The organism is Lysobacter sp. 22409, from assembly GCF_052045105.1.
Taxonomy (GTDB): Bacteria; Pseudomonadota; Gammaproteobacteria; order Xanthomonadales; family Xanthomonadaceae; genus Lysobacter; species Lysobacter antibioticus_B.
This window is the reverse complement of the sequence record NZ_JBQEOE010000003.1, coordinates 82247-195584: the sequence shown is the minus strand read 5'-3', so window position 1 is coordinate 195584 and position 113338 is coordinate 82247. Positions and strand designations below refer to the sequence as shown.

General features: G+C 67.6%; 97 protein-coding genes, 8 tRNA genes and 1 pseudogene (1 of these 106 only partly in view). 49 read left to right on the top strand and 57 right to left on the bottom strand.

What is annotated here, in order from left to right; all coding sequences use genetic code 11:
- The 3 genes in view from holA to rsfS are tightly spaced (at most 38 nt apart) and all read left to right on the top strand, a layout consistent with a single transcriptional unit that may run on beyond the window.
- Nucleotides 1-147, top strand: the end of a protein-coding gene (gene holA, locus ACTJJK_RS02910; protein WP_440729402.1) for a DNA polymerase III subunit delta. It extends 900 nt beyond the left edge of the window; only the last 147 of its 1047 coding nucleotides appear in the window; the start codon falls outside the window, past its left edge; the stop codon is at nt 145-147.
- A gap of 10 nt (nt 148-157) precedes the next feature.
- A complete protein-coding gene (gene nadD, locus ACTJJK_RS02905; RefSeq protein ID WP_440729401.1) occupies nt 158-811 on the top strand; it encodes a nicotinate-nucleotide adenylyltransferase in 654 nt (217 codons plus the stop codon).
- A gap of 38 nt (nt 812-849) precedes the next feature.
- Nucleotides 850-1284, top strand: coding sequence for a ribosome silencing factor (gene rsfS / locus ACTJJK_RS02900; RefSeq protein WP_036148873.1), 435 nt, complete (start codon nt 850-852; stop codon nt 1282-1284).
- Nucleotides 1285-1472: 188 nt separating this feature from the next.
- Here the strand turns inward: rsfS and ACTJJK_RS02895 are convergent, their stop codons facing one another.
- Nucleotides 1473-2231: a Bax inhibitor-1/YccA family protein gene (locus ACTJJK_RS02895; protein WP_031372504.1), complete on the bottom strand. Its 759-nt coding sequence runs from the start codon at nt 2229-2231 to the stop codon at nt 1473-1475.
- A 187-nt stretch (nt 2232-2418) separates the two neighbouring features.
- On the opposite strand from ACTJJK_RS02895, the gene ACTJJK_RS02890 reads away from it, so the two are divergent.
- The 14 genes from ACTJJK_RS02890 (at nt 2419) to ACTJJK_RS02825 (ending at nt 13577) form a co-directional block, all read left to right on the top strand.
- Nucleotides 2419-2495: transfer RNA gene (locus ACTJJK_RS02890), tRNA-Pro, on the top strand.
- A gap of 40 nt (nt 2496-2535) precedes the next feature.
- Nucleotides 2536-2612 (top strand) — tRNA-Arg (locus tag ACTJJK_RS02885).
- Nucleotides 2613-2674: 62 nt separating this feature from the next.
- A tRNA-His gene (locus tag ACTJJK_RS02880) sits at nt 2675-2751 on the top strand.
- A gap of 52 nt (nt 2752-2803) precedes the next feature.
- Nucleotides 2804-2879 (top strand) — tRNA-Lys (locus ACTJJK_RS02875).
- A gap of 357 nt (nt 2880-3236) precedes the next feature.
- Nucleotides 3237-3322, top strand: a tRNA-Leu gene (locus ACTJJK_RS02870).
- A gap of 380 nt (nt 3323-3702) precedes the next feature.
- Nucleotides 3703-5004 (top strand): trigger factor, encoded by a 1302-nt coding sequence (tig, locus tag ACTJJK_RS02865; RefSeq protein WP_031372505.1) that lies wholly within the window; start codon nt 3703-3705, stop codon nt 5002-5004.
- Nucleotides 5005-5159: 155 nt separating this feature from the next.
- Complete coding sequence (gene clpP / locus ACTJJK_RS02860) at nt 5160-5786, top strand: ATP-dependent Clp endopeptidase proteolytic subunit ClpP (RefSeq protein WP_031372506.1); 627 nt, start codon at nt 5160-5162, stop codon at nt 5784-5786.
- A gap of 180 nt (nt 5787-5966) precedes the next feature.
- Nucleotides 5967-7256 carry an ATP-dependent Clp protease ATP-binding subunit ClpX gene (gene clpX / locus ACTJJK_RS02855; protein ID WP_031372507.1) on the top strand — a complete coding sequence of 430 codons (1290 nt, stop codon included), beginning with the start codon at nt 5967-5969 and terminating at the stop codon, nt 7254-7256.
- Nucleotides 7257-7850: 594 nt separating this feature from the next.
- Nucleotides 7851-10283, top strand: coding sequence for an endopeptidase La (lon, locus tag ACTJJK_RS02850; protein ID WP_031372508.1), 2433 nt, complete (start codon nt 7851-7853; stop codon nt 10281-10283).
- A 219-nt stretch (nt 10284-10502) separates the two neighbouring features.
- A complete protein-coding gene (locus tag ACTJJK_RS02845; protein ID WP_031372509.1) occupies nt 10503-10775 on the top strand; it encodes an HU family DNA-binding protein in 273 nt (90 codons plus the stop codon).
- Between the two features lie 51 nt (nt 10776-10826).
- Nucleotides 10827-10901, top strand: a tRNA-Val gene (locus tag ACTJJK_RS02840).
- Nucleotides 10902-10992: 91 nt separating this feature from the next.
- A tRNA-Asp gene (locus tag ACTJJK_RS02835) sits at nt 10993-11069 on the top strand.
- A gap of 103 nt (nt 11070-11172) precedes the next feature.
- Nucleotides 11173-11249, top strand: a tRNA-Asp gene (locus ACTJJK_RS02830).
- Nucleotides 11250-11582: 333 nt separating this feature from the next.
- On the top strand, nt 11583-13577 hold the full coding sequence (locus tag ACTJJK_RS02825; RefSeq protein ID WP_223619327.1) for a peptidyl-prolyl cis-trans isomerase: 1995 nt from the start codon (nt 11583-11585) through the stop codon (nt 13575-13577).
- A 132-nt stretch (nt 13578-13709) separates the two neighbouring features.
- On the opposite strand, the gene ACTJJK_RS02820 is transcribed toward ACTJJK_RS02825, so the two are convergent.
- The gene (locus ACTJJK_RS02820; RefSeq protein WP_223619328.1) at nt 13710-15272 is read right to left on the bottom strand and encodes an alkaline phosphatase PhoX; all 1563 of its coding nucleotides are present in this window, start codon (nt 15270-15272) and stop codon (nt 13710-13712) included.
- Nucleotides 15273-15399: 127 nt separating this feature from the next.
- On the opposite strand from ACTJJK_RS02820, the gene rlmH reads away from it, so the two are divergent.
- Nucleotides 15400-15870, top strand: coding sequence for a 23S rRNA (pseudouridine(1915)-N(3))-methyltransferase RlmH (gene rlmH, locus ACTJJK_RS02815; RefSeq protein ID WP_031372512.1), 471 nt, complete (start codon nt 15400-15402; stop codon nt 15868-15870).
- Between the two features lie 152 nt (nt 15871-16022).
- On the opposite strand, the gene ACTJJK_RS02810 is transcribed toward rlmH, so the two are convergent.
- The 3 genes from ACTJJK_RS02810 to ACTJJK_RS02800 form a co-directional block, all read right to left on the bottom strand.
- Nucleotides 16023-16697 (bottom strand): energy transducer TonB, encoded by a 675-nt coding sequence (locus ACTJJK_RS02810; RefSeq protein ID WP_223619329.1) that lies wholly within the window; start codon nt 16695-16697, stop codon nt 16023-16025.
- Between the two features lie 410 nt (nt 16698-17107).
- Nucleotides 17108-17296 carry a hypothetical protein gene (locus tag ACTJJK_RS02805; RefSeq protein WP_031372514.1) on the bottom strand — a complete coding sequence of 63 codons (189 nt, stop codon included), beginning with the start codon at nt 17294-17296 and terminating at the stop codon, nt 17108-17110.
- 2 nt (nt 17297-17298) lie between these two features.
- Nucleotides 17299-18069 carry an SIMPL domain-containing protein gene (locus ACTJJK_RS02800; protein WP_223619331.1) on the bottom strand — a complete coding sequence of 257 codons (771 nt, stop codon included), beginning with the start codon at nt 18067-18069 and terminating at the stop codon, nt 17299-17301.
- 124 nt (nt 18070-18193) lie between these two features.
- Here ACTJJK_RS02800 and ACTJJK_RS02795 point away from each other — a divergent pair, with 124 nt between their 5' ends.
- From ACTJJK_RS02795 to tldD, 4 genes are all read left to right on the top strand, one after another.
- Nucleotides 18194-18763, top strand: coding sequence for a Maf family protein (locus tag ACTJJK_RS02795; RefSeq protein WP_408953215.1), 570 nt, complete (start codon nt 18194-18196; stop codon nt 18761-18763).
- 80 nt (nt 18764-18843) lie between these two features.
- Entirely contained in the window at nt 18844-20331 is a 1488-nt protein-coding gene (rng, locus tag ACTJJK_RS02790; RefSeq protein WP_031372517.1) for a ribonuclease G, read from the top strand.
- 117 nt (nt 20332-20448) lie between these two features.
- Nucleotides 20449-24411 (top strand): YhdP family protein, encoded by a 3963-nt coding sequence (locus tag ACTJJK_RS02785; RefSeq protein WP_440729400.1) that lies wholly within the window; start codon nt 20449-20451, stop codon nt 24409-24411.
- Nucleotides 24412-24709: 298 nt separating this feature from the next.
- Nucleotides 24710-26152, top strand: a complete 1443-nt coding sequence (gene tldD, locus ACTJJK_RS02780) for a metalloprotease TldD (protein ID WP_031372519.1) — start codon at nt 24710-24712, stop codon at nt 26150-26152.
- 130 nt (nt 26153-26282) lie between these two features.
- On the opposite strand, the gene yjgA is transcribed toward tldD, so the two are convergent.
- Nucleotides 26283-26858, bottom strand: coding sequence for a ribosome biogenesis factor YjgA (yjgA, locus tag ACTJJK_RS02775; protein WP_031372520.1), 576 nt, complete (start codon nt 26856-26858; stop codon nt 26283-26285).
- A 96-nt stretch (nt 26859-26954) separates the two neighbouring features.
- Between yjgA and pmbA the strand changes: the two genes are divergently transcribed.
- The 4 genes from pmbA (at nt 26955) to ACTJJK_RS02755 (ending at nt 31692) form a co-directional block, all read left to right on the top strand.
- Entirely contained in the window at nt 26955-28325 is a 1371-nt protein-coding gene (pmbA, locus tag ACTJJK_RS02770; RefSeq protein WP_440729421.1) for a metalloprotease PmbA, read from the top strand.
- 143 nt (nt 28326-28468) lie between these two features.
- The gene (locus ACTJJK_RS02765; protein ID WP_440729399.1) at nt 28469-29968 is read left to right on the top strand and encodes a DUF1800 domain-containing protein; all 1500 of its coding nucleotides are present in this window, start codon (nt 28469-28471) and stop codon (nt 29966-29968) included.
- Nucleotide 29969: 1 nt separating this feature from the next.
- Nucleotides 29970-31109: a DUF1501 domain-containing protein gene (locus tag ACTJJK_RS02760; protein WP_031372523.1), complete on the top strand. Its 1140-nt coding sequence runs from the start codon at nt 29970-29972 to the stop codon at nt 31107-31109.
- A 235-nt stretch (nt 31110-31344) separates the two neighbouring features.
- On the top strand, nt 31345-31692 hold the full coding sequence (locus ACTJJK_RS02755; RefSeq protein ID WP_031372524.1) for a DUF4870 domain-containing protein: 348 nt from the start codon (nt 31345-31347) through the stop codon (nt 31690-31692).
- 111 nt (nt 31693-31803) lie between these two features.
- Here the strand turns inward: ACTJJK_RS02755 and ispA are convergent, their stop codons facing one another.
- The 3 genes from ispA to tilS all read right to left on the bottom strand — a co-directional run bounded on the left by ispA (nt 31804) and on the right by tilS (nt 34525).
- Nucleotides 31804-32685, bottom strand: coding sequence for a (2E,6E)-farnesyl diphosphate synthase (gene ispA, locus ACTJJK_RS02750; protein ID WP_408953220.1), 882 nt, complete (start codon nt 32683-32685; stop codon nt 31804-31806).
- Nucleotides 32678-32962, bottom strand: coding sequence for an exodeoxyribonuclease VII small subunit (locus ACTJJK_RS02745; RefSeq protein ID WP_440729398.1), 285 nt, complete (start codon nt 32960-32962; stop codon nt 32678-32680). Before ACTJJK_RS02745 ends, ispA begins: the two co-directional genes overlap by 8 nt.
- Nucleotides 32963-33226: 264 nt before the next feature.
- The gene (gene tilS, locus ACTJJK_RS02740) at nt 33227-34525 is read right to left on the bottom strand and encodes a tRNA lysidine(34) synthetase TilS (RefSeq protein WP_440729397.1); all 1299 of its coding nucleotides are present in this window, start codon (nt 34523-34525) and stop codon (nt 33227-33229) included.
- Nucleotides 34526-34633: 108 nt separating this feature from the next.
- Here tilS and ACTJJK_RS02735 point away from each other — a divergent pair, with 108 nt between their 5' ends.
- The gene (locus ACTJJK_RS02735) at nt 34634-35695 is read left to right on the top strand and encodes an NADH:flavin oxidoreductase/NADH oxidase (RefSeq protein WP_440729396.1); all 1062 of its coding nucleotides are present in this window, start codon (nt 34634-34636) and stop codon (nt 35693-35695) included.
- Nucleotides 35696-35786: 91 nt separating this feature from the next.
- Here ACTJJK_RS02735 and ACTJJK_RS02730 read toward each other — a convergent pair whose 3' ends face one another.
- From ACTJJK_RS02730 to ACTJJK_RS02645, 18 genes are all read right to left on the bottom strand, one after another.
- The gene (locus ACTJJK_RS02730) at nt 35787-36563 is read right to left on the bottom strand and encodes a transglycosylase domain-containing protein (RefSeq protein ID WP_440729395.1); all 777 of its coding nucleotides are present in this window, start codon (nt 36561-36563) and stop codon (nt 35787-35789) included.
- A 24-nt stretch (nt 36564-36587) separates the two neighbouring features.
- Nucleotides 36588-37547 carry an acetyl-CoA carboxylase carboxyltransferase subunit alpha gene (locus ACTJJK_RS02725; protein WP_031372530.1) on the bottom strand — a complete coding sequence of 320 codons (960 nt, stop codon included), beginning with the start codon at nt 37545-37547 and terminating at the stop codon, nt 36588-36590.
- A 150-nt stretch (nt 37548-37697) separates the two neighbouring features.
- Nucleotides 37698-41222, bottom strand: a complete 3525-nt coding sequence (gene dnaE / locus ACTJJK_RS02720; RefSeq protein WP_440729394.1) for a DNA polymerase III subunit alpha — start codon at nt 41220-41222, stop codon at nt 37698-37700.
- A 327-nt stretch (nt 41223-41549) separates the two neighbouring features.
- Complete coding sequence (locus ACTJJK_RS02715) at nt 41550-42185, bottom strand: hypothetical protein (protein WP_036148876.1); 636 nt, start codon at nt 42183-42185, stop codon at nt 41550-41552.
- Nucleotides 42186-43371: 1186 nt separating this feature from the next.
- Complete coding sequence (locus tag ACTJJK_RS02710; RefSeq protein ID WP_440729393.1) at nt 43372-43947, bottom strand: DUF4166 domain-containing protein; 576 nt, start codon at nt 43945-43947, stop codon at nt 43372-43374.
- On the bottom strand, nt 43944-44543 hold the full coding sequence (gene rnhB / locus ACTJJK_RS02705) for a ribonuclease HII (RefSeq protein WP_440729420.1): 600 nt from the start codon (nt 44541-44543) through the stop codon (nt 43944-43946). The genes ACTJJK_RS02710 and rnhB overlap by 4 nt, the downstream gene beginning before the upstream one ends.
- A gap of 64 nt (nt 44544-44607) precedes the next feature.
- Nucleotides 44608-45837, bottom strand: coding sequence for a lipid-A-disaccharide synthase (lpxB, locus tag ACTJJK_RS02700; RefSeq protein ID WP_440729392.1), 1230 nt, complete (start codon nt 45835-45837; stop codon nt 44608-44610).
- 17 nt (nt 45838-45854) lie between these two features.
- Complete coding sequence (locus tag ACTJJK_RS02695) at nt 45855-46376, bottom strand: hypothetical protein (RefSeq protein WP_440729391.1); 522 nt, start codon at nt 46374-46376, stop codon at nt 45855-45857.
- Between the two features lie 9 nt (nt 46377-46385).
- Complete coding sequence (lpxA, locus tag ACTJJK_RS02690; protein ID WP_031370422.1) at nt 46386-47177, bottom strand: acyl-ACP--UDP-N-acetylglucosamine O-acyltransferase; 792 nt, start codon at nt 47175-47177, stop codon at nt 46386-46388.
- Between the two features lie 4 nt (nt 47178-47181).
- On the bottom strand, nt 47182-47637 hold the full coding sequence (gene fabZ, locus ACTJJK_RS02685) for a 3-hydroxyacyl-ACP dehydratase FabZ (protein ID WP_031370423.1): 456 nt from the start codon (nt 47635-47637) through the stop codon (nt 47182-47184).
- Between the two features lie 196 nt (nt 47638-47833).
- Nucleotides 47834-48853 carry a UDP-3-O-(3-hydroxymyristoyl)glucosamine N-acyltransferase gene (gene lpxD, locus ACTJJK_RS02680; RefSeq protein ID WP_031370424.1) on the bottom strand — a complete coding sequence of 340 codons (1020 nt, stop codon included), beginning with the start codon at nt 48851-48853 and terminating at the stop codon, nt 47834-47836.
- 29 nt (nt 48854-48882) lie between these two features.
- On the bottom strand, nt 48883-51357 hold the full coding sequence (gene bamA, locus ACTJJK_RS02675; protein ID WP_031370425.1) for an outer membrane protein assembly factor BamA: 2475 nt from the start codon (nt 51355-51357) through the stop codon (nt 48883-48885).
- Nucleotides 51358-51457: 100 nt separating this feature from the next.
- On the bottom strand, nt 51458-52819 hold the full coding sequence (gene rseP / locus ACTJJK_RS02670) for an RIP metalloprotease RseP (protein ID WP_031370426.1): 1362 nt from the start codon (nt 52817-52819) through the stop codon (nt 51458-51460).
- 40 nt (nt 52820-52859) lie between these two features.
- Nucleotides 52860-54071: a 1-deoxy-D-xylulose-5-phosphate reductoisomerase gene (locus tag ACTJJK_RS02665; protein WP_031370427.1), complete on the bottom strand. Its 1212-nt coding sequence runs from the start codon at nt 54069-54071 to the stop codon at nt 52860-52862.
- 229 nt (nt 54072-54300) lie between these two features.
- Nucleotides 54301-55152 carry a phosphatidate cytidylyltransferase gene (locus tag ACTJJK_RS02660; RefSeq protein WP_031370428.1) on the bottom strand — a complete coding sequence of 284 codons (852 nt, stop codon included), beginning with the start codon at nt 55150-55152 and terminating at the stop codon, nt 54301-54303.
- The gene (uppS, locus tag ACTJJK_RS02655) at nt 55149-55919 is read right to left on the bottom strand and encodes a polyprenyl diphosphate synthase (RefSeq protein WP_031370429.1); all 771 of its coding nucleotides are present in this window, start codon (nt 55917-55919) and stop codon (nt 55149-55151) included. The genes ACTJJK_RS02660 and uppS overlap by 4 nt, the downstream gene beginning before the upstream one ends.
- Before the next feature lie 178 nt (nt 55920-56097).
- Nucleotides 56098-56655, bottom strand: coding sequence for a ribosome recycling factor (gene frr / locus ACTJJK_RS02650; RefSeq protein ID WP_031370430.1), 558 nt, complete (start codon nt 56653-56655; stop codon nt 56098-56100).
- A gap of 263 nt (nt 56656-56918) precedes the next feature.
- Complete coding sequence (locus ACTJJK_RS02645) at nt 56919-57944, bottom strand: cation diffusion facilitator family transporter (RefSeq protein WP_440729390.1); 1026 nt, start codon at nt 57942-57944, stop codon at nt 56919-56921.
- A gap of 230 nt (nt 57945-58174) precedes the next feature.
- Between ACTJJK_RS02645 and ACTJJK_RS02640 the strand changes: the two genes are divergently transcribed.
- A complete protein-coding gene (locus tag ACTJJK_RS02640) occupies nt 58175-58561 on the top strand; it encodes a BlaI/MecI/CopY family transcriptional regulator (protein WP_031370432.1) in 387 nt (128 codons plus the stop codon).
- 1 nt (nt 58562) lies between these two features.
- The gene (locus ACTJJK_RS02635; RefSeq protein ID WP_440729389.1) at nt 58563-60209 is read left to right on the top strand and encodes a M56 family metallopeptidase; all 1647 of its coding nucleotides are present in this window, start codon (nt 58563-58565) and stop codon (nt 60207-60209) included.
- 175 nt (nt 60210-60384) lie between these two features.
- Here ACTJJK_RS02635 and pyrH read toward each other — a convergent pair whose 3' ends face one another.
- Nucleotides 60385-61107, bottom strand: coding sequence for a UMP kinase (pyrH, locus tag ACTJJK_RS02630; protein WP_031370434.1), 723 nt, complete (start codon nt 61105-61107; stop codon nt 60385-60387).
- A 247-nt stretch (nt 61108-61354) separates the two neighbouring features.
- Here pyrH and ACTJJK_RS02625 point away from each other — a divergent pair, with 247 nt between their 5' ends.
- Complete coding sequence (locus ACTJJK_RS02625) at nt 61355-62047, top strand: AIM24 family protein (RefSeq protein ID WP_031370435.1); 693 nt, start codon at nt 61355-61357, stop codon at nt 62045-62047.
- A gap of 183 nt (nt 62048-62230) precedes the next feature.
- Entirely contained in the window at nt 62231-62458 is a 228-nt protein-coding gene (locus ACTJJK_RS02620; protein WP_031370436.1) for a hypothetical protein, read from the top strand.
- 299 nt (nt 62459-62757) lie between these two features.
- On the opposite strand, the gene tsf is transcribed toward ACTJJK_RS02620, so the two are convergent.
- From tsf to ACTJJK_RS02605, 3 genes are all read right to left on the bottom strand, one after another.
- Nucleotides 62758-63639, bottom strand: a complete 882-nt coding sequence (tsf, locus tag ACTJJK_RS02615; protein WP_031370437.1) for a translation elongation factor Ts — start codon at nt 63637-63639, stop codon at nt 62758-62760.
- Between the two features lie 158 nt (nt 63640-63797).
- Nucleotides 63798-64655, bottom strand: coding sequence for a 30S ribosomal protein S2 (gene rpsB, locus ACTJJK_RS02610; RefSeq protein ID WP_440729388.1), 858 nt, complete (start codon nt 64653-64655; stop codon nt 63798-63800).
- Nucleotides 64656-65056: 401 nt separating this feature from the next.
- A complete protein-coding gene (locus ACTJJK_RS02605) occupies nt 65057-65317 on the bottom strand; it encodes a hypothetical protein (RefSeq protein WP_440729387.1) in 261 nt (86 codons plus the stop codon).
- On the opposite strand from ACTJJK_RS02605, the gene map reads away from it, so the two are divergent.
- The 8 genes from map to dapE all read left to right on the top strand — a co-directional run bounded on the left by map (nt 65316) and on the right by dapE (nt 72689).
- A complete protein-coding gene (gene map, locus ACTJJK_RS02600) occupies nt 65316-66092 on the top strand; it encodes a type I methionyl aminopeptidase (protein ID WP_031370439.1) in 777 nt (258 codons plus the stop codon). The genes ACTJJK_RS02605 and map overlap by 2 nt on opposite strands.
- Complete coding sequence (gene glnD, locus ACTJJK_RS02595; RefSeq protein ID WP_440729386.1) at nt 66089-68791, top strand: [protein-PII] uridylyltransferase; 2703 nt, start codon at nt 66089-66091, stop codon at nt 68789-68791. The genes map and glnD overlap by 4 nt, the downstream gene beginning before the upstream one ends.
- Entirely contained in the window at nt 68767-69681 is a 915-nt protein-coding gene (gene dapD / locus ACTJJK_RS02590) for a 2,3,4,5-tetrahydropyridine-2,6-dicarboxylate N-succinyltransferase (protein ID WP_036147884.1), read from the top strand. Before glnD ends, dapD begins: the two co-directional genes overlap by 25 nt.
- A gap of 58 nt (nt 69682-69739) precedes the next feature.
- Nucleotides 69740-70150, top strand: a complete 411-nt coding sequence (locus ACTJJK_RS02585; RefSeq protein ID WP_440729385.1) for a hypothetical protein — start codon at nt 69740-69742, stop codon at nt 70148-70150.
- 76 nt (nt 70151-70226) lie between these two features.
- Nucleotides 70227-70679 carry a hypothetical protein gene (locus tag ACTJJK_RS02580; protein ID WP_031370443.1) on the top strand — a complete coding sequence of 151 codons (453 nt, stop codon included), beginning with the start codon at nt 70227-70229 and terminating at the stop codon, nt 70677-70679.
- A gap of 11 nt (nt 70680-70690) precedes the next feature.
- Entirely contained in the window at nt 70691-71146 is a 456-nt protein-coding gene (locus ACTJJK_RS02575; protein WP_031370444.1) for a hypothetical protein, read from the top strand.
- A gap of 26 nt (nt 71147-71172) precedes the next feature.
- Nucleotides 71173-71532: a Spx/MgsR family RNA polymerase-binding regulatory protein gene (locus ACTJJK_RS02570; RefSeq protein WP_031370445.1), complete on the top strand. Its 360-nt coding sequence runs from the start codon at nt 71173-71175 to the stop codon at nt 71530-71532.
- A complete protein-coding gene (gene dapE, locus ACTJJK_RS02565) occupies nt 71529-72689 on the top strand; it encodes a succinyl-diaminopimelate desuccinylase (RefSeq protein ID WP_440729384.1) in 1161 nt (386 codons plus the stop codon). Before ACTJJK_RS02570 ends, dapE begins: the two co-directional genes overlap by 4 nt.
- A 116-nt stretch (nt 72690-72805) precedes the next feature.
- Here the strand turns inward: dapE and ACTJJK_RS02560 are convergent, their stop codons facing one another.
- A complete protein-coding gene (locus tag ACTJJK_RS02560; protein ID WP_440729383.1) occupies nt 72806-75226 on the bottom strand; it encodes a penicillin acylase family protein in 2421 nt (806 codons plus the stop codon).
- Nucleotides 75227-75417: 191 nt separating this feature from the next.
- Here ACTJJK_RS02560 and ACTJJK_RS02555 point away from each other — a divergent pair, with 191 nt between their 5' ends.
- Nucleotides 75418-75549 carry a hypothetical protein gene (locus ACTJJK_RS02555; protein WP_268745579.1) on the top strand — a complete coding sequence of 44 codons (132 nt, stop codon included), beginning with the start codon at nt 75418-75420 and terminating at the stop codon, nt 75547-75549.
- Between the two features lie 140 nt (nt 75550-75689).
- Nucleotides 75690-77384 (top strand): asparagine synthase B, encoded by a 1695-nt coding sequence (asnB, locus tag ACTJJK_RS02550; RefSeq protein ID WP_440729382.1) that lies wholly within the window; start codon nt 75690-75692, stop codon nt 77382-77384.
- Nucleotides 77385-77514: 130 nt separating this feature from the next.
- Here asnB and ACTJJK_RS02545 read toward each other — a convergent pair whose 3' ends face one another.
- The 3 genes from ACTJJK_RS02545 to ACTJJK_RS02535 form a co-directional block, all read right to left on the bottom strand.
- On the bottom strand, nt 77515-77991 hold the full coding sequence (locus ACTJJK_RS02545; protein WP_440729381.1) for a hypothetical protein: 477 nt from the start codon (nt 77989-77991) through the stop codon (nt 77515-77517).
- A gap of 258 nt (nt 77992-78249) precedes the next feature.
- On the bottom strand, nt 78250-79419 hold the full coding sequence (locus tag ACTJJK_RS02540) for a polysaccharide deacetylase family protein (RefSeq protein WP_440729380.1): 1170 nt from the start codon (nt 79417-79419) through the stop codon (nt 78250-78252).
- 29 nt (nt 79420-79448) lie between these two features.
- A complete protein-coding gene (locus tag ACTJJK_RS02535) occupies nt 79449-80411 on the bottom strand; it encodes a tetratricopeptide repeat protein (protein WP_440729379.1) in 963 nt (320 codons plus the stop codon).
- Nucleotides 80412-80572: 161 nt separating this feature from the next.
- On the opposite strand from ACTJJK_RS02535, the gene ACTJJK_RS02530 reads away from it, so the two are divergent.
- Nucleotides 80573-82399, top strand: coding sequence for a monovalent cation:proton antiporter-2 (CPA2) family protein (locus tag ACTJJK_RS02530; protein ID WP_440729378.1), 1827 nt, complete (start codon nt 80573-80575; stop codon nt 82397-82399).
- Nucleotides 82400-82474: 75 nt separating this feature from the next.
- On the opposite strand, the gene ACTJJK_RS02525 is transcribed toward ACTJJK_RS02530, so the two are convergent.
- The 3 genes from ACTJJK_RS02525 to ACTJJK_RS02515 form a co-directional block, all read right to left on the bottom strand.
- Complete coding sequence (locus ACTJJK_RS02525; protein ID WP_440729377.1) at nt 82475-83380, bottom strand: TolB family protein; 906 nt, start codon at nt 83378-83380, stop codon at nt 82475-82477.
- Between the two features lie 40 nt (nt 83381-83420).
- Nucleotides 83421-84044, bottom strand: a complete 624-nt coding sequence (locus ACTJJK_RS02520; RefSeq protein WP_031370454.1) for a CGNR zinc finger domain-containing protein — start codon at nt 84042-84044, stop codon at nt 83421-83423.
- Nucleotides 84045-84126: 82 nt separating this feature from the next.
- The gene (locus tag ACTJJK_RS02515) at nt 84127-85020 is read right to left on the bottom strand and encodes a LysR family transcriptional regulator (RefSeq protein ID WP_223619353.1); all 894 of its coding nucleotides are present in this window, start codon (nt 85018-85020) and stop codon (nt 84127-84129) included.
- A 252-nt stretch (nt 85021-85272) separates the two neighbouring features.
- Between ACTJJK_RS02515 and ACTJJK_RS02510 the strand changes: the two genes are divergently transcribed.
- A complete protein-coding gene (locus ACTJJK_RS02510) occupies nt 85273-86199 on the top strand; it encodes an MBL fold metallo-hydrolase (protein WP_440729419.1) in 927 nt (308 codons plus the stop codon).
- A 636-nt stretch (nt 86200-86835) separates the two neighbouring features.
- Here the strand turns inward: ACTJJK_RS02510 and ACTJJK_RS02505 are convergent.
- Nucleotides 86836-88212 (bottom strand): trypsin-like serine peptidase, encoded by a 1377-nt coding sequence (locus ACTJJK_RS02505; protein WP_440729376.1) that lies wholly within the window; start codon nt 88210-88212, stop codon nt 86836-86838.
- Between the two features lie 459 nt (nt 88213-88671).
- On the opposite strand from ACTJJK_RS02505, the gene rnr reads away from it, so the two are divergent.
- The 3 genes from rnr to sugE all read left to right on the top strand — a co-directional run bounded on the left by rnr (nt 88672) and on the right by sugE (nt 92867).
- A complete protein-coding gene (gene rnr, locus ACTJJK_RS02500; RefSeq protein WP_031370458.1) occupies nt 88672-91110 on the top strand; it encodes a ribonuclease R in 2439 nt (812 codons plus the stop codon).
- A gap of 382 nt (nt 91111-91492) precedes the next feature.
- Entirely contained in the window at nt 91493-92248 is a 756-nt protein-coding gene (gene rlmB, locus ACTJJK_RS02495; protein WP_031370459.1) for a 23S rRNA (guanosine(2251)-2'-O)-methyltransferase RlmB, read from the top strand.
- Nucleotides 92249-92555: 307 nt separating this feature from the next.
- The gene (gene sugE / locus ACTJJK_RS02490; RefSeq protein WP_031370460.1) at nt 92556-92867 is read left to right on the top strand and encodes a quaternary ammonium compound efflux SMR transporter SugE; all 312 of its coding nucleotides are present in this window, start codon (nt 92556-92558) and stop codon (nt 92865-92867) included.
- 101 nt (nt 92868-92968) lie between these two features.
- On the opposite strand, the gene ACTJJK_RS02485 is transcribed toward sugE, so the two are convergent.
- From ACTJJK_RS02485 to ACTJJK_RS02400, 18 genes are all read right to left on the bottom strand, one after another.
- Nucleotides 92969-93580, bottom strand: coding sequence for a glycoside hydrolase family 19 protein (locus tag ACTJJK_RS02485; RefSeq protein ID WP_440729375.1), 612 nt, complete (start codon nt 93578-93580; stop codon nt 92969-92971).
- Between the two features lie 165 nt (nt 93581-93745).
- Entirely contained in the window at nt 93746-94750 is a 1005-nt protein-coding gene (locus ACTJJK_RS02480; RefSeq protein WP_440729374.1) for a hypothetical protein, read from the bottom strand.
- A gap of 43 nt (nt 94751-94793) precedes the next feature.
- Nucleotides 94794-95444: a ribonuclease T gene (gene rnt, locus ACTJJK_RS02475; RefSeq protein WP_031370463.1), complete on the bottom strand. Its 651-nt coding sequence runs from the start codon at nt 95442-95444 to the stop codon at nt 94794-94796.
- 131 nt (nt 95445-95575) lie between these two features.
- The gene (locus tag ACTJJK_RS02470; protein WP_440729373.1) at nt 95576-96241 is read right to left on the bottom strand and encodes an HvfX family Cu-binding RiPP maturation protein; all 666 of its coding nucleotides are present in this window, start codon (nt 96239-96241) and stop codon (nt 95576-95578) included.
- A 60-nt stretch (nt 96242-96301) separates the two neighbouring features.
- The gene (locus ACTJJK_RS02465; protein WP_440729372.1) at nt 96302-97078 is read right to left on the bottom strand and encodes an HvfC family RiPP maturation protein; all 777 of its coding nucleotides are present in this window, start codon (nt 97076-97078) and stop codon (nt 96302-96304) included.
- A gap of 14 nt (nt 97079-97092) precedes the next feature.
- On the bottom strand, nt 97093-97965 hold the full coding sequence (locus tag ACTJJK_RS02460; RefSeq protein WP_440729371.1) for an HvfB family MNIO-type RiPP peptide maturase: 873 nt from the start codon (nt 97963-97965) through the stop codon (nt 97093-97095).
- A 19-nt stretch (nt 97966-97984) separates the two neighbouring features.
- Nucleotides 97985-98491 carry an HvfA family oxazolone/thioamide-modified RiPP metallophore gene (locus ACTJJK_RS02455; protein ID WP_223619358.1) on the bottom strand — a complete coding sequence of 169 codons (507 nt, stop codon included), beginning with the start codon at nt 98489-98491 and terminating at the stop codon, nt 97985-97987.
- 161 nt (nt 98492-98652) lie between these two features.
- The gene (locus tag ACTJJK_RS02450; protein ID WP_223619359.1) at nt 98653-99168 is read right to left on the bottom strand and encodes an RNA polymerase sigma factor; all 516 of its coding nucleotides are present in this window, start codon (nt 99166-99168) and stop codon (nt 98653-98655) included.
- Between the two features lie 308 nt (nt 99169-99476).
- Nucleotides 99477-100187: a phosphate signaling complex protein PhoU gene (phoU, locus tag ACTJJK_RS02445; protein ID WP_031370469.1), complete on the bottom strand. Its 711-nt coding sequence runs from the start codon at nt 100185-100187 to the stop codon at nt 99477-99479.
- Nucleotides 100188-100317: 130 nt separating this feature from the next.
- Nucleotides 100318-101133, bottom strand: a complete 816-nt coding sequence (gene pstB / locus ACTJJK_RS02440; RefSeq protein WP_408953265.1) for a phosphate ABC transporter ATP-binding protein PstB — start codon at nt 101131-101133, stop codon at nt 100318-100320.
- A 34-nt stretch (nt 101134-101167) separates the two neighbouring features.
- Nucleotides 101168-102073, bottom strand: a complete 906-nt coding sequence (pstA, locus tag ACTJJK_RS02435) for a phosphate ABC transporter permease PstA (protein WP_051884338.1) — start codon at nt 102071-102073, stop codon at nt 101168-101170.
- Entirely contained in the window at nt 102073-103044 is a 972-nt protein-coding gene (gene pstC / locus ACTJJK_RS02430) for a phosphate ABC transporter permease subunit PstC (RefSeq protein WP_031370472.1), read from the bottom strand. Before pstC ends, pstA begins: the two co-directional genes overlap by 1 nt.
- Nucleotides 103045-103308: 264 nt before the next feature.
- A complete protein-coding gene (pstS, locus tag ACTJJK_RS02425) occupies nt 103309-104394 on the bottom strand; it encodes a phosphate ABC transporter substrate-binding protein PstS (RefSeq protein ID WP_031370473.1) in 1086 nt (361 codons plus the stop codon).
- 591 nt (nt 104395-104985) lie between these two features.
- A complete protein-coding gene (gene pstS / locus ACTJJK_RS02420) occupies nt 104986-106005 on the bottom strand; it encodes a phosphate ABC transporter substrate-binding protein PstS (RefSeq protein WP_051884339.1) in 1020 nt (339 codons plus the stop codon).
- Nucleotides 106006-106222: 217 nt separating this feature from the next.
- Nucleotides 106223-107497, bottom strand: a complete 1275-nt coding sequence (locus tag ACTJJK_RS02415) for an OprO/OprP family phosphate-selective porin (protein WP_223619361.1) — start codon at nt 107495-107497, stop codon at nt 106223-106225.
- Nucleotides 107498-107642: 145 nt separating this feature from the next.
- Nucleotides 107643-108275, bottom strand: coding sequence for an endonuclease III (nth, locus tag ACTJJK_RS02410; protein WP_440729418.1), 633 nt, complete (start codon nt 108273-108275; stop codon nt 107643-107645).
- Nucleotides 108276-108517: 242 nt separating this feature from the next.
- Nucleotides 108518-108976, bottom strand: a complete 459-nt coding sequence (locus ACTJJK_RS02405; RefSeq protein ID WP_318025782.1) for a hypothetical protein — start codon at nt 108974-108976, stop codon at nt 108518-108520.
- Nucleotides 108973-109755 (bottom strand): enoyl-CoA hydratase/isomerase family protein, encoded by a 783-nt coding sequence (locus tag ACTJJK_RS02400; protein WP_440729370.1) that lies wholly within the window; start codon nt 109753-109755, stop codon nt 108973-108975. The genes ACTJJK_RS02405 and ACTJJK_RS02400 overlap by 4 nt, the downstream gene beginning before the upstream one ends.
- 236 nt (nt 109756-109991) lie before the next feature.
- Here ACTJJK_RS02400 and ACTJJK_RS02395 point away from each other — a divergent pair, with 236 nt between their 5' ends.
- The 3 genes and pseudogenes from ACTJJK_RS02395 (at nt 109992) to ACTJJK_RS02385 (ending at nt 112561) form a co-directional block, all read left to right on the top strand.
- Nucleotides 109992-110678: an FKBP-type peptidyl-prolyl cis-trans isomerase N-terminal domain-containing protein gene (locus tag ACTJJK_RS02395; protein ID WP_031370479.1), complete on the top strand. Its 687-nt coding sequence runs from the start codon at nt 109992-109994 to the stop codon at nt 110676-110678.
- A 172-nt stretch (nt 110679-110850) separates the two neighbouring features.
- Nucleotides 110851-111713, top strand: a pseudogene (locus tag ACTJJK_RS02390) (NUDIX hydrolase).
- On the top strand, nt 111710-112561 hold the full coding sequence (locus tag ACTJJK_RS02385) for a sulfurtransferase (protein WP_440729369.1): 852 nt from the start codon (nt 111710-111712) through the stop codon (nt 112559-112561). The pseudogene ACTJJK_RS02390 and the gene ACTJJK_RS02385 overlap by 4 nt, the downstream one beginning before the upstream one ends.
- Nucleotides 112562-113338: the final 777 nt, after the last annotated feature.

The following is a 113338-nucleotide window of genomic DNA, read 5'->3' as shown; positions in this document are numbered from 1 at the left end:
TGGGAGGCCTTGTTGGCCCAGGCCGGCCGCGTCGACCGCATGGCCAAGGGCCGCGAGAGCGGCGATGCCTGGGTCGCGCTGGAGCGTTTGTTGCTGGCCGTCGCCGAGCCGCGCGCGCTGCGCCTGCTCGCGATGTCCGGCGCCTGAGTCGCCGCCCATGGGCTTGCTGGTCTTCTACGGCGGCACTTTCGATCCGATCCACGACGGCCATCTGGCGATCGCCCGCGCCGCGCGCGACACGCTGTGCGCGCAGGTCCGGCTGATGCCGGCCGCCGACCCGCCGCATCGCGCCTTGCCCGGCGCCAGCGCCGAGCACCGCGCGCGGATGCTCGACCTGGCCGTGGCCGGCGAAGACGAGCTCATGGTCGACCGGCGCGAACTGCGCCGCGAGGGCCGCTCCTATACGGTCGAGACCCTGCGCGAGGTCCGCGCCGAGGTCGGCCTGGAGCAGCCGCTGGCGCTGTTGGTCGGCGCCGACAGTTTTCTCGATTTGCCGAAGTGGAAAGAGTGGCAGGCCTTGTTCGGCCTGGCCCATTTCGTCGTCGCCGAGCGCCCCGGCAGCCCCCTCGAAGCCGAGCGCATCGCATTCGCAGCAGGTCGCGAGACAGCCCAGGTCGAGGCCTTGAGGCAGGCTCCGGCCGGACGGGTTTTCCGCCTGAACCAGCCGCTCCATGCCGAATCGGCCAGCCAGGTCCGTTCGCTGATCGCCGCCGGGCAGCCCTGGCGCGAATACGTTCCGGCGGCCGTCGCCGGCTATATAGAACGTCATGGTCTGTATGGGGTGCGAGCCCTGCGCGGCGCTTCGGTATAATCCCGGCACACTCCCCGTCACGCAGAGCCGATTTCCCCTTGACCAGCCAAGCCCAAGTCATCAAGACCCAGCTGCCGAACCCGCCGCCGCCGATCGCGTTGTTGCTCAAGACGGTCCACGCCGCGGTCGAAGAACTCAAGGCCAAGGATGTCGTCGAAATCGATGTGCGCGGCAAGAGCAGCGTCACCGATTACATGGTGATCGCCTCCGGCACCTCGACCCGTCACGTCAAATCCATCGCCAACGAAGTCGTCAAGTTCGCCAAGAACCTCGACGTCATGCCGCTGGGCGTCGAAGGCGAGCGCGAGGCCGAGTGGGTGCTGGTCGATCTGGGCGATGTCGTCGTCCATGTCATGCTGCCGCGCGTGCGCGAGTTCTACGCCCTCGAGCGCCTGTGGACGGTCGGCGACCAGCCGCCGCCGCCGGAAGGCTACGAAGGCAAGTTCGAGACCGACGACGAAGATCGCTTCTGAGAAGGCCGCGCCCGATCCGAAAGTTTCGCAGCGAAGCAACGACGGCGCCCCAGGGCGCCGTCGTCGTTTGCGGGTGCATGCCTCGCGCTTCGTAGCCACAGGCAACGGCGGCCGGGCCAGAACGCGCCCACCCTGGGCAAAGAAAAGGGCGCCCGAAGGCGCCCTTTGCAAAACGCGAACCGCGGGTATCAGTTGCGCGACTGCAGCTTCGACAGCAGGCGCAGGAACTCGATGTACAGCCACACCAGGGTCACCATCAGGCCGAACGCGCCGTACCACTCCATGTACTTCGGCGCGCCTTGCTCGACGCCGGTCTCGATGAAGTCGAAATCCAGCACCAGGTTCATCGCCGCGACCACCACCACGAACAGGCTGAAGCCGATGCCGATCAGGCCCGATTCGTGGATGTAGGGGATGTTGATGTTGAACAGGCCCAGCACCATCGTGGCCAGGTAGATCAGGAAGATGCCGCCGGTGGCCGCGGCCACGCCGAGCTTGAAGTTCTCGGTCGCCTTGATCAGGCCCGAGCGATACGCGAACAGCAGCGCGAACAGGGTGCCGAAGGTCAGCATGACCGCCTGGATCACGATGCCCGGGAACTTGGCCTCGAAGATCGACGAGATCGCGCCGAGGAAGAAGCCCTCGACCAGCGCGTACAGCGGCGCGGTGACCGGCGCCCAGGTCTTCTTGAAGGTGGTGACCAGGGCCAGGATCAGGCCGCCGATCGCGCCGCCCCAGACGTAGGGGCCGGCGCCGATCGCGCCGAGCTCGGTGATCTGGACCTGGCTCCAGGCGAAGGACGCGGTGATGACGGTCAGCAGCAACAACACGCCGGTCTTGTTGACCGTACCGTTCAGGGTCATCACCTGGTCGCCGCCGCGCACGACCGAGCCGGTGCCGAGGTCGAGGAAGGTCGAGTCCTTCAATGCGGGATTGCCGCTGCGCATGGTCTTGCTCCTTGGAAAAACGCGGTTTCGAGAATGAATACTAGATAGGGTCGAAGCATACATCGCACAAGCGGCGGCGGCTCGGGCAGGGCGGTGCGGCGCCGGTAACGCACGATTGACAGGGAGCAAAGCGCCGCCCACACTATGCGGCCTTTCGCGGTCTTGGCGTGTCGCGGGAGTCCCGGCTCGGGGTATAGCTCAGCCTGGTAGAGCGCCAGCTTTGGGAGCTGGATGTCGTGGGTTCGAATCCCTCTGCCCCGACCATCCATCGAGCAAGCTCGGCCGTCAGTTAAGATGTAATCTGGCGCCCGTAGCTCAACCGGATAGAGCACCGGCCTTCTAAGCCGGTGGTTGTGGGTTCGAGTCCCGCCGGGCGCGCCAAAAAAGTTTTCGTAAACGTGCGTTCGTGTTTCAATAACGTGCGTTGCAGTAGCAGGTTTATGGTGGATGTAGCTCAGTTGGTTAGAGCACCGGATTGTGATTCCGGGGGTCGCGGGTTCAAATCCCGTCTTCCACCCCAAAGTGTTGTGCGGCACTGATTTTTTCTGTATAGTTCCGCACCTGGTTTCACCGGGCTGTTAGCTCAGTTGGTAGAGCAGTTGACTCTTAATCAATAGGTCCAAGGTTCGAATCCTTGACAGCCCACCAAAATCGAAAGGCAGCTGGAGCGATCCAGCTGCCTTTTTCTTTGTCCGCGATTTTTGCCTGCAGTGCCTGCAATAAACGCGCGGCATTCGTCGCCGCCGAGCGGCGCGCGAACGCGGACGACGGCGGTCAGCGGTTGCCTTGCATCCACGAATAGGCGATCAAGGTCCGTGTCGTGGCCGGTGCGCATCGCCACGGCGCGCCGCCAAGGCGCAGGACTTCCCAACTGCATGCGAAGTCGGGCCGGCTGCCCGTGCCCGGGTGATCCTCCGATAGGTTGCGGTGGCTTGGGCGCGAGGCGCTTTTTTTCGGCGTGACGGCTAGAATGCGTCGGCCGCATCCACGCGATGCCGGCCCTGGGCGAAAGTGGCGGAATTGGTAGACGCACTGGATTTAGGTTCCAGCGGGTAACCCCCGTGCGGGTTCGAGTCCCGCCTTTCGCACCACGCAGGCGGGTCGGCGCCCATCCGCCATGAATGCACCATTGGCAGGATGACCCGACCGGCCCTCGGCCTGGCCGCGCCAGCCTCCGGCTTCAGGGGTTGCCCCAGCCAGCCGCCGTGCCAGCCACTCCCGTCCAGCCGGCTTCACTGCGCGCCAGACCGGCTCCAAACCGCCTCCGGCTGCGACCCAGGTCGCGAATTCCGCCGTTTCGGCCCCAGCAAGCCCGTCCGGACGGCTTTTCCGCCCCCAGGCGCTGGCAGGCCGGCCCGTAATCGGCCAAACTAGCAAGTTCCGCTGGCCGGCGAGGGTCTCGTCGATAACGGCGGCCGGACAAGATCATCAACATCGTGCTGCGGCGAGTGCCGTGGTCGCAGGAGTGGATATGCAAGTTTCGCTCGAATCGCTGGGCTCGCTCGAACGCCGACTGACCTTCAGCCTCCCGGCCGAGAACCTGGAAAACCAGGTCGGCGGCCGCCTGCGCGAAATCGCGCGCGGCGCCAAGATCAAGGGCTTCCGCCCCGGCAAGGTGCCGACCAAGGTCATCGAGCAGCGTTTCGGCGCGCAGGTGCGGGCCGAAATCCTCGACGGCATGCTGCGCGAAAGCTTCGGCAACGCCATCCGCGAGGAAAAGCTGCAGATCGCCGGTAACCCGCGCATCGAGCCGGCCAACGAAAGCGGCGAGACGCTGTCCTACGTGGCGACCTTCGAGGTCGTGCCGGACTTCGGCGACATCGACGTGGCCAAGCTCAACATCGTCCGTCACGTCGCCGAAGTCGCCGACGCCGACATCGACGCGATGATCGAAAACCTGCGCCTGCAGCGCCGCACCCTGAAGTCGGTCGATCGCGCCGCCCAGCAGGGCGACGTGGTCGAGCTGGAGACCTGGACCCAGGTCGGCGAGGAGCGTTTGCCGGCCGAAGGCGCCGAGCACGGCAGCACCGTGATCGGTTCGGAATCCATGTTCAAGCCGCTCGAGGACGCCCTGGTCGGCCTCAAGGCCGGCGAAGAAACGGTCGCCGAAGTCGAATTCCCGGCCGAATGGCGCGCCCCGCAGCTCGCCGGCCAGAAGGCCAGCGTGCACCTGAAGCTGAACCACGTCTCCGAGCCGGTCCTGCCGGACGTCGACGCCGAGTTCATCAAGAGCTTCGGCGTGAAGAGCGGCGATGCCGAGCAGTTCCGCAACGACATCCGCACCAACCTGGAGCGCGAGCTCAAGGGCGCGTTGATGACCCGCTTGCGCCGTGAAGTGGGCGAGCAGCTGATCGCCGCCTACGAGTCGGTCGAAATGCCGCCGAAGCTGGTCGAGAACGAAGCCCGCGACATGGTCTGGCAGACCGTCGAGCAGGCGCGCCGCCAGGGCCGCCAGATCGAAGCCCCGGCCGACGCTCACCTAAACTACATGGACGCAGCGCGCAAGCGCGTGCTGGTCGGCCTGCTGGTCGGCGAGATCGCCCGCCGCCACGAGCTGCGCCTGGAGCCCAAGCGCGTCAACGAGACCCTGCGCCTGATCGCCTCGACCTATGAGGAGCCGCAGCAGGTGATCGACCTGTACCGCAACGACCAGCAGCTGATGGCCGGCCTGCAGAACCGCGTGATGGAAGAGCAGGTGATCGACTGGATCGCCGAGCGCGCCCAGCACACCGAGCAGCCGCTGTCGTTCAGCGAAGCGATCCGCCCGGCCTGATCGGCGGCTTTCGAGCTTTCCCGATCGGGCGTGCTAGGCGGTAATGCCGCTTTTAGCAATCGCGCCTCTTGCGCTGCGGTCCGGCCGGCCCCAAGTTGGCCGGACCGCGCTTGCATTACAAGCGCACTCCACGTCAGCCAATAGGTGCCGTTGAAATGGACAACCGAACCAAAGCATTGAATCTGGTGCCGATGGTGGTCGAACAGACCAGCCGCGGCGAACGCGCCTACGACATCTATTCGCGCCTGCTCAAAGAGCGCGTGATCTTCCTCGTCGGCGGCGTCGACGACCATGTCGCCAACGTGATCGTGGCCCAGATGCTGTTCCTGGAGGCAGAGAATCCCGAAAAGGACATCAGCCTCTACATCAACTCGCCGGGCGGCGTGGTCACCGCCGGCATGGCGATCTACGACACCATGCAGTACATCAAGCCGGACGTGAGCACGATCTGCGTCGGCCAGGCCGCCAGCATGGGCGCGCTGCTGCTCGCCGCGGGCGCCAAGGGCAAGCGTTACGCCCTGCCGAACTCGCGCGTGATGATCCACCAGCCGCTCGGCGGCTTCCAGGGCCAGGCGACCGATATCGACATCCACGCCCGCGAGATCCTGACCCTGCGTCAGCGCCTCAACGAGATCCTCTCCAAGCACACCGGCCAGGCGCTGGAGACGATCGCGCGCGATACCGAGCGCGATAACTTCAAGAGCGCCGAAGCCGCGCGCGAATACGGCCTGATCGACCAGGTCCTCGAGCGCCGTCCCGACGACTCGGTCCAGGCTGCCTGACCGTTCGTCCAGACGCGCAAACCCTTGATCGCACTGGGTAACCGCCGCCAGTCCCGCCCGCAGGGCGGGGCCGGGGGGTGTGTTATTCTCGGGCTGCGATAGCCGAACGGCCATTACAGGCGCTTGCCGAGATGGCCAATCGGGAATATGAGTACGATTCGAGCACCAACGGGCCAAAGCATGACCGACGATCGACAAGGACGCAGCACGGGCGACAGCAACAAGATCCTGTATTGCTCGTTCTGCGGTAAAAGCCAGCATGAAGTCCGCAAGCTGATTGCGGGCCCGAGCGTCTTCATCTGCGATGAATGCGTCGAGCTGTGCAACGACATCATCCGCGAGGAGCTCGAGGAGAAGGCGCAGTCGGCCCGCAGCCATCTGCCGAAGCCGCGCGAGATTCTCGAAGTGCTCGACCAATACGTGATCGGCCAGCAGCGCGCCAAGCGCACCCTGGCGGTGGCCGTATACAACCATTACAAGCGCATCGAGAGCCGGCAGAAGAACGACGACGTCGAATTGTCGAAGTCGAACATCCTGCTGGTCGGCCCGACCGGTTCGGGCAAGACGCTGCTGGCCGAAACGCTGGCGCGCCTGCTCAACGTGCCGTTCACGATCGCCGACGCGACCACCCTGACCGAAGCCGGTTACGTGGGCGAAGACGTCGAGAACATCATTCAGAAGCTGCTGCAGAAGTGCGACTACGACGTCGAAAAAGCGCAGCAGGGCATCGTCTACATCGACGAAATCGACAAGATTTCGCGCAAGAGCGACAACCCGTCGATCACCCGCGACGTGTCCGGCGAAGGCGTGCAGCAGGCGCTGCTGAAGCTGATCGAAGGCACCATCGCCAGCGTGCCGCCGCAAGGCGGGCGCAAGCATCCGCAGCAGGAATTCCTGCAGGTCGACACGCGTAACATCCTGTTCGTGGTGGGCGGCGCGTTCGCCGGCCTGGACAAGATCATCCAGCAGCGCAGCACCGAGGCCGGCGGCATCGGTTTCGGCGCCAAGGTCAAGAGCAGCGAGCGCAAGATCGACATCGGCCGCATCCTGGCCGAGGTCGAGCCGGAAGACCTGATCAAGTTCGGCCTGATCCCCGAGTTCGTCGGCCGCCTGCCGGTGGTCGCCACGCTCGAGGAACTCGACGAAGCGGCGCTGATCTCGATCCTCACCGAGCCGAAGAACGCGATCACCAAGCAGTTCCGCAAGCTGTTCGAGATGGAGAGCGTCGAGCTCGAATTCCGTCCCGACGCGCTTGCGGCGATCGCCCGTCGCGCGCTCAAGCGCAAGACCGGCGCGCGCGGCCTGCGCACCATCGTCGAATCGGTCCTGCTGGACACGATGTACGAGCTGCCGTCGCTGGAGAACGTCAGCAAGGTGGTCGTCGACGAGTCGGTGATCGAGCACAAGTCCGAGCCGTACCTGATCTATCAGACGCCGCCGGCGCAGCCGAAGGTCGCTGCGGCCGAGTAAACCCCGAACGCCCCGGCCCTGCCGGGGCGTTTGCTATCCGGGGGCGGCAACGCCTGCTCCGGCCGCGCGTCGAAAGCCTGGGAGCTTCGGCTGGCTCGGGTGCGACCCGCCCAGACCCGCACCCAGCGCCCGCCTGCATCGCGGACCAGGCCCATGGCACCACGAGCGCCGCTCGCCGGCTCTCGCCTTGTCCGCGACGCGCGCCAAGCCAATCCCGCCAGGCCATCCCGCCGGGCCGTGCAGGCCGCCTTCCAGGACCTCCCTTGTCCGATCCGGCCCTCGGCCGGCGTCTGATCCGGTAAGGAGCCGCGCCATCGTGGCCCGGGAAGGGCGGCCGTCAACGCAAGCCGTAAGAACCGGCCGCAGCGGCCGGTTCCGTGCGCCCGGGCCGACTTCAGATGTCAGTACACGGTGATACTGAACGCTTGGCTGGAACATTGAGTGCCGTAATCGCCTCAATGTCTTGATTGGCAAGGGTTTGGCGCATGCTGGCGGCGTTGGGACCAATGTCGTGCTTGCATCGTTCGGGCGCCAACCCCATAAATCGGGCGTGGCCGCCGTAGTGGCTGCCTAACGCATACATCTGGAGTCCGCATGTCCGACCGTACCGAACACGAAATCCTGCAACTGCCGGTGCTGCCGCTGCGCGACGTGGTCGTGTTTCCGCACATGGTGATCCCGCTGTTCGTCGGCCGCGACAAGTCGATCCGCGCCCTCGATCTGGCGATGGAATCCGATAAGCGCATCCTGCTGGTCGCGCAGAAATCCGCCGAGACCGACGATCCGGTCGCCGAGGATCTGTACGAGATCGGCACGCTCGCGCAGGTGCTGCAGTTGCTCAAGTTGCCCGACGGCACCATCAAGGTCCTCGTCGAAGGCGTGTCGCGGGTCAAGGTCGGCGACGTCCTCGAACGCGACGGCGCGCTGTCCGGCCAGGCCGACGTGGTCGAGCCGGTGATCGACCGCGAAGAACGCGAAGTCGAGGCGATCGCGCGCTCGCTGATGGGCTTGTTCGAGCAGTACGTCAAGACCAATCGCAAGCTGCCGCCGGAGCTGATGCAGACCCTGGCCGGCATCGACGAACCCGGCCGTCTCGCCGACACCGTCGCCGCCCACCTGGGCGTGCGCATCGGCGACAAGCAGAAGCTGCTCGAGACCCACGCCATCGGCGCGCGCCTGGAACAGCTGGTCGGCCTCGTCGACGGCGAAATCGACGTGCAGCAGTTGGAGAAGCGCATCCGCGGCCGGGTCAAGTCGCAGATGGAGAAGAGCCAACGCGAGTACTACCTCAACGAGCAGATGAAGGCGATCCAGAAGGAGCTCGGCGAGATCGACGATGCGCCCAACGACGTCGACGAGCTCGCGCGCAAGATCGCCGAGGCAGGCATGCCCAAGCCGGTGGAAACCAAGGCCAAGGCCGAGCTCAACAAGCTCAAGCAGATGTCGCCGATGTCGGCCGAGGCCGCGGTCGTGCGCAACTATCTCGACTGGCTGCTCGGCGTGCCGTGGAAGAAGCGCAGCAAGATCCGCAAGGACCTCAAGGCCGCGCAGGACGTCCTCGACGCCGACCACTTCGGTCTGGAAAAGGTCAAGGAGCGCATCCTCGAATACCTCGCCGTGCAGACGCGGGTGAAGAACATGAAGGGCGCGATCCTGTGTCTGGTCGGTCCGCCGGGCGTGGGCAAGACCTCGCTGGGGCAGAGCATCGCCAAGGCCACCAACCGCAAGTTCGTGCGCATGTCGCTCGGCGGCGTGCGCGACGAGGCCGAGATCCGCGGCCACCGACGCACCTACGTCGGTTCGATGCCGGGCCGCATCGTCCAGAACCTCAACAAGGTCGGCAGCAAGAACCCGCTGTTCGTGCTCGACGAAATCGACAAGATGTCGATGGACTTCCGTGGCGACCCGTCTTCGGCATTGCTGGAAGTGCTCGATCCGGAACAGAACAATTCCTTCAACGATCACTACCTCGAAGTCGACCTCGACCTCAGCGAAGTGATGTTCGTGGCGACCTCGAACTCGCTCAACATTCCCGGCCCGCTGCTGGACCGCATGGAAGTGATCCGGATCCCGGGTTACACCGAGGAAGAGAAGCTCAACATCGCCATGCGCTATCTGCTGCCCAAGCAGATCAAGGCCAATGGTTTGAAGGTCGAGGAAATCAAGATCGCCGAATCGGCGGTGCGCGACATCGTGCGTTACTACACGCGCGAATCCGGGGTGCGCAACCTCGAGCGCGAGATCTCCAAGATCTGCCGCAAGGTGGTCAAGGAAATCGCCCTGGCCGGTCCGAAGCTCAAGAAGGACAAGGACGGCGCGATGAGCGTCGGTTCGAAGAATCTCGAGAAATACCTGGGCGTGCGCCGTTTCGATTTCGGCCGCGCCGAAGAGCAGAACGAGATCGGCCTGGTCACCGGCCTGGCCTGGACCGAAGTCGGCGGCGACCTGCTCCAGGTCGAAGCCACCCTGGTGCCGGGCAAGGGTCAGCTGATCCTGACCGGCCAGCTCGGCGACGTCATGAAGGAATCCGCATCGGCGGCTTTGTCGGTGGTGCGTTCGCGCGCCGAACGGCTCGGCATCGACGTCGAGTTCCTGCAGAAGCACGACGTGCACGTGCACGTGCCCGAAGGCGCGACGCCGAAGGACGGCCCGAGCGCGGGCATCGGCATCGCCACCGCATTGGTGTCGATGTTGACCAAGAACGCGGTCAAGGCCGACGTCGCGATGACCGGCGAAATCACCTTGCGCGGACGCGTACTGCCGATCGGCGGGCTCAAGGAAAAATTGCTCGCGGCGCTGCGCGGCGGCATCCGCACCGTGATCATTCCCGAGGAGAACCGCAAGGATCTTTCCGACCTGCCCAAGAGCGTGATGCAGGGCCTCAAGATCGTGCCGGCGCGTTGGATCGACGAGGTGCTCGACCTTGCGCTGGAACGTCCCATCGCACCGACGCCGCCCTCCGGCGAGGGCGAGCTGCCGGTGCGCGACGGCGGCAAGACGGCTGCGCAGCCCGACGTCAAGCATTAAGTCGGGCCGTCGGTCGGAAACCCGAAAAAAGCGCTGAAAGCCGCGTCGCTGCTAGCTTTCACGCTTGCGCCCCCAAAATGCCGCTGGTATAACGACCGCAACCGCGCTGCAGGAAATCCTGCTTCTGCAGCGCGGCACGCTTGATCGGGACGTACGCCTGCTGGCGTAGATCCGATTCTCAGAACACGCGGTCCAATCCGCACAGGAGTCAAGAAAATAATGAACAAGGCCGATCTCGTAGGGGCAGTTGCCGAAACCGCCGAGCTGTCGAAGACCGACGCTACCGCCGCCGTCGATGCATTGATCGACGTCGTCACCAAGGCGCTCAAGAAGGGCGACACTGTTACGCTCGTAGGCTTCGGTACCTTCCAGGTGCGCGCGCGCGCCGCCCGCCAGGGTCGCAATCCGAAGACCGGCGAAACGATCAAGATCGCAGCGTCGAAGAATCCTTCCTTCAAGGCTGGCAAGGCGCTGAAGGATGCTGTAAACTAAGCAGCTCGCCGGCGGTGCCTGGGGCATCGCCAAGCAGAATCCGATGCACTCGGGTGCTTAGCTCAGCGGTAGAGCGTCTCCTTTACACGGAGAGGGTCGGGGGTTCGAAACCCTCAGCACCCACCAGTCTCGCTGGTCTTTCTGCCAAGACGTCATCCGAAAGATGAAGTCAGGCAAGACACACGAGTCAGGATTCGGTTGAAAGAGTTCAAAACGCGGAGTGGTAGTTCAGTCGGTTAGAATGCTGGCCTGTCACGCCGGAGGTCGCGGGTTCGAGTCCCGTCCACTCCGCCAGTTTTGCCAAAGGCGCCGGGAACGGCGCCTTTGTTTTATATAAGTGAGAGCATTCGTTTTTTTGCGCGATCGCGGCGCGGCGGATGCGGAAGTTTCAAAACGCGGAGTGGTAGTTCAGTCGGTTAGAATGCTGGCCTGTCACGCCGGAGGTCGCGGGTTCGAGTCCCGTCCACTCCGCCAGTTTTGCGAAGGCGCCGGAAACGGCGCCTTTTTTTATGCCTGCGATTCGGGCGCAGCCTGCGGCCGCGGCCCCCCGCCGGCCTCGCCGCCACAGCCACGGCCACGGCCGGCATCCGCCGTCGTCCTGCTGCAGGTCGGCCCGCAGCGGGGCCCGCCTGCAGCGGAACCGCTCGCGCAGCCGCCGTTTTTCGCGCCGCAGCATCCGGCCCGACCCGTCCGCAGCCCGTCCGCCGGCCCCGGCCGGTCGCCCGGAATGGGACCGTCGTCGCCCCATCCGCCTGGGGACCGGAACCGCGCTAAACTGTCCGGCTTACGACTGAACGCGACTCGGACATGCTGCAGACACTTCGCGACAAGACCTCGGGCTGGATCGCCACCGTGATCCTCGGCTTGCTGATCATTCCCTTCGCCTTCGTCGGCATCGAGCAATACCTCGTGCAGCGCGTCGACAGCTCGGTCGCGCGGATCGACATGGCCCCGTCGTGGTGGCGTTCGGCGCCGTCGTGGTGGCCGGCCTCGATGCTGTGGAAGCACGAGTCGATCGACGCACAGGAATTCAATACGCGCTTCCAGCAAGAACGCGATCGCCGCCGCGCCGCCGAAGGCGAAGCCTTCGATGCGCGCGAGTTCGAGAAGCCCGAGAGCAAGCGCGCGATACTGGAAACGCTGATCGACGAGCGCGTGCGCAAGCTCGCCGCCGAAGTCGACGGCCTGGCGGTCAGCGATGCGCTGGTCATCAAGACCATCCAGGCGGTCCCGGAATTCCAGGACAGCACCGGCAAGTTCAACCAGGAGCGCTACGTGCTCGGCCTGCAGATGCGCCAGCCGGCGCAGACGCCGACCGAGTTCGAGCAGTTCGTGCGCGCCCGCCTCATGGAAACCCTGCTGACCGGCGGTATCGGCCAGAGCAACTTCCTTACCCACGCCGAAATCGACCGCCTGATCAAGCTCATGGGCGAACGCCGCGACGTCAGCCTGGTGATGCTGCCGCCGCCGACCCCGGACACCGCCGAGGTCAGCGCCGCCGACATCCAGAAGTGGTACGACGGCCACGCCAAGGATTTCCGCGCGCCCGAGAGCGTCAACCTCGAATACGTCGAGATCAACGGCGCGACCCTGCCGCCGCCGCCGCTGCCGACCGAGAAGGCGTTGCAGGACCGTTACGAGGCTGAGAAGAGCCGCTTCATCGCCCAGGAACAGCGCCTGATCTCGCACATCCAGGTCAACGTCGCCTCCGGCTCCGATGCCGCGGCGCAGAAGGCCGCCGAGCAGAAGGCCGCGCAGCTCGCGACGCAGGCCAAGGCCGCCGGCGCCGATTTCGCCGCGATCGCCCGCGCCAACAGCGACGACCTCGGCTCCAAGGCCGCCGGCGGCGAGCTGGGCTGGGTCAGCAAGGGCGACATCCCGGGCGCGTTCGAAGACGCCGCGTTCAAGCTCAAGGTCGGCGAGATCAGTGCGCCGGTGAAGGACGACAGCGGCTGGCACGTGATCGTGGTGCGCGAGGTCAAGAGCGGCGAGCAACAGCCGTTCGCGCTGGTCCGCGACGCGCTGCTGCGCGAAGAGACCGAAACCAGCCGCGAGCGCAACTTCAACGACTTCTCGGCCAAGCTGGTCGACCTGGTCTACAAGAACCCGACCTCGCTCGACGGTCCGGCCAAGGCGATGAACCTGCCGGTGCAGAAGGTCGGCCCGGTCACCCGCGATGCCGCGGCCAACGGCCAGGGCATCGGCGCCCACCCGGCGGTGATCCGCGCCGCGTTCTCGGATGCGCGCCTGCAGGACAACACGGTCAGCGATCCGATCGAGATCGGCCAGGAGCACAGCGTGCTGATCCGCGTCGTCTCGCATACGCCGGAACGCGCGCTGCCGCTGGCCCAGGTCCGCGACAAGGTGATCGCCGCGGTGCGCACCGATCGCGGCATCAAGGCCGCGCAGAAGGAAGCCGATGCGCTGGTCGCGCGCATCAACGGCGGCGAAGCGATCGCCGCGGTGGCCGCTTCCAAGCAGCTGACGGCCCCGGAAACGATCCCGGACGTCGCCCGCGGCATGCCGCTGCCGACCCCGGAAGTCAGCGAAGCGATCTTCGCCCTCAAGGCGCCGGCCGAAGGCAAGGTCGCCGCCGGCAAGTCGGCGCTCGCCGACGGCCGCGTGGTCCTGTTCGCGGTCAACAAGGTCAAGCCGGGCAGCAAGTCGGAAATCCCGGCCGCCCAGCTCGACATGCTGCGCACGCAGATCTCGCAGATGGGCGGTTACGAAGAAAGCCGCGAACTGACCACGGCGCTGCGCAAGCGCGTGCAGATCAAGGTGATCGAAGAAAACCTGCGCTGATCCTTGGCGCTGCGGAAACTCGAAGGCCCGGCATTGCCGGGCCTTCTTTATTTGCGGCCGAGTTTGCGACCGACCGGATTCGCTATCGCCGGGCCGNGGCGCCGCGATGCGCGCAGGGCTGTTAGCCCACGCTCACAAGGGACCGCGTTCCCAGGGGCCGGTGATCGCGAAGGTGATGCCCGGCGACTGCATGTTGACGAACAAGGTGCGCGCGGCCGGGTCCCAGCAGGCGCCGCAGAATTCGCTGTCGCGGTAATCGCCTTCGGCGACGTGCTTGCCGGCGTTGGCGATCTGGGTCGAGGTCAGCTCGGCGTTGTTCTTGCACAGATAGAACGATTCGCCGCCGCGGGTCAGACCGACCAGGCGCGTGCCCGGGCCGTACTCGTCGGGGCTGCCGGCCGGCGCCGCATCCGGGTCTTCGCACAGCACCACGCCACCGCGCGCGTTGACGGTGATGTTGTCGGGATTGTGCGCGGCGAGCTGGTGGCTGCTGACGAACAGCGCGCGCATGCGCTGGGTGAACAGATCCAGCACCCACACCGCGCCGTTGCCGCGTCCCTTGCGGCCCTGGGCGTCGGTGCCGTTGCTGGTGTCGACGATGAACAACTTGCCGTAGCTGTACCAGATGCCTTCGCCGCGGCTCATGCGCAGGCCGCCTTCGCTCCAGGCCTGGGCGAACGGGCCGCTGAGGGTGTCGCCGGCGCCGATGTCGGGGAAACCGCTCGGTGCGGCGATCGAGTCCAAATCCGGATCCGGGATGTCGACCCATTCGAGTTGGTATTCGGCGCCGATACTGACGGCGGTGAGGTCGGCGTTGGGCTTGCCGCGCACACGCGCGGCCTGCAGGCGGCCGCCGTGTTCGAGCGAGCCGTGGCAGCCGGCGCGGCGGTTCGGAATGAAGCGATAGAAGCCGGACTTGTTGCGGTCGTCTTCGGTCAGATAGACGATGCCGGTGCGCGGATCGATCGCCACCGCCTCGTGGCTGAAGCGGCCCATCTCGACGATCGGGCGGCCGCTGGTGCGTTCGCTGCGCGGGTCGACCTCGAACACGTAGCCGTGCTTGTGGCCGGTGCTGGAGACCGCGTTGCTCTTGATCTCCTCGCAGCTCAGCCAGGTGCCCCACGGGGTCGGGCCGCCGGCGCAATTGACCAGGGTGCCGCCGAGGCTCGGTTCGACGCCGCGCCATTCGTCGCCGTGGCGGCCTTCGCCGGAGCGATAGCGCAAGGTGGTGGTGCCGCCGCCGGGCTGGCCGCCGCTGACGGTGCCGGTGTCGTACATGCCCGGCGCGCGGATCGGGGTGGAGCCGGCGCCGCGTTCGTGGTTGCGGATCAGGATCAGTTCGCTGCGGCCGTGGCCGCGGCCGTGCGGATGCTGGCCGCCGCGATGCGTGGCGACCACGGCCATGCCGTCGTGACGGTCCGGGCAGACCTGGCCATCGTCCATGCGGTCGCCGCTCCAGGCGAACGAGCGATAGCTGAAGCCGCGCGGCAACTGCAGCAAGGGCAGGCCGGTACTGAGGTCGGCGACCGGCGCCAGCGCGCCGTAGCGGCTCGGGACGGGGGAAAGCCGGGTCGGATCGGTCGCAGCGGCGGCCTGACGCGTGTACAGCGCGCTCAGACTGCCCATCGCGCCGATCGCCATGGCGGCGGCGCTGCTCTTGATGACCTGGCGGCGGGAGGGATCGAAAGCATCCATCGTAGAAACTCCTGCGGGGCTGGGGTGGGGCGGGGGAACCCTGCACGCTAGCCCGGTGCGGTAACCGGAATATGACAATGCCGCTGCGACCCCGGCGGGGCCGCGCACGCTTGGCTACCATGCGCGCATGAAAAGCAGACTGATCGCCGTCGGCGAACGAGCGCCGCGCTGGGTCGCGGAAGGATTCGGCGAGTACCAGAAACGTCTTTCGCATTGGTTGCCGCTGGACTTGGTCGAGATCGAGCCGGGCCTGCGCGGCAAGGGCCGCGATGCCGTGCGTGCGACCCAGGACGAAGGCGCGCGGGTGATCGCCGCGCTGCCGAAGAACGCCTGCGTGGTCGCATTGGAAGGGCGCGGGCGCCTGTGGACCTCGGAGCAACTCGCGCAGCGGCTGGAGCATTGGCGCGGCCAGGGCCGCGACCTGGCGTTCCTGATCGGCGGCCCGGAAGGGCATGCGCCCGAGGTGCTGGCGCGCGCCGACGAACAATGGTCGCTGGGGCCGCTGACCTTGCCGCATATGCTGGTGCGGCTGGTCGCCGCCGAGCAGTTGTACCGGGCCGCCGCGCTGTTGGCGAACCATCCTTATCACCGCGCCTGAGCGGTGGGTTCGATCGCGGGCCGTTGCGGCCGGATCATTTCATCGAGGGCGCGCCTGGCCCCGGATCAACCGACGGCTCGCGCAACAAAGCTTGCGCGCAAAAAAAGCCCGGGCGATGAGCCCGGGCTTCGGTTCGGCGCGTCGTTCGAGAATTATTGATCCAGCTTGAACTCGATCGGCACGCGGCCGCGCGCCTGCACCGGTTGGCCGTTGCTCATCGCCGGCTGGAAGGTCCAGCGGTTCAGCACGACCTTGCGCGCGGCCTGGTCGAGCAGGCGATGGCCGCTGCTGCGCACGATGCTGACGTCGATCGGCTTGCCGTCGATGCCGACCAGGATCTCCAGCTCGACCACCCCGGTCAGGCCTTCGCGCACCGCCTGCGGCGGATAGCTCGGCGGCGGGTTCTTCAGGCTTTGCAGGACCGCGCCGGTCAGGGTCTGCGGCCCCAGGTCGATCTGCGGCGTGGCCCGGGCGACGGTCTCGGCGCCGGCGAAGTCGAGCGGCTGCGGGTCGGGGTTGTCGACCACGACCGGCGGGGCTTCGACCGGCTGGACCTGCGGCTGGGGCTGGACGATGGGTTGCTGCTGCTGTGGCCTCCGGACGACCTCGACCAGTCTCGGCGGCGGCGGCGGTTCGACGCGCTGGGTAGGCCTGGGAATGAATTCCGGGATCACCGGTTCTTCGGGCGACACCAGCAAACGCGGCGCGCTCAGCGGGACCAGCATCAACATCAGCATCGCCGCGTTGAAGGCGATGGCGCCGGCGTTGGCGGCGATGCGGGTGCCGTCCAATGGCGTGTGGGAGTGAGAGGGAATCGCGCGAACCATGAGCTACCTCCTTGGCTTGTCTGACATCACTGACAACGTTCGGATACCGCCGGCGGGGTTGAGCTTGAAACCGATGTCGCGTCACAAAAATGCGCCGGCCGATTTGCGGATGCAAGCGCTTCTCGTTTGCGACTTTGGTCGGCCTGCGGCGCACTCGACGGCCACCGGCGACACCCGCAGACGAGGGCGGTGCTTGAAAAATCGCCGGGTTTTTTCGCTTCGGCGCAGCGTTCGCCGCGCCGGCCCGCGGCCCACCCGCGAACGATGGATGCTGAATGGACGGCAACGTCGCCGTGGCGGGCATGCGCTTGGCCACTTGCCGGCCTGCATTCGTCGATGCCGCCGCGCGCAAGAAACAAGAAGGCCCGCTTGCGCGGGCCTTCCTGGTGTCTACGGCTCGGGAGCCCGGCTCAACGGTCGGTCGGGTCCGGGCCGCTCTCGGGTTCGCGCTGCAGCCCGCCCTCGTCTGGGTTCGGCGGCTTGCGCGGATGCGGCTGGCGCGCGTCGTCGGGATTGCGCGGCTGCGGTTCCGGGTAGCCAGGCGTGCGGCCCGGCTTCGGATCCGGCGCCGGCGGCGCGGTCTTGGTCGGGCCGGCCATGCTTACTTGCCCAGCTCGAAGACGACGTCGAGGGTCATCGACAAGGCGTTCTCGCCCGGCGCGATCGGCGTGTCGGCCGACGCCTTTTCCATCCGGCCCATGGCCATCATCGGCATCGGCATCGGCGGTCCGAAGCGCCCGCTCTCGCTGACGCTGACGATGCGGCGGACCTTCATGCCCAGGGTCTTGGCGTACATCTCGGCGCGGGCCTGGGCCTTCTCGATGGCGCTGCGGCGGGCTTCGTCGTAGGCGACGTCCTTTTCCTTGTCGTCGATATCGAAGCTGGGGCCGTTGATCTGGTTGGCGCCGGTGGCGACCAGGGCGTCGAGGATCTTGCCGAGCTTGGACAGGTCGCGCACGACGATGTTGACGTTGTTGTTGGCCTGGTAGCCGGTGATGACCGGCGGCTGGTTCTCGGCGTAGCGGTATTGCGGGTTGAGGTTGATGCCGCCGGTTTGGACGTCGCGGTCGGCGATGCCGGCGGCCTTGATCGCGGCCACGACCTTGCTCATCTGCTCGGCGTTGGCGCGCATCGCGGCATTGGCGTCGGCGGCCTGGGTGACCACGCCGGTCGACAAGGTGGCGATGTTCGGCGTGCGGCGCGCCTCGGCCTGGGCCGACACCGACAGCAGGGTGCCGTCGCTGGCGACGTAGGCGGGCGCGGTCTGGGCTTGGGCGGTCATGGCGGTTGCGGCTCCGAAGGCGAGGAAAGCGGCGAGCGCCAGCGGGCGCAACGAAAGGCGGGCGAAAGACTGTGGCGACGACCGGGTCATGTGGTGCTCCTTGAAGGACGAGGGGTAGGGTCTTGCTGAACTGGTGAACGAACCGTGATTCGTTACGGGGTTTGCGCGGCTCGTCGTCGGCTGGCGCTCAGTCAGCGCGGGTTATGCTTTCCGTATGCTCTATCTTGCCTCCAAGTCGCCGCGGCGACGCGAATTGCTGACCCGCCTCGGCCTGGAATTCGGCGTACTCGATCTCGACGTGCCCGAACACCGCCAGCCCAACGAACCGGCGCTGGAGTACGTCCGCCGGGTCGCCCGCGAGAAAGCCGGCGCCGGCCTGTTGCAGGTGCTCGGCAATCCGACCGCGCTGGTGCTGGGGTCCGACACCGAGGTCGTGCTCGACGACGAGGTGTTCGGCAAGCCGCGCGACGCCGACGATGCCGCGGCGATGCTGCGCAAGCTGTCGGGGCGCACCCACCAGGTGATTTCGGCGGTGTCGCTGGTCTCGCGCTCGCGCGAGGCGCAGGCGCTGTCGGTCTCGCAGGTCAGCTTCGCCGAGCTCGATGAGGCGACGATCGCGCGTTATGTCGCCAGCGGCGAGCCCGAGGGCAAGGCCGGCGCCTATGCGATCCAGGGCGGCGCCGAGGTCTTCGTACGGCATCTGGCCGGCAGTTATTCGGGGGTGATGGGGTTGCCGCTGCACGAGACGGCGCGGCTGCTGCGGGAGTTCGGCGTCGGCGGCTAGGCCGCCGCGCTTACGTTCGACCGCGCTGCACCGCGTTCTTTCCATCCGACGTTCGCCTGACTTGGGACCCACCCTGCCTCATGACTGAAGAAATCCTGGTCAACGTCACTCCGCGCGAAACCCGCGTCGCCGTCGTCGAGAACGGCATGCTGCAGGAGCTGCACATCGAGCGCGGCTGGCGCCGCGGCGTGGTCGGCAACATCTACAAGGGCAAGGTCCAGCGGGTGATGCCGGGCATGCAGGCGGCGTTCGTCGAGATCGGCCTGGAGCGCGCGGCGTTCCTGCACGCGGCCGACATCGTCAAGCACAACCCGGTCGGCGAAGGCGAGGGCGACGAAGCGCCGCTGCCGCCGACGCCGACCCGGCCGATCGCCGAGTTGCTGCGCGAAGGCCAGGAAATCATCGTCCAGGTGGTCAAGGACCCGATCGGCAGCAAGGGCGCGCGCCTGACCACCCAGCTCAGTATTCCCTCGCGTTATCTGGTGCTGCTGCCGCGCACCCGCGTGGTCGGGGTGTCGGCGCGGATCGAGGACGAGGGCGAGCGTGCGCGGCTGAAGTCGCTGGTCACGACCCTGGCCCCGGCCGGCGACAACCACGGCTACATCGTGCGCACCAATGCCGAGAGCCAGCCCGAGGAAGCCCTGGCCGAGGACATCGGCTATCTGAGCCGGGCCTGGGCCCTGATCGCCGAGAAATCGCAGAGCTCGAAAGTCGGCGAACGCGTTTACGAAGACCTGAGCCTGCCGCTGCGCGCGGTGCGCGACCTGATCCGCCGTGACGTCGAGAAGGTCAAGGTCGACTCGCGCGAGACCTGCGAGCGCCTGCGCAGCTTCGCCGCGCAGTACATGCCGGGGCTGGCCGAGAAGATCGAGCACTACACCGGCGCGCGGCCGATCTTCGACCTGTACGGGGTCGAGGACGAGATCCAGCGCGCGCTCGACAAGGAAGTGCCGCTGAAGTCCGGCGGCTATCTGGTCATCGACCAGACCGAGGCGATGACGACGATCGACGTCAACACCGGTTCCTTCCTGGGTCAACGCAATCTCGAGGAGACCGTTTACCGGACCAATCTCGAGGCGGCGCAGTCGGTCGCCCGGCAACTGCGGCTGCGCAACCTGGGCGGCATCATCATCATCGACTTCATCGACATGACCGACCTGGAGCATCGCCGCCAGGTGCTGCGCCAGTTGGAAAAGGCGCTGACCCGCGATCACGCCAAGACCACGGTCTACGAATTCTCGCCGCTGGGCCTGGTGGAGATGACCCGCAAGCGCACCACCGAGAGCCTGGAACGCCAGCTCAGCGAGGCCTGCCACGAATGCGGCGGCCGCGGCACCTTGAAGACGCCGGAAACGGTGACCTACGAGATCTTCCGCGAGATCGTCCGCCAGGTGCGCCAGTTCGATGCCGCGCGTTTGCTGGTCATCGCATCGCCGAAGGTGGTCGCGCGGATCACCGACGAAGAATCGGCGGCGGTGGCGGAGCTGGAGGAATTCCTCGGCAAGTCGATCCGCTTCCAGGCCGAGGACCAGTACGCGCAGGAGCAGTTCGATGTGGTTTTGCTCTGAAGCCGGGAATCGGGAATCGGGATTCGGGATTCGTAACAGCGAAGCCCGGCTTTTGATTTTCCGATTCCCGAATCCCCATTCCCGATTCCCGTCGGGCGCGCGCGGAGCGCGGGCCTGATGCCTACCCCGCTGCGCCGCCGCTTGCGCATGGCCCGTCGTGGCGCCTTCTATGGCGTCGCGATCGTGCTCGTGCTGGTGGCGGTGCTGTTGGGTGCGGCGAGCCAGGTCCTGCCCTTGGCCGAAAGCCATCCGGACCGCGTCGCGGCCTGGTTGAGCCAGCGCGCCGGGCGGCCGGTGGCGTTCGACAAGGTCGATACGCAGTGGACGCGGCGCGGCCCCTTGCTGCGCCTGGATGGATTACGCATCGGCGAGGGCAGCCAGGCCTTCACCATCGGCGATGCCGAAATGCTGGTCTCGGTGTACGCCGGGCTGCTGCCGGGGCAATCGTTCTCGGAGCTGCGCCTCAAGGGCCTCGACCTGACCCTGGAGCGCAGCGACGACGGCCGTTGGAAAGTGCGCGGTCTGCCCGGCCAGCAGGACACGCGCCAGCGCGATCCGCTGTCGGCGCTCGAAGGCCTGGGCGAACTGCAGGTCATCGATGGCCGGCTTGCGGTGATCGCGCCTTCGCTCGGCATCGATGCGCGGGTGCCGAAGATCGACCTGCGTCTGCGCGTCGACGGCAAGCGCGTGCGCGCCGGCGTCCGCGCCTGGCCTACGGTCGGCGTGGCCGGTGCGCCGTCGACGCCGCTCGATGCGGTGGTGGATTTCGATCGCGAGCGCGGCGACGGCCGCGCCTATGCCGGCGCCACCCGCGCCGACCTGACCGGCTGGTCGCCCTTGCTCAAGCTTGCCGGCATCCGGGTCGAGTCGGGCCAGGGCCGGGCCGAGGCCTGGGCGGAACTGCGCGACCATCGCGTCGCTTCGGTGACGGTGTCAGCCGCGCTCGACCGCGTCGGTCTGCGCGCCGAGCGTGCACAGCCAGGGACGAACACGGCTGCGGCCGCGGCGCGCGTCGATTTCGAACACGTCGAAACCTTGTCGCACTGGCGCCTGACCGATCACGGTTGGCGTTTCGACGCTTCCAAGCTGCGCATCGGCAGCGGCGAGGAAGTGCAGCAGCTCGACGGCCTCGCCGTCGCCGGCGGCGAGCATTACGCGCTGCGCGCCGAACGCATCGATGCCGGCCCGTTGATCGCGGTGGCCGCGCTCAGCGACGCCTTGCCGGAACGCTTGCGCAACTGGTTCGAAACCGCCAAGCCGCGGGCGTCGCTGCGTAATATCGCGCTCAACGGCCGCCGCGGCGGCCCGATGTTCGCGAGCGCGAGAATCGAAGCGCTCGGCTTCGACGCGGTCGGCGATGCGCCGGGTTTGCAGGGCCTGGCCGGCGGTTTCGAGGGCGATGCCGATGGTTTCACCCTCGACCTCGACGAAAACTCACCGATGCGCTTCGACTGGCCGCGCGGTTTCGGCGTGCCGCATACGGTCAAGCTGCAGGGCCGCGTCGGCGGCTGGCGCGAAGGCGCGGGCTGGCGCGTGGGCACCACCGCGTTGCGCGTACGCGGCGACGATTTCGGCGTCAGCGCGCGCGGCGGTCTGTGGTGGCAGGGCGACGGCACGCGGCCGTGGATCGATATCGCCGCCGACATCGACCCGACCCAGGTTCCGGTCGCCAAGGGCTTCTGGATCCGCAACCGCATGTCGGCCAAGTTGGTGAACTGGCTCGACACCGCCCTGGTCGGCGGGCGCCTGAACAATGCGCGCGCGGTGATATCCGGCGACCTCGACGATTGGCCGTTCAATCGCAATAACGGCCTGTTCGAAGCCAGTGCCCGTCTCGACGATGCGGTGGTGAAGTTCCAGCCGGAATGGCCGGCGGTCGAAGGCCTGGACGCCGAGGTGCGTTTCGTCGCCGACGGCTTCAGCGTCGAAGGCAGCGGCCGCATCGCCGGTGTCGGCGTGCGCAAGGTCGGCGCCGGAATCGATCACTACAAGGACGGCCATCTGCGCGTGCAGGCCGAAGCCGCGGCGGATGCGGCGCAGTTGCAGGCGCTGCTCAAGCAAAGCCCGCTGCGCAAGGACCACGCCGACACGCTCGACAATCTGCGCGCCAGCGGCCCGGCGCGGGTCGGGTTCGAGATGCAGATGCCCTTGCAGCCGAACAGCATCACCCGCATCGCCGGCACGGTCGACCTGGACAACGCCAAGCTCGCCGATCCGCGCTGGAAGATCGCCTTCGAACAAGTACGCGGCCATGCCGAGTACGGCCGCGGCGGTTTCCGCGCCGAGGATCTCGCGGTGATGCACGAAGGCGCGCCGGGCAAGCTGTCGCTGCGCGCGGGCGACGAGTTCGTGCGCGATCGCGGCAACGTGTTCGAGGCCGGGCTCGATGTCGTGTCCGGCGCCGACGAGTTGATCGGGCGCGGTCCGGACGAGTTGGCCTGGTTGAAGTCCTATCTCGACGGGCGTTCGCTGTGGACGGTCGGGATCTCCATTCCGAGGGCCGCGCAGGCCGCCGGCACGACGCCGAGGCCCGGCGTGTCCGCGCCGACGCCGACTCTGTTGCGTTTGCAGTCGAATTTGGTCGGTACCGCGCTGACTTTGCCGCCGCCGCTCGACAAGGCCGCCGCGGCGAGTCTGCCGGCGACCATCGAAACTCCATTGCCGCTCGGCAGCGGCGATGTGCGCGTCGGCCTCGGCAATGTCCTGGCCTTGCGCGCACGCAGCGCCGCCGGCAAGACCGGCGTGCGCGTCGTGCTCGGTGCGAACCGCGTCGACGAAGCGCCGCCGGCCAGCGGCCTGATCGCCACCGGCCGCGCCGCGACGCTCGAGGCGATCGACTGGATCGCGATCGCGCACGGCGGCGGCAGCGGCGACGGCCTTGCGCTGCAGCGCATCGACGTCACCGCGCAGCATCTGCAATTGCTCGGCGGCAGTTTCCCGAACACGCGCGTGATCGTCGCGCCGGCGCCGCGCGGCGCGACCGCGGTGCGCGCCGAGGGCGCGGCGCTCGAAGGCGCGCTGCTGATTCCGGGCGGCGAGGGCGGCACCATCGCCGGGCGTTTCGCCCGTGTGCACTGGCGCACGCCGACCGCGTCGCCATCGACGTCGGCGCCCGCGAGTGCGGCCGCAACCAACGCGACCGCCACGGCCGGCAGCGCGCCGGTGAGCGCGGCCGCGAACGCGAACGCGGCGGCCGGCGGCGCCAACGCCATCGACCCGGCGAAGATCCCCGCGCTCGCGCTCGACATCACCGAACTGCGGGTCGGCGACGCCGCGCTCGGCAAGGCGATGATACGCACGCGGCCGACACCGGCCGGCCTGCGCATCGAACAACTGAGCACGCGCGCCGACAAACAGTCGCTCGACATCAGCGGCGACTGGACCGGCCGCGGCGCGGCGGCGCGCACCCATTTGAACGTCGCCCTCGACAGCGGCGACGTCGGCGCGTTGCTCGGCGGTTTCGGTTTCGCCGGCCAGATCGGTGGCGGCAAGGCCAAGGCCAAGCTCGATGCGGGTTGGCCGGGCAGCCCGGCGGCGTTCGCACTGGGTTCGCTCGAAGGCAGTCTGAGCCTGGAGGCGCGTAACGGCCGCCTGATCGAGGTCGAGCCCGGCGCCGGCCGCGTGCTCGGCCTGCTCAGCATCGCCCAGTTGCCGCGCCGCCTGACCCTCGACTTCCGCGACCTGTTCTCGAAAGGCTTCGCCTTCGATCGCATCGACGGCACCGTGCGCTTCGGCAACGGCACCGCGCGCAGCGACAATCTGGTGATCGACGGTCCGGCCGCGGCGATCGCCATCCGCGGTGCGGCCGATCTGCGCGCGCAGCGCTACGACCAGACCATCGAAGTGCGGCCCAAGGCGGCCAATCTGCTGACCGCGTTCGGCGCGCTCGCGGCCGGCCCGGTCGGCGCGGCGATCGGTGCGGCGGCGAACGCGGTGCTGCAGAAGCCGCTCGGCAGCCTGGCCTCGAAGACCTACCGGGTCACCGGGCCGTGGAAAGAGCCGAAGGTCGAGGTGGTGACGCGCGAGCAGACGCGTTTGACGCCGCCGGTCGCGCCGCCCGTCGCGCCACCGCCGGGCTGAACGGCGATTCACCCCGCACGCCAGCTCCGCTTCGGTTCGGCTGCGGCCCACCGCGCCAGAGCGGGCGATGGCGGGCGAGGGAGGGCGAATCGGTTCGGCCCAAACCGGCCGAGCCCCGGCCGCAGCCGCTTGCGGCGGTTGATTGCGCCGGCCGGCGCCACCATTTCGGTTTCGACAATGGGGTTGCGACACGGTTTCCCGCGCCGCACCCGTCCACACTCGTCCGGGTGGCCGCGGACCGCGCCAAACCGCCGCCGCGCCGCCTAAGATGACCCTTCCACGTCCCCATGGTTCCGATATGACCCTTCCCCTGCAGATCGCCGAAAACCGCCTCTTGTTGCCCGCCGGGCTCGATGCCGGCGGCCTGGAGCGCAGCTTCGGCACCTTGCTCGGGCCGGGCATCGATTTCGGCGACCTGTATTTCCAGCATTCGCGCCGCGAGAGCTGGAGCGTCGAGGACGGCATCGTCAAGGACGGTTCGCATTCGATCGAGCAGGGCGTCGGCGTGCGCGCGATCAGCGGCGAGAAGACCGGCTTCGCCTATTCCGACGAGATCAACAGCGAGGCCTTGCTGGCGGCATCGAGGTCGGCGCGCGCGATCGCCCGCGACGGTCATGCGCAATCGGCGAAGACGCTGGTGCGCGGCGGCGGGCGTTCGCTGTACCCGAGCGAAGATCCGATCGACTCGATCGGCAACGAAACCAAGGTCGAGGCGCTGCGCCGTATCGACAAGCTGCTGCGCGCGGCCGACCCGCGGGTCAAGCAGGTCATCGTCAGCCTCAGCGGCGGCATCGACACGATCCTGGTGGCGCGCAGCGACGGTGTGCTCGCCGCCGACGTACGCCCGCTGGTGCGGCTCAACGTGCAGATCATCGTCGAACACAATGGCCGCCGCGAAAGCGGTTATGCCGGCGGCGGCGGCCGCTACAGTTACGCCGAACTGCTCGGCGGCGACAAGCCCGACCGGCTCGCGCGCGAAGCGCTGCGCCAGGCGCTGGTGAACCTGGAGGCGATCGATGCGCCGGCCGGGATCATGCCGGTCGTGCTCGGCCCGGGCTGGCCCGGCGTGTTGCTGCACGAAGCGGTCGGCCACGGCCTGGAAGGCGATTTCAACCGTAAGGGCACCTCGACTTATGCCGGCCGCATGGGCCAGCGCGTGGCCTCGCCCGGCGTGACCATCGTCGACGACGGCACCCTCGACGGCCGCCGCGGTTCGCTCAACATCGACGACGAAGGCACGCCGACCAACTGCACCACCTTGATCGAAGACGGCGTCCTGGTCGGCTACATGCAGGACACCCTCAACGCGCGCTTGATGGGCATGGCGCCGACCGGCAACGGCCGTCGCGAGTCCTTCGCCCATCTGCCGATGCCGCGCATGACCAACACCTACATGCTGGCCGGCCAGCACGATCCCGAAGAGATGATCCGCTCGGTCAAGAAGGGCTTGTACGCGGTCAACTTCGGCGGCGGCCAGGTCGACATCACCAGCGGCAAGTACGTGTTCTCGGCGACCGAGGCCTATCTGATCGAAGACGGCAAGGTCACCGCGCCGGTCAAGGGCGCGACCCTGATCGGCAACGGCCCGGAGACGATGCAGAAGGTGCGCATGATCGGCCACGATCTCGCGCTCGACGAAGGCGTCGGCGTGTGCGGCAAGGACGGGCAGAGCGTGCCGGTCGGCGTCGGCCAGCCCTCGCTGTTGATCGAGGGTCTGACGGTGGGTGGCACCAGCGCGTGATCGCGGCGGCAAGCCATCGTTGCCTTCTCCCGCAGGCAGGAGAAGGCGACGCGGAGCGCCGGATCGCAGTGCGCGACGATAGCCCGAGCCGGGTGGCTCGGGCAGCGGGCTTCAACGCCGGCGACGAGCGTCAGTCGTCGGGATGGCCGTCGTCGATGGTTTCGTCGGCCGCATCGGCCGCGGCGCCCGCGCCGAGGATCACCTCGCGCAGTTCGCGATACAGCTCGCGGAACGAATGCGGCGGCTTGTTGCGCTTGCGCTCTTCCAGCGTGTTGCGCGCGAGTTGGCGCAGACGCTGGCGATCGGCCTGCGGGTATTCGTCGAGCAACGCGGCCAGCGCCGTATCGCCTTCGGCGAGCAGGCGTTCGCGCCAGTTCTCGATGCGGTGCATCGCCGCGACCTCGCGCCGCGCCGCTTCGCCGTCCTCGTCGAGGGCATCGCGGATCGCTTCGAGCACCTCGTCGTCCTCGCGCCGCATCTGCTTGGCCAGGAACGCCAACTGGCGCTTGTGGGCGATGTTGGCGGTGATGCGCTTGCAATCGCGGATGTGCGGCAGCAAGGACTCGGGCACCGGCAGCTTGGACAGCTGGGCCTCGGTCAAGGACACCAGTTTCTCGCCCAGGGCCAGCACCTCCAGCGCCTCGCGCCGGTTCTGGCTCCGGCTGGGGCTGAGGAACTCGCCGGTTTCTTCGTCTCTGCCGCGCATCGCAAAACACCTCTCGTACCGTCAAACTGACCTGAATTCCCGCGCCGCCGACGCGCCGCGTACCGCAAGGATAAGACATTGAACGCAGTCGCCCTCATTCCGACCGCTTCGGCCCACACTTTCGCCGACCCCGAGGCGCGCCTGGACCTGCTCGCCGACCTGTCCCAGCGCCTGCTGGCGGCCGCCAAGGCCCGCGGCGCCAGCCAGGCCGAGGTGTCCTGCTCGGAGGAGGCGGGGCTGAACGTGAACGTGCGCATGGGCGAGGTCGAGACGGTCGAGGCCACCCGCGACCGCGGCATCGCCGTCACCGTCTATTTCGGCCAGCGCAAGGGCAGCGCCAGCACCGCCGACCTGCGCGACGAGAGCCTGGAAGCCACGGTCGAGCAGGCCTGCGCGATCGCCCGCTACACCGAGGACGACGAGGCCGCCGGCCTGGCCGATCCGGCCCTGATGGCGAGCGATCTGCGCGATTTCGACAGCTGGCACCCCTGGGCGATCGACGCCGACCACGCCGTCGAGCTGGCCCTGGCCTGCGAAAGCGCCGGCCGCGACTACGACGCGCGGATCGAGAACTCCGACGGCGCCTCGGTGGGCACCGGCGCCAGCCTCGGCGTGTACGCCAACTCGCACGGCTTCGTCGGCCGCGAGCGCAGCACCCAGCACAGCTTCGGCTGCGCGATGATCGCCGGCCGCGGCGACGCCATGCAGCGCGACGGCTGGTACAGCTCGGCCTTGGCCGCCGACGACCTGGAGTCGGCCGCCAGCGTCGGCCGCAAGGCCGGCGAGCGCACCATCGCCCGGCTCGCGCCGCGGCAGATCGCCACCGGCGACTACCCGGTGCTGTTCGCGGCCGAAAGCGCGCGCTCGCTGGTCGGTCATCTGCTCAGCGCGATCAGCGGCGGCGCCTTGTACCGCCAGGCCAGCTTCCTGCTCGACAGCGTCGGCGCGCAGTTGTTCCCGTCGTGGTTCCAGATCGAGGAGCAGCCGTTCCTGCATCGCGGTCTGCGTTCGACGTCCTTCGACGCCGAGGGCGTGGCCACGCGCGAATCGGCCATCGTCAGCGGCGGCGTGCTGCAGCGCTACGTGCTCGGCAGCTATTCGGCGCGCAAGCTCGGCCTGCAGACCACGGCCAACGCCGGCGGCGTGCATAACCTGCAGGTCGCGGCGAATGCCGGCGATTTCCCTGCGATGTTGCGCGACATGGGGCGCGGCCTGCTGGTCACAGAATTGATGGGGCAGGGCGTCAACACCGTGACCGGCGATTATTCGCGCGGCGCCGCCGGTTTCTGGGTCGAGAACGGCCAGATCCAGTATCCGGTCGACGGCATCACCATCGCCGGCAATCTGCGCAAGATGTTCGCCGCGGTCGAAGCGGTCGGCAGCGACGTCGATTACCGCTCGCACGTGCGCACCGGTTCGATCCTGGTTGGCCGCATGACCGTCGCCGGCGAATCGGTCGAAGACTGACCCGCGAATGAACTCATGAACATGAGGTCGCGAGAGTGAGATCGGGTTAGCGGAATCGGGATCGCGTCGCCAAAGCGGCCCGATCCTGTCAACGCAAGCGGCATCAGGGCGTTCATCCTGGAACTCCACTCCTGGGAGGCCGCATGAGTGCAAGCAAGGCGACGGCCGCCAATCGTTTCGGGCTCGGCGCCAAGCCGGGCGAACTCGAAGGCAGCGGCGACGGCCGCGAGATTCTGCTCGCGCAACTGCGCGAGCCGCCCCCGCTCGACGAATTTCACGGCCTGCCGAGCAGCGCCGTGACGATGACGCGCGAATACGAACAGCTCAGCGCCGCGCGCGCAGGCCGGGTCAAGGCCGCGCCGCCCGCGGCGATGGGCGATATGCAGCCCGGTTCCCCGATGAGCGCTGCCGATGCGATGGCGTCGGTTCGGCCTGAGGGCAAGGCCGTCGACGTCGACCAAGCCGGCGAACGCGCCGAGCAGATGCGGCGCGACCTGCGCCGTCGCCAGCTCGACGAATTCGCCGCGCGTTATCGCCATGCCTCGCGCACCGACCGGCCCTTCGTCGAACGCCTGACCCAGTTCTGGTCGAATCATTTCGCGGTCTCGATCGACAAGGGCGATACGCGCTTGTATGCCGCGGCGATGGAGCGCGAAGCGATCCGTCCGCACGTGCTGGGCCGGTTCGAGGACATGCTGCTCGCGGTCGAAAGCCATCCGGCGATGCTGCGTTATCTCGACAATTCGATTTCGATCGGCAACGACTCGGCGGCGGCGCAGCGCGCCGAACTGATGCGTCGCGAACGGCGCGGGCTCAACGAGAATCTGGCCCGCGAGATCCTCGAACTGCATACGCTCGGCGTCGACGGCGGTTATCGCCAGGACGACGTGCTCGAGCTGGCGCGCGCGATCACCGGCTGGAGCACCTTCAATTCGCGCGAAGCCAAGGCCGCCGGCGAGCGCATTCCCGACAACGCCTTCACCTTTCGCAAGGCTTCGCACGAGCCAGGCGAACGTCGGGTACTCGGCCGCCGTTACGCCGAAGGCGGGGTCGAGCAGGGGCGGGCGGTCCTGGCCGACCTGGCCAAGCATCCGTCCACCGCCCATCACCTGAGTTTCAAGCTCGCGCGCCATTTCGTCGCCGACCAGCCGCCGCCGGCGCTGGTCAAGCGCATGGCCCAGGCTTATCTGAGTCACGACGGCGATCTGCGCGCGCTGTACCGCGCCTTGGTCGAAAGCCAGGAGTCGTGGGCGGACAACGCGCGCAAGTTCAAGACGCCGAACGATTTCGTGGTCTCGGCATTGCGTGCCGGCGAGTTGCCGGTCGGCAACGATGCGCGCGCCCTGATCAATCTGCTGTCGAGCCTCGGCCAGCCGGTGTTCACCCCGCGTTCGCCGGCGGGCTTTCCCGACACCGCCGCCGACTGGAGCAGCCCCGACGGCCTATGGAAACGCATCCAGGCCGCGCAAATGCTCGCCGCGCGCATCGACCCGAAGGCGTCGGCGCCTTACCAATGCGCGGTATCGGTGCTCGGCAACGCCGCGGTCGACGGCGATTTCGCCATCGGCCTGCGTCGCGCCGGTTCCCTGAGGGACGGCTATGCGCTGTTGTTCGCCAGCCCCGCTTTCCAATGGAGGATCTGAGATGGATTCGCAACGCCGAGGTCTGTTGGCTGCATTCGGCGCGAGCGCACTGCTGACCCTGTTCCCGAACGCGTCGCGCGCCGCCGGCGACGATACGGATACGCGTTTCCTGTTGGTGTTGTTGCGCGGCGGGCTCGATGGCCTGCATTTGCTGCCGCCTTACGCCGATCCGGTGTATGCCGCCTTGCGCGGCGCCGGTGCGGTGGCCGACCCGATCCGCATCGACGCGATGTTCGGCCTGCATCCGGCGATGCAGCAGGCCGCGGCGATGTACCGCGACAAGCAACTGCTGCCGATCGTCGCGATCGCGCCGCCATATCGCGCGCGTTCGCATTTCGATGCCCAGGACTGCCTGGAGAACGGCACCGCGCGGCCGAACGGCGCGCGCGACGGCTGGCTCGGCCGCTGCGTGCAGGCGCTGCCCGGCGAAGCCGGTTTCGCGGTCGCGGCGGTGATGCCGTTGGCGCTGCGCGGCAGCGAGCGCACCAGCAATTGGTGGCCGCCGTTGCCGAAAGGCGTCGACCCGCTGCTGCTGCAGCAATTGCAGCCGCTGTACGCCGCCGATGCGCGGCTCAGCGAGACCTTCGAGCAATCCACCCGCTCGGCGGCGCTGGCCCGCGAAGGCAAGGGCGCGTTCGCGTTGCCCGAGGCCATGCGCATCGCCGCCGAACGCATGAGCGCGGCCGGCGGGCCGCGGATCGGTTTCGTCGAAGACACCGGTTGGGACAGCCATCGCAATCAGGCGCCGCAGTTGGCGCGCAAACTGGCCGAACTCGACCGCGGCCTGGCCGCTGCGCGCGAAGGCTTCGGCTCGGCATGGCCACGCACGGTGGTGGCGGTGGTGACCGAGTTCGGCCGCACCGCGGCGATCAACGGCACCGGCGGCACCGACCACGGCACCGGCGGCATGGCCCTGTTGTGCGGCGGCGCGGTGCGCGGCGGCCGCATCGGCGGCGATTGGCCCGGCCTGGGGCCGGCGCAACTCAACGAAGGCCGCGACCTGCGCGCGACCAGCGACCTGCGCAGCCTGTTCAAGGGCATCGCCGTCGAACACCTGGGGCTGGCCGAGGGCGTGCTGGAAAAGCGCGTGTTTCCGGACAGCCGCGGCATCTCGCCGCTGGCGGGTTGGCGGGCGGGCTAAGCGGCGGCTACGACGGGGTTCGGGGTTCGGTGCCCGCTCGGCGGGCCGAGGTCCGCGTTCGCGGCCTCGCGAGATGGCCGGAAATCGTCCCGGCCGACGTTGCCTCGCCGGCGCCTATAGCGCGGATCGGCGTGGTTAACTGTGACGAAGAAAGGTTTATGATGACCATTAGGGGGCCGAGCCGTGGGCGCGGAACTTTTCTATCGACACCATCCAATCACGTAGGGGAAGCGTAATGAACGATATCAGTCAGGACGAGAAGACTTGGGGCATGCTGGCTCATCTGAGCACGCTGGTCGGTTTGATTATTCCCTTCGGCTCCGTCCTCGGTCCGCTGGTCGTTTGGTTGATCAAGAAGGACACCATGCCGTTCGCGGCGGAACAGGGCAAGGAAGCGCTGAACTTCAACATCACCGTGTTGATCGCTTTCATCGTCAGCGCGATCCTGACCATCGTGCTGATCGGTTTCCTGCTGATGCTGGCCGTCGGCCTGGCTTGGCTGGTTCTGACGATCATGGCCGCACTGGCCGCGAACAAGGGCGAGTCCTACCGCTATCCGATGACGCTGCGCCTGGTCAACTGACCGCGCGCTTCATCGAGGCACGACAAAGGCGGACTTCGGTCCGCCTTTGTTTTGGGCGATATGTTTGCGATGGAGCTTTGTTGTGCGGCCGCTGCCGCACGGGAGCAGGGATCAGCGATCGCGTTCTATCGCCATCCGTCCCAGCGCGCGCAGGGCGTGGGCGCGTTCGCCGAACGGCTCCAGCGCTTCGTTCATCGCCTGCGCGAGTTCGTCCAGGCGCGCGCGCGAAGCGTCGAGCCCGATCAGCGCCGGGAAGGTCGATTTGTCCTGCGCGGCGTCCTTGCCTGCGGTCTTGCCGAGGGTCTGGCTGTCGCCTTCGACATCGAGGATGTCGTCGCGTACCTGAAAGGCCAGGCCGAGCGCACGCGCATAGCGGTCCAGCGCGTCCAGCGATGCCGGATCGGCGTCGCCGCACAACGCGCCCATGCGCACCGCGGCGCGGATCAGGGCGCCGGTCTTGAGTGCGTGCACGCGCTCCAATGCGGCCACGTCCAGACGCACGCCCGAGCCGGTGGCGTCGATGTCGAGAGCCTGGCCGCCGCACATGCCCGCGACGCCGGCGGCTTCGGCGAGAGTGCGCAGCAGGGCGACGCGGATGCGGTCGTTGCTGTCGGTATCGGCGAGCACGGCGAAGGCCAGGGATTGCAGCGCATCGCCGGCGAGAATCGCAGTGGCTTCGTCGAAGGCCACGTGCACGGTCGGCTGGCCGCGGCGCAGATCGTCGTCGTCCATCGCCGGCAGGTCGTCGTGCACCAGCGAATAGGCGTGGATCAGTTCGACCGCCGTAGCCGGCGCATCGAGCACCGACGGTGCGACTTCGAACAGGGCGCCACTGGCGTGGACCAACAGCGGGCGCATGCGCTTGCCGCCGAGCAGCACCGCGTGCCGCATCGCCATGTGCAGCAGACGCGGTTCGTCGTCGGGCGAGGGCAGCGCACGCGCAAGCGCGGCGTCGGCGCGTGCGCGCCAATCGCGCAAGCTGCCGTCAAGCATCGGTGTCGTTGCCCGGGTAGCCTGGGTGATTGGCTTGAGCGAACGGTTCGGCGCCGGCCGGGTCCTGCGGGTCGGTCAGCAGGCGCACGCGCAGTTCCGCCTGTTCCAGCGCGGTCTGGCAGCGCCGGTACAGGCCGACGCCGCGTTCGTACGCGGCCAGCGAATCTTCCAGGCTCATCTCGCCGTGTTCCATCTTGTCGACGAGTTGCTCGAGGGCGTCGAGCGACTGTTCGAAATCGGCGACGGGCGAGGCTTCGGTAGGGGTTTTACGGGCCATGTGAGAAGTGTGCGGCGGGGGAGGGGCAGGGTCAATGCGGCGGCGCATGCGCGACTGCGCCCAGGTGCCGCAGGTGGCAGCGCTAAAGCGGCCCAGGCCGCGATCAAGAGCGCTTTAGCGGCCTCGGGCCGCGATCAAGAGCGCTTTAGCGGCCTCGGGCCGCGATCAAGAGCGCTTTAGCGGCCTCGGGCCGCGATCAATGAGCGCCTTAGCGGCCAGGCCGCGATTCAAGAGCGCCAGGCGGTCAGGCCGCCGCACCGCGCTTCAAGTCCAGAGCAGGCGCGCCCCGCGTTCGCGCAGCCAGGCGTCCATGCGCGCCGACAGCAGCAAGTCGCCGGCCGCCAGCAATTCGCCGTCGGCGCTCGACAGCAAAGGCAGGCGGCGCCGCTCCCACGGCGGCACCCCGAGGTCCTGCAGTACTTGCTTGAGTGCATGGCGATGGCTGCGCCCCGGCAGGGCGATGCGCTCGCCGCCGCGACGGCCGTGGGCGAGACAGGGCGCCTGGAAGCGGTCGGCGCCGTACAGGCGCCACTCGCCGCCATCGGGCAGCGGCAGTGCATGGCGGCCGTCCCATTCGACCTTCCAGTCCTCGGCCAGGGCCGCGCGTTGGCGCTCGACGTGCAGCAGATCGCGCCAGGCGCGCACGACCGCACCGTGCCAGGCGAATTCGGCTTCGGCGTCGGCGCGCGCGTCGAGCAACTGCGATTCGATCTGCGCCACGCCTTCGGCCGGCAACGGCGGCAAGCCGAGCGTGGCGACCCAACGCCGCAGCACGCGCGCGCGGCGCGCGCTCGGCAGCGCGCGCAGGCCCAAGCGCGATAGCGCCTGCGGATCGAGGCTGCGCACTTGGGCCAAGGCGATCGCATCCTCGCTGTCGAGCAATTCGGCGGCTTGCGCGTTCAAGCGGGCGGAGGTGGCGAAGGCGGCATCGGCTTGCGGCCAGCGTTCGCGCAACGCGGGCAACACGCGATGGCGCAGGAAATTGCGGTCGTAGCCGTGTTCGTCGTTGCTGGGGTCGTCGATCCATCGCAACCGCTGCGCCGACGCATACGCCTGCAAGACTGCGCGCGGCAGATTCAGCAGGGGCCGCCATAGCCTGCCGCGGCCGCAATCGCGCCAGGCGCGCATCGCCGCCAGTCCGTCCGGCCCCGAGCCGCGCAACAGCCGCAGCAGCACCGTCTCGGCCTGGTCGTCGCGATGATGGGCGAGCAGCAGGGTCTCGCCTTCGCCCAGGCCGGCCGCGAAGGCGGCGTGGCGCGCGCGGCGGGCCGCGGCTTCCGGGCCGTCGCCGCCGGCGAGGGCAACCGATACCCGCGAAACGCTGAATTCCAGGCCGAGCCGGGCGCAGTTTTCGGCGCAATGGGCGGCCCAGGCGTCGGCCTGCGGATGCAGCCCGTGATGCACGTGCCAGGCGCGCAGGCCCTGCGCCCGGGCCTGCGGCGAAGCGGCCAAAGCGTGCAGCAGCACGGCCGAATCGAGGCCGCCGCTGTAAGCCACGCACAGCGGCGTCGGCGGCAATGCGGCCAGGGCTTGTGTGATCGCGTCGGCTGTCGGCGGGGGCATCGCGGCATGGTGCCATGGCGGCGGGACGCAGCAACCCACCGATGATGCTGCGCCGGCCGACGCAGGCGATTAACGTCGTTTCTCCACATTCATAGCAGGCAAACCACCGTGTCCCGGCTTTTCGCTCCGCTGTCGCAACGATCGCTGAAGTTGCGCAACCGTCTCGTCGTGTCGCCGATGTGCCAGTACTCGGCCGTCGACGGGCTGCCGAACAACTGGCATCTGGTCCATCTGGGCAGCCGCGCGGTCGGCGGCGCCGGCCTGGTCATGACCGAGGCCTGCGCGGTGTCGCCGGAAGGCCGCATTTCCGCTGCCGACACCGGCCTGTGGAACGCCTCGCAGGCCGAAGCCTGGCACCGCATCACCTGCTTCCTGCGTTCGCGCGAGGCGGTCGTCGGCGCGCAACTCAACCATGCCGGGCGCAAGGCCAGCGTCGAAGCGCCATGGCTAGGCGGCAAGGCGGTGCCGGCCGACGCGGGCGGATGGACACCGGTGGCGCCATCGCCGTTGCCGTTCCGCGACGATTCGAGCCAGCCGCGCGAACTGCAGCCGATCGAGATCCGCACCGTGGTCGACGATTTCGCCGCGGCGGCGCAGCGCGCGCTGGATTCGTGTTTCCAACTGGTCGAGATCCACGCCGCGCACGGTTATCTGCTGCATCAGTTCCTGTCGCCGTTGTCGAACCGACGCGACGACCGTTACGGCGGCAGTTTCGACAACCGCACGCGCCTGCTGCGCGAAGTGCTGGCGGCGGTGCGCGAGGTCTGGCCCGAACGCCTGCCGCTGTGGCTGCGGATTTCCGCGACCGACTGGGCCGACGGTGGCTGGGACATCGAACAGAGCGTCGAGTTGGCGCGCATCGTCAAAGACCTTGGCGTCGACCTGATCGACGTATCCAGCGGCGGCCTGGTGCCGGATGCGCGGATCCCGAACGAACCCGGTTATCAGGTGCCGTTCTCAGCGCGGATTCGCCGCGAAGCCGGCATCGCCACCGGTGCGGTCGGTCTGATCACCGAAGCGGCGCAGGCCGAACGCATCGTCGCCGACGGCGAGGCCGATGTCGTGCTGCTCGCGCGGCAATTGTTGCGCGACCCGTATTTCCCGCATCGCGCCGCACGCGAACTCGGTACGACGACGCACGTGCCGGAGCAGTATCAGCGGGCTTGGTGAGGTTCGCGTTGCCGAGCTCGGCCTTGATGAGGTCGGCCTTGATGAGATCCGAGCTGCTGAAATCCGTGGCTGCGGCTCGCGCAAGCCGGCTTCACTGCGCCGGCTTGCAGGCGATGGGCTTGAGCCGTGTAAGTTGCCGCATCGGATCGCCGTCGATCGCGACCAGATCGGACTTGGCGAGGGCGAGGGCGAAATGCGTGCGGAAGTCGGCCGCATCGCAATAGGGGTCGATATAGCCCTCGGAGAAATTGAGGCTCAAAAGCGCCACGGTCTCTGCCTGGCTCAGGCCTTCTGCCGGCGCGCCGAAATAGGCTTGCGCTGCTTCGTCCAGGCCGGTGGTGCCACGCCCGTAATCGGCGTGCTCGAGCACCATGTCGAGCATGCGCGTCGCCGGCCATTCGCGGCTGAGCTTTATGGGCAATGCGAGGCTTTGAAAATGCCGGTCGTATGAACGCTGCTGAAGTGCTTCTGCGTTAGAACCGATGCCGCTGTCCTGGATGACAGGCGCCGTTGGCGGTTTCGATACCTGTTCGATCAGGTAATCCGTGGAGTAGGAGGCCATTTCAAGCAAGCGCAGATCGGCCGGGGTTTGTAACTCCACGCTCGGGTTGAACAGGTAACGCACGCTGATCGACGCAGCGGTAACCGGGTAGGTAATCGCATTGAATTTGCGTACCGAGATTTCGCCGCGGCCGCTCAACTGATTCCACAGCAGGGCCCGGGTGGCGTCAGGGTATTGCTGGCTCGGGCCCGGCAGTTGCCCGGGCAGACCGCGCGCGCCGTACCAATAGAGGCCTTGCAGGAACAGGCATAGCGCAGCGACCAGGGCGAATGCGCCGCCGAGCAGCCATTTGATCAGGACTTCCATGTCCGCAGTTCCGGGTTCGCTGGGTCAGGCCGCTTCGTACGCGCCGTAGCCGCGCAGGCGCTCATAACGGCGCTGCAGCAGATCTTCGATCGGCAACGGTTCCAGCGCGTCGAGTTCGTTGAGCAGCACGGCCTTCAGGCGCGTGGCCATCTGTTTGGGATTGCGGTGGGCGCCGCCGATCGGCTCGCGCACGATCTTGTCGATCAGGCCCAGCTCGTACAGGCGCTTGGCGGTCAGGCCGAGCTGTTCGGCCGCGTCCTTGGCCTTCTCGGCGGTCTTCCACAGGATCGAGGCGCAGCCTTCCGGGGTGATGACCGAGTAGGTGCTGTATTCGAGCATCAGGGTGCGGTCGCCCACGCCGATCGCGAGCGCGCCGCCGGAGCCGCCTTCGCCGATCACGGTACAGATCACCGGGATCTTCAGTTCGGCCATTTCCAGCAGGTTGCGCGCGATCGCCTCGGACTGGCCGCGCTCTTCGGCGTCGATGCCGGGCCAGGCGCCGGCGGTGTCGATGAAGGTCAGCAGCGGCAGATGGAAACGCTCGGCCAGCTTCATCAGGCGCAGCGCCTTGCGGTAGCCCTCCGGACGCGGCATGCCGAAGTTGCGCTTGATCTTGCTCTTGGTGTCGCGGCCTTTCTGGTGGCCGATGATGACCACGCTGCGGCCGGCGATGCGGCCGAGGCCGCCGACGATGGCGGTGTCGTTGGCGAAGGCGCGGTCGCCGGCCAGCTCCTGGAACTCGTCGCACATCACCCGGATGTAATCGAGGGTGTAGGGACGCGCCGGGTGGCGGGCCAGCTGCGAGATCTGCCACGAACTCAGGTCGCGGAAGATCTGCGCGGTGCGCAGGCGCAGCTTGTCCTGCAGGGTGTGGATTTCGGCGTCGATGTCGACGGCCGGGCCGCTGCTGGCGTGGCGCAGTTCCTGGATCTTGGCTTCCAGGTCGGCGATGGGCTGCTCGAAGTCGAGGTAATTCGGATTCATGCTCGGGCCGTTGGCCGGGTTGAGGCACAGTCTAGCCCAGGGCGGGGGACCGTACCGAGAGGCATGGGAAAGGACGGAGGCGAGAAGCGAGAGCGAGAAGCGAGAGCGAGAAGCCGTCTTTACTCGCTCCTCACTCCTCGCGGCTCATTTCTAGCTCTGAGCCCAGGGCTTCGACAGGGTCAGCTTGACCGCCTTCACGCCGGGCTGCGCGCGCAGGGTGCCGACCAGGTCGGCATCGACGCGCACCGACTGGGTGCCGTTGAGGTCGAGCATGCCGGCGGCGCCGTCGCGCAGCAGATCCAGGCGGATCGGGGTCGGGCCGGGTCGCTGCTTGGCGAGCAGGGCGTCGACGCGCTGCCAGGTGCCGGGCACGCGCAGGTCCAGCCGCATCGACAGGCGCTGGGCGTGGCGCGAACACACCTGCGCGTAGTCCCAGCAGCGCGCCGCGCGCAAGGCGAAGCCGCCGCTGAAAGCGTCCTCGCGCAGGCCGCCCTGGATCACCAGCAGGCGGTCGCGGGCCAGCATCGAGGCGAACTCGCTGTAGGTCTCGGAGAAGAACGCGCACTCCAGGCGGCCGCGGCCGTCCTCGATCTGCACGAACATCTGGCTGTCGCCTTTCTTGCGCAAGCCGACCACCTGGCCGGCGACGATCACTTCCAGTTCCGGGCGCCAGCCGCTGCGCGCGCTTTCCGGGCGTTTTTCCCAGATGCCTTCGAGTTCGCCCAGGTCGGTGCCGACCAGGCTGCGCAACTCGTCGCGGTACGGATCGAAGGGGTGGCCGCTGAGGTAATGGCCGAGGGTGTCGCGCTCGCCGTGCAGGATTTGCGCAAGCGGCCATTCGTCGGCCTGCGGCAGGTCCAGATGCAGCGCCGGTGCGGCCGCCTCGAAACCGCCGAACAGCGAAACCTGGCCAGCGGCGCGTTCCTTCGCGAGCTGGTCGGTGGCCTTGAGCACTTCCGGCAACTGCAGCATCAAGGTCGCGCGGTTGCGGCCAAGGCCGTCGAGCGCGCCGGCATGGGCCAGCGCTTCGAGCGCGCGGCGGTTGAGCTTGCCGGTGTCGACGCGCTTGCAGAAATCCAGCAGGTCGTCGAACGGGCCGGCACGGCGCGCTTCGACGATCGCTTCGCAGACGCCGCGGCCGACGCCCTTCACCGCGCCGAGGCCGTAACGGATCGTATTGGCGTCGATCGCCTCGAACATGTAGTCCGATTCGTTGACGTGCGGCGGCAGCACGGTCAGGCCCATGACCCGCGCTTCGTCGAGGAAGTTGACGACCTTGTCGGTGTTGTCCATGTCCGACGAACAGGTCGCGGACATGAATTCGGCGGGGTAGTGACGCTTGAGCCAGCCGGTCTGGTAGGCGACCAGCGCGTACGCGGCCGAGTGCGACTTGTTGAAGCCGTACTCGGCGAACTTCTCCATCAAGTCGAAGATCGGGCTGGCCTGCTTGGCCGGGATGTTGCGCTCGGCGCAGCCGGCCTCGAACTTGGCGCGCTCCTTCGCCATTTCCTCGGGCTTTTTCTTGCCCATCGCGCGGCGCAGCATGTCGGCGCCGCCCAGCGAATAGCCGGCCAGGACCTGGGCGATCTGCATCACCTGTTCCTGGTAGACGATGACGCCGTAGGTCGGCCCCAGCACCGGTTCCAGGCTGTCGTGCGGGTAGGTGACCTCGGCGTTGCCGTGTTTGCGGTCGACCCAGTCCTTGTCCATCCCTGAGCCCAGCGGGCCGGGACGGAACAACGCGGCGAGCGCGATGATGTCTTCGAAGGTGTCGGGCTTGGCGCGCTTGAGCAGCTCGCGCATGCCGCGCGATTCGAACTGGAACACCGCGACCGTGTCGCCGCGCGCGAACAACTCGTAGGTGGCCTGGTCGGTCAGCTCGAGCGCGGTGATGTCGAGCGGTTCCTGGCCTTCGCGGGCGCGGCGCTTGTTGATCGCGCGCACCGCCCAATCGATGATCGTCAGCGTGCGCAGGCCGAGGAAGTCGAACTTGACCAGGCCGACGGCTTCGACGTCGTCCTTGTCGAACTGGGTCACCGGGCTCTTGCCTCGGCCCTCGCCGTCGTGTTCGGCGAACAGCGGGCAGAAGTCCGACAGCGGGCTCGGCGCGATCACCACGCCGCCGGCGTGCTTGCCGGCGTTGCGGGTCAGGTCTTCGAGCTCGCGCGCGAGATCGAGCAGGTCGCGCACGTCGTCTTCGCTGCGGTAGCGCGCGATCAGTTCGCTGGAGGCTAGCTCCGGGTTCTTGATCGCCGCTTCCGACTCGCCCAGGGCGTCGTCGAGCGAGATGCCCAGCGTGTTGGGAATCAGCTTGGCGATGCCGTCGACGAAACCGTAGGGATGGCCGAGCACGCGGCCGGCGTCGCGCACCACCGCCTTCGCCGCCATGGTGCCGTAGGTGATGATCTGGCTGACGCGGTCGCGGCCGTACTTCTGCGCGACGTAGTCGATGACCTCGTCGCGCCGGTCCATGCAGAAGTCGATGTCGAAGTCGGGCATCGACACGCGTTCGGGATTGAGGAATCGCTCGAACAGCAGGTCGTAGGGCAGAGGGTCGAGATCGGTGATGCCGAGCGCCCAGGCGACCAGCGAACCGGCACCGGAACCGCGGCCCGGACCGACCGGGATTTCATGATCCTTGGCCCAGTTGATGAAGTCCGCGACGATCAGGAAGTAGCCGGGGAACCCCATCTTGATGATGACGTCCAGCTCGATTTCCAGGCGTTCGTCGTAGACCTCGCGGGTCTTGCCCGGCGCCAGCGGATTCTTTTCCAGGCGCTTGATCAGGCCTTCGCGCGATTGCGCGCGCAGCCAGGATTCGATGGTGTGCTCGTCCGGCACCGGGAAGTCCGGCAGCGCGTACTCGCCGAGCTTGAGCTCGACGTTGCAGCGCGTCGCCAAGGCCAGGGCGTTGTCGACCGCGTCGGGCACGTCGGCGAACAGCTCGCGCATTTCCTCGGTCGACTTGACGTACTGCTCGGCGCTGTAGTCGCGCGGGCGCTTGGGGTCGTCGAGCACCCGGCCGGAGGCGATGCACACGCGCGCTTCGTGCGCCTCGTAGCCTTCGCGGTCGAGGAAGCGGGCGTCGTTGCTGGCGATCAGCGGCAGGCCGCGCTTGCTCGCGGCCTGCATGGCGAAGGCGTTGAAGGCCTCCTCGCCGTCGCGCTGGCTGCGGGTCAGTTCCAGGTGCAGGCGGTCGCCGAACACGCCCTGCCAGTCGACCAGCCAGGCATGGGCGAGTTCGACCCGGTTGCTGGCGGCGAGACGGCCGGCCAGGCTGTGGCGGCCGGCGAGGGCGAACAGGCCCTGGTTGTCTTCGCGCAGCCATTCCGGGCGCAGCACGACGCCTTCGGTGCGGTGGCCTTCCATCCAGGCGCGGCTGAGCAGGCGCGACAGGGTCAGGTAGCCGCCGCGGTCGCGGCACAGCAGGGTCAGGCGCGAAGCGGTCTCGTTGCCGTCGGCCAGGCCGACGTCGGCGCCGATGATCGGCTTGATGCCGGCGCCTTCGCAGGCCTTGTAGAACTTGACCGTGGCGAAGAGGTTGTCGATGTCGGTCAGCGCGACGGCCGGTTGGCCGAGCGCGACGCAGCGTTTGACCAGTTCGCCGATACGGATCGTCGAATCGGCGAGCGAGTATTCGCTGTGCAGGTGAAGATGAACGAATGGAGCGGACATGCGTACCGTTTCTGCGGCCGTACCGGGTGGATTCAAGCCGTGGGACGGCAAGCGGATTGCGTGCCGAACAGCAGGGTATCAGCCCGGTGGCCGGCGGCAAGCCTTGACAGGCTTGGATGGCCGCCCAGAGGTCGATCTCGCCGGGTTGCGACAAGGCCGTATTCGGTCGGCGGAGGGACGGTATCGCCTGCTGTTCAAGGGCCCGGTCATGGGCCCGTTGATTGGTCCGTTACTCGGCCGTTATTCGGCACCGTGGCGGCGCCGGCGAACCGGGCGCCGATGGCGGGCATCGGTGCCGATTCGTCGCGCCGGCGGGCCGGCCGGCGCTCAGGCGATCCGGAACACCGGTTCGGGCGAGCGTCCGTTCGCGTAGTGGCTGTCGTTGACCCGGGCGTTGTGCTGCAGCAGCGACAACTCGGCGATGCGGTCGCGGACCCAGGCCGCGCGTTGCTCGGCGTCGTCGCCGCTGGGGTGCTCGATGCGCCGGTAGATGCAGAAATCGCGGTAGTCCTCGGCCTCGGCGGCGAACGCCGGCCAGGTCAGCTCGATCAGCAGCACATCGTCGAGCAGGCCGAGCAGGGGCACCTTGTCCGGGATCAGGTCCTGGTCGTTGTCGACGTAGGCGAACAGCTTGGCCAGGCGCGCCTGCATCGCCGCGTCGCTGTCCCAGGCCGGGTCGGCGGCCATCGCGCGCAGGTCCAGCAGGCTCTGCATGCGCTCGTCAACGACGCGGCGGGCTTCGCTGGCCGGCAGCGCCGCCAGCCAGCCGGCCAGGCGCTGCAGGCGCGCGGCGTCGACGCGCGCGGCATCGGGGTGCAACTCGTGCACCAGGGCATCGAAAGCGGCGATCGCGGCGGGGGTGATCGCCATAGCCGGCTCGTAGCCGACGCGGTTGTGCGGCAGGGCGCTATCGCGCTCGAACGGCAGCGGCTCGGAAGTCGGAGTGGGATGAGGCATGCGCATGAAACACCTCGCGTCCGGCCGGATAAGAAGGGCGGGATGCGCGCCGCGGGCCGGAGGCGACGCGAACCTGGAGAGCTTGCGAATTCACTCTGCGCCTGACGGCAGTGTGGGCGCGCCGGTATGAAGTCGTTGTGACCACTGGCACGGGATGCGTATTCAGCTGATGGGCGGTCGCGGTGGCGGGAACTTCGGCGGTGTCGTCGGTTTTCGGCGGGGCCGTTGCTTCAGGCGTAGGAGCGGCGCGAGCCGCGACCGCATTTTTAACGGTTGCGGCGTTGTTCTCGGAGATGCGGGAACGTCTCGGCGTCGTTGTTTTTCACGATGCGCGGTGTTTCTCACATTGCATGAGGTTGCGGTGCGGCGTGCGGTTGCGCGGTCGCGGCTTGCGCCGCTCCTACCCTGGAGGAGCGTAGCTATCGCCGGGCTGTTGCCGTTGCTGTGCGTCGTTTCGCACTCGCGAAGGCAATCGAAGACCCGCAGGGCGGCGCGCAGGGATGCGCGCCGTTTTTCATCGGGACAGGGATGTCCCGTATGAAAAAGCCCTGCGTCGGCATCGAACGTGCGGGCTTGTGATTCAAAACAAAAGCATTTTTCTTTGGTTACTTTTGACCGAAGGGAATCCAGGCGGACTTTTGTTGCTTTAGACAAAAGAAAGTTACCCGCCGCTTTAGTGGTGGAAGCTCTTAGCGTTTGATCTTGTTTCTTTAGAAGCCTGAGTAAGAGCAGAGCTTCCGCCCGCTACGCGGCCGGGTTACTTTCTTTTGCTAAGCCCAAAAGAAAAGTAACCAAAGAAAAGGGCTTTCCTTGCAAGGGCACAGGCCACGAGTGCGATGCTAGTGCCGGGATTTTTCGATAGGACATCCTTGTCCTATCGAGTCATCCCTTTTTAAGGGCTGGGCGCACGTCCTGTGCGCCGCCCTCCGGGTCTCCAGGTGTTCTCGCGAGCTCGGTACTGCGCCAAGCTTTCACGGCAACGGCAACGGCAACGGCAACGGCAACGGCAACGGCAACGGCAACGGCAACGGCAACGGCAACAGCCGGGGTAGGTCGTCGTTGCTCTTGGGTAGGAGCGGCGCAAGCCGCGACACGAAACTACGTTTGCGTCGTCGTTACGGCCGGCTCGTATCATCCGGCCGCTGAAGATCCACTGCCACGTCATTACGTCAAAGCGTGTCCGGCAGCGACATCAATCCGCCAACACCGGCTCCACGCAGCCGTCGTAATAGATCAACTGCCCCAGCAGCGGGAAATCGGCCTGCGAAAAAAACCGTAGGCGGCCGTCGTCGTCTTGCGCTTCCCAGGACACGATGCGCGGCCCGAGTGCGCGCGGCATCGGCAGGGGGCCGAAAGCCCAGCCGGCGAAATCCCAGTGCAATCTGCCGGCTTCGGAACGCAAGGCGAAACGAAAGCGGAAGGCGCCGAACTGCTCGGCCAGGAAGCGGCCGTCGCGGCTCGGTGCGAACGACGAGGAAAAATCGCGTTCGCCGAAGCGGCGGTGCCAGTGCTCGCGGCCGCCGCGTTCTTCGATGCGCAAGGACACGCGCACCTGTTCGCCCGGCACCGGGAAGCCGAACCACCAGCGCACCAGTCGCGCGAGGGGATGGCCGGCGCCGCGCACCACGGCTTCGCCACGGTAATGGGCCGGGCCGCGCTGATGGAAGTCGCGTACTGCCGGGGCCAGGCCGGCGCGGGCGTCGTCGTCGAGCAGACGCGCGAATACCGGGGGCGCCGCGGGGTTCGCGCTTGCGCTGGGGACACTCAAAACAGCGACAGGTTTTCGTAGGCCGTGCGCACCGGCGCGAAGCTGCGGCGGTGATGCGGGCAGGGGCCGTGCGCGCTCAATGCCGCCAGGTGCGCGGCGGTCGAGTAACCCTTGTGTTGGTCGAAACCGTATTGCGGGTAGCGCTCGTGCAGGCTGCGCATCATGCGGTCGCGCGCGACCTTGGCCAGGATCGAGGCGGCCATGATCGCCGGTTCGGTGGCGTCGCCGCCGATCAGCGCTTCGCCGCGGCAGGGCAAGCCCTGGGGCAGGTGGTTGCCGTCCACCCGCACCAGGTCGGCGACCGGCGCCAGGCCGATCACCGCCCGGCGCATGCCGGCCATGGTGGCCTGGAAGATGTTGATCCGGTCGATTTCCTCGACCTCGACGAACTCGATCCGCCAGGCCAGGGCGCGCTCCAGGATCAGCGGGTACAGGGCCTCGCGGCGGGCCTCGCTGAGCTTCTTGGAATCGTCCAGGCCGTCGATGCGGCGGCGCGGGTTGAGGATCACCGCGGCCACCGAGACCGGCCCGGCCAGGGGGCCGCGGCCGGCTTCGTCGACGCCGGCGATCAGCCGCGGCTTGGCCCGCGCGCGCAGCGGTTCGCTCGCGACGACGGCGGTGTCGGCGAGGTCGAGCGATTCGGTGGTCACGGCGAGGGACTCATGCAGGAGCATTCTCGCCGATCAGCTCGAGCACGGCATCGGCCGCGCGCGCCGAGGCGTCGCGCTTGAGTTCGAGATGGATGCGCTGGAACCTCGGCAGCAGCGCGGCCGCGGCCTGCGGGTCGCGCAGCCAGCGCAGGCAGGCGCCGGCGAGGTTTTCCGGGGTGCAGTCGTGCTGCATGAGTTCGGGCACCACCGCTTCGCCGGCGAGCACGTTCGGCAAGGCGTAGTGGTCGACCTTGAGCATGCCCAGGCGCTTGACCACGGCATAGGTCAGCGGCGCGACCTTGTAGCCGACCACCATCGGCCGCTTGGCCAGCATGGCTTCGAGGGTGGCGGTGCCGGAGGCGAGCAGCACCGCGTCGCTGGCGACCATCACCGTGCGCGCGCCGCGATCGACGATGCGCAGGGCGCGGCGCAGGCGTTCGCCGTCGGGATGGGCGGCGAGGATGCGCTCGAACGCCGCGCGCGAGGGCGCGTTGGCCATCGGCGCGACGATGCTCAGGCGCGGCTCGGCGGCCAGCACCAGCGCGGCGGCGCCGAGGAAATCGCCGGCCAGGCGTTCGATCTCGCCGACCCGCGAACCCGGCAGCATCGCCAGCACCGGCGCCTCGTCGTCGAGACCGAGGTTCATGCGCGCTTCGTCGCGATCGGGGTGGATCGGCATTTCGTCGGCGAGCGGATGGCCGACGAAGCGTGCATCGACCTCGTGCCTGGCGTAGATCGGCGGTTCCATCGGGAACAGGCACAGCACCCGGTCGGCGCTGCGGCCGATCTTCTCGGCGCGCTTCTCGCGCCAGGCCCAGACCGAGGGGCTGACGTAGTGCACGGTGCGCACGCCGCGCTGCTTGAGCCAACGCTCGACGCCGAGGTTGAAGTCGGGCGCGTCGATGCCGATGAAGGCGTCGGGCTTCCAATCGAGGATGCGCTGGCGCACGTCGCGGCGCAGGCGCAGCAGGCGCGGCAGGTGTTTGAGCACTTCCGACAGGCCCATCACCGCCAGTTCGTTGGCGTCGAACCAGGTGTCCATGCCGGCCGCGCGCATCTGCTCGCCGCCGATGCCGACGAACTCGGCGCCCGGATGGCGGCGCTTGAGTTCCTCGATCAGGCCGGCGCCGAGCAGGTCGCCGGAGGCTTCGCCGGCGATCAGGGCGAAACGCAGCGGCGGCGGGGGCGGGGCGGGGAAGATTTCGTCGATCGGAGCGGGGGCGGGCGCGGCGGCATTCATCGGGGGAAAGGGCGCTCTTAGGAGTGACGTTCCTGGAAGTGACGCTCCAGTTCGAGCCGGTACTGGGTTCGATCGAACACGAACCGCAGCGGAGCGGCGGGAGAGAACGAGGGCGGCGCCGCATTCTCTTCCTGAACATTCTCGCCCGAATCCGGCCCGCACATGGGGCCATCATCGTCCTCCCGGGTCACTTGCTGCCAAACGACGTGATCGCCATCAAATTCCAGGGCGCAAGAGATCACCCCGCAGTAGTCGCTGCCGCAGTGGCAGCGATAGAGCACCAGCCGGCCCGAGCCGAGCTGGTTGTGCGCCGGTTGCAGGGCGAGGAACGCGGCGCGGCCGCGTTCGGCCAGCGCCGGCGGCAAGGCGGGATCCAGGTCGGTATAGCTGTTGCTGAGATCGCGCGGCAGGCCGAGCCAGTGCGCGAGCGGACGCTCGTCGATGAAGAGTTCGGCGACTTCGGCCTGGCGCAGCGCACCGTCGATGTCGCAGGCGACGACGGTCCGGCCGATGCGCAGGCGCTGGATCGTCGCGGCCATTCCGGCGTCTCAGCGCAGCAGCGGGCGGTCGCCGTTGCCGATGAAGTCGAGCAGGGCGCGCACGTCGGCGCTGCTCTCGGCGATCTCGTCGAGCTTGCCGCGCGCTTCCTCGAGCGAGGCGCCGGACACGTACAGGGCGCGGTAGGCGCGCTTGATCGCGCCGATGCGCTCGGCGTCGAAGCCGCGGCGCTTGAGGCCTTCGCTGTTGATGCCGCGCGGGCGGCCGTAGCCGTCCTGGGCGACCATCACGAACGGCGGCACGTCGCCGTTGACCAGGGCGCCCATGCCGATGAAGGCGTGCGCGCCGATCCGGCAGAACTGATGCACGCCGGCGAAGCCGCTCATGATCACCTGGTCTTCGACGGTGACGTGGCCGGCCAGGGTCGAGTTGTTGGAGAACACGCACTGGTTGCCGATATGGCAGTCGTGGGCGACGTGGGTATAAGCCAGCAGCCAGTTGCCGTCGCCGATGCGGGTGATGCCGCCGCCGTTGCCGGTGCCGCGGTTGACGGTGACGAACTCGCGGAAGACGTTGTCGTCGCCGATGACCAGCTCGGTGCGCTCGCCGGCGAACTTCTTGTCCTGCGGGTCGCCGCCGATCGCGCACTGGGCGTAGAAGCGGTTGCCGCGGCCGATCCGGGTCGGGCCGTGGACCACGCAGTGCGGGCCGAACACGGTGCCGTCGCCGACTTCGACCTCGGCGCCGATATAGCAGAACGGGCCGACCACGACGCCGTCGCCGAGAACGGCGCCGGCCTCGACGAAGGCGGTGGGGTGGATCGTGTGGGTCGTGGCGCTCATCGCGTCACTCCTTGACCTCGGCGCAAAGGATCTCCGCGCACGCGGCCTGCTGGCCGTCGACGCGGGCGATACCGGTGTACATCGCCATGTTGCGGATGGTGCGCTTGAGGGTGACCTCGAGCTCGAGCTTGTCGCCCGGCGAGACCATGCGCGAGAAACGCGCACCGTCGATCTTGACCAGGTAGAACAGTCGGCCTTCGGCTTCGCCGCCATGCGAGAGCTGAGTGAGAATGCCGCCGACCTGGGCCAGGGCTTCGATCACGAGCACGCCCGGCATGACCGGGTTGTTGGGGAAGTGACCGTTGAAGAAGGGCTCGTTGCAACTCACGTTCTTGTAGGCGAGCACGCGTTTGTGCGCCTCGAACTCGACCACGCGGTCGACCAGCAGGAACGGGTATCGGTGCGGCAGCAGCTTCTGGATCGCCGTCACGTCGAGCGGGAGTTGCAGGGTCTGGCTCATCTTCTTGGTTCGTCCGTTATGCGCGTCCTGCGCGTTGAATCCGCCTTTCCTGTGCGGCCCCATCGTTGATTGGCTTGGATCGGCTGGTCGCTGGCGAACCGCGACAGCCGTGCCATTGTCCCGCAGTTTCCGCCCGCGGTGGAGCGGCGCCGTATGGTGCCCCGCGCCTAAGCGAACCGAATCGAAGCGCGCCGGCTCAGCCGTCCTCGCGGCCGCGCGGGGTGCGCCGGGCGATCGCGTCGAGCTGCTTGAAGCGCGCGGCGTTCTTGCGCCAGCTGCGGTTGTCCATCAGCGGCGTCCCGGAGGAGTACTCGCCGGGTTCGCGGATCGAACTGGTGACCAGGCTCATCGCGGTGATCACGACCTTGTCGCAGACCTCCAGGTGGCCGAGCACGCCGGCGCCGCCGCCGATCAGGCAGTAGCGGCCGATCTTGGCGCTGCCGGCCGCGGCCGAGCAGCCGGCCATCGCGCTGTGGGCGCCGATATGCACGTTGTGGCCGATCTGGATCTGGTTGTCGAGGCGTACGTCTTCCTCGAGCACGGTGTCTTCGATGGCGCCGCGGTCGATGGTGGTGTTGGCGCCGATCTCGCAATCGTCGCCGATCGACACGCCGCCGAGCTGGGGCACCTTGAGCCAGCGGCCGGCTTCCATCGCCAGGCCGAAGCCGTCGGCGCCGAGCACCGCGCCGGGATGGATCAGCACGCGTTGGCCGAGGCGCACGCGGGTCACCAGGGTCACCCGCGCGACCAGTTCGCTGCCGGCGCCGACCACGCAGTCGTCGCCGATCACGCAGCCCGGGCCGACGATGGCGCCGGCCTCGACGCGGCTGCGCGCGCCGATGCTGACGAAGGGGCCGATGTGGGCCTCGGCGGAGACCTCGGCGCTGGCATCGATCGCCGCGGAGGCATGGATGCCGGGCTCGCGCAGCGGGCGCGGCTCGAACAGGGCCGAGATCTTGGCGAAGGCGGAATAGGGATCGCGCGCGATCAGCGCAGTGCCGGCGTAGCCGACGGCATCGTCCTCGCGCATGACCACGATGCCGGCCTGGCTGGCAGCCAGTTGCGCGCGGTATTTCGGGTTGGCGAGAAAGGCGAGCTGGTCCGGGCCGGCCTTGGCCAGGGTGCCGACACCGCCGACTTCGGCGGCGCCGTCGCCGTGCAGGCCGAGCGCGTAACGCTCGGCCAGGGCCTGGGCTGTGTAGCGGGTGCTGTCCACGGTGCGGGCGGCCGTCGTCGCAGCTGCGATCAGAACGTACCGCCGAAGGTGAACTGCAGGCGTTCCAGTTCGTCGCCGCGGTCGAGCTGAGTCTTGCCGTCGGCGCTGTAGGTCGGGCCCTGCTTCTTGAACGGGAAGGCGTAGCTGATCGAGATCGGGCCCATCGGCGAGCGCCACATCATCGCCACACCGGCCGATGCGCGCAGTTCGCCGGCGTCGAAGTCGTCGTAGCTCTTGTAGACGCTGCCGAAGTCGACGAAGGCCGAGATGCGCGCCGCCGGCGTATCGAGCAGGGTCGGGAAATACATTTCCAGCGAACCGGTGGTCTTGAACGCGCCGCCGAGCGGCTGGGCGTAGCTGCCGCCGGAGAGCGAGGCCTGACGCGGGCCGAGGGTGTTGTCGGTGAAGCCGCGCACCGAGCGCACGCCGCCGGCGTAGAAATTCTCGAAGAACGGCAGGCCGGTCGCGGTGATGGTTTCCGGCGGCAGCGGGCCGTCCGGACCGTCGCGGTCGATGACCCGGCTGACGTCCTTGCCGTAGCTGTCGCCGTAACCGAGCTCGGTGCGGGTGTTGAGCACCAGGTGGCGCGACAGCGGCCAGAACTTGGAGAAGTTGTAGTTGATCTTGTAGTACTCGACCGTCGAGCCCGGCAGGGTCGCTTCGATCCACACGCGCTGCTGGGTGCCGGCGGTCGGCGTCAGCGCATGGTTGAGGCTGTTGCGGCCCCAGCCGACCTGGGCGCGCCAGGCGTGGAAGGTACGACGGCCGAGCGCGTCGAGATAGTCGACGATGCTCGGCGGCGTGACCCTGCGGCCGATCAGGATCTCGTTGCTGTCGATGCCGAGCATGCCGGTGATCGAGTCGGTCTCGGTCAGCGGAATGCCGAGCACGACCTGGCCGATGCCGCTGGTGGTCGAATACTGGGCGGTGTTGAAGTCGGAGTAGTCCAACTCGCGCCAGGACACGTTGTAGCCCAGCGAGACGCCGTCGTCGGTGAAGTAGGGGTTGGTGTAGGAGAAGTCGTAGCGCTCTTGGTAGTAGCTGCGCTGCGCCTGCACCGACACGCGGTTGCCGCTGCCGAGGAAGTTGTTCTGCGACAGCTGCACCTGGGTGGTCAGCTTGCCGAGCTGGGAATAGCCCAGGCCGAACACGAAGCTGCCCGAGGTGGTTTCCTTGAGGTTGTAGACCACGTCGACCTGGTCGTTGGTGCCCGGCACCGGCTTGCTCTCGACGTCGACGTTCTCGAAATAACCCAGGCCCTGCAGACGGATCTTGGAACGGTCGATCGCGGCCTGCGAATACCACGCGCCTTCGAACTGGCGCATTTCGCGGCGCAACACTTCGTCGCCGGTGCGGGTGTTGCCCTGGAAGATCACCCGGCGCACGTTGACGCGCGGGCCCGGCACCACCTGCATGTTGATGCCGACGGTCTTGTTTTCGCGGTTGACGTCCGGGATCGGATTGACCTGGGCGAAGGCGTAGCCGACGTTGCCGAGCGAGGCGGTGATCGCTTCCGAGCTCACCTCGAGCAGGCGGCGCGAGAAGATCTGCTCGGGCTTGACGATGATCAGCTTCTCGACCTGCTCCTTCGGCAGGATCGTATCGCCGGTGACCTGCACGCTGGAGACCTTGTACTGGTCGCCCTCGGTGAGGCCGGCGGTCAGGAACATGTCCTGGCGGTCCGGGCTGATCGCGACCTGGGTCGAGTCGATGCTGAAATCGACGTAGCCGCGGTCGAGGTAATAGGAGTTGAGCTTTTCCAGATCGCCCGACAGCTTCTCGCGCGAGTACTGGTCGTCGCGGCGGTACCAGCTGAGCCAGTTGTGTTCGCGCGATTCCCAGCCGTCGAGGATGTCCTTCTGCTCGAACTTGTCGTTGCCGACCAGGTTGATGTGACGGATCTTCGCGGCCTTGCCTTCCTTGACGGTGATCGTCAGGTCGACGCGGTTGCGGTCCAGGCGCGCCACCGTCGGGGTGATCTCGACGTTGTACTTGCCGCGGTTGTTGTACTGGCGGCTGAGATCCTGGGTGACCTTGTCGAGGGCGAGGCGGTCGAAGGTCTCGCCTTCGGCCAGGCCGATTTCCTTCAGGCCCTTGAGCAGGTCTTCGCTCTTGATGTCCTTGTTGCCGGTCAGGGTCAGCTTGTTGATCGCCGGACGCTCGGTCACGGTGACCACGAGAATGTTGCCCTGGCGGTCCAGGTGCACGTCCTCGAAGAAGCCGGTCTTGTACAGGGCGCGGATGGCGTCGCCGGCCTTGGCCGAGTCCATCGTGTCGCCGCGCTCGACCGGCAGGTAGGTGAAGACGGTACCGGCGGAGATGCGCTGCAGGCCGTCGATGCGGATGTCGCTGACGGTGAACGAACCCGGGGCCGGGGTGTTCGGCGTGCTGCCGCCGAGGGCGAACGGATCGGCCGACTGCGCCAACGCGGGAATCACCGGGGCCGAGGTCATTGCCGTGGCAAGGGCGAGGGCGAGCAGGCGGCGATTAGGAGTTCGCGTCATCATTACGTCCGTTTGGGGCATTGGATGCCGGCGATCGCGGGCATCGGTCGAAAGTGCGGCAGGGTGAGGGCAAAGCGTTCGTTCGAGCGTCAGGCCGGCATCAGCGCACCAGGTTGTTCAAGATGTCGTTGTAGAACGCCAGGCCCATCAGGCTCGCGATCAACGCCAGGCCCACGAAATGCCCGGCCGCCATGACGCGTTCGCTGACCGGACTGCCTTTGACCAGCTCGATAAGGTAATACAGCAGGTGTCCGCCGTCCAAGATCGGGATCGGCAGCAGGTTCAGGATTCCCAGGCTCAGCGACAGCATCGCCAGCAACTGCAGGTACCAGGCCGGACCGTTGCTGGCGTAGGCGTTGGCGGCGCGGCCGATGGTCACCGGGCCGGCGACGGTGTTCTGGATCGACACCCGGCCGGTGAACGCGCGCCCAATCATCGCGAACAATTGCTCGGCCTGGTGCACGCCTTCGCGCAGCGCCGCGGGCACCGCGTCGATCGGGCCGTAGCGCAGCACGGCGTCGCGCTTGGGCGGCGCGGTCGCGGCCGAGGTCAGGCCCAGGCCCCAGTATTCCTCGCCGTCGGGCTTCTTCAGGCGGGCCGGGGTGATCTCCAGGGCGAGGCGGTCGCCGTTGCGGGCCACTTCGATCATGGCGCTGCCGCCGCGCTTGCCCAGGCGGGTCACCGCCGCGGCCATGTCTTCCCAATCGCCGACCGGGTCGCCGTCGAGCGCGGTGACGCGGTCGCCCTCGGCGAGCACGCCCCAGGCCGGGGAGTCGGGCGCGATGCGGCCGATCAGGGCCGGACGCAGCTCGTGGCGTCCGCTCAGGCCGATGACTTCGATCGAGCGGCGTTCGTCGAACTTGGCCGGCAGGCGCGACAGGCGCAGTTCGCGGGTCGCCGGGGCGCCGTTCTCTGCACGCACCCGCACCGCCACGTCCTGGTGGTCGAGTGCGTAGGGGATCAGTGCCATGTGCACTTCGCTCCAGGTCGGCGTCTGCCGGTCGCCGATCTGCAGCACGGTATCGCCGCGGCGCAGGCCGGCTTCGGCGGCGATGCCGGTGGCGTTGCCGACCACCGGGGCGAAGTCGGGGCGCCCGATCACGAACATGCCCCACAGCAGCATCACGCACAGGATCAGGTTGGCGGCCGGGCCGGCCACGACGATGGCGATGCGCTGCCAGACCGGCTTGCGGTTGAAGGCCTGCGGGGCGAGCGCTTCGCTGACCTCGTATTCGCGCTCGTCGAGCATCTTGACGTAGCCGCCGAGCGGGATGCGCGCAATGACGTACTCGGTGCCGTCGCGGCCCTTGCGCAGCCACAGCGGTTTGCCGAAACCGATCGAGAAGCGCAGCACCTTGACGCCGCAGCGCCGCGCGACCCAGAAATGGCCGAATTCATGGATCGTGACCAGCACGCCGAGGCTGATGATCAGCCACCACAACGAACCCAGGACTTCACTCATGGCCGCCTCCGCATCGCTGTCCTGCCGTGGTCGCCATGATTCAGGCCCTGTGGCCGATCGCTTGTTCGGCATGGCGACGGGCCAGAGCATCGGCCTCGCGCAGCACCGCCAAGGAACTGGCCGGGATGGTCGGGAGCGCGGCGAGTGTGTCTTCGACCAGCGCGGGTATCGCTAGGAAACCGATTCGCCGCTGAAGAAAGGCTGAAACGGCCACTTCGTTGGCGGCGTTCAGCACCGCCGGAGCGGTACCGCCCGCGGCCAGGGCTTCGAAGGCCAGGCGCAGGCAGGGGAAGGCGTCCAGGTCGGGGCGTTCGAAATCGAGGCGGCCGTGGGCCAGCAGGTCGAGCCCGGCCACGCCCGAGTCGATCCGCTCCGGCCAGCCGAAACCGACCGCGAGGGCGGTGCGCATGTCCGGCAAACCCAGTTGGGCCAGGGTCGAGCCGTCGACGAATTCGACCAGCGAATGGACCAGGCTCTGCGGGTGCACCAGCACCTCGATGCGTTCGCCCTCGATCCCGAACAGATGGTGGGCCTCGATGACTTCCAGGCCCTTGTTCATCAGCGTGGCCGAGTCGACCGAGATCTTCGGCCCCATCGACCATTTCGGGTGCGCCACGGCCTGTTCCGGGGTGACCTGGGTCAGTTCGGAACGTGTACGGCCACGGAACGGCCCGCCCGAGGCGGTCAGCAGGATGCGCTTGAGACCGGCATGGGCGCGGGCGTAGGGCAGACCGCCGGACTGCGCCGGCGCGGCCGGCGGCAGACACTGGAAGATGGCGTTGTGCTCGCTGTCGATCGGCACGATGCAGGCGCCGGCCTCGTGCGCGGCGTGCATCAGCAGCTCGCCGGCGAGGACCAGCGACTCCTTGTTGGCCAGCAGCAGGCGCTTGCCGGCGCGGGCCGCGGCCAGGGTCGAGGACAAGCCGGCGGCGCCGACGATCGCCGCGACCACGGTGTCGCAGACGTCCGACGAGACCAGCTCGACCAGGGCTTCGTCGCCGCAATGGGCCTGTGCCGACAGACCGCGCTCGCGCAGGCCGTCGCGCAGGGCGGCATAGCCGGCCGGGTCGGCGATCACCGCGTGCTCGGGGCGATGCTGTTCGCACAGGGCCAGCAGGGCGTCGACCTTGCCGCCGGCGGCGAGCACGCTGGCGCGCAACGCCTCGGGATGGCGCGCGATCACGTCCAATGCCGAGGTGCCGATCGAACCGGTGGCGCCGAGCACGGCGACCTTGCGGGAGAGGGACGTCATGCGCGGGCGCTCGCGTGGAAGGGGCTGCGTGGTGCGGTCGCGTGGTGCGCTGGGGGATAAGCAAATCCCCCTCGGTCCCCCTTTTGCAAAGGGGGAAGACAAGCAGGCCAGCTCATCGAGTGAAGGTCAGCGGGCGGCGCGGCTTCAGCCACACCCTCGGTTTCTCCCCCCTTTGCAAAAGGGGGGCAGGGGGGATTCGCTTCTACCCGGCAGACCCGCGCACTCATCATCAGAACCCGAAGATCGCCTTGCCGAGGGCGAACACCGGCAGCGCGGCGAGCACGCCGTCGATGCGGTCGAGGATGCCGCCGTGGCCTGGAATCAGGTGACCCGAATCTTTCACTCCGGCGTGGCGCTTGAGCAGGCTCTCGAACAGGTCGCCGACCACCGAGAACAGCACCGCCGCGAGCGAGACGACCGCGACCCACGGCAATTGCGCCGTGGTCGCGCCGGCCAGCAGCGAGAAACCGACGCCGGCGGCGACGCCGGCGAAGGCGCCGCCGATCAGGCCTTCGACGGTCTTGTTGGGGCTGACCCGCGGGGCGAGCTTGAGCATGCCGAACTTGCGCCCGGCGAAGTAGGCGCCGGTGTCGGCGGCCCAGACCACGGCCAGCGCGGTCAGCAGCCACCAGTGGCCGTTGCTGCCTTCGGCATGGATCCAGGCCAGCGCGCACCACGCGGGGATCACGCTCAGCGCCGCGGCGGCGAGCTTGAACATCCGCGCATAGGTGCGGTGGTCGCTGGCGAAGTCGAAGCGCTGCAGCCACAGCAGGGCCAGCAGCCACCAGATCACGCCGATCAGCGAGGCCAGTTTGAACAGCACCATCGACGGCGCCTGGGCGCCGCCGAAACCGCCCGAGCGCGACGCCCAGACGATGGTGACCATCAGGGCCAGGTGGGCGACCAACAGTACGGTGCGCGACAAGGTGTCTTCGATCTCGGCCAGATCGAACCATTCCCAGAGCCCGGCGAGGAACAGGACGGCGGCCACCGCGATCATCCACGGCGTCGGCAGCAGCAGGATCGCCGCGATCGCGACAGGCGCCATCACCAGCGCGGCGAGCAAGCGGGTTCGGGTCATTCAACGGTCTCGTTGGACAGGGCGGCGGCGACTTGCGACCCGGTCAGGCCGAAACGGCGTTCGCGGTTGCCGTAATCGTCGAGGGCGCGTTGCAGGGTCGTCGCGTCCAGTTCCGGCCACAACAACTCGGTGAACCACAATTCGGTATAGGCCAGCTGCCACAGCAGGAAATTGCTGATGCGGGTATCGCCGCCGGTGCGGATGAACAAATCCGGCGCCGGCAGGTCGGCCAGCGACAGGCGCGAGGCGATCAGCACCTCGTCGATCTCGTCCGGCGCCAGGCGTCCGGCGGCGACGTCGGCGGCCAGCGACCGTGCGGCCTGGGCGATGTCCCAGCGCCCGCCGTAGCTCGCGGCCACGGTCAGGTGCAGGGTGCCGTTGTTGCGGGTTTGATGCTCGGCCGCAGCCATGCGTTCGCGGATTTTTTCCGAGAAGCGCTCGCGCTCGCCGATGAAGCGCACGCGCACGCCGCGACGGTGAAGTTCCTCGACCTCGCGCTCTAGCGCGTTGAGGAACAGCTTCATGAGCGCGCCGACTTCGTCTTCGGGGCGGCCCCAGTTTTCGCTCGAGAACGCGAACAGGGTCAGCGCCTCGATGCCGCGGGCGATGCAGAAGTCGATGCAGATGTTGACCGTGCGCGCGCCGGCGCGGTGGCCGATGATGCGCGGCCGGCGGCGGCGCTCGGCCCAGCGCCCGTTGCCGTCCATGATGACGGCCAGGTGGCGCGGGATGCGTGCGGGCGCGGTGGGTGCGGGCTCGTTGGGCATGGCGCCGATGATGTTGACCTTGGAAGCGGGAGGGGCATCCGGAAGCGGGGTTCCGGCGACGATGGATCCCGTCCGGGACCCAGTGCTGACCCGTGCGATCGGCAGAAAGTTCAGTGCGCGATCGTCCAGGAACTGCGGCGATCGATTCGGACCGCCGCCCAGGGACTGCGGCGACCGGTCAGACCGCCATCAATTCCTGTTCCTTCGCCTTGACCACGCCGTCGACGTCCTTGATCGCGCTGTCGGTGACCTTCTGGATGTCGTCCTCGTAGCGGCGCAGCTCGTCCTCGGTGATCTTCTTGTCCTTCAGCAGTTCCTTGGCCTGGGTGTTGGCGTCGCGGCGGATGTTGCGGATCGCGACCTTCGCGTTCTCGCTCTCGCTGTGCACGACCTTGGTCAGTTCCTTGCGGCGTTCTTCGGTCAGCGCCGGCAGGTTGATGCGGATGACGGTGCCGGCGGTGTTCGGGGTCAGGCCCAGGTCGGAGGCGAGGATGGCCTTCTCGACCGCGCCGACGATCTGCTTTTCCCACGGGGTGATGGTCAGGGTGCGCGCATCGGAGACCGCGACGCTGGCGACCTGGTTCAGCGGCATCTCGGAACCGTGGTAGTTCACCTTCAGGTGATCGACCAGCGCAGCCGAAGCGCGCCCGGTGCGGACCTTGGTCAGGTCGTGGCGAAAGGCTTCGACGCTCTTGGCCATGCGGTTCTGTGCGTCTTTCTTGATTTCATTGAGCATTCGCCGGCTCCGGTCCTGTGGCGGTAATCGCGGGATTATATGGGCTCGGGCGGGTTTTGCGGACCGAACGCCGCCGTGGCGGCCACGCGGATGGGCTGAGGTCAGCGCGGTTTAGGCTGTTTTGCACGGGTATGGCGCGCGTCGATGTGCGGCCGTGTACCGGATTGCGTCACGGTTTCAGGCCGGGGCAAACGCGAAGTTTTCGTTATCCTGCGCCGCCGGCCGCGCCGGCCGCGGTTTTCGCTGCAATGCAGCATGAACCCTCAATGGCTGTGCGAGTGGCCGTGCGTATGCCGATGGTCCTCGTCGCCTTGTTCGCGGCCGTGCCTGTGTTCGTACTCGTGGCCGTGATGATCGTCATGATCGTGGTCATGATCATGGCCGCCGGCGCCGTGCGGCGCGCGGTCGTGGCGGTCGTGCTCGCAGGCCCGGCCGTGCTCGACCTGCAGGGTCGGGTGGTTGATGCCGAAGCGTTGGTCGAGCTCGCGGTTGAGGCGGTCGATGAAGACGTCGTGGTCGCGGTCGTCGGGGCGCACGATATGCGCGGTCATGGCGATTTCGCCGGCGCCGAGCGACCAGATGTGCAGATGGTGGATCGCTTCCACCCCGGGTTGCGCGCGCAGCAGGCTCTCGACTTCGGCGCGGTCGACGCCGCGCGGCACCGCGTCCATCGCCGCGTTGAAGCTCTCGCGCAGCAGACCGAAGGCGCCGATCGCGACCACCGCGCTGATCAGCAGGGCGATGGCCGGGTCGAGCCAGGCCCAACCGGTGAACCACATGCCGGCGCCGGCCAGGACTGCGGCCAGCGACACGGCCGCGTCGGCCATCAGATGCAGGAAGGCGCCGCGGCGGTTGAGGTCGTGGTCGTGGCCGTCGCGTACCAGCCAGGCCGCGCCGAGATTGACCGCGATGCCGAGTGCCGCCACCAGCATCACCGGCAGGGCCGGGATCTCCGGCGGCGCGTTGAAGCGGCGGATCGCCTCCCAGCCCAGGGCGCCGGAAAAACCGACCAGCAGCAGGGCATTGGCCAACGGCGAGAGCAGGGTCGCGCGTCGCCAGCCGTAGGTGTGGCGCGCGGTCGGCGCGCGCCGCGCCAGCACCGCCGCGCCCCAGGCCAGGCCCAGCCCGAGCACGTCGCCCAGGTTGTGCAGGGCGTCCGACAGCAGGGCCAGCGAATTGGTCATGAAGCCATAGCCGGCTTCGAGAATCGTGTAGGCCAGGTTGATCAGGGTCACCGCGGCGAAGGCGCGGGTGCCGCTGGGGCCGTGGTGATGGCTGTGCGAGTGCATGGACGAATGCTGTCACGGCCCGCGCCGTGAACACTATTACAGCCCCCGCCGGGTGCGGGCGGAAGCTCGATGGCCGTCGCAGAAGCCCTATCCGCTCTGGTCTTGCGCGTGCCGTGCGCCGGCCCGTCATGACTTTCGACACCCTTGACTACGTCTGTAGTCACGACAACTATGCCTACACATGTAGTCATGGCCGGCCACGACCCGGGCAGGCGATCAGCAGGAGCGTCATGAACCGCAAATCCATAGGCGACCAGGAACTGGCGCTACTGCAATACATCGACGAGAACGGCGACGCCTCGGTCGGCGAAGTCGCCTCCGCCTACGGCGAGCCGCGCGGCCTCGCGCGTTCGACCGTGCTGACGATGATGGAACGCCTGCGCGCGAAGTCGTATCTGCGCCGGCGCAAGCTCGGCGGCGTGTACCGCTATGCCAGTGCGACCGCGCCCGACGACGTGATGCGCTCGGCGGTCGGCAAGTTCGTCGCCAACACCCTGCAGGGATCGCTGTCGCCGTTCGTGGCCTGGATGTCGCAGCGCACCGAAGTCAGCGACGAGGAACTGGCCGAACTCGAAGGGCTCGTCGCCGATCTGCAGTCGCGCCGCAAGGAGAGCTGAGATGAGTCTGCCCTCGATGGATCTGTCCTTCGTCGCCGACACGCTGCTGCCGCGCCTGGCCGCGGCCAGCCTGCAATCCTTGCTGCTGGTCGCCGCGGTGTGGGCGCTGTGCCGCTACTTGCCGCGCCTGAGCGCTTCGGCGCGCTGCTGGCTGTGGTGGCTGGCGGCGTTGCAGTTGTTGGTTGGCCTGTTGTGGCCGACGCCGCTGATGCTGCCGCTATTGCCGGAATCCTTCGGCAGCCTGATCGCCGACGCGCCGGCGGCCACGGCGATGCCGTTGTCGGCACGCCTACCGTTCGTGATGGCCGGCGGCGACGCCCCCACGGCATCGCTGGCCGATGCTGCGATCGGCAGCGTCTGGCCGTCGTGGACTTCGTTACTGGCCGGGGTCTGGCTGTTGGCTTTCAGTGCCGTGCTGACCGCGAACCTGCGCGCTTTCCTCGACACGCGCCGCCGCATCGCGCGTTCCTCGGCGGAGGTGCCGCTGCCGGTGGCGCAGGCCTATCGCCGGCTCGGCGACAGCCTCGGCCTGCGGCGTTTGCCGGAGCTGCGCCTGTCGGCGGAGATCGAATCGCCGCAACTGCTCGGCCCGTGGCCTGCGGTGGTGCTATTGCCGCAACACCGCATCGCCTCGATGAGTGCCGGCGAACTCGACATGGCCCTGCACCACGAGCTGGTCCATCTGCGCCGTCGCGATCTGTGGTGGGGCTGGGTGCCGGCCCTGGCCCAGCAGCTGTTCTTCTTCCATCCGCTCGCTCATCTGGTCGCACGCGAGTACTCGCTTGCGCGCGAGGCCGCCTGCGATGCGGCGGTGCTCGACAGCCGCCGCTACACGCCCCAGGACTACGGGCGATTGCTCCTGCGCCTCGGCGTCGCGCCGCGGCCCGGCGCCGGCGTCGCCAGCGCTTCACCCACCTATACCGCTCTCAAGAGGAGATTGACCATGTTGCAGAACGCAGCTTCGACCTCGCACGCCGGTACCTTGGCGTTGACCTTCGCCGTGGTCCTGCTCGGCCTGGTGCCGTACCGGATCACTGCTGCTGCGGACGCATCGGCAAAGGCCTCGTCGCGGACGATCTCGGTCCAATCCGACCGCAGCGGCGGCAAGGCCGGCGAAACCCGCATCTTCGAGCGGCACCAGGGGCAGGCGCCTTCGGTCTGGGCGGCCAAGGGCGGCAAGTTCTATCGCGTCGACGCCGACGAGCGCTACGAAGAAGTGCGCGATGCCGCGACTCTCGCGCGTTTGCAGCAGCACATGCGCGACATGAAGGCGGCCGAGATCGATGCCCGCCAGGCCGAGCGCGACGCCAAGATCGCCGAGCGCGAAGCCCTGCGTTCGGCCCAGGACGCCGAGCGTGCCGGTCGCGAGGCCGAACGCGTGGCCCAGCAGGCGCGGCGCGACGGCGAGCAGGCTCGTCTCGATGCGGCGCAAGGCGCAAACGATGCGCGGCAGGCTGCGTTGGATCGGGATCAGGTGGCGCGCGATGCCGAACAGGCCCGGCGCGATGCCGAACAACATATGCGCGATGTCGAGCAGGCACGCCGGGATGTGCAGCAGGCTATCCGCGATGCCGAACAGGCTGCGCGCGATGCGGCCGAGTATGTGCGCTGGATCAGCGACGGTGGGCAGTCGGCGACCGACGCCTGATCGGGCATGCTCGATCGCGCTCCGGGCATCGGAGCGGGAGGCGTTTCTTCACGAGGAACGATCGATGCGGCAGGGCTCGGCGGCCTTGCCGGGAATCACGCTCCAGCGCCTGGGCGGCCGGAGCGGATGGCCCAAAACGACATCCGCCGTCGAGCGGGTCGCCTGAGTCGCAGGCTCAGTTGCGGCCCTTGACCAGGGTGCCGATGTTCTCGCCGCGCAGGATCTTCAGCAGCACGCCGGGCTGGCCCATGTCGAAGATGCGCAGCGGCAGCTCGCTGTCGCGGCACAGCGCGAACGCCGCGGTGTCCATGACCTGCAGGTCGCGGGTGATGACGTCGTCGTAGGTGAGCTTGTCGAAGCGCACCGCGTCGCTGTGCTTCTTCGGGTCCTTGTCGTACACGCCGTCGACCTTGGTCGCCTTCAGCAACAGGTCGGCGCCGATCTCGATCGCGCGCAGGGCGGCGCCCGAGTCGGTGGTGAAGAACGGGCTGCCGACGCCGGCGGCGAAGATCGCCAGGCGGCCTTTTTCCAAATGACGAATCGCGCGACGGCGGATGTAGTCCTCGCAGACGTCGTTGATCTTGATCGCGCTCATCACCCGCACCTTGGCGCCGAGCTTCTCGAGCGAATCCTGCATCGCCAGGGCGTTGATGACGGTGGCGAGCATGCCCATCTGGTCGCCGGTGACCCGGTCCATGCCGCTGGCGGCGAGGCCGGCGCCGCGGAAGATGTTGCCGCCGCCGATCACCAGCGCGATTTCCGCGCCGGCCTGCTGGACTTCGATGACTTCGCGGGCGAGGCGGCCGATCACCTTGGGATCGATGCCGTAGTCCTCGTCCCCCATCAACGCCTCGCCGGAAAGTTTCAACAGGACACGGCGATAGGCGAGCTGGGACATGGGGCATTCTCGGGGAGGCGGGCAGCGGCCGAATTGTAGCTCAAGCGCCCACCCCGGGTCGTGCGCAAACGGGCCTCCGGCGGCCGCGAAGGCCATGTCGGCCGTGTCCGCGGCTGCGATTGTCGGTGCCGCCGCCCTCGTTCCGGCACGGCGATCCCTTATGATCCCGCCGCCGGTCCAGATTGGAACCGCCGTATCGCGCCCGTGCCGTCCCGGCACGCGCCGCGCACCACCCAAGGAGATGGAAGTGTCGATCAAGAACCTCAACGAATTCGTCGAAGCCTCGAAGCAGAAGGACCTCAGCCAGGAAGTGTTCGAGCTGGAAAGCTCGCACCTGCTCGAAGTCAAGCTCGACGGCCGGGTCTGGGCCAAGGCCGGCTCGATGGTGGCGTACCGCGGCGGCGTCAAGTTCGTGCGCCAGGGCGTGCTCGAGCAGGGCCTGAGCAACCTGCTGAAGAAGGCGATCAGCGGCGAAGGCACGCAGCTGATGAAGATGGAAGGCAAGGGCCGGGTCTACATCGCCGATGCCGGCAAGAAGATCACCCTGCTGCGCCTGGGCGGCGAGTCCATCTTCGTCAACGGCAACGACGTGCTGGCCTACGAGGACGGCATTTCGGCCGACATCAAGATGATGCGCAAGGTCTCGGGCATGATGTCCGGCGGCCTGTTCAACATCAAACTCAGCGGCAGCGGCGTGGTCGCGATCACCTCGCATTACGAACCGCTGACCCTGGCGGTGACCCCGGACCAGCCGGTGTTCACCGACCCGAACGCGACCGTCGCCTGGTCCGGCGGCCTCAGCCCCGACATCGTCACCGACATCTCCCTGGGCACCCTGTTCGGGCGCGGCTCGGGCGAGAGCGTGCAGCTCAAGTTCGCCGGCACCGGCTGGGTCGTCGTGCAGCCGTACGAAGAGGTGTATTTCCAGCAGGCCGGCTGAGCCGCCGCGGCAGCGTTCCCGCTGCCGCGACCGCCATGATCTGGTCCGCAAGCGCACGGCCGCGAGAGATCGCGGCCGTGTTGCGTCGGGGTGGGGGAATCTGACAGGTGTCGCAGGGACGCGGACGCGGCCGGACTATGATCGGTTCGGCGAATCGGTTCGCCTAACCCAGGAGGGGTTGCCATGACGTTTCGGAATACCGTGTGCGCGTTGGGCCTGTCGGGCCTGTTGCTGTTCCTGCCGGTGGCCCAGGCCGATCCGGCCGAGGGCTCGTTCCGCACGGAGACCACCTGCGAATACCAGGGCTGGGCCTACGAGATCGTGCTGACCAAGTACCGCTACACCGGCGGTCAGTGGGTGGTGATCTCGCAGAGTTCGCACTACGCCGAGTCCTGCCCGCCGATCGAGTGAGGCGGGGAATCGGGAATCGAACAGCGTAACCATCCCCGTCGTTGCCGCGAAGGTGGGGCACGCTTCACTTCGGCGAAGCCGAACACCCAGCGACTTCAAGCGTTCTCGCCCGAAAGCCCTGGGTTCCCGCCTTCGCGGGAACGACGGGTGATGATTACGCTGTTCCCGATTCCCGATTCCCGATTCCCGATTCCCGATTCCCGAATCCCGAATCCCGAATCCCGAATCCCGAATCCCGAACAAAGAAAAAGGCCGCGGAATCCGCGGCCTTTCTCGTACTGCCTCGAAGCGACGGTGGCTTACGCCAGGCCGGCCTGCTTCATGACTTCGGCAGCGAAGTCGTCGACCTGCTTCTCGATGCCTTCGCCGACGGCGATGCGCTGCATGCTGACCACGTCGGCGCCGGCGGCCTTGACCACCTGCTCGACGGTCTGATCGGTGTTCAGCACGTAGGGCTGGCCGTACAGGGTGACTTCGTTGACGATCTTGGCGATCTTGCCGCCGATGATCTTCTCCAGGATGTCGGCCGGCTTGGACTTGTCCTTGTCGGACATCTTGGCCAGTTCGATTTCCTTTTCCTTCGCCACGAACTCGGCCGGGACGTCGCTGGCCTTGATGTGCGGCGGGTTCATCGCGGCAACGTGCATGGCCAGGCCGCGGGCCAGGTCGGCATCGCCGCCCTTGAGCTCGATCAGCACGCCGATGCGGCCGCCGTGGACGTAGGCCGCGACGTTGTTGGCGCTGTCGATCTGGATCAGGCGACGCACCTGCAGGTTCTCGCCGACCTTGGCGATGACCGCGGCGCGGGTTTCCTCGACGGTTTCGCCGGAAGCCAGCTTGACGGCCTTCAGCGCCTCGGCGTCGACGGCGCCCGAGCTCAGCGCGGCCTGGGCCACGGTCTCGGTGAAGGACAGGAAGTTGGCGTCCTTGGCGACGAAGTCGGTCTCGGAGTTGATCTCGACCAGCACGGCCTTGCCGCCGTCCTGGGCGACCGCGATGCGGCCTTCGGCAGCGACGCGGCCGGCCTTCTTGTCGGCCTTGGCCAGGCCCGACTTGCGCAGCCATTCGGCAGCGGCGTCGATGTCGCCGTTGTTTTCGACGAGAGCCTTCTTGCACTCCATCATGCCGGCGCCGGTGCGCTCGCGGAGTTCCTTGACCAGGGAAGCGGAAATTTCAGCCATGGGGTTACCTCGGGTGTTCGATAAAGTCCGGGCAGGAGCGGCGTAAGCCGCGTTTCATCGCTCGGTACGGCGATGCATCGCGGCTTACGCCGCTGCTACCCGGAGCGGATACGGGCAAGTGCAGCCGCGCAGTGTCGCGCGGCTGCATTACATGACGCTTACTCGGCAGCCGGAGCTTCGCCGTCGGCCTTCTTGGCGGCCGGGGCGGCAGCCGGAGCCGGGCCCTTCTTGGCCGGTGCGCGGCCGCGCGGAGCGGACTTGCGGTCGTCCTTCGCGGCGCCTTCGCCTTCGGCTTCGGCGAAGTCTTCTTCGCGGACGTTGCCGACCTGCGGAGCGGCGGCCTTGCCTTCGAGCACGGCGTCGGCGGCGGCGCGGGCGTACAGCTGCACGGCGCGGATGGCGTCGTCGTTGCCCGGGATCGCGTAGTCGACCAGGGCCGGGTCGTAGTTGGTGTCGACAACGGCGATGACCGGGATGCCGAGCTTCTTGGCTTCCTTGATCGCGATGTCTTCATGACCGATGTCGATCACGAACAGAGCGTCGGGCAGACGGTTCATGTCCTTGATGCCGCCCAGCGAGGCTTCCAGCTTGTCGCGCTCGCGGCGCAGGCCCAGCACTTCGTGCTTGACCATCTTCTGGAAGGTGCCGTCGGTTTCGCCGGCTTCCAGTTCCTTCAGGCGCGAGACCGACTGCTTGACGGTGCGGAAGTTGGTCAGCGTGCCGCCCAGCCAGCGCTGGGTCATGTACGGCATGTTGCAGCGCTGCGCTTCTTCCTTGATCGAATCGCGCGCCGAACGCTTGGTGCCGATGAACAGGATGGTGCCGCGCTTCTGCGCGATGCCCGAGATGAAGTTCATCGCGTCGTTGAACAGCGGAACGGTCTTCTCGAGGTTGATGATGTGGATCTTGCCGCGGGCGCCGAAGATGTACGGGCCCATCTTGGGATTCCAGTAGCGCGTCTGGTGGCCGAAATGGACGCCGGCTTCCAGCATCTGACGCATGGTGATCTGAGGCATTGCGATAACTCCGAAGGCAAGGGAACCGACCGCCGGTTGAGTGATGGCGGCTCGCCGCGGACGCAGGTCCGTGGCGAAGGGTTCCGGGGTTGGGCCTCCCTGTCGCTTCCGTGTCCGAACCTGCGGAGCCGAGCTTGCGATCGGTCCCTCAGGCACCCCGGCACGGGCTGTGGCGGCAGGTGTGTATTCGTCGGTGACGCCCGACGTGGGCGGCGCGATTCGGTCCGGTGAAGCAGGTCGGTCCGGTCGCAGAGCCGCGGAAGTGTAACGGGGACGGGGGCTTGGGGCAAGTTGAGGGGGCTGGAAGCCGGGTCGGACGAGGGGCGGGGCGGCCAGGAGGCACCCAGGGGCGCCCTGGAGCCGCCCGAATTGCGTGGCTTCCGCCCTTGAGGTTCACCATCTCAGCTCGGGCTGAGAAATCCACCCGCCAGGGGCCGGCCGGGCCGATTGAGCGGCTGCCCGGGCGGCGATTCGGCTTGCGCGGGCGCCTGGCCTTCGCGCCCTGCACGCGGTGGCAGCTCCAGCGTTCGCCGGCTGCTCTGTGCCGCGCGGTCCACCTTCGGGACGTACGCGCCGACCGCGCCGGCGATGGCACGCAGCGTCGCGTCGACGAGGCCCGCGACGCGTGAAGGGCGGCCCCGATTAAGCGATAATGCCGGCATGGCTATTTCCATCAAGACACCCGAAGACATCGAGAAGATGCGCGTCGCCGGCCGCCTGGCCGCCGAGGTGCTGCAGATCGTCGCTCCGTACGTGAAGCCGGGCGTCAGCACCGGCGAGCTGGACCGCATCTGCAACGAGCACATCGTCAACGTGCAGAAAGCGATTCCGGCCAACGTCGGCTACAAGGGCTTTCCGAAAACCGTGTGCACCTCGGTCAACAACGTGATCTGCCACGGCATCCCGAGCGACAGCAAGATCCTCAAGGACGGCGACATCGTCAACATCGACGTCACCGTGATCAAGGACGGCTGGCACGGCGACACCAGCCGCATGTATTACGTCGGCACGCCCTCGGTCATGGCCAAGCGCCTGGTCGACGTGACCCGCGAAGCGATGTTCCGCGGCATCCGCCTGGTCAAGCCCGGCATCACCCTCGGCGACATCGGCCACGCCATCCAGACCTATGCCGAAGCCGAGCGCTTCAGCGTGGTGCGCGACTACTGCGGCCACGGCATCGGCCGCGTGTATCACGAAGACCCGCAGGTGCTGCACCACGGCCGTCCGGGCGAAGGCGTGAAGCTCGTGCCCGGCATGACCTTCACCATCGAACCGATGATCAACGAAGGTACCTACCGCCATAAGACCCTGCCGGACGGCTGGACCGTGGTGACCAAGGACCGCAAGTTGTCGGCACAGTGGGAGCACACCGTCGCGGTGACCGAGGACGGCGTCGAAATCCTGACCCGCGTGCCGGGCGACGACAACGACCTATGACCGGCCCCGTCGCCGGCGATCGGCCTGACGAACGATTGGCCGATCGGTCGGCGGCGCCCGATGCGGCGACGCCCTCGGCCGGCAGCCCGGCGGCGATCCGCGCAGCCTTGAGCGCGGTCGACGCCGCCCTGGCGCAGCGTTTCGACAGCGACCCCAATGCCGACATCGACCGCCTGCTGCGCGCGCGCACCGACGCGGTCGATGCGCAGGTGCGTGCGGCCTGGCAGGCCTGCATCGACGAGGCCGCGCCACTGGCCCTGTTCGCGGTCGGCGGTTACGGCCGCGGCGAGTTGTTTCCGCAGTCGGACATCGACCTGCTGGTGCTCGCCGACTCCGAAGCGCAGACCGCCCAGGCCGAACAACTCGGCTGTTTCTTCGCCTCGCTGTGGGACGCCGGCCTGCCGGTCGGTCACGCCGTGCGCTCTGCCGAGCAATGCACCGAAGCCGCGGCCGACCTCAGCGTGCTGACCGCGATGCTGGAAGCGCGCCCGCTCGCCGCTGGCGCGGTCGCGCAGATGGCGCTGCAGGCGGCGATCTCGCCGTCGCAGGTGTGGCCGGCACGCGAATTCTTCATCGCCAAGCGCGAAGAGCTGCGCTTGCGCCATGCCCGCTACGGCGACACCGCCGACAACCTCGAGCCCAACCTCAAGGAAGGCCCGGGCGGCATGCGCGACGTGCAGACCCTGCACTGGATGGCGCTGCGCATCATCGGTACCTCCGATCTGGAATCGCTGGTGTCGATCGGCCAACTGGGGCCGGACGAACTGACCACGCTGGAGCGCGAGCGCCGCACCTTGTCGCGCTTGCGTTTCGGGCTGCATCTGGTCGCGCGCAAACGCGAAGAGCGGCTGCGTTTCGATTACCAGAAACTGCTCGCCGAACGCCTGGGGCATGTCGACAACGCCGACAACCTCGCCGTCGAGCAGATGATGCAGGGCTTCTATCGCAGCGCCGCCCTGGTGCTGCGCATCGGCGAGCGCCTGCTGCAACGTTTCGAGGAACAGATCGAAGGCGAGGCCGTGCCGGTACCGCTGGACGGCGTGTTCGAAGCCTTCGAGTTGCGCCGCGACTACATCGCTGCTCGGACAGCGGGTGCCGCCCGCGACGCCGAGTGGCCGCGCGACGCCTCCGAGGTGTTCGCCCTGTTCGCGGCTTGGGCCGCGCACGACGAGATCCGCGGCCTGCATTCGCAGACTGCGCGCGCGCTGGCCGAGGCGTTGTCGCAGGTGCCGAGCTTCGTCCAGGCCGAGCCGGCGTTGCGCGAACGCTTCATCAAGATCCTGCGCGGCCCGCATCCGGTGCACGCGCTCGAACGCATGGCGCGCCTGGGCGTGCTGGGGCGCTGGATTCCGGCGTTCTCGAAAGTCTCCGGGCGCATGCAGTTCGACCTGTTCCACGTCTACACGGTCGACCAGCACACCCTGGCGGTGCTGCGCAATCTCGCCCGCTTCGCCTCCGGCGTAGCCGACGAACGCTTCAGCATCGCCCACGAAGTCTGGCCGCGCCTGCGCAAGCCGGAGCTGTTGCTGCTTGCCGGCCTGTTCCACGACATCGCCAAGGGCCGCGGCGGCGACCACTCCGAACTCGGCGGCGACGACGCGCGTGTGTTCTGCTCGACCATGGGCCTGAGCGAGGCCGACACCGCACTGGTCGAATGGCTGGTGCGCCAACATCTGTTGATGTCGGTGACTGCGCAGAAGCAGGACATCGCCGACCCCGACGTGATCCATCGCTTCGCCACCAAGGTGGCCGATCGCGAGCACCTCGATCATCTGTATCTGTTGACCTGCGCCGACATCGCCGGCACCTCGCCGAAGCTGTGGAACGCGTGGAAAGACCGGCTGCTCGCCGACCTTTACACCGCCACCCGCCTGGCCTTGCGGCGTGGGCTCGAACATCCGGTCGCGGGCGCCGAGCGCGCCGCCGAAACCCGCGAAGCCGCGCAGGCCATGCTGGCCGCGTTCGGCGCGCGCGACGACGAGATCGCCGCCTTGTTCGCGCGCATGCCCGAGATCGCCTTCCAACGCGGCCGGCCCGACCAGATCGCCTGGCAGGCGGCCTCGCTGCGCGGCATTGCGCTCGGCGACACCCGCGTGCGTGCGCGGCCGGTCAGCGCCCACGGCGGCGCCCATGCCGGCGCGCTCGAAGTGTTCGTGCATTCGCCCGATCGCGACGGCTTGTTCGCTGCGATCGTCGCCACGCTCGACCGGCTCGGTCTGGCGATCCAGCAGGCGCGTGTGCTCGACGGCCCGCAAGGCGCGATTTTCGACACCTTCGAAGTGGTGCCGACCGATCCGCGCCAGCCGCCGAGCGCCGAAGATGTCGAACGGCGCCTGGAGTCGACCCTGGCCGGCCCGCTCGAACGCATCAAGCCGGCACGCCGGGCGCAACCGCGGCATCTGCGCCATTTCCGCATCGTGCCGCAGATCGTGTTCGCCTCGTTCAACAAGGACGAAGCGGCGAGCGCGCGCACCACCTTGAGCCTGGTCTGCACCGACCGCCCCGGCCTGCTGGCCGACGTCGCCCAGACCTTGCGAAAACAGCGGCTGCGCGTGTACGACGCGCGCATCGCCACCTTCGGCGAACGCGCCGAGGACGTATTCCAGATCACCGACGGGCGCGATCGCGCGCTCGACGAAACGCAACAGCAGGCCCTGCGCGACGCGCTGCTGGCCTGCCTCGAAGGAGACAGTCGATGAGCCCCGCCAAGAAGACCGCCAAGAAGACCGCACGCAAGAAGAGCAACGAAGTGCCGGGCATCGACGAGCTGAAGTTCATGATCGACAGCGCTTTCGAGCGCCGCAGCATGCTCACGCCCGACGAGATCGAAGGCTCGACCCGGCCCACCGTCGAGCGCGTCATCGCCGGTCTGGAGCAGGGCGAGTTCCGCGTCGCCGAACCCGACGGCAAGGGCGGCTGGACCGTCAATGAGTGGCTGAAGAAGGCGGTGCTGCTGTACTTCCGCGTCAACGACATGCAGGTCGTCGAAGCCGACCCGGCGCCGTTCTGGGACAAGGTGCCGGCGCGCTTCGAAGGCTACGGCGAAGCCGATTTCCGCAAGCTCGGCGCGCGCGTCGTGCCCGGCGCGATCGCCCGCCGCGGCGCCTACATCGGCAAGGACGTGGTGTTGATGCCGAGCTTCGTCAACATCGGCGCGCACGTCGGCGAAGGCACCATGGTCGACACCTGGGCCACGGTCGGTTCCTGCGCCCAGATCGGCAAGCACTGCCACCTGTCCGGCGGCGCCGGCATCGGCGGCGTGCTCGAACCGCTGCAGGCCTCGCCGACCATCATCGAAGACCACTGCTTCATCGGCGCGCGTTCGGAAGTGGTCGAGGGCTTCGTCGTCGGCCACCACAGCGTGATCGGCATGGGCGTGTTCCTCGGCCAGAGCACCCGCGTCTACAACCGCGCCACCGGCGAGATCAGCTACGGCCACGTGCCGCCGTACAGCGTGGTCGTGTCGGGACAGTTGCCAGCCAAGGACGGATCGCATTCGCTGTACTGCGCGGTCATCGTCAAGCAGGTCGACGCCAAGACGCGTTCGAAGACCAGCATCAACGATTTGCTGCGCGGCCTGGCCGACTGAGGCAGCGCGGATGCGCCGGATCTCGTCGCGCTGGACGGCATGGCACAAGTGGGGCCCGTTGCTGCCGCTGCTGTGCCTGCCGGTCGCATGCGCGGCGACCTACGGCGTGGGGTTTCCAGTGATGTGGGCGGTCGCGGTATTCGGCACCTACGCGGCGATATCGGCAGCGTTCCTGCCGCTCAACTGGGGCTTGGCCGATGAGGTCGAGCAGGCCGGAGACGTGTTGCGTGTGCGGCGCGGCAGCGTCGAGGCCCGGGTAGCGCTGGCGGAGGTGCAGGAAGTGCGCCCGGCCGGCTGGCTGCAGCGCGGCCAGCTCATGCTGGAGCTGCGCGAGCCGAGCGCCTTGGGCCGGCATATCGTTTTCCTGCCGCAGGCCAATCCCTGGTTGGACTCGGGCAAGAACGCGATCCTGGCCGATCTGCAGCAGCGCGTGGGTGCAGGCCCCATCGCGCGGCCGTCGAAGCGATGACGATACGGTTCCGCTCGGTTAAGGATCAGCATCCAGGGCCCGCTGCATGGGATCGTGCATCGATAGGGTTTGCCCAATGATAGAAGGGGATCAGCTCGCGTCGCCGACTACTGTGGTGCGCAAACTATGGTCGCGGCTATTGTTGGGCGTCGTCTTGCTTGCTCCTGCGACGTACTTGTTCGGCGGTCGGACCGGCGTCTCTGCCGAGCACGTCGCGATCTGGTTGGCATTGGTCGCGGCACTCGCCGCTTATTGCGTGGTGACGAGCTCCTTCGCCGATTGTGTCGCCGATTACGGCGACTACCTGCTGGTACGGCGTCGAAAATTGGAGCTGCAACTCAAGTTCGCCGACATCGCCTACGTCGAAGACAGTCACAACCTCAAGCCTCGCCGCGTGACCTTGCATCTGAAGTCTTCGGGGCCGTTGGGACAGCGGATTGTATTCATGCCCCGGCCCAATTCTCTTGGACGCAACGAAGTGGCGTTCGACCTCGAGCGTCGAGTCAATCTGTCACGGAACGAGACCTGAGAACGATGGCCATGAGAGAGATTTCGTCGGGACAGACCTTCTTCCTCAAGAAAATTTTTCCGGTCATCTGGTACGGAGCGCTGGGTTACATCATCGCCAGAGCGCTCGCGGCCGAGTCTTGGAAGACCGAGCCCCTGGCGGTGCTGGCGCCCACGCTGATGCTGTTGGGCGGCTATCTCCTGATGAAGCGCTATGTCTCCACCTTGGCCGACAAAGTGCTCGACGGCGGAAGCTTCTTGCTGGTCAGGAGAGGCCTGGTGAAACAACGCATCGCCCTGGAAGACATCGATGATGTCCATATCACCCGCAACGACAATCCTCCGCGCCTCACCCTGAAACTGCGCGTGCCCGGGAAGCTGGGCAAGGAGATCGTCTTCATTCCGAAAGGCCTGGTGCTGGTGCCTTTCTTCAAGCACCCGCTGGGCGCCGAACTGGCCGAGCGCGTCAAGCGTCTTCGTACGAATTGATCCGACATCGAATCGAGGTTCACTGCATGACCACTCTTTACGGACTCAACAACTGCGACACCTGCAAGAAGGCCCGTAAGTGGCTGGACCGCTTCGGCGTCGCCCACACTTTCGTCGACTATCGCGATAACCGGCAGGCGCCGGAGACGTTGGTCGAGTGGAAGAACCAGGTCGGCGGCTGGGAGTCGCTGATCAACAAGTCGTCGACCACCTGGCGCACCTTGGCGCCGAACCGCAAGGAGCCGGCCTCGGATGCGGAGTGGAAGTTGCTGTTGAAGGAATACCCGCAGCTGATCCGTCGCCCGTTGGTGGTGACCGACGACGGCAAGGTCAGCCAGGGCTTCAGCGACAACGGCTTCAAGCAGCGCTTCGGGGTCGGTTCGTGAGCGCTGCCTCGTCGAGCGGGGCCTCGTCGAGTGCCGTGCTCGATCTGACTCTGGCGCTGATCGCACGGCCTTCGGTCACGCCCGACGATCTCGGTTGCCAGGCGCTGATCGCCGAACGCCTGCGCCGCGCCGGTTTCGTCTGCGAGCACTTGCGCTACGGCGAGGTCGACAATCTCTGGGCGGTGCATGGCGACGGCGAAGGCCCGACCCTGGTCCTGCTCGGCCATACCGACGTGGTGCCTTCGGGCCCGGTCGATGCCTGGTCCAGCGATCCCTATCTGCCGGAGATCCGCAACGGTGTGTTGTACGGCCGCGGCGCCGCCGACATGAAAGGCAGCGTGGCCGCGTTCGTGGTCGCGCTGGAGGACTTCGTCGCCGCGCATCCGCGGCATCGCGGGCGTGTCGCCCTGTTGCTGACCTCGGACGAAGAAGGCGATGCGATCGATGGCGTGCGCCGCGTCGCCGAGGCCTTCCGCGAGCGCGGCGAGCGCATCGATTGGTGCGTGACCGGCGAGCCCTCGTCGACCGCCAAGCTCGGCGATCTGCTGCGCGTGGGCCGTCGCGGCACCTTGTCGGCAACTTTGAAGGTGATCGGCGTGCAGGGCCATGTCGCCTATCCGGACAAGGCGCGCAACCCGATCCACCAGGCCATGCCGGCCTTGTCCGAACTCGCTGCGCGGCGTTGGGACGAGGGTTACGAAACCTTCCCGCCGACCTCGCTGCAGATCAGCAATATCCACGCCGGCACCGGCGCCAACAACGTGATCCCGGGCGAACTGCAGGTGCTGTTCAACCTGCGCTACAACCCGAGCTGGAATGCCGAACGCCTGGAGCAGCAGTGCGAAGCAGTGCTGCGCGCGCATGGCTTGGAATACGAATTGCGCTGGTTCCGCGGCGGCGAACCGTTCTACACCCCGGAAGGCCCGCTGCGCGCGGCGGCGCGCGAGGTGCTGGCGCGGTTCTCCGGCGGCGTGCCCGAGGAAAGCACCGGCGGCGGCACTTCGGATGCGCGTTTCATCGCGCCGCTGGGCGCGCAGTGCATCGAGATCGGCCCGGTCAATGCCAGCATCCACAAGGTCGACGAGAACGTCCTGGTCGCCGACCTGGAGGCGTTGCCGGATCTGTATCGGGCGCTGATCGAGCGCTTGTTGGTCTGACCGGGCACGAAGCCGCGGCGCTTGCGTGCGTCGTCGGCTAACGGCTGTTGCCACGCCGTTGCGGTTCGCGGTCGCGGNCGCGACCGCGTGACGTCAGATCGCCGCGCCCCCGGCAATCACCGCAACGGCTTCACCGTCAAGGTATGCCGCGCCGGCCCCGGCAGGAACGGCGTCGGCCGTCCATGCACCCAATCGTCGTGGCCCGCACCCCAGAACGGCGACAGCGGGTGGCCGCTCTGGCCGCCGGGCATGTGGATGATGCCGTCGGCCTCGTGGCCGGGCGACACCACCATGCGTTCGGAGGCGCCGAAATCCGGGCGCTGCACGCGCGGCATGGCCGAATCGCCGGGCAGTTCGTCGAAGGGCATGCACAGGGCGCGCTTGGCGAAGCCGGGCAGGGCCGAGGCGAGCGGGTGGCAGATCGAGGCGGTGTTGTGCTCGCCCCAGCGCTGCTGGGCCAATCGCGCCGCTGCGTCCGGGCCGGGCGTTACCGCGAACTCCTTGAGCACGTCGTCGGCCGAGTGCTCCAGCAACTCGTCCCAGGAACGTTCGCTGCGCGGCAGCAGATGATCCGGCCGTTGCGCCAGCAGCGGCCAGACCACGCCTTCGAGTTGTTTCAGCTCGGGCATTTCGAAGCGTTCGCCGAGCGCGGCGCGCACCGGCGCGGTCAGGCCGTTGGCGACGCGTGTGTGCACGGCGCGGCGCCAGTTGCGGACGATGCGGTAACTCGCCGAATCGGGCACGGCGCGGCCTTCCCAACGACGTGCCGCTTCGGCCAGGGTCGCCAGCGCGGGGCTGGCATTGCCGGCTTTGTCGACGCGGGCGGCCTGGTCCTGCAGCAGCTTCCACCAGCGCTGCAGGAACAGCGCGCGGTCGTCGAGCTGGATAGCGAGCAAGTCGCGTTCGTTGAAGCGCTGCTTGGCGAACAGGCCGTCGCGGATCTGTCCGGCGCGCGCGCCGAGCACGTAGTTGCCGTCGCCGATGCGCTCGTATTCGAGGCCGTCGAGCGTGCGCGTGTTGGCGGTCCACAAGCGGCCCGACGGCGGCGCGACCAGCTGCGGCGCGTCCTGCGTTTGCAGGCTCCAGGGTGGGCAGTCGGTGACGCTGCGTTGCTGGCCGTCGACGAGGTCGTTCTCGACCAGGGTCGCGGTGGAGCATTCTTCGTCGCGTTCCGGAATCGGCCCGAGCAGACGCCAGGCGATCTTGCCCTGGCGGTCGCCGAGCACCAGGTTCTGCACCGGCATGGCGACGCCGCGGGCGAGTTGCATCGCTTCGTCGACCGATTGCGCACGGCTCAGGTCGGCCAAGCCCATGTTGAGCGAACCCGGCAGGTGCGCGGCCCAGCGCAGGGCGAGGGCACTGCCGTCGGCGTTGTCGTGCAGCAGCGGGCCCCAGGCGGTCTCGCGCACCGTCAGTTTGCTCGACGGCGCGCCTTTGACCGCGATGAGTTCCTCATGGATGCGCAGGCCCGCGCAGGTCGCGGCCTTGGCGTCGCCGGCGCAGCCGGGTTCGCGCGACCAGTCGGCCCAGTCGCCGTAGCTGTTGGTGAAGGCCCAGGCGACATGGCCGTTGCTGCCGACCACCAGCGCCGGCAGGCCGGGCAGGGTGAAGCCGCTGGCGTCGATGCGGCCGCCGGGCACGCGCGGGTCGGCGTAGCGCAGGCGCGCACGGAACCACAGGTTGGGCGCACGCAGGCCCAGGTGCATGTCGTCGGCGACGATTGCGCGACGGTCGGCGGTCAGGCTGCCGGCGACGGCGAAGTTGTTGCTGCCGATCTCGTCCGGGAACGGCAGTTGCATCACGCCACCGGACGCGGGCGTCGGCAGCTTGCGCAGATCGACCTGGTCGGCGCCCGGCAGTTCGGCGTCGCCGAACGGCGCCCCGAACAACGGCGCATCCCAACGGCTGCCGTTGTGAGTGATCAAGGCGTACAAGGCCGGCGGCAGGTGCGGACGCATGCGCCAATAGGCGAGATCGCGGGCGTTGCTCGCGTCCTGCAGGTCGAAGTACATGGCATAACCGACCAGGGCCGAATCCGACAACTTCCAGGGTTCGGGTTCGGCGCGGAGCAACAGATAGGGCCAGGGCTTGCGCGACAAGCCGCCGAGGCCGGCGTTGATACCGTCGGCATAGGCCTGCAGCAAGGCGGTCTTGTCGCCGGCGAACGACGCGAGTTGCGCTTCGACCCGGCCGCGCAGGCGGTGCACGCGGTGACGGCGGTCGTAATCGAGGGCGCGAGCGCCGAACAGCGCCGACAGTTCGCCGGCGGCCGTGCGTCGCAGCAGGTCCATCTCGAAATAGCATTCCTGGCCGTGGACGTAGCCCAGTGCGCGCATCGCATCGGTCTGGTTGGCGGCATCGACGGTGACCACGCCGAGCGCGTCGCGCTGGATCGTCACCGGGGCCGACAGGCCGGGCAGGGCGAGTTCGCCGTCCAGGCGGGGCAGGCTGCCGCGCAACAGCCACCAGGCCGCGACGGCGCCGAGCAACGACAGGCAAAGCAGCGCGAGCAGGCCGCGCTTGATCCATTTGGCCATGATTTCCTCCACCGCCGAGCTTAGCCGAAGTCCGCGACCGCGCCGTGGCCGTGTCGCATCGACTGGCGCCGGCACCGGCCCGGTCTCGCAGGGGGGGCTGGACGCCCGAATCGCGACCGCGGTCGCGCCGCCCCAGGCATGTTGCGAACCCGGCGCTTGCATCCGGCGCGATCCTCAAGCAGGATCGGACCATGACCGCCGTCCTCGCCACCGCCTGCCGCCGCAACGCCGCCCTGTGCGGTCGTGCGCGTCCGGCCGCGGCCGACGTGCGGGTCAACAACAATAATCGCAATAACGCCAGCCTCCCGCGGGCCGGCGATTAGCGCGCGCAACACACGCTCAATCGCTCAGGAAGCCCGCACTGCGAAGTGCGGGCTTTCTGCGTTTTGGGCCCCTGGCTCTTCCGCCGTCCCTTCCGCCCCTTCCGTCCCGAACCGCTGCAAACCCTCCAGGAGATGCTCAGATGTGCTCGATCCTCGGTCTGTTCGACCTGCGCTCCGGCGCCGACCTGCGCCCGCTGCGGCCGCTGGCCCTGTCCCTGTCCGCGCGCCAGCGCCATCGCGGCCCCGACTGGTCCGGCGTCAGCGTCGAGCCGCGCGCGATCCTGGTGCATGAGCGGCTCGCCATCGTCGACCCGACCGGCGGCTCGCAGCCGCTGCGTTCCAGCGACGGCGAACTCGCGCTGGCGGTCAACGGCGAGATCTACAACCACCGCGAACTCGAACAGCAACTCGTCCAGCCCTACGAGTTCCAGACCAAGTCCGACTGCGAAGTCATCAACGCCCTGTACCGCGAAGGCGGCGACCTCGGCGACCTGCTCAACCGCCTCAACGGCATCTTCGCCTTCGCCTTGTGGGATGCGGCGCGCGGCCGCTACGTGATCGCGCGCGATCCTATCGGCGTATGCCCGCTGTACTGGGGCCACGATGCAGACGGCCGCTTGTGGGTGGCTTCGGAGATGAAGGCGCTAGCGCGCTTGTGCGACGACGTCAGCCCGTTCCCGGCCGGGCACTACTACGACAGCGAGGTCGGTGCGCCGGTGAAGTACTACCAGCGGCCGTGGCGCGACTACGACGCCACCCAAGGCGTCGAAGTGTCCAAGCAGGAACTGCGCGAGGCCTTCGAGCGCGCCGTGCACCGGCAGATGATGAGCGACGTGCCCTACGGCGTGCTGCTCTCGGGCGGATTGGACTCGTCGCTGGTTGCGGCCTGCGCGGCGCGTTTCGCCCGCCGCCGTGTCGAGGAGGACGATCAGGCCGAGGCCTGGTGGCCGCGCCTGCATTCGTTCGCGATCGGCCTGGAGGGCTCGCCCGACCTGGCCGCGGCCGAGATCGCCGCGCAGGCGCTGGGCACCGTGCATCACGGCTTCACCTACACCTTCGAGGAAGGCCTCGACGTGTTGCCCGATGTGATCCAGCACATCGAGACCTATGACGTGACCACGATTCGCGCGTCGACGCCGATGTTCCTGCTGGCGCGCCGGATCAAGGCGATGGGCGTGAAGATGGTGCTGTCGGGCGAAGGTTCGGACGAAATCTTCGGCGGCTATCTGTACTTCCACAAGGCGCCGAACGCGCGCGAATTCCACGAGGAATTGGTGCGCAAACTCGATGCGCTGCACAGCTTCGATTGCCTGCGTGCGAACAAGTCGATGATGGCCTGGGGCGTGGAGCCGCGCGTGCCCTTCCTCGACGTCGAGTTCCTCGACGTGGCGATGCGCATGGACGCGCAGGCGAAGATGGTCGACAAGGCCGCGGGCGGCAAGCGCGGCATCGAGAAGGCGGTGCTGCGCGAGGCCTTCGAGGGTTATCTGCCCGATTCGATCCTGTGGCGGCAGAAGGAGCAGTTCAGCGACGGCGTCGGCTACGGTTGGATCGACGGCCTCAAGGCCCACGCCGAAGCGCAGGTCAGCGACCGCGACATGGCCACGGCGGTGGGGCGTTTCCCGATCAACACCCCGCAGACCAAGGAGGCGTATTTCTATCGCGGCCTGTTCGAGCGCCATTTCCCGGGCGCGGCTTGCGCCGAGACCGTGCCGGGCGGCAAGTCGATCGCCTGTTCGTCGCCGGCGGCGATCGCCTGGGACGCTTCGTTCGCGAACGCGGCCGATCCGTCGGGTCGCGCGGTGGCCGGCGTGCATCAGGCGGCGTTGGTGTAAGCGGAGCCGGTTGGGCGTCAAGATTGTGCCGAACACCTCTTATCGGGNCCCGATAAGATTTCATCGACTCGGATGGATGCGATCGCTGTCTCTGCCGATCGCAATGGCGATCACATTGGCCGCGCCTGTGTTACTGCCCGCAACCCGGCCAACGGCGTTCGAGGTTTTTGTATTCCCAGGTGCCGTTCGGGCATTGCACGTTGACCGTCGCGGCCGCGACCAGTTCACAGCCCGGGGCCTTGAACACGGTGGTGCCGCTGGTCACCGGCGTGGTGGAGTAAGCGCCGGTGATCTCGGTGTCCTGCACGTCGCTGACCCAGTTGGGGTTGGCCGAATTGCGGCTCATCACCACGCTCTGGGCGACGAAATAGTTCGGATAGGGCACCGAGCCGTGGGCGAAGGGATTACGCACCAGGCTGGCTTCGGCGTGCGCGCTGGCGGCGCTGCCGCTGTGGTCGAACACCAGCTTGAGCTTGGCCGAGTATTTGCCGGCGCAGGCGGACTGGTTTTCCGAGATGCTCGGCGGGTCGGACGCGAGCGCGGCCAAAGGCAGGACGAGCGAGAGCATGCCGGCGGCGAGCGCCGGAATCCGATGAGTCTTGAACATTGTCGAATCTTCCTTGGATGACGTTGAGTAAGAGCCCGCCAGCCGGCTCTGCACGGACCTGTTCTCCGGGAACATGTTCCCCGAGAACATGCGCCGCGCGCAGGCCGAGACTGTGCGGACGGCGCCGCGACGGGCGGCGCCGGGGCGAGAATGTGGCACAGGCGGTTTGCGGCGTTAACCGGGCGTGGACGGATTTGCGACGAAGGCCGCCACGGCCCGACGAAACCCCGTCGGGCGCGGACGAAGCGCGCGCCGGACTCAGCCGCGGCCCGGATAGTCCTTGCAGTCGAGCCAATGCAGGCCGGCGCCGCGGGTCTGTTGCAGCAGCCCGGGCAGAGCGATGCGCGCCTTGTCGTGGACGTCGTGGAACAGGATCGTGCCGTGGCGCCACAGCAGCATCAGGCTGAGCAAGCGGCCTTGCACCTCCATGGCCGAGACCTTGGCGTTCCAGTCCTGCGAGTCGATGCTCCACAAGGCCACGCGCAGGCCTTGCTGGGCGAAGAATGGCCCGCTGTCGGCGCGGCGCTGGCCGTACGGCGGCCGGAACAGCGGCACGTAGGCCGAGCCGGCCGCGGTCCGCACCAAGGCATCGCTGCGGATCACCGAGTCCTGCCACTGCGGCCAACGCGCATGCGACTGGTGTTCCCAGCCGTGCGAGGCGACGCACATGCCGGCGTACAGATCGGTCGGTCGCGCCGGGGCGGCGCCCAGCCGCCGTTGCAGCGATTCGCCGACGACGAAGAAGGTCGCTTCGAGCCCGGCTTGGCGCAAGGTCGCCAACAGACGGTCGGTGTTGCCGCCGGCCGCGGTCGGGCCGTCGTCGAAGCTCAGCAGGAACTGGCGGTCGCGCAACTCGTTGCCGTCGAGTTCGGCCGCGGAATAGGTGTCGATCTCGCTGCTGACCCGCGGAAACAAGGCCGCCAGGCGCAGGGTCTCGTCGAGGTAGATGCGATGGAAGCGCGCGGCATCGGCGCGCCATGCCGCGTAGCTGCGGTCGGGCGCGGCGTCGAAGGCCTCGGCGAGGCGGCGCAAGGCCGCGGCGTCGTCGGCTGCGGCACAGAACGCTTCGCGCGGCGTGCACGAGCGCGAGGCCAGCCGATAGTTCGCGCTCAGCCGCTGCCAGAAGCGCGCACGGATCTTGTCGAGCGAGGCGCGATCGATCTGCTTGAGCTTGAGGCGGGCGAGCAGGGCGGCCTCGTCGAGAGTTTCGCTGGCCGCCAGCTCATGGGCGAAGGCGAGGATCTCGGCGCGCGAGGCGCGGTCGAACGCGGCTGGTGTGTTCAAGGCCTGCGGCCAGGTGGCGCGATCGGCGCTGGCGACCGCGGACGGTCCGGCCGCCTGGGCCATCGGTGCGATACACAGCGCGCTCCAAGCCAATAAGATCCAGACCAATAGTGATCGAAGCGGCGATTTAAGCGGGGACTTCATCGGCTGGCTCGTGGTGGCGAGGGAGCGCATCAAAGCCCGCGCACCCGTTCGATCGCCTTGTCGTAGGTCGGGTGGGCCTGCTCGCGCTTGGCCGAGAGATAGTTCGACATGGCTTCGTCGTAGCGGCCGGCTTCCTCGAACAGTTTGCCGATATTGTAGTAGGCGCCGGCACGGATCGTGGTGGTGTTGGCGCCGCAGGCGAGGGCGATGGCCTTGCGCGAGGCCCAGATCGCCTCGGCGCTGCGGCCGAGTTTGACGTAGGCCAGGCCCAGATTGCTGTAGGCCAGGGCGTAATCGGGGTCGAGCTCGATCGACTGCTGGTACAGCGCGACTGCGCCTTCGAGATTGCCCGCGCGGTACGCCGCTTCGCCGCGCTGGTTTGCATGGGCGGCCGGGCCGGCCAGACCGGCCTCGATCTCGTCGCCGCCGGCATCGTCGGCGGCGCCGTCGAGCCGGTCGAGTTCGGTGTCTATGCGTTCGGCCTGCGCGGTGCTGGCATCGATCCGGTCGATGTCCTGGAAGCGGCCTTCGCCGTCGATGCGGAACACCCGCCACAGGTTGCCGGGACGGTTCTGCGGCACTGCGTAGCTGCGCAGCAATTGCTCGCCCAGATACAGCGAGACCCGGGCGCCGCTGCGCGAGAGCGCGCTGGCCTCGGGGCGGCTGCGGTTGCCGAAATCGTGCACCGCATAGGTGTAGCCGTAACCGGCCTGCTTGCGCAGCAGGGTCATGGTTTCCGGACTCTTGCGGGCGCCGTCGTCTACGTCCAGGCGCGCGCCGTCGCTGGTCTTGCGCTCGAAATAGACGTGATGGTCCGGATAGCTGAGGTGCGAGTCGAGGTCGGCCTCGGCCGCGTTCCAGCTCAACACGATGCGTAGGCCGTCGAGATTGGTCGTGCCCGTACCCGTACCCGGGCTCAATGCCTGGGCCGTGCCGCCGCAGAGCATGCTGCAGCAAAGAACTAGGGCGAGCGCAGCCGCACGGCGAAGCATGGTCCGGTCCTTAGAGGGGAGTTGCGAGGCGCGATCATAGCAACGCCGCGGGCGCCTGCCCGCAAGCCACGCGCGGCGCGCCTGCTAGGCTGTGCCCAAGCCGGCCCGAAGCGGCGGCCGTGCATCCGAATACGAAGTGAGTCGAGAAGGGGAGACGCGCGATGGCAGCCGAAGCGCAGGGCAGCGAATTGGTCAAGGTGGTGGTGCTGCTGGCAGCGGGCGTGATCGCGGTGCCGATCTTCAAGCGCATCGGCCTGGGCTCGGTGCTCGGCTATCTGGCCGCGGGCCTCGCGATCGGTCCGTTCGGGCTCGGCTTCTTCGCCGACTCGCAGGCGATCCTGCACGTCGCCGAACTCGGCGTGGTCATGTTCCTGTTCCTGATCGGCCTGGAGATGCGGCCTTCGCATCTGTGGAGCCTGCGCCGCGAGATCTTCGGCCTGGGCACCGCGCAGATCCTGCTGTGTTCGGCGGCGATGACCGGGGTCGGCCTGTTGTTCGGCTTCCCGCCGGTGGTCGCCTTCATCGGCGCGATGGGCTTCGTGCTGACATCGACCGCGATCGTGATGCAGATCCTCGGCGAACGCGGCGACCTGGCCTTGCCGCGCGGGCAGCGCATCGTCTCGATCCTGTTGTTCGAAGACCTGCTGATCGTGCCCTTGCTGGCCCTGGTAGCCTTGATGGCGCCGGCCGATCTGGCCGCCGACGGCGCCGCGCGTTCGCGCTGGCTCGACATCGGCATCGCCCTGGCCTCGCTGGCGGCCCTGCTGGCGGCCGGCATCTGGTTGTTGAACCCGCTGTTCCGCGTGCTCGCCGCGGCCAAGGCGCGCGAGGTCATGACCGCGGCGGCCTTGTTGGTCGTGCTGGGCGCGGCGCTGCTGATGCAGGTCGGCGGCCTGTCGATGGCGATGGGCGCGTTCCTGGCCGGCGTACTGTTGTCGGAATCGACCTTCCGCCACCAGCTCGAAGCCGATGTCGAGCCTTTCCGCGGCATCCTGCTGGGCCTGTTCTTCCTCAGCGTCGGCATGTCGCTGGACCTGATCGTGGTCGCGGCGAACTGGCCGCTGATCGTCGGCGGCGTGGTCGCGCTGATGATCGTCAAGGCGGCGTGCATCTACATCGTCGCGCGGCTGCTCAAGGCCTGCCACACCGAAGCCCTGGACCGCGCGGTGCTGATGGCGCAGGGCGGCGAATTCGCCTTCGTGCTGTTCTCCGCCGCCGCCAGCGCCGGCCTGATCGACGCCACCGTCGGCGCCAACCTGACCGCGATCGTGGTGCTGTCGATGGCGCTGACGCCGATCGCCATCATCGCCTTGCGCCGGCTGGCGCCGAAGACCGCGCTGTCGCTGGAAGGCATCGACGAGCCCAACGGTCTGGGCGGCAGCGTGTTGTTGATCGGCTTCGGCCGCTTCGGCCAGGTGGTCTGCCAATCCTTGCTCGCGCGCGGCGTCGAGGTGTCGATCATCGATACCGACGTGGAGATGATCCAAAGTGCGCAGACTTTCGGTTTCAAAGTGTATTACGGCGACGGCACCCGCCTCGACGTGCTGCACGCCTCGGGCGCGGACACCGCCCAGTTGATCGCGATCTGCATCGACGACCGCGCCGCGGCTACGGTCACTGCCCAATTGATCCGTCACGAATTCCCGCAGGCGCGGCTGCTGGCGCGCAGCTTCGACCGCGAACACGCATTGGAGCTGGTGCATGCCGGCGTCGATCTGCAGGTGCGCGAGACCTTCGAGTCGGCGATGCGCTTCGGCGAAGCGGCCCTGGTCGAACTCGGCGTGCCGCAGGACGAAGCCGCCGAGGTCGTCGCCGAAATCCGCCATCGCGACGCCGAGCGCTTCGAGCTGGAACTGGTCGGCGGCGTCCGTGCCGGCGTGTCGTTGCTGTACGGCAACATGCAGCAGACCCCGCTGGTCACGCCCAAGCCGCGCGTCGGAGCCAAGCCGGTCGAACCGGCCGGCGAGGACAGTGTCAGCAGTGCGTAAGCGTCCTGCTGATCTCACTTCTCGCCTCTTAACTAATTCCTAGTTCCCAGTAACTTAAGAGCTAGCTCCAACCGCTCACGGACACCGCGGGGGCCAACTCAGGTCGGGCTTGGCGACGAGATCGATCAGGAACAACTCGCCCGAGCGCTCGCCATCGGCCTGCGCGAACAACAGCCGGTCGCCGCGCGGCGATAGCAAGGGGCCGACCTGGAATGCGTCGGTGCGGGCTGGAATACGGCCGCTTTCGCGCCAGCCGTCTTCGCCTCGCTCGAACCGGTACAGATGCGAGCGGTCGCCGCGATCGATCACCGCGACCAGGCTGCGGCCGTCGCGGGCGACGTCGGCTTCGTACTCGTCGGCGGCCGTGCTCAGCGGCGCGCCGAGGTTGTGCACGCGCCAACTGCCGTCGGCCTGCGTCGTGGCCAGGTAGAGGTCGTTCTTGCCGTGCCCGCCGTCGCGGCTGGAGCCGAAGTACAGCCGGCCGTCGGCAGTCGCACGCGGCAGCAGTTCCGAGGCCTTGGAGTTGACCGGCTCGGGCAGGCGCTGCGGCGCGCCCCAGGCACTGTCGGCGCCACGCTCGACGTAATAGATGTCGAGGTCCTCGCCGGTGGGATCGTGGCGGGTCGAGACGAAGTACAGGCGCCGGCCGTCGGCGCTCAGGAAGGGATCGGCATCGGCGCCGGACGCGGCGGCGAACGACGGCGCTTGCGGCGTCGACCAACCGTCGCGGCCGCAACGCGAATGCAGGATCCGCCAGTTGCCGAACTGGCGATCGCTGCGCATGAAATACAGCTCGCCGCCGTCGGGCGAGAAGGTCGGCGAGGATTCGTATTGATCGCTGGCGATGGCCGGCGGCGTCCAGCGCAATGCCGCGCCGGTCGGGTTCGGCGCGCCCGCATCGGCGCAGCCGGCGATCGACAGCAAGCAGGGCGCGAGCGAACCCAACAGGGGCGAAACGGACGACGCTCGGTGCATGGCCATGGCTGTGCTCGCGCGGTGGGCGGTCGGGTTCGGTTTGCGCTCAATCGCCGTCGCGGACGCGCTGCTGAAAGCGCCGTGCCTTGGCGACGTTGCCGCAGGTGGCCATGTCGCACCAGCGGCGGCGGCCGTTCTTGGAGGTATCGACGAACACCCAGCCGCAATCGTGGCCGTCGCAGACGCGCAGGCGGTCGAGGCGGGCGTCCTTGAGCAGTTCGATGGCATAGGCGGTGATCACGTGCGCGATCAGGTCGAGCCCGGAGCGCTCCGGCGACCATTCGGTTTGCAGGCGCGAGCGCCGCGACACCAGGCGCGCGGCTTTCGATGCGGCCAGGCGGGCTTGGTCGATGACGTCGAGGTCGGCGCTGCCGGGCGCCTTGCCGTCGGCCAGGGCGTACAGCGCGTTGCACAAGGCTTCGCGCAAGGCCTTGCAGCGCGCCAACGCGGTCGCGGCCTTGGTCGGCGCTTCGCGTTCCAGTGCTTCGAGCGCATTGAGATCGGCGCGCGAGAAGCACGAGGTCTGCCGCGCCCAACGCAGCAACGCAGCGTAATCGTCGAGCCAATCGCGCGGCTCGCTGTCGCGCGCGGTGACGGTATTGACCAGGTCGAGTGCGGGGTCGCCGCCGACCAGATCGGCGGGCTGGAAGGCGTGGTGTTCGAGGCGCATGCGGGGTCCTTGCGGTTCGCCACGAGACTAGGCCGATTCCGTCTAACCTTCAATATTGATTTGAAAGGTTCTGACGAGCGGCTCAGGCGCGATCCCAATAGGGCTCGTCGCCGAAGCGTTCGACCAGGAAGTCCAGGAAGCTGCGCACCAGCGCCGGCATCTGCCGACGCGAGGCATAGACGCCGTGGATGCCCATCGGCGGCAGCTCGTAGTCCGGCAGGACGATCTCGAGCTCGCCCGTACGCACCCATTCCAGGGCCTGATAGGTCGGCAGCGGCGCGATGCCGGCGCCGGCGCGGGCCGCGGCGACCAGCACCGTGGCTTCGTTGGCGCTGATGGTGCCGCCGACTGCGACGCTGCACGGCTCGCCGCGATGACGGAACTCCCACAGGCTGCGGCCGACGTGGTGATGGGTCAGGCAGTTGTGCGCGCTCAAGTCTTCGATGCGTTGCGGCCGCCCGCGTTGCGCCAGATAGGCCGGCGCGGCGCACAGCACCGAGCGGCAGACGCTGAGCCGGCGTGCGATCAGGTTGGGGTCGAGTTCGCGCGCGATGCGGATCGCCAGGTCGATGCGCTCCTCGACCAGATTGACCGCGCGCTCGCCCAGCACCATGTCGATGCGCGTCTGCGGATGGCGCGCGACGTAGTCGGCGACCGCGGCAGCGAGATGACTCGCGCCGAACGACATCGAGGCGGTGATGCGGATCTGCCCGTGCGGTTCGGTGTCGTCGGCGGCCAGGGCGAGGCGCAGGTCGTCGCCGATCTCGAGCATCTGCCGGAAGCGGGCGAGGGCGGTCTCGCCGGCGCCGGTCAGGCCGATCCGCCGCGTGGTCCGGTGCAACACGCGCACGCCCAGCCAGCGTTCCAGCTCGGCCAGATAGCGCGTGACCATGGCCCTCGACATGTCCAGGGCCTCGGCCGCGGCGGTCAGGCTGCCGCGTTCGGCGATCTCGACGAAGACAGCGATGGCGGTCATCCGGTCCATTCGATTAGCTCGGAATATGCAAAAGACAGTCGACTTATACGCGGTTTTTCGCGCTGTTTCAGGCAACTATTCTGTCGCTATCGTGCTGGTGCGGCCTGGGCCGCCTGGCCGAGCCATCACGCGCTCTGCGCCCGGTGCGCCGCACCCTGGCCGCCGGGCCGGAATCCGTCGCCGTCGTCGTTCAGATCTCCCCTTGAGGAAGCCTCCATGTCCAAGCACCCCGTCTACAACCACCGCCTGTTCCTGGCCATCTCGGCGGCTTGCCTGAGCCTGGCGCTGGCCGCCTGCGGCCGCCATGAATCCACCCCGGCCGAACCGAGCGCAGCGCCGGCCGCTGCGGCGACGCCGGCCGAGCCGGCCGCGGCACCGCTCAAGACCGAGGTCTACAACCCGGGCAAGCAGGGCATCTTCGAAGTCAGCTCGGTGTTGGTGAGCGGCGAGCGCGATGCGGTGTTGATCGACGCCCAGTTCGCCGCCGCCGACGCGCGCAAGCTGGTCGATCTGGTCAAGGCCTCGGGCAAGCGCCTGACCACGATCTACATCAGCCACGGCGATCCGGATTTCTATTTTGGCCTGGACTCGCTGCAGGACGCGTTCCCCGAGGCCAAGATCCTCGCCACGCCGCAGACGGTCGAACACATCCGCAGCACCCAGGAAGGCAAGTTCGCCTACTGGGGCCCGAAGCTCGGCGCGAACGCGCCCAAGCGCATCGTGGTGCCGCAGCCGCTCGAAGGCGATCGCATCGAACTGGAGGGCCAGTCGCTGCAGATCGTCGGTCTCGACGGCGCTACGCCGGACCGCAGCTACGTCTGGATTCCGTCGATCCGCACCGTCGCCGGCGGCGTGCCGGTGGTGGCAGGCGAACACCTGTTCATGGCCGACACCCAGACCCCGCAATCGCACCAGGCCTGGCTGGCCACGCTCAAGAGCATCGAGGACCTCAAGCCCGATGTGGTGATTCCGGGGCATTTTGCCGAAGCTGCGGCGCAGAACCTCGAAGCGGTGCGTTTCAGCGCCGGCTACATCCGCGCCTTCGACGAAGAAGCCGCGAAGGCGGCCGACTCGAAGGCCTTGATCGCGGCGATGAAGAAGCGCTATCCCGACCTGGGCGGCGACCTGTCGTTGGAGATCAGCGCGAAGGTCGCCAAGGGCGAGATGCCTTGGCATTGATTGCGTTGCCTTGCCGAGCGATGCGCCGGCTTCGGCTTTGAGGGTAGGAGCGGCGTAAGCCGCGACCGCGTCCTCGCCCGAAGCTGAGCGGTCGCGACTCGTGACCGTAGGAAATCCCTGTCGGACGTCGCTCCTACCCAGAAGCCCAGGCGCCGTTCTCGGATCGTCCGCTCAGCTTTAAGGGTAGGAGCGGCGTAAGCCGCGACCACGTCCTCGCCCGAAGCTGCGCGGTCGCGACTCGCGTCGCTCCTACCCAGAAGCCCAGGCGCCGTTCTCGGATCGTCCGCTCAGCTTTAAGGGTAGGAGCGGCGCAAGCCGCGACCACGTCCTCGCCCGAAGCTGCGCGGTCGCGACTCGTGACCGTAGGAAATCCCTGTGGGACGTCGCTCCTACCCAGAAGCCCAGGCGCCGTTCTCGAATCGTCCGCTCGGCTTTCAGAGTAGGAGCGGCGCAAGCCGCGACCGCGTCCTCACCCGAAGTTGCGCGGTCGCGACTCGAGAACGTAGGAAATCCCTGTGGGACGTCGCGCCTACCCAGAACCGCAGCGCCTCGCGAACACAAAAACGGCCGCTGCCCACGCAGCGGCCGTTTGTTTGCGATGCGATCAGGAATTCCGGATCGCGATCGTTACCGCACTCAGGGATTGAAATAGCTCGACACGCTTGAATAGATGTCCGAGAAACGCGAGTAATAATCCGGGTCGCGCGGTGCGCTGCAGTAGGAATAACCGCCGTACAGGCCGCCGCGCAGCTGGTAGCCGCCGGTGCCGGTCACGGTGAACAGGCCCGAGCCCGACGAACCGCCTTCGGTGACGCCGGTGTTCCAGACCACGCGATACAGTGGCGACTTGCCGTCGATCGAGGTCGACAGGCCGGTCACCGAACCCAGCGAGTACTTCTTGACGTCGCCGGCCGGGTGGTGGATGCCTTCGATCGCGGTGCCGGTGGCGCCGATCGCCGCACTCGACCAGCCCGCGTACACCGCGCCCGACGGCGGCGCGGTCTTGAGTTCGAGCAGGGCGGTGTCGCGGGTGTTGTTGGCATGGCGCAGGTAAGCGCCGCCGCTGAGCGTGGTGTAGGCCGGGTTGACGGTCGAACCGTTGCAGGTAGTGACGTTGTAGAACCAATAGGTCTGCAGCGAACTGGCGACGGTCTGGCTGCCGATGCAATGCGCCGCGGTCCAGAACAGGCGCTTTTTCGGCGAGTGGTTGTTGTTGAGCAGGGTGCCGGTGCACAGATACGTGCCGCCGCCGCTGGTGAAGGTCATGCGCGCGACCGACTTGGTGGCGGAGAGGAAGCCCGACGGCGGGCTGGTGCGGCAGACGATGTCCTTCTCGCAGTAGTCGCTTTCGCCGATCTTGGCCTGGAACTCGCGCTCGCTCGCGACCGGGCTGACGTCCAGGTGCGAGAGCTGCGGGATCTTCAGGCTCAGCGCCTTCGTGCGCACGCCCTTGGGCAGGACCACTTCGACCACGAGGGTGTCGCCTGCGACCACCGGCGACCAACCCAGTGCGTTGCCGGCGAAATCGGCGCCGCGCTGTTCGAACACGCGACCGTCGTTGCCGGCGAAATGCAGGGTCGCCGAAGCCGCGCCGGCGCCGCGCAGCGACAGGCCGGCACGCAACGCGACTGCGCCGCTGGAGGACACCTCGAAGCGCGCGGCGCGCGAGCCGTCGGCGAGCGGCTGCCAGGCGAGGGTGTTCAGATCGACCGTGCTGCGGGCGATGTTGCGGGCAAAACCTATTTCGAGCGGTTCGCCGTTCTTGTCCTGACGGACGCGGCGATCTTTCAGCGCCGAAACGTCCAGACTGGTCGGCCGGCCCAGGCTGAACAAGCGCGGCGTCGAAGCCTTGGCGGCGACGGCGAAGTCGGCGGCGCCCATCGCGCCGGCCGACGGCGCTTCGGTGACCGGCGCCGAATCCATCTCGGCGGTATTGGAACCGGTAGCGGCATGCATCGAGAAACTGGACAGCCCGGCGACGAGCGCCAGGCAAAGCGCGTTCTTGCGGATCATCGTGCGATTCCTTGAGTGCCATAGGGAGGGGACGGCGGTGCCGCCGGTCCGCCGCCGCAGCGGGGACGCCCGGACCCTACGGCTGCCCGGAATGCGGTTTTGTGCGGTCTTTCCGGCTTTGCCGAAGCGCTTGAAGTACAAGGCGCGGGCTTTGCGAACGCGCGGATTATTTGTGCGCTGCGTTGCAACTCGACGCTAGCCGGAACGTGACGCGGGCCCGTGTCGGTGTGCGAAGCAACATGAAAACAGCGGTTTTCTCGTTCAGTTGCGGCGCGTGCGGCGCGCGCCGCAGCCGAGCTTCGCCGCCCCGACGCTCGTGCATGCGGCGCGTAGCGCAGGCCTGCCTGCGTCGCGCGGCGGCCTGCGAGCGGGCGGGAAGCGAGCGACCGCACGTCGGGAGCCCGCTGCCTCCCGGGCGCGGCAGACGCCCCGTTCATGGCGATGTGAGACCATACCGGCATGACAAAAAAGACGAAAAGCAACAAGACCGGTCCGACCGGTGGCAAAACCCCCTCCCGCAAGACCCCTGGCGGCGCCGCCCAGAGCGCCGGCCCCCGCAGCCGCAAGAGCGCCGCGCCACGCCCGGCCTGGCTGCCCGAGAATCTCCAGCACGGCCCGCCCAAAGGCCCGCACGCCAAGCCCGCTTCCGGTCCGGCCCGTGTTCCCGCCTATCACGATCCCTACGCCGACCGCGAAGCCTCGCGTTACGCGCAGCCGATCGCGAGCCGCGAATTGATCCTGCAGACCTTGGTCGCCGCCGACGGGCCGATGCGCGCCGAAGCACTGGCCGAGCGCCTGCAACTGACCGAGCCCGACCGCGTGGATGCGCTCGGCAAACGCCTGGGCGCGATGCTGCGCGACGGCCAGCTGATACAGAACCGCAAGGGCGAGTTCGCCCCGGCGGCGCAGATGGACCTGATTCCCGGCGTGGTGATCGCCAATCCCGACGGCTTCGGCTTCCTGCGCCCGGAGGCCGGCGGCGACGACCTGTTCCTGCCGCCGTTCGAGATGCGCAAGGCCATGCACGGCGACCGCGTGCTGGTCAGCGTCACCGGCGTCGACCGTCGCGGCCGCCGCGAAGGCGCTATCGTCGAAGTGCTCGAACGCCGCATCAACCGCCTGATCGGACGCTTCACCGTCGAGTCGGGCATCAGCTACGTCGTGCCCGACGACCGCCGCATCCAGCGCAACGTGCAGATTCCGCCGGACGCGCGCATGGAGGCGCAGAACGGCCAACTCGTGGTCTGCGAACTGCTGCAGGCGCCGGACCCGAAGCGCCCGCCGATCGGCCGCGTGCTCGCGGTGCTCGGCGACAAGCTCACCGCCTCGCTGGCGGTGCAGGCGGCGATCCACGGCCACGAGATTCCCGATGTGTTCCCGCAGGAAACCCTCGACGAAGCCGCGGCGGTACCGCTGACCGTCGAGGCCTCCGTCGCCGCGCAGCGCGTCGACCTGCGCGCGATGCCGCTGGTCACCATCGACGGCGAGGACGCCAAGGACTTCGACGACGCGGTGTATTGCGAAAGCAATCGCGACGGCTTCCGCCTTGTGGTCGCCATCGCCGACGTCTCGCATTACGTGCGTCCCGGCACGCCGCTCGACGACGAAGCGCAGAAGCGCGCGACCTCGGTGTATTTCCCCGGCTTCGTCGTGCCGATGCTGCCGGAGACCTTGTCGAACGGCATCTGCTCGCTCAACCCGAAGGTCGATCGTCTGTGTTTCGTCTGCGACATGCAGATCGGCCGCGACGGCGAAGTGACCCAGTCGAAGTTCTACGAAGCGGTGATGAACTCGCATGCGCGCCTGACCTATACCCAGGTCTGGAATGCGGTCGGCGACGTCCCCGAGGAAGCGCAGAACGAAGCGCGCGAGCAGATCGGCTCGCTGCTGCCGCATATCGAGCGCCTGCACCAATTGTTCCAGGTATTGCTGAAAGCGCGGCAGAAGCGCGGCGCGATCGAGTTCGAATCCAGCGAAGTGCGTTTCGTCCTCGGCAAGAGCGGCGAAGTGGTGCAGGCCGGCATGCTTCAGCGCAACGACGCGCACAAGCTGATCGAGGAATGCATGATCGCCGCCAACGTCGAGGCAGCGAAGTTCCTGATCGCGCAGCAGGTGCCGGCGCCGTTCCGCATCCACGACCGCCCGCCGGAACAGAAGTACGCCGACCTGCAGGAGTTCCTCAAGGAATTCGCGCTGCGCATGCCGGCCTGGAAGCAGGTCGAGCCGCGCGATTTCACCCAGTTGCTGAAGAAGATCCGCGAACGCCCCGATGCGGCCCTGATCGAATCGGTGTTGCTGCGCAGCCAGAGCCTGGCGGTGTACGCGCCGGAGAACGTCGGTCACTTCGGCCTGGCCTTGACGGCCTATGCCCACTTCACCTCGCCGATCCGCCGTTATCCGGACCTGCTGGTGCATCGCGCGATCAAGCACGCGCTCGGCGGCGCGCAGCCGGCGACCTTCGTGTATTCGCCGCGGCAGATGACCGCGCTGGCGCTGCAATGCTCCGAACGCGAGCGCCGTGCCGACGAGGCCGAGCGCGAGGTCGACGAGCGTTATCGCGCCGCGTGGATGGAGCAGCACGTCGGCGGCGAGTTCGAGGGCACGATCAGCGGCGTGACCAGCTTCGGCTTGTTCATCGAACTCGACGAATCCAAGGTCAACGGCCTGGTCCACGTGACCCAGCTGCCGCACGACTACTACCACTTCGACCCGATCCGCAAAACGCTGAAGGGCGAACGCACCGCGCGCGAGTTCCGCCTCGGCGACCGGGTCAGCATCGTCGTGCTCAAGGCCAGCGTCGAAGACCGCAAGATCGACTTCCGCCTGGTCGAGGAGCGCGGCGCCAAACCGTTGCCGCCGCGCGGACAGCCGGCGAAGCGGACCAAGCAGAAGTATTGAGCGCAGGAGGGGCTGCCCTCCAGACCGGACCGGATTTTCACGGCGTCCGCTCATAGCCCCCTTCGACGAAGGGGGCGAGCGCCCGGCGCTGGTTCGTTTCTCATCGCGCTTCAGCGCGGGGGATTTGCTTTCGGCCGGGCGAAGCCGTCGAGGCCAAAGCCAAAGCGAAATCCTCCCTGGCCTCCTATGGAAAGGGGGGAATGCCCTCGAGGGGGCGAAAGGAGGCCTCCCATGCATCGAACAGGCTCCGGCAAGCAGGCGGCGAGCCACTGGATCGGCCCGGCGCCGGCCACCCCGGGCCCGGTAGCTTAGAATTGCCGTCCGCCCCCGACCGCGCCGCCGCCAAGGCCGCCGCGCGGCGCCCCAGCCCCACGGAATCCCCATGAGCCAGAAACAATGGATCGCCGGCATCAACGCCGTCTCCGCCTCGATCGAACACGACGCGCAGAACGTGCGTGAAGTCCTCATCGAGGCCGGCGCCAAGAACCCGCGCCTGACCGAGATCGAGACCGCCGCCCGCCGCGCCGACATCGACGTGCGCCGGGTCGCGACCCAGGCGCTGGACGGCGTGGTCGGCAATCTGCGCCACCAGGGCGTGGTCGCGCGTTATGCAGCGGCCAAAACCTGGAACGAAAACGAACTCGAAGGCCTGATCCAGGCCGCCGAAGGCCGTGCGCTGGTGTTGGTGCTCGACGGCGTGCAAGACCCGCACAACCTCGGCGCCTGCCTGCGCAGCGCCGCGGCGGCCGGCGTGACCGCGGTGATCATCCCGAAGGACAAGTCGGTGCAGGTCAACGCGACCGTGCGCAAGACCTCGGCCGGTGCCGCCGACAGCGTGGCGGTGATCCCGGTGACCAACCTGGCGCGCGCGTTGCGCGACCTGCAGCAGCTCGGCGTGTGGATCTATGGCCTGGCCGGCGAGGCCGACGCCTCGCTGTACTCGATCGATCTGCGAGGCAACGTCGCCTTGGTGCTGGGCGGCGAAGCCGATGGCTTGCGTCGTCTCACCCGCGATACCTGCGATCAGCTGGTCAAGATTCCGATGCCGGGCGGCGACGCCGCGGGCGGCGTCGAAAGCCTCAACGTTTCGGTCGCCGCCGGCGTGACCTTGTTCGAGGCGGTGCGCCAGCGCGGTTGATGCAGTCCGGAAAGCGCAGTCCTGCGACGTGCCATCGCGTCGCAGCGATCAGGCTCAGCGACGATGCCCCGATTTCGTCGCGCCGTTTCCGAGCCGAGTCGTCGTCGCAGCGAAGTTCGCCAGCACCGCAGGCCGGGCGGAAAGCCCGCAAGCACAGCGCTTTCGTCGCTTTGTAACCCCCCGCTGACCCCGCGGGCGCAGCGGCCGGCCCCGACGAATCGGGCCCGTTATAATCGTTCGCGAACGGGGACGACCCCGTTCGCATTACTTCATCCGGGGACGGCCCCATCATCATGGGAGCATCGTCATGCCTTGGATTCTGCTGTTCTTCGCCGGCCTGTTCGAAGTCGGCTGGGCCATCGGCCTCAAATACACCGAAGGTTTCACCCGTTTGTGGCCGTCGGTCGGCACCATCGCCGCGATGGCGATCAGTCTCGGCCTGCTGGGCGTGGCGATGAAGTCGCTGCCGGTCGGCACCGCTTATGCGGTCTGGGTCGGCGTCGGCGCGGTCGGCACGGTCATTCTCGGCATCGTGTTGTTCAACGAGCCGCTCAACACGATGCGCGTCGCCAGCGTGCTGTTGATCGTCGCCGGCCTGGTCGGCTTGAAGCTGGCCTGAGTTCCGCACCGCAGCGTCCGCACCGCAGTATTGCCCGTACACCGGCGCGACGTCCTGTCGCGCCGGTGTACGTCGCTGCGCGCACCCACGCCGCACAGCGATCAGTGCAGCGAATTGACCAGCAATTCGTCGAACCGGCGTGCGATGTCGGCGATCGTCTGCGCCTTGTCCTGGCCGTTGATGATCCGTCGCGCGTCCTCGTAGTTCGGCAGCTGTCCGGGCTTGAAGTAGTTGTCGAGCTTCTTGCCGGTGAACCAGCCCTTCTTCATGCCTTCCATCGCGATCGCATAGGCGACTTCGGGCTTCTTGGCCTCGTCGGGATGCTTGATCAGATCGATGCCGAGGATCTTGCCGGCGCGCTCGTAGTTGGCGCGGCCGGTGAGTTGCACGTAACCGCGGCCGTGGTAGCGCGCGCCGTCGCCGGCGCGGGTATTGCCGAGCATCTTGCCGATACGCGTACCCGACCCGTACAGGCGTTCGAAACGCGCGTCGTCGCCGAACTCGTCAATGGGGCGCAAGGTATGCGCGGTTTCCCACTTGAACGTCGCCAGGCAATAGGCGATCTGGTGGCGATGCACCGGGTTCTGGTTGAAGCTGGCGTCCTGTTCGATGCGTCCGATCAGGAAACGCACGGCCTGCGCGAGTTCGTCGCGCAGCGGCCCGAAGCGCCGGCGGTAACCGTCTAGAAACTGCTCGTCGTCGAAAGCGAACATCCTGTCCTCCCTGCATGCGCAACGGCATGTGCGCGCGAAAGCGGCCGCGCGTCCTGCCGGTCGTGGCGGCGCCATGCCGCTCGCAGTCCATTCAACGCGGCGTTCGGCGCCGGGCGGCCAGATTCGACGTGTTGCTTGGTTGCAACATCGCCGACGCAAGCAGGTTCAGTCCAACTGGTAGCGGTCTAGGACGAGTCTGGCCGCGTTGCGGTATTGCACGAGAAAGTATTCGAAGTCCGGGCGTTGCGCGCCGGCCTCGCTCAGGCGCGTGCCCCATCGCTGCAGCCGTTCGCGGTTTAACTGCCTTCGCAATGCCGCTGTCAGGGCATGACGGGATTCTGAGCCGAGGAATGAGGCCGCGGGAGCGCCGGTCACGACCAATGCCGACGGCGCTTGCAGCAGATGGCTGTTTGACCAGGCAGTCGGATGTTCGCTATGGAAAGGCAGCGCATCCGGATAGGCGCCGTCGAGCAGCATCGGCGCTGCGCCAGCGAGCCAGGCCACCCAGCCCGCGCGCCAGTACGGATCCTCGATGGCCAGTGCGGACGCCAGCCAGCCCTCGATGCACTCGGGTTCCAGGTACTTGGCAATCAGCGTGCACGAGGCCGAGAACGCATCGGCGGGATAAAGCGACTCGCCGGGGTGGAGGCCGGGCAGGCGTTGCATCGGCGAGCAGAACGCGTTCACAGCCAATCCGGAGGCGCTCCAGTGCGAAGGCGCGAACATCGCGCGGCCCAGCGTGTCGAGCAGGTCGCGGCGTACGCCCGCCGGCAACTGTTCCGGGTCGGGAAAGTGGACGAACGTCGCGGTAACGAGCGCCGCGCAGAGTTGTCGATCGATAAAGGCATCGGCTCGGAATCGCCCGACCAGTTCGAGTGCACGCGGCAACAGGAACGCGAACCACAGACTCCATTCGTGCATCGGCCCGAACGAAGCGGGGCCCGAGCTCAGTTCGTACAGCGCCGAATCCAGCTCACTGCGCGGCCACTGTTGCGGATCTTCGTGCATCAGCGCCGTGTACATGCGCCGCTCCTGGCCCATGAACCAGGCTTCGCCCATCGCTTGCTTGGGCAAAGAGGCGCGTTCACGCAGGCGCTGTAAGGCGCCTGCATTGGGGCCCTGGCCGGGCAGCCAGACGTAGGGGGATGAGTTGTTCGGTGATGTGCGCACGGGCCGACTCCTTGTCGATGCGCAGCGGTTCGGGCTCGAACCGCTAGGGCGTGGCAATGCCGCGCTGCGGCCAGGCGTTGACGATCTTGCAGAACAATTGCGCGGTGCGTTCGGTGTCGTAGACGGCCGAATGCGCGTCCTGGGCGTTCCATTCCAGCTCGGCGGCCTGCAGCGCGCGCGCGAGCACGGTCTGGCCGTAGGCGACGCCGGCGAGGGTGACGGTGTCGAACACGCTGAAGGGGTGGAAGGGATTGCGTTTGTGGCCGCTGCGGGCGACCGCGGCGTTGAGGAAGTTCAGATCGAAGTGGGCGTTGTGGCCGACCAGGATCGCGCGCTGGCAGCCTTGGCGTTTGAGCGCTTCGCGCACCGGCGCGAACACGCTCTCCAGGGCCTGGCGCTCGGGTTTGGCGTCGCGGAACGGGTGGTCGATGTCGATGCCGGTCACTTCGAGCGACTTGGGGTCGATCAAGGTGCCGGGCGCGGGCACGACATGGGCGCTGCTCATCGGGCCCGGGACCAGGCGGCCGTCGGCATCGAGTTCGAGCGGCTGTACCGCGATCTCGAGCAGGGCGTGCTTGTTCCAATCGAAGCCGCCGGTTTCGACATCGACGACGACCGGCAAGTAGCCACGGAAACGGTTGGCGAGGGTGGGGGCCGCGGGGGCGGTGGACGGAGTGGGGCCGGTTTCGATCATCGCGAAAGCCTAGCAGGTTGTCGCGAATCGGTCGTTCCGGGGACGCAGAACCTGCCTTGGGCAGGAGCGGCGTCGTTGCGATATCGCGGTCGCGGCTTGTGACCGAAGGAAATCCCTGTGGGACGCCGCACCTACCCTTCGATGCGGCGCGAACGGGCCGCCGCAAACAGCAGCAGAGCCGCACCGAGCCCGGCCAGAGCCAGGCCCGGCGCCGGCAGCAGCATCGCCACGACCAGGCCGACCGGCAGCAGGACCAGGCCCCAGCCGGTCGGGTCGTCGCGCGGCGTCGGTGGGCACAGGGCGGCCACGCGCGCGAGCAGGGCGTCGATGCTGAGGCGGCCGGCGCCGCCGAGGATCAGCGGCCACAGCATCACCAGGAACAGCAACGGCAGTTTGTAGTTGCCGGCGCCGTTATCGGTGATGGCATAGCCCTGGACGAGCTGGGACAGGCCCATCCAGTCCTGCGGCCAATGCACGGCGGCGATGGCGACCACGGTCAGCACGAACAGCGAGGCGGCGACCAGGCGCGTGCCCAGGCCGAGCAACAGGGCCACACCGCCGAGCAGCTCGAACCAGGTCGCCATGCCCCAACTCAGGTCCGCGGGCACACGGTCGAACGGAAACGGGAAATTCGCCATGACCGCGCCGAACCAGTTTTCGCCGTGCAGCTTTTCGCGCCCGGATTCGTAGAACTCCCAGGCCAGCACCAGGCGCAGGCCGAGCGGCGAGAGCCAGGCGCTCACGCCGGTGAGACGATCGCGCAGGGCGAGGCAGGTTGCGATACGGGGACGGGCCATGAGCTGCTCCAGTGGGGACCTGCGCCGATCGGCCGGCGCTTTCCACTAAAGAGGCGGCGCTCAGGCGGAAGGATTCGCCGCCGCGGTAAAAAAGATCACGCCGCTGGCGCGCATCTGCCGCAACAGTCCCTGGCCCGATTCGAGAAAGGCGGCGAGGTCGTCGCTGCCGGCTTCCTGCGCCAGCGCCTGCAATTGTTCGCGCGCGCTGAGTTCCGGCGCTTCGCCGATGCGTTCGATCAGGCGGAAGGCGAGCGGGCTCAACTCGGAGAAACGCACCTCGCCGTCGGCCTCGCGGCGCAGCAGCAACAGGGTCGGGGCCGGCGGCGGCTGTTCGGGCTGATGGTCCGGGCCGAGGCGGTGCACCGGCCAGGCGTAGGCCAGCGGCCAGGCCAGCGGCGACAACTGCGGCGCGTGTTCGAGCAGGTCGGCGTCGCCGATGCCGGCGTCGTCCTGCGGTGCCTGCGCTTCGCTGAGCTGCAGCGCGAGTTCGACCCATTCGTAATGCGCCAGCTCCGCCAGGAAGGGCGGATCGCCGTCGTCGCGTTCGGGCAGGTAGCGCAGGAATTCGCGGGCGATCTCGGCGAACAGCGGGGTGTGGCAGCGATGGTCGCGGTAGAAATCGCGCACCAGCGCGGTCCAGCGTCGCTCGCCGAGCAGCTTGCGGATGACCGGGAAATTGCTCGCCAACAGGCCTTCGATATTGTTGAACAGCAGGTCGCGATAGATCCCGAGGCGGCGGTCTTCGATGCCGGCGGGCGCCGGGCTGGTTGCCGGGTCGCGCAGGTGGCGGGTCAGCTCGAACTGCTGCGCGCGCAGTCGCGAAGGGGCGTCGCTCATGCTTGCGTCGTCGCTCATCGTGCGGCTTGGGCCCGCGCACTGGGCGCGGCGGTTTGCGGCGCGGTTTCGCGCAGCACCTGGCGGACGATGTCGAGCTCGCCGACGAGTTCCTCGTACGGCGGGAAATTGAAGTCGCGTTCGAGCAGGGTCGGGCGCGCGCCGAACAAACGGTAGGCGTCGCCGAGCAGCGACCAGACTTCGTGCTTGACCGGGGCGCCGTGGGTGTCGACCTTGAGGTCTTCGGCCTCGTCGTAATGGCCGGCGACGTGCAGGTAGGCGATGCGTTCGCCCGGCATCGCGGCGAGGAATTCGCGCGCGTCGTAGCGATGGTTGATCGAATTGACGTAGATGTTGTTGACGTCGAGCAGCAGCTCGCAATCGGCTTCGGCGAGCACCGCGCGGGTGAACTCGATCTCGCTCATTTCCTGGTGCGGCGCGGCGTAGTAGGAGGCGTTCTCGACCGCGATGCGGCGGCCGACGATGTCCTGGGTGCGGCGGATGCGCGCGGCGACGTGGTGCACGGCTTCCTCGGTGAACGGGATCGGCAGCAGGTCGTAGAGATGGCCGTCGTCGCTGCAATAGCTCAGGTGCTCGCTGTAGCAGGCGACGCGGTGTTCGTCGAGAAAACGGCGGACGCGGATCAGGAAGGTTTCGTCGAGCGGCTCGGTGCCGCCCAGCGACAGCGACAAGCCGTGGCAGACCAGCGCGTGGCGCGAACTCAACTCGCGCAGCGCTTCGCCGTAGCGGCCGCCGATGCCGATCCAGTTCTCCGGCGCGCATTCGAGGAAATCGAAATCACCGGCCGCGGCGGACTGCAGCGGGCCCAGCAGGGCCCGCCGCAGGCCGAGGCCGACGGCATCCGGTTTCAGGGGACGCGAGCCGTCCATCGTCATCGATGCGCAGCGATCAGATCGAACCGCCGCACTTGCCTTCGCCGCACTTGCCCTCGGCGGCCTTCTTGGCCTTGGTCGCGGCAGGAGCGGCCGTGCCGGTAGCGGGCGCAGCGGCGGCCTTGCTGTCGCCACCGCACTTGCCTTCGCCGCACTTGCCCTCACCGGCCTTCTTCTTGTCGGCGCCGCACTTGCCTTCACCGCACTTGCCTTCGCCGGCCTTCTTCTTGTCGGCACCGCACTTGCCTTCGCCACACTTGCCTTCGGCGTGCTTCTTGTCGCCGCCGCAGCTGCCTTCCTTCGCCTTCTTGTCGGCGCCGCAGGTGCCTTCGGCGTGCTTGGTCGTGTCGGCGGCGGCCTTGGCGTCGGCGGCCTTCTCGGCGGCCGGCGGAGCCTGCTGGGCGCCGAGCAGATAGCCCTGGGAGAGATCGCTCATGGCGAACGCGGAAGCCGACAGGCTCAGGCCGCCGAGCAGGGTGGCGCCGATAGCGAGGGCGATGGGCTTCTTGATTTGCTTGGACATGGATGACTCCTACGTGGCGATGACGGCGGGAGGCCCGCCGGCGGGATGAACGGCCCAGTGTGCCGGGTTCCGTCTGGATGCGATGTGCAACGGTATCGAAGTGAGCGGTTACGAATCCGGGGGCGGCTTGGCGATACGGGTGGAAGCGAGGCAGGGATGCGTCACGGAGCGAGATACTCGCGGGCCAGGACGCGAGCCCGATGCAGGCGCGATTTCACCGCTTCGCGGCTGAGCCCGAGCTGATCGCCGATCTCGGCGATGGTCAGGCCCTCCAGGTCGCGCAACAGGACGATTTCGCGGTAGTGCGCAGGCAGGGATTCGAGTGCGGCGGCGACATCGTGGCGCCATTCGCAGGGCTCGGGAGTGACCACCGGCAGGATTTCATCGGTGATGACGTCGCCGCTGAGCATACGCCGACCGCGCTTGAGACGGTTGCACTCGCGCTTGACGATGCGGAAGGTCCAAGAAACGAAGCATTCGAGCACGCGCAGGTCGCGCAACTTGCGCGAGACGGTGATCAGGCTTTCCTGGACCGCATCCTCGATGTCGTTGATGACGCAGTGGTACTCGGCGTAGCGGCGCAGATCCTGGCGCGAGTGCGTCAGCACGCGCTCCAGCGCGGCGCGGTCGCCCGATCGGGCGGCCGCCAAATCCCCGTTCGCTATCAGCAAGGTCATGCCCGGGTCTCCTCCGAGGTACGCAAAATACACCGCGGCAGGGCGCTGCGGGCATGTACCAAGAGTTTGGAGAGGGGCCGATCGGTTCGCGATTGCGACGCCGTTGGCGGATTCGTTTAGAGCGGATTCAGTCTGGAACGGCTGTAACCGTTTGCAGGGCTGGGGAGGCCAGCCGACGAGGCGGCAAGTGGACTAGAGATTCGGCCGATCGGCCGACGGCATCGGCCGGGTCCCGCGGTTTTGTTGCAACGCAGCGCGACGCGTCTGCGCGAATCCCGCTCCGGAGCCTGCCGGAGCGGGGGGCGAGGTCAGACCGCGCCGGTGGTGTTGGTGTCGTCGCGCTTCTCGCGCGGCGGCAACTGCTCTTCGCCCTTGACCAGGAACCAGACGTTCTCGGCGATGTTGGTGGCGTGGTCGCCGATACGCTCGATGTTCTTGGCCATGAACAGCAAATGGGTGCAGGCGGTGATGCTGCGCGCGTCTTCCATCATGTAGGTCAGCAGCTCGCGGAACAGGCCGGTGTAGGCGGTGTCGACCTCGGCGTCGCGGGCGCGCACGCTCTGCGCCAGTTCGATGTCGTTGTCGCGATAGGCCGACAGCACGTCGCGCAGTTGCTTGACCGCGAGGGTGCCCAGCGCGTGCAGGCCGGCCACGTGCGGCAGCGGCGGCGACAGATTCAGCGCGGTCGAACGCTTGGCGACGTTGGCGGCGTAGTCGCCGACGCGCTCGATGTCCGAGGCGATGCGGATCGCCGCCAGGATTTCGCGCAGGTCGCGCGCCATCGGCCCGCGCAGGGCCAGCTTCATGACGTCGTGGCTGATTTCCTGTTCGAGCGCGTCGATCGCCTCGTCGTTGGCGATGATCCGCTCGGCGGCCTTGTCGTCGCGGCGCTGGACCACGTCGAGCGCGGCTTCGAGCTGGGACGCGGCCATCTCGCCCATGCGCAGGGTTTCGTCGAGCAGGCGGCGCTGCTCGTCGTCGTAGCTCTTGACGATGTGGTCGTGCATTTGGGTGCTCATGGCGAAGGGCCGAGATTAGGGATTGGAGAAACGGGATTCGTAAAGCGAAAGCTGCGAGGTCGGGAGAGTCTGCGGGAGCGGGGGAAAGCTTTTACCAACCCCCCATCCCGAATTCCCAATCCCGGCCGCTTCAACCGAAGCGGCCCGTGATGTAATCCTCGGTCTGCTGCTTCGTCGGCTTGGAGAAAATCTGTTCGGTCGGGCCGTGCTCGATCAGGTCGCCCAGGTACATGAAGGCGGTGAAATCGGACACACGTGCGGCCTGCTGCATGTTGTGGGTCACGATCGCGATCGTGTAGTCCTTCTTGAGCTCTTCGACGAGCTGCTCGATGCGGCTGGTCGAGATCGGGTCGAGCGCCGAGGTCGGTTCGTCGAGCAGCAACACCGACGGCTTCAACGCCACCGCGCGGGCGATGCACAGGCGCTGCTGCTGGCCGCCGGACAGGCCCAGGGCGCTCTGGCCCAGCTTGTCCTTGACCTCGTCCCACAGCGCGCCCTGGCGCAGGGCCTGCTCGACGCGGTCGTTCATTTCCGACTTCGACAACTTCTCGTGGTGGCGGATGCCGTAGGCCACGTTCTCGAAGATCGTCATCGGGAACGGCACCGGCTTCTGGAACACCATGCCGACCTTGCTGCGCAGGCGGTTCATCGGGTACTTCGGGTCGAGGATGTTCTCGCCGTCGAGCAGCACTTCGCCGCGCGCTTCCAGCTTCGGGTACAGCGCGTAGATGCGGTTGAAGATGCGCAGCAGGGTCGACTTGCCGCAACCCGAGGGGCCGATCAGCGCGGTGACCTGCTTCTCGGGGATCTCCAGGTCGATCGACTTCAGCGCATGGAACTTGTCGTAGTAGAAGTTCAGGCCGCGCGCGGCGAGCTTGACCGGCGAAGCGCCGACCACGGCCGCGGCGCGGTCCGGGGTGGCGACGGAAAGGCGTGCATCGTTCATGGCCGGGGTCCGGGCAACGGGTTGGTTCGAGAGATCAGTCATTGGAGATCCGATTGCGCAACACGAGGGCGCGGGCGAGCAGGCTGACGATCAGGACGAAGAAGGTGAGCACCAGGGCGCCGGCCCAGGCGAGGGTCTGCCAGGTTTCGTAGGGGCTGCCGGCGAACTGGTTCATCACCACCGGCACGCTGGCCATCGGCTGCAGCACGTTGTGGCTCCAGTACTGGTTGCCGAAAGCGGTGAACAGCAGCGGCGCGGTCTCGCCGGAAATACGCGCCAGGGCGAGCAGGACGCCGGTGACGATGCCGGCCGAGGCGCTGCGGTACAGCACTTGCACGATCACCTTCCACTGCGGCACGCCGAGCGACAGCGCGGCCTCGCGCATCTGCGAAGGCACCAGGCGCAGCATTTCGTCGGTGGTGCGCACCACCACCGGCAGCACGATGAAGGCCAGCGAGATCGCACCGGCCAAGGCCGAGAAATTGCCGCCGCTCTGCATTACCACCAAGGTGTAGACGAACAGGCCGAGCACGATCGACGGCGCCGACAACAGAATGTCGTTGACGAAGCGCACCACGGTACCGATCTTGCGGCCGGCGCCGTACTCGGCCAGCCAGGTGCCGGCGGCGATGCCGAGCGGCGTGCCGAGCACGATCGCGATCAGGCACATCACCGCGCTGCCGAAGAACGCGTTAAGCAGGCCGCCTTCCTGCATCGGCGGCGGCGTGTTCTGGGTGAACAGCGCGAGGTTGATGCCGCCCAGGCCCTTGGCGAGCAGGGTGTAGAGAATCCAGCCGAGGAAGAACAGGCCGAACGCGGCGGCCGCGCAGGCCATGATCACGGCGATCGCGTTGAACACGCGGCGCCGGCCGTACAGCGAATCGGCGACGCGGTGGCGGCGCTGCAGTTCGGCGTCGATGGGAGCGGGAGTCGCGTTCATCAGTTGCCCTCCTTGCGCGAGAGTTGCATCAGCATCAGCCGTGCGGCGGCGAGGACGAAGAAGGTCACGATGAACAGCACGAAGCCGAGCAGCAGCAGGGCCGAGCGATAGGTCTCGGTGGCTTCGCCGAAGTCGTTGGCGATCAGCGCGGCGATGGTCGTGCCGGGTTCGAGCAACGAAGCCGAGAAGTTGACCGAGTTGCCGATCACGAAGGCGACCGCCATGGTTTCGCCGAGGGCGCGGCCGAGGCCGAGGAAGACGCCGCCGATCACCGCCGAGCGGGTGTAGGGCAGGACGATGTCCCAGCTGACTTCCCACTTGGTCGAGCCCAGCGCGTAGGCCGACTCCTTGAGACGGGTCGGCACGGTCAGGAACACTTCGCGCATCACCGAGGAAATGAACGGGATCACCATGATCGCCAGGACGATGCCGGCGGTGAGCATGCCGATGCCGAGCGGTGGGCCCTGGAACAGCTTGCCGATCACCGGCCAGGTGCCGACGTTGTCGTTGAGCCAGGGCGTGACGTGTTCGGTCATCACCGGCACCAACACGAACAGGCCCCACATGCCGTAGATGATCGAGGGAATGCCGGCGAGCAGCTCGATGGCGGTGCCGATCGGGCCGCGCGCCCAGCGCGGCGCGACTTCGGTCAGAAAGAAGGCGATGCCGAAGCTCACCGGCACGGCGATCACCATCGCGATCAGCGCGGTGACGATGGTGCCGTAGATCGGAACGAGCGCGCCGTATTGGTCCTCGACCGGGTTCCATTCGGCGGTGATGAAGAAATCGAGACCTTCCTTGGCCAGCACGTGGCGGCCGCCCCAGAGCATCGACAAGGCGGCGCTGGCGAGAGCGAACAGAACGAAGATGACGGTGGCGGTGAGCACATAACGAAACAGACGGTCGTTGCGCGCATCTTTGCCATCGCGGCTGGAAATACCGGATCGGGCGGGTAGGGCGGTCGCGTTCATTGCGAAGGGAGGTCCGTCGTGGCAGTGCGTTGCATCGGGAGCGTGCGGGGCTGTGGCGGATGCGGGGTGTTGATTCGAGGCGGTGCTACTGAGTTGCCGATGAAGTTTCGGCGATGGGTTGCTAAAAACTTTCCTGCTCGTTGTCCCCGCCTAGGCGGGGATCTAAAGACTTCAGTCGTTCTCGCACGAAAGTCCGGTGGATCTCCGTCTGCGCGGAGATGACGAATCGGCAAAGCCACGCGCTTGCGCGCGCGGGCCGATTCGTCACTTGAACTCGGCAGCCCAGTAGGCTTCGATCTGCTTGACCAGTTCCGGCGGCAGCGGCACGTAGTCCAGGCCCTGCGCCTGCGACTGGCCGTTCTCGAAGGCCCACTTGAAGAACGCGCGGGTGTCGGCGCTGCGCTTGGCGTCCTTGGGCTGCTTGTACATCAGGATGAAATTGGTCGCGGTGATCGGCCAGGATTGCGCGCCGCCGGCATTGGTGATGACCAGGTTGAAGTCTTTCGCGCTGGCCCAGTCGGCGGTCGAGGCCGCGGCCTGGAAGGCCTCGGCGCTCGGCTGGACGAAGTTGCCCGCGGCGTTCTGCAACTGCGTGTGCGCCATCTTGTTCTGCAGCGCATAGGCCAGTTCGACGTAGCCGATCGAACCCTTGATCTGCTTCACGTACGAAGCCACGCCTTCGTTGCCCTTGCCGCCCACGCCGCCGGGCCACTGCACCGAGGTGCCTTCGCCGACCTTGCTCTGCCAGGCCGGGCTGACCTTGGACAGGTAGTTGGAGAAGTTGAAGGTGGTGCCCGAACCGTCGGAGCGGTGGACGATGTTGATCTTCAGGTCGGGCAGGGCGACGCCCGGGTTGACCGCGGCGATCGCCGCGTCGTTCCACTTGCCGACGTTGCCGAGGAAGATGTCGGCGAGCAGCGGGCCGGTCAGGCGCAGCTTGCCGGCTTCGATGCCTTCGACGTTGACCACCGGCACCACACCGCCGATCGCCGAGGGGAACTGGCCGAGGCCGGCGGCGGCGAGCTCTTCGCTCGGCAGCGGCTTGTCGGAGGAGCCGAAATCGACCGTGCCGGCCTTGATCTGGGCGATGCCGCCGCCGGAACCGATCGACTGGTAGTTGACCTTGGCGCCGGTGGCCTTGTTGTAGTCGTCCGACCACTTCGACAGCAGCGGGAAGATGAAGGTCGCGCCGGCGCCGGTGATCTGCGCGGCGACCTGGTCGCCCGCGGGCGTAGCGGCCTCGGTCTTGCCGTCGGCGGCCGGGGCCGGCGTCTGGCTGCCCGAGCACGCGGCGGCGGCCAGGGTAATGGCGATAGAGAGGACGGCGATGCGGGCCGGCGACGATTTCATGTACAGCTCCATGAAAGAAGGCCGGCGAGGGCGCCGGCTCGGATGGCGCCATTTGATGATCTTTTTGTTACACGGCTATGACATGGATTCGTAATGAATCTGTAGCGAAAGGGCGGGAGGGGTGTTGAAAGTCGCGGTTTGCGGGGCTGGAGCTGCTGTTTGGCGGTAACAAACCGCCCCAGGCACGGTTTCCGATTCGACTGCGGCACGGGCGATTTGAGGCGTCGGGCCAGGGGCTGGTGCGCGTCCCTAGCGTCGTCGTCGGGACGATGGCGGGGCAGAGTCCTCTCACCCAGCTACCGCCGTTCCCGCGAAGGCGGGCTCCGCTGAACTTCGGCGGAGCCGAGTACCCGGGGTTTCATCCAGGCCGGATGCTGAAGTCTCCCGGCTCCCAATTCTCGACTCCCCACTCCCCACTCCCGATTCCCGATTCCCGATTCCCGATCCCGATCCCGATCCCGATTCCCGATTCCCGATTCCCGATCCCGATCCCGATCCCGATCCCGCGCCCAAAACAAAACGGGCCCGAAGGCCCGTTTCGTCCGATCTCCCCAATCTGAAGGATCCCCCCGGATCCGACGATCGGTCGGATCAGTAGTTCATGTTCGCCGTCCAGTAGGTCTCGATCTGCTTGACCAGCGCGTCCGGCAGCGGCACGTAGTCGAGCGTCTTGGCCTGCTGGTCGCCGTTGGCGTAGACCCAGCGGAAGAATTCCTTGGCGTTCTTGGCGCCGGCGGCGTTCTTGGGCTGCTTGTACATCAGGATGAAGTTGGTCGCGGTGATCGGCCAAGAGTTCTCGCCCGGCGCATTGGTCATGACCAGGTAGAAGTCCTTGGCGTCGGCCCAGTTGGCGCTGGCGGCGGCGGCCGAGAAGGTCTCGTCGGTCGGCAGCACGAAATTGCCGTCGGCGTTCTTCAGGCGCGAGTACGCCATCTTGTTCTGCAGCGCGTACGACAGCTCGACATAGCCGATGCCGCCCTGGATCTGCTTGACGTAGGCGGCCACGCCTTCGTTGCCCTTGCCGCCGATGCCGGTCGGCCACTTGACCGCGGTGCCTTCGCCGACCGAGCTCTTCCAATCGCCGCTGACCTTGGACAGGTAGTTGACGAAGTTGAAGGTCGTGCCCGAACCGTCGGAACGGTGGACGACGGTGATCTTTTTCGCCGGCAGCTTCAGGCCGCCGTTGAGGGCGACGATCGCCGGGTCGTTCCACATGCTGATCTTGCCGAGGAAGATGCCGGCGAGGGTCGCGCCGTCGAGCTTCATCGCGCCCGAGGCCACGCCCGGCACGTTGATCACCGGCACCACGCCGCCGATCACCGACGGGAACTGGGCCAGGCCGAACTTGGCGAGCTCTTCGGGCTTGAGCGGGGCGTCGGAGGAACCGAAGTCGACCGTCGCGGCCTTGATCTGGGCAATGCCGCCGCCGGAGCCGATCGACTGGTAGTTCACTTTCTTGCTTGTCGACTTGGCGTAGTCGGCCGACCACTTCGACATCACGGGATACACGAACGACGCGCCCGCGCCGGTGACGTCGGCGGCCTGGGCGTTGACGGCGAACGCGGTCGCGAGGGCGAGTGCGGTCAGGCGGAAGGACAGAGACTTGAACACGGTGAGCTCCTGAAGAGAGACGGCTGGCACGAATCCGTTGCGGCGAATTTCATAACGGTTCGATGACAGTCACGAGGCGAAAACATGACAGAGACGTGACATCCCTTTCTTTCCGACGCACGGTGCGCGCAAAAGAAGGGCGCGGCCTAGGCCGCGCCCGTAACGATCGTTGCCGATCGAGGGGGAGAGATGTCCGATCGGAGCGGTAAGCCGCGGCTTACCAGTAGAACTGCACGCGCGCCGAGATCACGTTCGGGCTGTCGTCGACGACGCGGTTGAAGGTGCGGTTGTTGTAGGCCGCGGTCTGCGAGTAGGTGGCGCTGGTCTTGCCGATGTAGCGCGAGCTGTCGACGATCGAGTAGTCGAGCATGAACTTGAAGTTCGAGCGCCAGTACCAGTTCACGCCGACCGTCCAGGCGTCCATTTCGCCGCCGAGCACGCCGTCGACGATCGGAGCGGCGGTCGGGGTCGCGCCCGGGCGCAGCGAGCCGTCGTTGAGGTCGATCTTGTCGTAGCGCAGGCCGACCTGCCACATGCCGCTGGCGGGCTCGTCGGGCAGCGGGGTGGTCGGCACGCCGCCCTTGTAGCCCCAGGTCTCGCCGGTGATGTTCCACACGCCGCTGACGTAGAAGCTGTCGCCGCTGAACTTCTTGCCCGGCTGGGCGATGGAGCGGGTGGCGTAGCGGTCGAATTCCGAACGCATGTACTCGGCCTGGACTTTGACCGGGCCGTGCACCCACATCGCCTCGGCGCCGATGGTGTTCTGGCGGTCGACGTTGAGCAGGTTACCGGTGTCGACCAGGCGGCCGGCCGCGAGGTCGACCTGCGGACGGGTGCGGATGCGCACGGTGTCGGCGTCGGTGTCGAGGTCGACGTAGGACAGGCCGAAGTGGAGGATGTTGCCCTTCTCGTTGATCGGCGCGAAGGTGCCGCGCAGGCCGTAGCCCGAGCCGTGGGCGAGGTTACGGGTCAGCTCGCGGCCGAAGTAGCTCGCGGTCAGGCTCCAGTCGTTGGTGCCGTAGCTGTAGGCGGCGCCGAGACGGCGCGCCACGCCGAAGGTGTTGGTCACCATCGCCTTGGAGATGAAGTCGTTGTTCTTGGTCGAGGACAGCTCTTCCAGGCTGTTCGGCTGCTTGTACTGGCCGACCTGGATGTAGTGGTTGGCGTTGCCGCCGAGCTTGTACTTCAGATTGACGTCGAGGAACTTGTCGGCCTTGGCGTCGTAACCGGCGACCCACTCGATGTTGCCCGGGCCCTTGCCCTTCAGCACCAGCTCGGCGCGGCGCAGTTCGTTGTCGTTGTCTTTGCCGTCCGGCACGTCGGCGTTGAGGTTGAGGACGTCGCTGTTGAAATCGTTGTAATCCGCCTGCAGCAGACCTTCGAAGGTGACTTCCGAGTCGCCGATGACGTCGAGTGCGATTTCGGCGTGCGCGGCGGGCGCTGCGAGAGCGGCGAACAACGCGACGGCAAGGGTGTTGCGGGAGAGTTTCATGGTCTAGCCCTGAGGCGTGGAGTGATGGCGCGCAGGCTAGAGTGTGAAAGTTGCGTAAATGTGACAGATCTGACTTATTTCGCAGGCATGACGCTGCGATGACGCTCGCGCAAGCACGGCGCACCGGTTGGATTTTCTTTTTAAATCAAGCCGCTATGGGCTCGGGTTCGCCGGGCGTTTTGTCTGTGAAGCGGCACAGATCACGGATCGCGCAGTGCGGGCAATCGGGCTTGCGTGCCTTGCAAACGTAACGTCCGTGCAGGATCAACCAGTGATGCGCGTCCTGCAGATAGTGCGCGGGCACCGCCTTGAGCAGGCCGTCCTCGACCGCGCGCACGTCCTTGCCGGGCGCCAGGCCGGTGCGGTTGGAGACGCGGAAGATATGGGTGTCCACCGCCATGGTCGGTTCGCCGAAGGCCGTGTTGAGCACGACGTTGGCGGTCTTGCGGCCGACCCCGGGCAGGGCTTCGAGCGCGGCGCGGTCGTGCGGCACCTCGCCGCCATGCAGGTCGATGAGCTGTTGCGACAAGGCGATCACGTTCGCGGCCTTGGTGTTGAACAGGCCGATCGTGGCGATGTAGGGCTTGAGCCCGTCGACGCCGAGCGCGGCGATCGCCTGCGGCGTGTTGGCGACCGGGAACAACTTGCGCATGGCCTTGTTGACGCCGACGTCGGTGGCCTGCGCGGACAGCACCACGGCGACCAGCAACTCGAACGGCGTGCTGTATTCGAGTTCGGTGGTCGGCTTCGGGTTCAAGGCCTGCAGGCGCGAGAACATCTCCTCGATCTCGGCCGGAACGAGACGGGCGACGCGTTTTCCGGCCGGTTTCGCGGTCTTTTTTGCCGCCGGCTTGGTCGCAGCCGGTTTGCTTGCAGCGCGCTTGGCCGGGAGTTTCGCAGCAGGTTTTGCGACGGCTTTCTTGGCGACTTTTTTGGTCGCCTGCTTGAGCGTCTTGCTGGCGGCGTTCCTGGCGGGCTTGGCGGCGGGCGGGGAGGTCTTGGCCATGCGGAGGGTCGGTCTCAGGTCGGTCCGCGCTGCGCGGCCTTGGCCTTGGCGCGGGCCAAGGCGGCCGCGGCGGCCGAAGGCAGGGCCGGGCGCTGCGTGGCGGGGGGAGAGGTGTCGGCAATGGTGTCGCCAACTGAATTATCGGCTGCGCTCGTGGGCGCAGGCGTCGCCGCGCGTTGTGCGGCGCGTTCGTCGGCGCGTCGCTGCAGACGAAGGTTGCGTGCGCGGTAACGTTCGCGCGCCGCCAGGGCGCGCACGCGCGCCTCGCGCGCGCTGCGCAGCGCCTGGGTGCAGGCGCCGGTGCACTGGCGACAGACGATGCCGTCGCCGTCGTCGAAATTCGCGCTCAACAAACCGAGCGCGATCGCGGCATCCAGGTCGTCCTGCGCCAGCGCCGCGACGATCGCGTGCGCCGCCGCGCCGCGCGCATCGGCGCAGCCGCAGCGGCAGGGCGCGGATGTGCGCTCGCTCACGTTCCGGCGAAGGCGGGCTTGCGCCGTTCGAGGAAGGCGGTGGTGCCTTCGCGCATGTCGTCGGTCGCGAACATCAGGCCGAACTGCGCGGTTTCGTATTCCAAACCTTCTTCGATCCCGCATTCGCCGCCGACCGCGATGCAGTCGAGCACGCCGCGCAGCGCCAGCGGCGCGGCCGCGGCGAGCTGTTCGGCGAGCTTGAAGGTCTCGGCCTCAAGTTCGGCCGCCGGCACCACGCGATTGACGATGCCCAGCTCGCGCGCACGCGCGGCGTCGATCGGGGCGCCGACCAGGCACAGCTCCAGGGTGGCGGCGCGGCCGGCCAGGCGCAGCAGGCGCTGGGTGCCGCCGAAGCCCGGGATCAGGCCGAGGTTGATCTCGGGCTGGCCGATCTTGGCGTTGTCGGAGGCGATGCGCAGGTGGCAGCCCATCGCCAGTTCCAGGCCGCCGCCGAGGGCAAAGCCGTTGATCATGCCGATGACGGGCTTGGGCATCTTCTCGATCCGGCGCATCAGTTTCTGCCCGCGCTGGGAGAAGTCGCGGCCCTGGACCGGGGGCAGGGTGTTCATTTCCGAGATGTCGGCGCCGGCGACGAAGGCCTTGGGGCCGGCGCCGGTCAGGACCACGGCGCGCACGGCCGGGTCGGCGGCGGCGGCTTCGAAGGCGGCCAGCAGGGCGTCCAGGGTCGCGGCATTGAGCGCGTTCAGCTTGTCGGGACGGTTGACGGTGATCTGGCGCACGGCGCCGCGATCGGCGATCAGCAGGGGCGATTCGGTCATGTGATGGCCGTAGGATTCCGGGGGGATGGGGAGCGGCAGGCAGGGAACTCCGGCCCTGCGTCGCGGTCAGATCTCCGGTCGTCAGTGGCGGTTAAGCGCTGCCGCCGGTATCCTAACTCGTCCTGTCGGGCACTTACGACCGACCCAGGGCTTCTACATCGGGGCATGATTGGACTATGCCCCTAGCCGATCGGGGCGACGCAGTCGCCCCGTGCCATTACCGGAGATTCCACCGAATGAAGTTGCGTTTGATTGCTGCCGCCGTTGCGGCCCTGGCACTGACCGCCGGCAACGCCGTCGCGCAGGACACTTCTTCCGAGAAGGGCAAGCTGAGCTATGCGCTCGGTTACGACCTCGGCCGCAATGCCGTCGAAAGCGGTGAGCAGGTCGATGTCAACACGATCGTCAAGGGTCTGCAGGACGGCTATGCCAAGAAGCAGCCGTCGGTGCCGGTCGACCAGCTGCGCACTGCCGTGCAGAACATGCAGAAGCGCCAGCAGGACAAGGCCAAGGCCGAGTGGGACAAGGCCGCTGCCGAAAACAAGGGCAAGAGCGACACCTTCATCAACGGCAACAAGGCCAAGGCCGGCGTGAAGACGCTGCCGAGCGGCGTGCAGTACCGCATCATCGACACCGGTACCGGCGCCAAGCCGACCCAGGCCAGCACCGTCGCCCTGGAAGTCGCCGGTCCGTTCCCGTGGGGCCAGCGTCCCGAGCAGGCGCGTCCGGCCAACTCGATTCCGTCGATCAAGGTCAGCGAAATCGAAATGGCGGCGATGCGCGAAGTGCTGCTGCAGATGCCGAGCGGTTCGAAGTGGGAAGTGACTCTGCCGGCCGACAAGGCCTACGGCGCCGACCCGCGCACGCCGTACCCGCCGAACGTCGCCGTGCAGTTCGAAATCAAGCTGGTCAGCGTCAAGTAAGATCAGACAAGCGTCACAGACTTGCGCCGGCTAGCCCGGCGCAAGTCGTTTCTGGAGCGGGGCGGCGGGTCGAGCGATATCAGGACTCGATGCGCGGTGCCCGATGTTTCGCACGGCCTGCCGATCGCTCGGTCGGGCTTTACGAGGTCGCCCCGCCAGGCACAATGGCGGCATGGCCTCGGTGGACGATATGACGACATTCCGCGCGGTGCTGAGTCCGTGCATCGGTGTCTGCCAACTCGGCGACGACGGCCTGTGTTCGGGCTGCCACCGCACCACGGCCGAAATTGCCCGTTGGTCGCAGATGAACGACGATGAGCGCCTGCGCCTGATGGAAGTAGTGTTGCCACAGCGCGAGTCGAAGCTGCGGTGACCGCGCCTGCGCCAACACCGGCCTTCATGGGCGCCGACTTCCTCGACGGCGATTCGCGCGAACGCACCCGTCTGCTGGCGGCGCTGCATCCGCTCGATGCCGCGCCGGAGAGCGACGGCTGGAACCTCGACGATCTGACCGGGCTGCTGCCCGACGACGCCTCGCATGCGCAGGCGGCGGTGTTGGTCGGCCTGGTGCCGCGCGCCGACGGCGTACAAGTGCTGCTCACGCGCCGCACCGATGGCCTGCGCCAGCACGGCGGTCAGGTGAGCTTTCCCGGCGGCCGCATCGAACCCGGCGATGCCGATGCGGTCGCGGCCGCCTTGCGCGAGACCGAAGAGGAAATCGGCGTGCCGGCCGCGTTGATCGCGCCGCTCGGTTTCCTCGACCCGCTGGTGACGATTACCGGCTTTCGCGTGTTGCCGCTGGTCGCGGTGATCGACCCGGCCTACGTCGCGCGGCCCGACCCGAACGAAGTCGCCGAGGTGTTCGAAGTGCCGCTGGCCTTCCTGCTCGACCCCGACAACCTCACTACGCGCACCCTCGAGTACAAGGGCCGCGCCCGCCACGTGCTCGAATACCGCTATCCGAGCCAACGCATCTGGGGCGCGACCGCATCGATGCTGTTGAACCTGCGGCAGCGATTGGAGACGACCCGATGAGCGACTGGACCACCCTGGTATCGGCCGAGGACCTCGCTGCGGCATTGGGCCGCGACGATCTGATCGTCGTCGACGCGCGCTTCGCTCTCAACGACAAGGCCGCGGGCGAAGCCGCTTATCGCCAGGCGCATGTGCCAGACGCGCGTTACGCGCATCTCGACCGCGACCTGTCCGATCACCGCAAATCGGGCGGCGGCCGTCATCCCTGGCCCGAGGCCGACGATTTCACCGCCGCGCTCGGGCGCTGGGGCATCACCCCGCAGCACCAGGTCGTGGTCTACGACAACGGCGACGGCGCCCTGGCCGCGGCGCGCCTGTGGTTCCTGCTGCGCGTGCTCGGCCACCAGCGCGTCGCCGTGCTCGACGGCGGCTGGCAGCGTTGGACCGCGCTCGGCCTGCCGAGCGACGACCTCGTGCCGGCGCCGGCAGCGACCCGCTACGAAGCCAGCTATGACGCGCGTCGCGTGCTGGATGCGCAGGACGTGCGTTCCTTGCTCGATTCCGGCGGCCTGCTGATCGACGCGCGCGCCGGCGAGCGCTTCCGCGGCGAAGTCGAACCGCTCGACCGCGTCGCCGGCCACGTGCCCGGTGCGCGCAACCGCCCGTATGCGAACAACCTCGCCGATGGCCGCTTCAAGTCGAGCGAAACGCTCGCCGGCGAATTCGCGCCCTTGCTCGCGGGCCGCGCGCCGGCGCAGACCGCGGTGATGTGCGGCTCTGGCGTGACCGCCTGCCACCATCTGCTGGCGATGGCGCATGCCGGTTTCGACGGGGCGGCGTTGTATACCGGTTCCTGGAGCGGTTGGATCGAGGATCCGCAGCGGCCGGTGGCGATCGGGGACGAGTGAGGCGAGGGACGCGCGGTCGTCACAGCCATCAATCGAAGCCACGAACCGCCGTAGGTGCTCTCCTGTAGGAGCGGCGTGAGCCGCGACCGCGGGACGCGCAGAAGCAACTGCGCCGATGCCACGCATCGAAGCGGCGTGCTTCCGCAGGGGTAGGAGCGGCGCGAGCCGCGACCGCGCTGCAACGGCTTTGCGGCGTTTCGCTCAAGCAAGATCAAGATCAAACGCCAAAAGTTTCCGCCACTAAAGCGGCGGGTTACTTTCTTTTGTCAAAAGCGACAAAAGAAAGTAACCAAAGAAAAACGCTTTCTCTTTGAATCACAGGCCCGCACGAGCGGTGTATACGCGGGGATTTTTCATACGGGATATTCCTGTCCCGATGAAAAACGGCGCGCATCCTTGCGCGCCGCCCTCCGGGTCTTCGATTGCCTTCGCTAGTACGAATCGGCGCACGGCAACAGCAAAATCTTTCTGGCCATGGCGCGTAGCGGCTTGAGGGGTAGGAGCGGCGCAAGCCGCGACCGTGATGCTTCAAGTTCGCTCTGCACAATTGGTCTCGTACTTGCACTTGCACTTAGCCCTTGCTGTGCTTTGCCGCTTTGCCGCTTTACCGGTCAAATGGAGACCCGGAGGGCGGCGCACAGGACGTGCGCCGTTTTTCGATAAGACAGGGACGTCTTATCGAAAAATCCCGGCGCGGGCATCGCACTCGTGGCCTGTGCCCTTGCAAGGAGAGCCCTTTTCTTTGGTTAGCTTTGACCGAAGGGAATCCAGACGGAC

Bases quoted from the DNA above. Each gene is read 5' to 3' on its own strand.
- rnr (WP_031370458.1), top strand. From the start codon at position 88,672: ATGACAAAAAAGACGAAAAGCAACAAGACCGGTCCGACCGGTGGCAAA.
- nadD (WP_440729401.1), top strand. From the start codon at position 158: ATGGGCTTGCTGGTCTTCTACGGCGGCACTTTCGATCCGATCCACGAC.
- ACTJJK_RS02580 (WP_031370443.1), top strand. From the start codon at position 70,227: ATGATAGAAGGGGATCAGCTCGCGTCGCCGACTACTGTGGTGCGCAAA.
- ACTJJK_RS02760 (WP_031372523.1), top strand. From the start codon at position 29,970: ATGGATTCGCAACGCCGAGGTCTGTTGGCTGCATTCGGCGCGAGCGCA.
- ACTJJK_RS02820 (WP_223619328.1), bottom strand. From the start codon at position 15,272: ATGGATGCTTTCGATCCCTCCCGCCGCCAGGTCATCAAGAGCAGCGCC.
- ACTJJK_RS02660 (WP_031370428.1), bottom strand. From the start codon at position 55,152: ATGACCCGAACCCGCTTGCTCGCCGCGCTGGTGATGGCGCCTGTCGCG.
- ACTJJK_RS02755 (WP_031372524.1), top strand. From the start codon at position 31,345: ATGAACGATATCAGTCAGGACGAGAAGACTTGGGGCATGCTGGCTCAT.
- pstA (WP_051884338.1), bottom strand. From the start codon at position 102,073: ATGAACGCGACTCCCGCTCCCATCGACGCCGAACTGCAGCGCCGCCAC.
- ACTJJK_RS02795 (WP_408953215.1), top strand. From the start codon at position 18,194: ATGCTCTATCTTGCCTCCAAGTCGCCGCGGCGACGCGAATTGCTGACC.
- ACTJJK_RS02460 (WP_440729371.1), bottom strand. From the start codon at position 97,965: ATGGACGGCTCGCGTCCCCTGAAACCGGATGCCGTCGGCCTCGGCCTG.
- sugE (WP_031370460.1), top strand. From the start codon at position 92,556: ATGCCTTGGATTCTGCTGTTCTTCGCCGGCCTGTTCGAAGTCGGCTGG.
- clpP (WP_031372506.1), top strand. From the start codon at position 5,160: ATGGACAACCGAACCAAAGCATTGAATCTGGTGCCGATGGTGGTCGAA.
- ACTJJK_RS02530 (WP_440729378.1), top strand. From the start codon at position 80,573: ATGGCAGCCGAAGCGCAGGGCAGCGAATTGGTCAAGGTGGTGGTGCTG.
- rnt (WP_031370463.1), bottom strand. From the start codon at position 95,444: ATGATCGAAACCGGCCCCACTCCGTCCACCGCCCCCGCGGCCCCCACC.
- ACTJJK_RS02385 (WP_440729369.1), top strand. From the start codon at position 111,710: ATGAGCGACTGGACCACCCTGGTATCGGCCGAGGACCTCGCTGCGGCA.
- ACTJJK_RS02395 (WP_031370479.1), top strand. From the start codon at position 109,992: ATGAAGTTGCGTTTGATTGCTGCCGCCGTTGCGGCCCTGGCACTGACC.
- ACTJJK_RS02570 (WP_031370445.1), top strand. From the start codon at position 71,173: ATGACCACTCTTTACGGACTCAACAACTGCGACACCTGCAAGAAGGCC.
- ACTJJK_RS02785 (WP_440729400.1), top strand. From the start codon at position 20,449: ATGCCTACCCCGCTGCGCCGCCGCTTGCGCATGGCCCGTCGTGGCGCC.
- ACTJJK_RS02535 (WP_440729379.1), bottom strand. From the start codon at position 80,411: ATGCTTCGCCGTGCGGCTGCGCTCGCCCTAGTTCTTTGCTGCAGCATG.
- ACTJJK_RS02810 (WP_223619329.1), bottom strand. From the start codon at position 16,697: ATGGTTCGCGCGATTCCCTCTCACTCCCACACGCCATTGGACGGCACC.
- ACTJJK_RS02665 (WP_031370427.1), bottom strand. From the start codon at position 54,071: ATGACGTCCCTCTCCCGCAAGGTCGCCGTGCTCGGCGCCACCGGTTCG.
- map (WP_031370439.1), top strand. From the start codon at position 65,316: ATGGCTATTTCCATCAAGACACCCGAAGACATCGAGAAGATGCGCGTC.
- ACTJJK_RS02715 (WP_036148876.1), bottom strand. From the start codon at position 42,185: ATGCGCATGCCTCATCCCACTCCGACTTCCGAGCCGCTGCCGTTCGAG.
- rlmH (WP_031372512.1), top strand. From the start codon at position 15,400: ATGAAAAGCAGACTGATCGCCGTCGGCGAACGAGCGCCGCGCTGGGTC.
- rseP (WP_031370426.1), bottom strand. From the start codon at position 52,819: ATGAGTGAAGTCCTGGGTTCGTTGTGGTGGCTGATCATCAGCCTCGGC.
- asnB (WP_440729382.1), top strand. From the start codon at position 75,690: ATGTGCTCGATCCTCGGTCTGTTCGACCTGCGCTCCGGCGCCGACCTG.
- ACTJJK_RS02765 (WP_440729399.1), top strand. From the start codon at position 28,469: ATGAGTGCAAGCAAGGCGACGGCCGCCAATCGTTTCGGGCTCGGCGCC.
- ACTJJK_RS02805 (WP_031372514.1), bottom strand. From the start codon at position 17,296: ATGGCCGGCCCGACCAAGACCGCGCCGCCGGCGCCGGATCCGAAGCCG.
- ACTJJK_RS02745 (WP_440729398.1), bottom strand. From the start codon at position 32,962: ATGGCCCGTAAAACCCCTACCGAAGCCTCGCCCGTCGCCGATTTCGAA.
- lpxA (WP_031370422.1), bottom strand. From the start codon at position 47,177: ATGAGCGCCACGACCCACACGATCCACCCCACCGCCTTCGTCGAGGCC.
- ACTJJK_RS02485 (WP_440729375.1), bottom strand. From the start codon at position 93,580: ATGTTCGCTTTCGACGACGAGCAGTTTCTAGACGGTTACCGCCGGCGC.
- ACTJJK_RS02555 (WP_268745579.1), top strand. From the start codon at position 75,418: ATGACCGCCGTCCTCGCCACCGCCTGCCGCCGCAACGCCGCCCTGTGC.
- ACTJJK_RS02620 (WP_031370436.1), top strand. From the start codon at position 62,231: ATGACGTTTCGGAATACCGTGTGCGCGTTGGGCCTGTCGGGCCTGTTG.
- ACTJJK_RS02415 (WP_223619361.1), bottom strand. From the start codon at position 107,497: ATGAAACTCTCCCGCAACACCCTTGCCGTCGCGTTGTTCGCCGCTCTC.
- ACTJJK_RS02730 (WP_440729395.1), bottom strand. From the start codon at position 36,563: ATGGAAGTCCTGATCAAATGGCTGCTCGGCGGCGCATTCGCCCTGGTC.
- pstS (WP_031370473.1), bottom strand. From the start codon at position 104,394: ATGAAATCGTCGCCGGCCCGCATCGCCGTCCTCTCTATCGCCATTACC.
- pstB (WP_408953265.1), bottom strand. From the start codon at position 101,133: ATGAACGATGCACGCCTTTCCGTCGCCACCCCGGACCGCGCCGCGGCC.
- tilS (WP_440729397.1), bottom strand. From the start codon at position 34,525: ATGCCCCCGCCGACAGCCGACGCGATCACACAAGCCCTGGCCGCATTG.
- ACTJJK_RS02465 (WP_440729372.1), bottom strand. From the start codon at position 97,078: ATGAGCGACGCCCCTTCGCGACTGCGCGCGCAGCAGTTCGAGCTGACC.
- pyrH (WP_031370434.1), bottom strand. From the start codon at position 61,107: ATGTCCCAGCTCGCCTATCGCCGTGTCCTGTTGAAACTTTCCGGCGAG.
- yjgA (WP_031372520.1), bottom strand. From the start codon at position 26,858: ATGCGCGGCAGAGACGAAGAAACCGGCGAGTTCCTCAGCCCCAGCCGG.
- ACTJJK_RS02800 (WP_223619331.1), bottom strand. From the start codon at position 18,069: ATGACCCGGTCGTCGCCACAGTCTTTCGCCCGCCTTTCGTTGCGCCCG.
- clpX (WP_031372507.1), top strand. From the start codon at position 5,967: ATGACCGACGATCGACAAGGACGCAGCACGGGCGACAGCAACAAGATC.
- ACTJJK_RS02895 (WP_031372504.1), bottom strand. From the start codon at position 2,231: ATGCGCAGCGGCAATCCCGCATTGAAGGACTCGACCTTCCTCGACCTC.
- ACTJJK_RS02520 (WP_031370454.1), bottom strand. From the start codon at position 84,044: ATGCGCCTCGAACACCACGCCTTCCAGCCCGCCGATCTGGTCGGCGGC.
- ACTJJK_RS02640 (WP_031370432.1), top strand. From the start codon at position 58,175: ATGAACCGCAAATCCATAGGCGACCAGGAACTGGCGCTACTGCAATAC.
- ACTJJK_RS02450 (WP_223619359.1), bottom strand. From the start codon at position 99,168: ATGACCTTGCTGATAGCGAACGGGGATTTGGCGGCCGCCCGATCGGGC.
- ACTJJK_RS02545 (WP_440729381.1), bottom strand. From the start codon at position 77,991: ATGTTCAAGACTCATCGGATTCCGGCGCTCGCCGCCGGCATGCTCTCG.
- rlmB (WP_031370459.1), top strand. From the start codon at position 91,493: ATGAGCCAGAAACAATGGATCGCCGGCATCAACGCCGTCTCCGCCTCG.
- tldD (WP_031372519.1), top strand. From the start codon at position 24,710: ATGACCCTTCCCCTGCAGATCGCCGAAAACCGCCTCTTGTTGCCCGCC.
- ACTJJK_RS02400 (WP_440729370.1), bottom strand. From the start codon at position 109,755: ATGACCGAATCGCCCCTGCTGATCGCCGATCGCGGCGCCGTGCGCCAG.
- ACTJJK_RS02470 (WP_440729373.1), bottom strand. From the start codon at position 96,241: ATGGCCCGTCCCCGTATCGCAACCTGCCTCGCCCTGCGCGATCGTCTC.
- ACTJJK_RS02635 (WP_440729389.1), top strand. From the start codon at position 58,563: ATGAGTCTGCCCTCGATGGATCTGTCCTTCGTCGCCGACACGCTGCTG.
- ACTJJK_RS02540 (WP_440729380.1), bottom strand. From the start codon at position 79,419: ATGAAGTCCCCGCTTAAATCGCCGCTTCGATCACTATTGGTCTGGATC.
- ACTJJK_RS02560 (WP_440729383.1), bottom strand. From the start codon at position 75,226: ATGGCCAAATGGATCAAGCGCGGCCTGCTCGCGCTGCTTTGCCTGTCG.
- ACTJJK_RS02695 (WP_440729391.1), bottom strand. From the start codon at position 46,376: ATGGCCGCGACGATCCAGCGCCTGCGCATCGGCCGGACCGTCGTCGCC.
- lon (WP_031372508.1), top strand. From the start codon at position 7,851: ATGTCCGACCGTACCGAACACGAAATCCTGCAACTGCCGGTGCTGCCG.
- frr (WP_031370430.1), bottom strand. From the start codon at position 56,655: ATGCTCAATGAAATCAAGAAAGACGCACAGAACCGCATGGCCAAGAGC.
- pstC (WP_031370472.1), bottom strand. From the start codon at position 103,044: ATGAACGCGACCGCCCTACCCGCCCGATCCGGTATTTCCAGCCGCGAT.
- ACTJJK_RS02525 (WP_440729377.1), bottom strand. From the start codon at position 83,380: ATGGCCATGCACCGAGCGTCGTCCGTTTCGCCCCTGTTGGGTTCGCTC.
- ACTJJK_RS02845 (WP_031372509.1), top strand. From the start codon at position 10,503: ATGAACAAGGCCGATCTCGTAGGGGCAGTTGCCGAAACCGCCGAGCTG.
- ACTJJK_RS02455 (WP_223619358.1), bottom strand. From the start codon at position 98,491: ATGTCCAAGCAAATCAAGAAGCCCATCGCCCTCGCTATCGGCGCCACC.
- tig (WP_031372505.1), top strand. From the start codon at position 3,703: ATGCAAGTTTCGCTCGAATCGCTGGGCTCGCTCGAACGCCGACTGACC.
- dnaE (WP_440729394.1), bottom strand. From the start codon at position 41,222: ATGTCCGCTCCATTCGTTCATCTTCACCTGCACAGCGAATACTCGCTC.
- ispA (WP_408953220.1), bottom strand. From the start codon at position 32,685: ATGCTTGACGGCAGCTTGCGCGATTGGCGCGCACGCGCCGACGCCGCG.
- phoU (WP_031370469.1), bottom strand. From the start codon at position 100,187: ATGAGCACCCAAATGCACGACCACATCGTCAAGAGCTACGACGACGAG.
- rpsB (WP_440729388.1), bottom strand. From the start codon at position 64,655: ATGCCTCAGATCACCATGCGTCAGATGCTGGAAGCCGGCGTCCATTTC.
- lpxB (WP_440729392.1), bottom strand. From the start codon at position 45,837: ATGAATGCCGCCGCGCCCGCCCCCGCTCCGATCGACGAAATCTTCCCC.
- ACTJJK_RS02515 (WP_223619353.1), bottom strand. From the start codon at position 85,020: ATGACCGCCATCGCTGTCTTCGTCGAGATCGCCGAACGCGGCAGCCTG.
- fabZ (WP_031370423.1), bottom strand. From the start codon at position 47,637: ATGAGCCAGACCCTGCAACTCCCGCTCGACGTGACGGCGATCCAGAAG.
- nth (WP_440729418.1), bottom strand. From the start codon at position 108,275: ATGTTCTCGCGCCTGCAGGCCTTGAACCCGAAGCCGACCACCGAACTC.
- ACTJJK_RS02605 (WP_440729387.1), bottom strand. From the start codon at position 65,317: ATGCCGGCATTATCGCTTAATCGGGGCCGCCCTTCACGCGTCGCGGGC.
- glnD (WP_440729386.1), top strand. From the start codon at position 66,089: ATGACCGGCCCCGTCGCCGGCGATCGGCCTGACGAACGATTGGCCGAT.
- ACTJJK_RS02645 (WP_440729390.1), bottom strand. From the start codon at position 57,944: ATGCACTCGCACAGCCATCACCACGGCCCCAGCGGCACCCGCGCCTTC.
- bamA (WP_031370425.1), bottom strand. From the start codon at position 51,357: ATGACGCGAACTCCTAATCGCCGCCTGCTCGCCCTCGCCCTTGCCACG.
- ACTJJK_RS02505 (WP_440729376.1), bottom strand. From the start codon at position 88,212: ATGATCCGCAAGAACGCGCTTTGCCTGGCGCTCGTCGCCGGGCTGTCC.
- uppS (WP_031370429.1), bottom strand. From the start codon at position 55,919: ATGCCCAACGAGCCCGCACCCACCGCGCCCGCACGCATCCCGCGCCAC.
- rng (WP_031372517.1), top strand. From the start codon at position 18,844: ATGACTGAAGAAATCCTGGTCAACGTCACTCCGCGCGAAACCCGCGTC.
- ACTJJK_RS02725 (WP_031372530.1), bottom strand. From the start codon at position 37,547: ATGAATCCGAATTACCTCGACTTCGAGCAGCCCATCGCCGACCTGGAA.
- ACTJJK_RS02575 (WP_031370444.1), top strand. From the start codon at position 70,691: ATGAGAGAGATTTCGTCGGGACAGACCTTCTTCCTCAAGAAAATTTTT.
- ACTJJK_RS02825 (WP_223619327.1), top strand. From the start codon at position 11,583: ATGCTGCAGACACTTCGCGACAAGACCTCGGGCTGGATCGCCACCGTG.
- tsf (WP_031370437.1), bottom strand. From the start codon at position 63,639: ATGGCTGAAATTTCCGCTTCCCTGGTCAAGGAACTCCGCGAGCGCACC.